The sequence below is a fragment of the Pseudomonas sp. PVC-5-1 genome, assembly GCF_057444345.1.
Window position 1 is genome coordinate 1233183 of record NZ_CM172024.1, and the last position, 112076, is coordinate 1345258.

108 protein-coding genes, 4 tRNA genes and 1 riboswitch (2 of these 113 cut by a window edge) are annotated in these 112076 nt (G+C 62.9%); of the genes, 79 read left to right on the forward strand and 33 right to left on the reverse strand.

Annotation, left to right across the window (positions count from 1 at the left end; all coding sequences use genetic code 11):
* A protein-coding gene (locus AC2T3R_RS05660) for a [protein-PII] uridylyltransferase (protein ID WP_023662319.1) crosses the window boundary here: on the reverse strand, window positions 1–1023 show its 5' end (the start). 1680 nt of this gene lie to the left of the window's left edge; the window shows 1023 of its 2703 coding nt (coding positions 1–1023); its start codon is at window positions 1021–1023; the stop codon falls past the left edge of the window.
* 42 nt (window positions 1024–1065) lie between these two features.
* Window positions 1066–1848, reverse strand: a complete 783-nt coding sequence (gene map / locus AC2T3R_RS05665; RefSeq protein WP_004375406.1) for a type I methionyl aminopeptidase — start codon at window positions 1846–1848, stop codon at window positions 1066–1068.
* Between the two features lie 346 nt (window positions 1849–2194).
* On the opposite strand from map, the gene rpsB reads away from it, so the two are divergent.
* The 23 genes from rpsB (at window position 2195) to ispD (ending at window position 28314) form a co-directional block, all read left to right on the forward strand.
* Complete coding sequence (gene rpsB / locus AC2T3R_RS05670) at window positions 2195–2932, forward strand: 30S ribosomal protein S2 (RefSeq protein ID WP_003252287.1); 738 nt, start codon at window positions 2195–2197, stop codon at window positions 2930–2932.
* Between the two features lie 186 nt (window positions 2933–3118).
* Entirely contained in the window at window positions 3119–3982 is an 864-nt protein-coding gene (gene tsf / locus AC2T3R_RS05675; RefSeq protein WP_013971250.1) for a translation elongation factor Ts, read from the forward strand.
* Window positions 3983–4162: 180 nt separating this feature from the next.
* Complete coding sequence (gene pyrH, locus AC2T3R_RS05680; RefSeq protein ID WP_003252294.1) at window positions 4163–4906, forward strand: UMP kinase; 744 nt, start codon at window positions 4163–4165, stop codon at window positions 4904–4906.
* A complete protein-coding gene (frr, locus tag AC2T3R_RS05685; RefSeq protein WP_013971251.1) occupies window positions 4903–5460 on the forward strand; it encodes a ribosome recycling factor in 558 nt (185 codons plus the stop codon). The genes pyrH and frr overlap by 4 nt, the downstream gene beginning before the upstream one ends.
* Before the next feature lie 15 nt (window positions 5461–5475).
* Entirely contained in the window at window positions 5476–6231 is a 756-nt protein-coding gene (uppS, locus tag AC2T3R_RS05690; protein WP_013971252.1) for a polyprenyl diphosphate synthase, read from the forward strand.
* Complete coding sequence (locus AC2T3R_RS05695) at window positions 6231–7046, forward strand: phosphatidate cytidylyltransferase (RefSeq protein WP_013971253.1); 816 nt, start codon at window positions 6231–6233, stop codon at window positions 7044–7046. The genes uppS and AC2T3R_RS05695 overlap by 1 nt, the downstream gene beginning before the upstream one ends.
* Window positions 7043–8233, forward strand: a complete 1191-nt coding sequence (gene ispC / locus AC2T3R_RS05700; RefSeq protein ID WP_486744767.1) for a 1-deoxy-D-xylulose-5-phosphate reductoisomerase — start codon at window positions 7043–7045, stop codon at window positions 8231–8233. The genes AC2T3R_RS05695 and ispC overlap by 4 nt, the downstream gene beginning before the upstream one ends.
* A gap of 72 nt (window positions 8234–8305) precedes the next feature.
* Window positions 8306–9658 (forward strand): RIP metalloprotease RseP, encoded by a 1353-nt coding sequence (rseP, locus tag AC2T3R_RS05705; RefSeq protein WP_410951287.1) that lies wholly within the window; start codon window positions 8306–8308, stop codon window positions 9656–9658.
* Window positions 9659–9732: 74 nt separating this feature from the next.
* Complete coding sequence (gene bamA / locus AC2T3R_RS05710) at window positions 9733–12093, forward strand: outer membrane protein assembly factor BamA (RefSeq protein ID WP_013971256.1); 2361 nt, start codon at window positions 9733–9735, stop codon at window positions 12091–12093.
* Between the two features lie 44 nt (window positions 12094–12137).
* Window positions 12138–12641: an OmpH/Skp family outer membrane protein gene (locus AC2T3R_RS05715; RefSeq protein ID WP_015269197.1), complete on the forward strand. Its 504-nt coding sequence runs from the start codon at window positions 12138–12140 to the stop codon at window positions 12639–12641.
* A gap of 1 nt (window position 12642) precedes the next feature.
* A complete protein-coding gene (gene lpxD / locus AC2T3R_RS05720) occupies window positions 12643–13698 on the forward strand; it encodes a UDP-3-O-(3-hydroxymyristoyl)glucosamine N-acyltransferase (protein ID WP_013971258.1) in 1056 nt (351 codons plus the stop codon).
* A 114-nt stretch (window positions 13699–13812) separates the two neighbouring features.
* Window positions 13813–14253, forward strand: coding sequence for a 3-hydroxyacyl-ACP dehydratase FabZ (gene fabZ / locus AC2T3R_RS05725; RefSeq protein WP_004375427.1), 441 nt, complete (start codon window positions 13813–13815; stop codon window positions 14251–14253).
* Complete coding sequence (gene lpxA / locus AC2T3R_RS05730) at window positions 14250–15026, forward strand: acyl-ACP--UDP-N-acetylglucosamine O-acyltransferase (RefSeq protein WP_023661474.1); 777 nt, start codon at window positions 14250–14252, stop codon at window positions 15024–15026. Before fabZ ends, lpxA begins: the two co-directional genes overlap by 4 nt.
* A gap of 1 nt (window position 15027) precedes the next feature.
* On the forward strand, window positions 15028–16155 hold the full coding sequence (gene lpxB, locus AC2T3R_RS05735; RefSeq protein ID WP_486744768.1) for a lipid-A-disaccharide synthase: 1128 nt from the start codon (window positions 15028–15030) through the stop codon (window positions 16153–16155).
* Between the two features lies 1 nt (window position 16156).
* Entirely contained in the window at window positions 16157–16780 is a 624-nt protein-coding gene (gene rnhB, locus AC2T3R_RS05740; protein ID WP_061551306.1) for a ribonuclease HII, read from the forward strand.
* A 188-nt stretch (window positions 16781–16968) separates the two neighbouring features.
* On the forward strand, window positions 16969–20493 hold the full coding sequence (dnaE, locus tag AC2T3R_RS05745) for a DNA polymerase III subunit alpha (protein ID WP_013971262.1): 3525 nt from the start codon (window positions 16969–16971) through the stop codon (window positions 20491–20493).
* Window positions 20494–20599: 106 nt separating this feature from the next.
* Window positions 20600–21547 (forward strand): acetyl-CoA carboxylase carboxyl transferase subunit alpha, encoded by a 948-nt coding sequence (gene accA, locus AC2T3R_RS05750; RefSeq protein ID WP_015269200.1) that lies wholly within the window; start codon window positions 20600–20602, stop codon window positions 21545–21547.
* A gap of 140 nt (window positions 21548–21687) precedes the next feature.
* A complete protein-coding gene (gene tilS, locus AC2T3R_RS05755) occupies window positions 21688–22971 on the forward strand; it encodes a tRNA lysidine(34) synthetase TilS (RefSeq protein ID WP_410951285.1) in 1284 nt (427 codons plus the stop codon).
* 269 nt (window positions 22972–23240) lie between these two features.
* Window positions 23241–24869, forward strand: a complete 1629-nt coding sequence (pyrG, locus tag AC2T3R_RS05760) for a CTP synthase (protein WP_004375437.1) — start codon at window positions 23241–23243, stop codon at window positions 24867–24869.
* A gap of 3 nt (window positions 24870–24872) precedes the next feature.
* Window positions 24873–25718: a 3-deoxy-8-phosphooctulonate synthase gene (gene kdsA, locus AC2T3R_RS05765; protein ID WP_013971265.1), complete on the forward strand. Its 846-nt coding sequence runs from the start codon at window positions 24873–24875 to the stop codon at window positions 25716–25718.
* A gap of 153 nt (window positions 25719–25871) precedes the next feature.
* Complete coding sequence (gene eno, locus AC2T3R_RS05770; protein WP_013971266.1) at window positions 25872–27161, forward strand: phosphopyruvate hydratase; 1290 nt, start codon at window positions 25872–25874, stop codon at window positions 27159–27161.
* 167 nt (window positions 27162–27328) lie between these two features.
* Window positions 27329–27610, forward strand: a complete 282-nt coding sequence (gene ftsB, locus AC2T3R_RS05775; protein WP_004375443.1) for a cell division protein FtsB — start codon at window positions 27329–27331, stop codon at window positions 27608–27610.
* Window positions 27607–28314: a 2-C-methyl-D-erythritol 4-phosphate cytidylyltransferase gene (gene ispD / locus AC2T3R_RS05780; protein ID WP_024086399.1), complete on the forward strand. Its 708-nt coding sequence runs from the start codon at window positions 27607–27609 to the stop codon at window positions 28312–28314. Before ftsB ends, ispD begins: the two co-directional genes overlap by 4 nt.
* Window positions 28315–28444: 130 nt before the next feature.
* Here ispD and AC2T3R_RS05785 read toward each other — a convergent pair whose 3' ends face one another.
* Window positions 28445–29341 (reverse strand): LysR substrate-binding domain-containing protein, encoded by an 897-nt coding sequence (locus tag AC2T3R_RS05785; RefSeq protein ID WP_013971269.1) that lies wholly within the window; start codon window positions 29339–29341, stop codon window positions 28445–28447.
* 107 nt (window positions 29342–29448) lie between these two features.
* Here AC2T3R_RS05785 and AC2T3R_RS05790 point away from each other — a divergent pair, with 107 nt between their 5' ends.
* The 8 genes from AC2T3R_RS05790 (at window position 29449) to rpoS (ending at window position 36765) form a co-directional block, all read left to right on the forward strand.
* The gene (locus AC2T3R_RS05790) at window positions 29449–30561 is read left to right on the forward strand and encodes an S-(hydroxymethyl)glutathione dehydrogenase/class III alcohol dehydrogenase (protein WP_013971270.1); all 1113 of its coding nucleotides are present in this window, start codon (window positions 29449–29451) and stop codon (window positions 30559–30561) included.
* Between the two features lie 8 nt (window positions 30562–30569).
* A complete protein-coding gene (gene fghA / locus AC2T3R_RS05795) occupies window positions 30570–31424 on the forward strand; it encodes an S-formylglutathione hydrolase (protein WP_013971271.1) in 855 nt (284 codons plus the stop codon).
* A gap of 210 nt (window positions 31425–31634) precedes the next feature.
* Window positions 31635–32108, forward strand: coding sequence for a 2-C-methyl-D-erythritol 2,4-cyclodiphosphate synthase (gene ispF / locus AC2T3R_RS05800; protein WP_013971272.1), 474 nt, complete (start codon window positions 31635–31637; stop codon window positions 32106–32108).
* Window positions 32105–33163 (forward strand): tRNA pseudouridine(13) synthase TruD, encoded by a 1059-nt coding sequence (gene truD, locus AC2T3R_RS05805; protein ID WP_486744770.1) that lies wholly within the window; start codon window positions 32105–32107, stop codon window positions 33161–33163. Before ispF ends, truD begins: the two co-directional genes overlap by 4 nt.
* Complete coding sequence (gene surE, locus AC2T3R_RS05810; protein ID WP_013971274.1) at window positions 33151–33900, forward strand: 5'/3'-nucleotidase SurE; 750 nt, start codon at window positions 33151–33153, stop codon at window positions 33898–33900. Before truD ends, surE begins: the two co-directional genes overlap by 13 nt.
* 35 nt (window positions 33901–33935) lie before the next feature.
* Window positions 33936–34574, forward strand: a complete 639-nt coding sequence (locus AC2T3R_RS05815) for a protein-L-isoaspartate(D-aspartate) O-methyltransferase (RefSeq protein ID WP_015269209.1) — start codon at window positions 33936–33938, stop codon at window positions 34572–34574.
* 217 nt (window positions 34575–34791) lie between these two features.
* The gene (locus tag AC2T3R_RS05820; RefSeq protein WP_410951282.1) at window positions 34792–35649 is read left to right on the forward strand and encodes a peptidoglycan DD-metalloendopeptidase family protein; all 858 of its coding nucleotides are present in this window, start codon (window positions 34792–34794) and stop codon (window positions 35647–35649) included.
* Window positions 35650–35757: 108 nt separating this feature from the next.
* Window positions 35758–36765 carry an RNA polymerase sigma factor RpoS gene (gene rpoS, locus AC2T3R_RS05825; protein ID WP_013971277.1) on the forward strand — a complete coding sequence of 336 codons (1008 nt, stop codon included), beginning with the start codon at window positions 35758–35760 and terminating at the stop codon, window positions 36763–36765.
* 513 nt (window positions 36766–37278) lie between these two features.
* Here the strand turns inward: rpoS and fdxA are convergent.
* Window positions 37279–37602: a ferredoxin FdxA gene (gene fdxA, locus AC2T3R_RS05830; protein ID WP_004375459.1), complete on the reverse strand. Its 324-nt coding sequence runs from the start codon at window positions 37600–37602 to the stop codon at window positions 37279–37281.
* A gap of 140 nt (window positions 37603–37742) precedes the next feature.
* The gene (mutS, locus tag AC2T3R_RS05835; RefSeq protein ID WP_024086401.1) at window positions 37743–40316 is read right to left on the reverse strand and encodes a DNA mismatch repair protein MutS; all 2574 of its coding nucleotides are present in this window, start codon (window positions 40314–40316) and stop codon (window positions 37743–37745) included.
* 271 nt (window positions 40317–40587) lie between these two features.
* On the opposite strand from mutS, the gene AC2T3R_RS05840 reads away from it, so the two are divergent.
* From AC2T3R_RS05840 to recX, 3 genes are all read left to right on the forward strand, one after another.
* Entirely contained in the window at window positions 40588–41070 is a 483-nt protein-coding gene (locus tag AC2T3R_RS05840; protein WP_013971338.1) for a CinA family protein, read from the forward strand.
* A 103-nt stretch (window positions 41071–41173) separates the two neighbouring features.
* Window positions 41174–42241 (forward strand): recombinase RecA, encoded by a 1068-nt coding sequence (recA, locus tag AC2T3R_RS05845; RefSeq protein ID WP_013971339.1) that lies wholly within the window; start codon window positions 41174–41176, stop codon window positions 42239–42241.
* Between the two features lie 21 nt (window positions 42242–42262).
* The gene (gene recX / locus AC2T3R_RS05850) at window positions 42263–42733 is read left to right on the forward strand and encodes a recombination regulator RecX (protein ID WP_015269215.1); all 471 of its coding nucleotides are present in this window, start codon (window positions 42263–42265) and stop codon (window positions 42731–42733) included.
* Window positions 42734–42782: 49 nt separating this feature from the next.
* Here the strand turns inward: recX and AC2T3R_RS05855 are convergent, their stop codons facing one another.
* Window positions 42783–43901 carry an LOG family protein gene (locus AC2T3R_RS05855; protein ID WP_015269216.1) on the reverse strand — a complete coding sequence of 373 codons (1119 nt, stop codon included), beginning with the start codon at window positions 43899–43901 and terminating at the stop codon, window positions 42783–42785.
* A gap of 162 nt (window positions 43902–44063) precedes the next feature.
* Between AC2T3R_RS05855 and AC2T3R_RS05860 the strand changes: the two genes are divergently transcribed.
* On the forward strand, window positions 44064–44273 hold the full coding sequence (locus AC2T3R_RS05860; RefSeq protein WP_004375471.1) for a hypothetical protein: 210 nt from the start codon (window positions 44064–44066) through the stop codon (window positions 44271–44273).
* A gap of 14 nt (window positions 44274–44287) precedes the next feature.
* On the opposite strand, the gene AC2T3R_RS05865 is transcribed toward AC2T3R_RS05860, so the two are convergent.
* Window positions 44288–44707: a quorum-sensing-regulated virulence factor family protein gene (locus AC2T3R_RS05865; protein ID WP_013971343.1), complete on the reverse strand. Its 420-nt coding sequence runs from the start codon at window positions 44705–44707 to the stop codon at window positions 44288–44290.
* Between the two features lie 220 nt (window positions 44708–44927).
* Here AC2T3R_RS05865 and AC2T3R_RS05870 point away from each other — a divergent pair, with 220 nt between their 5' ends.
* The 3 genes from AC2T3R_RS05870 to AC2T3R_RS05880 all read left to right on the forward strand — a co-directional run bounded on the left by AC2T3R_RS05870 (window position 44928) and on the right by AC2T3R_RS05880 (window position 46806).
* Window positions 44928–45638: a tRNA-uridine aminocarboxypropyltransferase gene (locus AC2T3R_RS05870; RefSeq protein ID WP_013971344.1), complete on the forward strand. Its 711-nt coding sequence runs from the start codon at window positions 44928–44930 to the stop codon at window positions 45636–45638.
* Window positions 45639–45716: 78 nt separating this feature from the next.
* Window positions 45717–46367, forward strand: a complete 651-nt coding sequence (gene erdR / locus AC2T3R_RS05875) for a response regulator transcription factor ErdR (RefSeq protein ID WP_015269217.1) — start codon at window positions 45717–45719, stop codon at window positions 46365–46367.
* A 73-nt stretch (window positions 46368–46440) separates the two neighbouring features.
* Complete coding sequence (locus tag AC2T3R_RS05880; protein WP_004375479.1) at window positions 46441–46806, forward strand: diacylglycerol kinase; 366 nt, start codon at window positions 46441–46443, stop codon at window positions 46804–46806.
* Here the strand turns inward: AC2T3R_RS05880 and finR are convergent.
* Complete coding sequence (gene finR, locus AC2T3R_RS05885; RefSeq protein WP_004375481.1) at window positions 46803–47729, reverse strand: LysR family transcriptional regulator FinR; 927 nt, start codon at window positions 47727–47729, stop codon at window positions 46803–46805. The two genes, AC2T3R_RS05880 and finR, sit on opposite strands and share 4 nt — an antisense overlap.
* Window positions 47730–47850: 121 nt before the next feature.
* Between finR and fpr the strand changes: the two genes are divergently transcribed.
* Window positions 47851–48630, forward strand: coding sequence for a ferredoxin-NADP reductase (gene fpr, locus AC2T3R_RS05890; protein WP_004375483.1), 780 nt, complete (start codon window positions 47851–47853; stop codon window positions 48628–48630).
* Window positions 48631–48818: 188 nt separating this feature from the next.
* Here fpr and AC2T3R_RS05895 read toward each other — a convergent pair whose 3' ends face one another.
* Both AC2T3R_RS05895 and AC2T3R_RS05900 read right to left on the reverse strand, forming a co-directional pair.
* Window positions 48819–49313 carry a SprT family zinc-dependent metalloprotease gene (locus tag AC2T3R_RS05895; protein WP_013971347.1) on the reverse strand — a complete coding sequence of 165 codons (495 nt, stop codon included), beginning with the start codon at window positions 49311–49313 and terminating at the stop codon, window positions 48819–48821.
* A 132-nt stretch (window positions 49314–49445) separates the two neighbouring features.
* Entirely contained in the window at window positions 49446–50045 is a 600-nt protein-coding gene (locus AC2T3R_RS05900) for a Yip1 family protein (protein ID WP_003252385.1), read from the reverse strand.
* Between the two features lie 262 nt (window positions 50046–50307).
* Here AC2T3R_RS05900 and ttcA point away from each other — a divergent pair, with 262 nt between their 5' ends.
* Both ttcA and AC2T3R_RS05910 read left to right on the forward strand, forming a co-directional pair.
* Window positions 50308–51132, forward strand: a complete 825-nt coding sequence (ttcA, locus tag AC2T3R_RS05905; RefSeq protein WP_012270926.1) for a tRNA 2-thiocytidine(32) synthetase TtcA — start codon at window positions 50308–50310, stop codon at window positions 51130–51132.
* 4 nt (window positions 51133–51136) lie between these two features.
* Window positions 51137–51808 carry a DNA-3-methyladenine glycosylase I gene (locus AC2T3R_RS05910; RefSeq protein WP_367245318.1) on the forward strand — a complete coding sequence of 224 codons (672 nt, stop codon included), beginning with the start codon at window positions 51137–51139 and terminating at the stop codon, window positions 51806–51808.
* 102 nt (window positions 51809–51910) lie between these two features.
* On the opposite strand, the gene AC2T3R_RS05915 is transcribed toward AC2T3R_RS05910, so the two are convergent.
* Genes AC2T3R_RS05915 through arsC form a run of 3 tightly spaced genes read right to left on the reverse strand, consistent with a single transcriptional unit; the run spans window position 51911 to window position 53272 of the window.
* Entirely contained in the window at window positions 51911–52324 is a 414-nt protein-coding gene (locus AC2T3R_RS05915) for a DUF2069 domain-containing protein (RefSeq protein ID WP_015269221.1), read from the reverse strand.
* Entirely contained in the window at window positions 52317–52922 is a 606-nt protein-coding gene (gene wrbA / locus AC2T3R_RS05920) for an NAD(P)H:quinone oxidoreductase (protein ID WP_015269222.1), read from the reverse strand. Before wrbA ends, AC2T3R_RS05915 begins: the two co-directional genes overlap by 8 nt.
* Window positions 52919–53272, reverse strand: coding sequence for an arsenate reductase (glutaredoxin) (gene arsC / locus AC2T3R_RS05925; protein ID WP_137137980.1), 354 nt, complete (start codon window positions 53270–53272; stop codon window positions 52919–52921). The genes wrbA and arsC overlap by 4 nt, the downstream gene beginning before the upstream one ends.
* 85 nt (window positions 53273–53357) lie before the next feature.
* Here arsC and AC2T3R_RS05930 point away from each other — a divergent pair, with 85 nt between their 5' ends.
* Both AC2T3R_RS05930 and AC2T3R_RS05935 read left to right on the forward strand, forming a co-directional pair.
* On the forward strand, window positions 53358–53822 hold the full coding sequence (locus AC2T3R_RS05930; RefSeq protein WP_015269224.1) for a TlpA disulfide reductase family protein: 465 nt from the start codon (window positions 53358–53360) through the stop codon (window positions 53820–53822).
* A 194-nt stretch (window positions 53823–54016) separates the two neighbouring features.
* Window positions 54017–55075, forward strand: coding sequence for an IS110 family RNA-guided transposase (locus AC2T3R_RS05935; RefSeq protein ID WP_085665802.1), 1059 nt, complete (start codon window positions 54017–54019; stop codon window positions 55073–55075).
* A 302-nt stretch (window positions 55076–55377) separates the two neighbouring features.
* Here AC2T3R_RS05935 and AC2T3R_RS05940 read toward each other — a convergent pair whose 3' ends face one another.
* The 4 genes from AC2T3R_RS05940 to AC2T3R_RS05955 all read right to left on the reverse strand — a co-directional run bounded on the left by AC2T3R_RS05940 (window position 55378) and on the right by AC2T3R_RS05955 (window position 60147).
* A complete protein-coding gene (locus AC2T3R_RS05940) occupies window positions 55378–55782 on the reverse strand; it encodes an META domain-containing protein (RefSeq protein ID WP_004375489.1) in 405 nt (134 codons plus the stop codon).
* Window positions 55779–56216, reverse strand: a complete 438-nt coding sequence (locus AC2T3R_RS05945) for a hypothetical protein (protein WP_004375491.1) — start codon at window positions 56214–56216, stop codon at window positions 55779–55781. Before AC2T3R_RS05945 ends, AC2T3R_RS05940 begins: the two co-directional genes overlap by 4 nt.
* Window positions 56217–56247: 31 nt before the next feature.
* Window positions 56248–57237: a 2-hydroxyacid dehydrogenase gene (locus tag AC2T3R_RS05950; protein WP_410951279.1), complete on the reverse strand. Its 990-nt coding sequence runs from the start codon at window positions 57235–57237 to the stop codon at window positions 56248–56250.
* A gap of 153 nt (window positions 57238–57390) precedes the next feature.
* On the reverse strand, window positions 57391–60147 hold the full coding sequence (locus tag AC2T3R_RS05955) for a response regulator (RefSeq protein WP_061551297.1): 2757 nt from the start codon (window positions 60145–60147) through the stop codon (window positions 57391–57393).
* A 193-nt stretch (window positions 60148–60340) separates the two neighbouring features.
* Between AC2T3R_RS05955 and AC2T3R_RS05960 the strand changes: the two genes are divergently transcribed.
* From AC2T3R_RS05960 to AC2T3R_RS05990, 7 genes are all read left to right on the forward strand, one after another.
* On the forward strand, window positions 60341–61060 hold the full coding sequence (locus AC2T3R_RS05960) for a response regulator transcription factor (RefSeq protein ID WP_367245320.1): 720 nt from the start codon (window positions 60341–60343) through the stop codon (window positions 61058–61060).
* A 3-nt stretch (window positions 61061–61063) separates the two neighbouring features.
* Window positions 61064–62455 carry a histidine kinase sensor domain-containing protein gene (locus AC2T3R_RS05965; RefSeq protein ID WP_486744772.1) on the forward strand — a complete coding sequence of 464 codons (1392 nt, stop codon included), beginning with the start codon at window positions 61064–61066 and terminating at the stop codon, window positions 62453–62455.
* 159 nt (window positions 62456–62614) lie between these two features.
* Window positions 62615–63514: a cysteine synthase CysM gene (cysM, locus tag AC2T3R_RS05970; protein WP_023662461.1), complete on the forward strand. Its 900-nt coding sequence runs from the start codon at window positions 62615–62617 to the stop codon at window positions 63512–63514.
* Window positions 63515–64873, forward strand: coding sequence for a 23S rRNA (uracil(1939)-C(5))-methyltransferase RlmD (gene rlmD / locus AC2T3R_RS05975; RefSeq protein WP_061551293.1), 1359 nt, complete (start codon window positions 63515–63517; stop codon window positions 64871–64873).
* A gap of 96 nt (window positions 64874–64969) precedes the next feature.
* A complete protein-coding gene (relA, locus tag AC2T3R_RS05980; RefSeq protein ID WP_015269231.1) occupies window positions 64970–67210 on the forward strand; it encodes a GTP diphosphokinase in 2241 nt (746 codons plus the stop codon).
* A 124-nt stretch (window positions 67211–67334) separates the two neighbouring features.
* Complete coding sequence (gene mazG, locus AC2T3R_RS05985) at window positions 67335–68168, forward strand: nucleoside triphosphate pyrophosphohydrolase (protein WP_013971361.1); 834 nt, start codon at window positions 67335–67337, stop codon at window positions 68166–68168.
* Window positions 68169–68194: 26 nt separating this feature from the next.
* A complete protein-coding gene (locus tag AC2T3R_RS05990; protein ID WP_013971362.1) occupies window positions 68195–68734 on the forward strand; it encodes a DUF2058 domain-containing protein in 540 nt (179 codons plus the stop codon).
* Window positions 68735–68779: 45 nt separating this feature from the next.
* Here the strand turns inward: AC2T3R_RS05990 and AC2T3R_RS05995 are convergent, their stop codons facing one another.
* From AC2T3R_RS05995 to purM, 4 genes are all read right to left on the reverse strand, one after another.
* Window positions 68780–68962: a hypothetical protein gene (locus AC2T3R_RS05995; protein WP_003257734.1), complete on the reverse strand. Its 183-nt coding sequence runs from the start codon at window positions 68960–68962 to the stop codon at window positions 68780–68782.
* A gap of 322 nt (window positions 68963–69284) precedes the next feature.
* Complete coding sequence (locus AC2T3R_RS06000; protein WP_023662920.1) at window positions 69285–69995, reverse strand: DUF3108 domain-containing protein; 711 nt, start codon at window positions 69993–69995, stop codon at window positions 69285–69287.
* An 8-nt stretch (window positions 69996–70003) separates the two neighbouring features.
* Window positions 70004–70657 carry a phosphoribosylglycinamide formyltransferase gene (gene purN, locus AC2T3R_RS06005; RefSeq protein ID WP_410953553.1) on the reverse strand — a complete coding sequence of 218 codons (654 nt, stop codon included), beginning with the start codon at window positions 70655–70657 and terminating at the stop codon, window positions 70004–70006.
* On the reverse strand, window positions 70657–71715 hold the full coding sequence (gene purM, locus AC2T3R_RS06010) for a phosphoribosylformylglycinamidine cyclo-ligase (protein WP_013971366.1): 1059 nt from the start codon (window positions 71713–71715) through the stop codon (window positions 70657–70659). Before purM ends, purN begins: the two co-directional genes overlap by 1 nt.
* A 363-nt stretch (window positions 71716–72078) precedes the next feature.
* On the opposite strand from purM, the gene AC2T3R_RS06015 reads away from it, so the two are divergent.
* The 5 genes from AC2T3R_RS06015 to AC2T3R_RS06035 all read left to right on the forward strand — a co-directional run bounded on the left by AC2T3R_RS06015 (window position 72079) and on the right by AC2T3R_RS06035 (window position 76686).
* Complete coding sequence (locus AC2T3R_RS06015) at window positions 72079–73146, forward strand: DUF2066 domain-containing protein (protein ID WP_486744773.1); 1068 nt, start codon at window positions 72079–72081, stop codon at window positions 73144–73146.
* 12 nt (window positions 73147–73158) lie between these two features.
* Entirely contained in the window at window positions 73159–74232 is a 1074-nt protein-coding gene (locus AC2T3R_RS06020; RefSeq protein WP_410953554.1) for an AI-2E family transporter, read from the forward strand.
* Between the two features lie 294 nt (window positions 74233–74526).
* On the forward strand, window positions 74527–75234 hold the full coding sequence (hda, locus tag AC2T3R_RS06025; protein ID WP_013971369.1) for a DnaA regulatory inactivator Hda: 708 nt from the start codon (window positions 74527–74529) through the stop codon (window positions 75232–75234).
* Window positions 75235–75359: 125 nt separating this feature from the next.
* The gene (locus AC2T3R_RS06030; protein ID WP_015269239.1) at window positions 75360–76013 is read left to right on the forward strand and encodes a C40 family peptidase; all 654 of its coding nucleotides are present in this window, start codon (window positions 75360–75362) and stop codon (window positions 76011–76013) included.
* A 139-nt stretch (window positions 76014–76152) separates the two neighbouring features.
* A complete protein-coding gene (locus AC2T3R_RS06035; RefSeq protein WP_013971371.1) occupies window positions 76153–76686 on the forward strand; it encodes a C40 family peptidase in 534 nt (177 codons plus the stop codon).
* Here the strand turns inward: AC2T3R_RS06035 and AC2T3R_RS06040 are convergent.
* On the reverse strand, window positions 76652–77998 hold the full coding sequence (locus AC2T3R_RS06040; RefSeq protein WP_486744774.1) for a PQQ-dependent sugar dehydrogenase: 1347 nt from the start codon (window positions 77996–77998) through the stop codon (window positions 76652–76654). The two genes, AC2T3R_RS06035 and AC2T3R_RS06040, sit on opposite strands and share 35 nt — an antisense overlap.
* A gap of 728 nt (window positions 77999–78726) precedes the next feature.
* Between AC2T3R_RS06040 and AC2T3R_RS06045 the strand changes: the two genes are divergently transcribed.
* Window positions 78727–79185: a hypothetical protein gene (locus AC2T3R_RS06045; RefSeq protein ID WP_486744775.1), complete on the forward strand. Its 459-nt coding sequence runs from the start codon at window positions 78727–78729 to the stop codon at window positions 79183–79185.
* Here the strand turns inward: AC2T3R_RS06045 and AC2T3R_RS06050 are convergent.
* Complete coding sequence (locus tag AC2T3R_RS06050; RefSeq protein WP_015269242.1) at window positions 79172–79750, reverse strand: hypothetical protein; 579 nt, start codon at window positions 79748–79750, stop codon at window positions 79172–79174. The two genes, AC2T3R_RS06045 and AC2T3R_RS06050, sit on opposite strands and share 14 nt — an antisense overlap.
* A gap of 167 nt (window positions 79751–79917) precedes the next feature.
* Window positions 79918–80137: riboswitch (cobalamin riboswitch) on the forward strand.
* 121 nt (window positions 80138–80258) lie between these two features.
* Between AC2T3R_RS06050 and cobO the strand changes: the two genes are divergently transcribed.
* From cobO to AC2T3R_RS06105, 11 genes are all read left to right on the forward strand, one after another.
* Window positions 80259–80870: a cob(I)yrinic acid a,c-diamide adenosyltransferase gene (gene cobO / locus AC2T3R_RS06055; RefSeq protein ID WP_486744776.1), complete on the forward strand. Its 612-nt coding sequence runs from the start codon at window positions 80259–80261 to the stop codon at window positions 80868–80870.
* A complete protein-coding gene (locus tag AC2T3R_RS06060) occupies window positions 80867–82162 on the forward strand; it encodes a cobyrinic acid a,c-diamide synthase CobB (RefSeq protein ID WP_015269243.1) in 1296 nt (431 codons plus the stop codon). Before cobO ends, AC2T3R_RS06060 begins: the two co-directional genes overlap by 4 nt.
* A complete protein-coding gene (bluB, locus tag AC2T3R_RS06065; RefSeq protein WP_039615363.1) occupies window positions 82159–82809 on the forward strand; it encodes a 5,6-dimethylbenzimidazole synthase in 651 nt (216 codons plus the stop codon). The genes AC2T3R_RS06060 and bluB overlap by 4 nt, the downstream gene beginning before the upstream one ends.
* Window positions 82806–83714: an adenosylcobinamide-phosphate synthase CbiB gene (cbiB, locus tag AC2T3R_RS06070; protein WP_015269245.1), complete on the forward strand. Its 909-nt coding sequence runs from the start codon at window positions 82806–82808 to the stop codon at window positions 83712–83714. Before bluB ends, cbiB begins: the two co-directional genes overlap by 4 nt.
* Window positions 83707–84699 carry a threonine-phosphate decarboxylase CobD gene (gene cobD / locus AC2T3R_RS06075; RefSeq protein ID WP_486744777.1) on the forward strand — a complete coding sequence of 331 codons (993 nt, stop codon included), beginning with the start codon at window positions 83707–83709 and terminating at the stop codon, window positions 84697–84699. Before cbiB ends, cobD begins: the two co-directional genes overlap by 8 nt.
* On the forward strand, window positions 84696–86150 hold the full coding sequence (locus AC2T3R_RS06080; protein WP_123085853.1) for a cobyric acid synthase: 1455 nt from the start codon (window positions 84696–84698) through the stop codon (window positions 86148–86150). Before cobD ends, AC2T3R_RS06080 begins: the two co-directional genes overlap by 4 nt.
* Before the next feature lies 1 nt (window position 86151).
* A complete protein-coding gene (gene cobU, locus AC2T3R_RS06085; protein ID WP_013971381.1) occupies window positions 86152–86673 on the forward strand; it encodes a bifunctional adenosylcobinamide kinase/adenosylcobinamide-phosphate guanylyltransferase in 522 nt (173 codons plus the stop codon).
* The gene (gene cobT, locus AC2T3R_RS06090) at window positions 86670–87725 is read left to right on the forward strand and encodes a nicotinate-nucleotide--dimethylbenzimidazole phosphoribosyltransferase (RefSeq protein ID WP_015269249.1); all 1056 of its coding nucleotides are present in this window, start codon (window positions 86670–86672) and stop codon (window positions 87723–87725) included. The genes cobU and cobT overlap by 4 nt, the downstream gene beginning before the upstream one ends.
* Window positions 87722–88288 carry a histidine phosphatase family protein gene (locus AC2T3R_RS06095; protein ID WP_289805460.1) on the forward strand — a complete coding sequence of 189 codons (567 nt, stop codon included), beginning with the start codon at window positions 87722–87724 and terminating at the stop codon, window positions 88286–88288. Before cobT ends, AC2T3R_RS06095 begins: the two co-directional genes overlap by 4 nt.
* 1 nt (window position 88289) lies before the next feature.
* Window positions 88290–89012 carry an adenosylcobinamide-GDP ribazoletransferase gene (locus AC2T3R_RS06100; RefSeq protein WP_410953559.1) on the forward strand — a complete coding sequence of 241 codons (723 nt, stop codon included), beginning with the start codon at window positions 88290–88292 and terminating at the stop codon, window positions 89010–89012.
* A gap of 342 nt (window positions 89013–89354) precedes the next feature.
* Window positions 89355–90473, forward strand: a complete 1119-nt coding sequence (locus AC2T3R_RS06105; RefSeq protein ID WP_486745266.1) for a glycoside hydrolase family 5 protein — start codon at window positions 89355–89357, stop codon at window positions 90471–90473.
* A gap of 203 nt (window positions 90474–90676) precedes the next feature.
* On the opposite strand, the gene AC2T3R_RS06110 is transcribed toward AC2T3R_RS06105, so the two are convergent.
* Window positions 90677–91627: an IS110 family transposase gene (locus tag AC2T3R_RS06110; protein WP_486743821.1), complete on the reverse strand. Its 951-nt coding sequence runs from the start codon at window positions 91625–91627 to the stop codon at window positions 90677–90679.
* A 340-nt stretch (window positions 91628–91967) separates the two neighbouring features.
* Here AC2T3R_RS06110 and AC2T3R_RS06115 point away from each other — a divergent pair, with 340 nt between their 5' ends.
* From AC2T3R_RS06115 to AC2T3R_RS06130, 4 genes are all read left to right on the forward strand, one after another.
* On the forward strand, window positions 91968–92372 hold the full coding sequence (locus AC2T3R_RS06115; RefSeq protein ID WP_013971386.1) for a MarR family winged helix-turn-helix transcriptional regulator: 405 nt from the start codon (window positions 91968–91970) through the stop codon (window positions 92370–92372).
* A gap of 64 nt (window positions 92373–92436) precedes the next feature.
* Window positions 92437–93639, forward strand: coding sequence for an MFS transporter (locus tag AC2T3R_RS06120; protein ID WP_023662693.1), 1203 nt, complete (start codon window positions 92437–92439; stop codon window positions 93637–93639).
* Complete coding sequence (locus tag AC2T3R_RS06125) at window positions 93636–93758, forward strand: hypothetical protein (RefSeq protein ID WP_013971388.1); 123 nt, start codon at window positions 93636–93638, stop codon at window positions 93756–93758. Before AC2T3R_RS06120 ends, AC2T3R_RS06125 begins: the two co-directional genes overlap by 4 nt.
* Before the next feature lie 46 nt (window positions 93759–93804).
* Window positions 93805–94356, forward strand: a complete 552-nt coding sequence (locus tag AC2T3R_RS06130; protein ID WP_410953561.1) for a glutathione peroxidase — start codon at window positions 93805–93807, stop codon at window positions 94354–94356.
* A 776-nt stretch (window positions 94357–95132) separates the two neighbouring features.
* On the opposite strand, the gene AC2T3R_RS06135 is transcribed toward AC2T3R_RS06130, so the two are convergent.
* On the reverse strand, window positions 95133–95393 hold the full coding sequence (locus tag AC2T3R_RS06135; protein ID WP_486744778.1) for a DUF2798 domain-containing protein: 261 nt from the start codon (window positions 95391–95393) through the stop codon (window positions 95133–95135).
* Between the two features lie 114 nt (window positions 95394–95507).
* On the opposite strand from AC2T3R_RS06135, the gene AC2T3R_RS06140 reads away from it, so the two are divergent.
* On the forward strand, window positions 95508–96437 hold the full coding sequence (locus tag AC2T3R_RS06140; protein WP_486744779.1) for a LysR family transcriptional regulator: 930 nt from the start codon (window positions 95508–95510) through the stop codon (window positions 96435–96437).
* Between the two features lie 41 nt (window positions 96438–96478).
* Here AC2T3R_RS06140 and AC2T3R_RS06145 read toward each other — a convergent pair whose 3' ends face one another.
* The 3 genes from AC2T3R_RS06145 to AC2T3R_RS06155 form a co-directional block, all read right to left on the reverse strand.
* Entirely contained in the window at window positions 96479–97759 is a 1281-nt protein-coding gene (locus tag AC2T3R_RS06145; RefSeq protein ID WP_013971392.1) for an OmpP1/FadL family transporter, read from the reverse strand.
* Between the two features lie 147 nt (window positions 97760–97906).
* Window positions 97907–98389 carry a hypothetical protein gene (locus AC2T3R_RS06150; RefSeq protein WP_367245485.1) on the reverse strand — a complete coding sequence of 161 codons (483 nt, stop codon included), beginning with the start codon at window positions 98387–98389 and terminating at the stop codon, window positions 97907–97909.
* 249 nt (window positions 98390–98638) lie between these two features.
* Complete coding sequence (locus AC2T3R_RS06155) at window positions 98639–98863, reverse strand: hypothetical protein (RefSeq protein ID WP_003257337.1); 225 nt, start codon at window positions 98861–98863, stop codon at window positions 98639–98641.
* 953 nt (window positions 98864–99816) lie between these two features.
* Here AC2T3R_RS06155 and AC2T3R_RS06160 point away from each other — a divergent pair.
* Both AC2T3R_RS06160 and AC2T3R_RS06165 read left to right on the forward strand, forming a co-directional pair.
* Window positions 99817–100236 (forward strand): tetratricopeptide repeat protein, encoded by a 420-nt coding sequence (locus AC2T3R_RS06160; RefSeq protein ID WP_024086418.1) that lies wholly within the window; start codon window positions 99817–99819, stop codon window positions 100234–100236.
* A gap of 292 nt (window positions 100237–100528) precedes the next feature.
* Window positions 100529–101902: a DNA recombination protein RmuC gene (locus AC2T3R_RS06165; protein WP_161551463.1), complete on the forward strand. Its 1374-nt coding sequence runs from the start codon at window positions 100529–100531 to the stop codon at window positions 101900–101902.
* Here the strand turns inward: AC2T3R_RS06165 and AC2T3R_RS06170 are convergent.
* Window positions 101874–105350 (reverse strand): hybrid sensor histidine kinase/response regulator, encoded by a 3477-nt coding sequence (locus tag AC2T3R_RS06170; RefSeq protein ID WP_039614586.1) that lies wholly within the window; start codon window positions 105348–105350, stop codon window positions 101874–101876. The two genes, AC2T3R_RS06165 and AC2T3R_RS06170, sit on opposite strands and share 29 nt — an antisense overlap.
* A 126-nt stretch (window positions 105351–105476) precedes the next feature.
* On the reverse strand, window positions 105477–106655 hold the full coding sequence (locus AC2T3R_RS06175; RefSeq protein ID WP_486744780.1) for an MFS transporter: 1179 nt from the start codon (window positions 106653–106655) through the stop codon (window positions 105477–105479).
* A gap of 260 nt (window positions 106656–106915) precedes the next feature.
* Here AC2T3R_RS06175 and AC2T3R_RS06180 point away from each other — a divergent pair, with 260 nt between their 5' ends.
* Complete coding sequence (locus AC2T3R_RS06180) at window positions 106916–108793, forward strand: MFS transporter (RefSeq protein ID WP_015269262.1); 1878 nt, start codon at window positions 106916–106918, stop codon at window positions 108791–108793.
* Window positions 108794–108802: 9 nt separating this feature from the next.
* Here the strand turns inward: AC2T3R_RS06180 and sugE are convergent, their stop codons facing one another.
* The 3 genes from sugE to rdgC all read right to left on the reverse strand — a co-directional run bounded on the left by sugE (window position 108803) and on the right by rdgC (window position 111424).
* Window positions 108803–109120 (reverse strand): quaternary ammonium compound efflux SMR transporter SugE, encoded by a 318-nt coding sequence (gene sugE, locus AC2T3R_RS06185; RefSeq protein WP_009686221.1) that lies wholly within the window; start codon window positions 109118–109120, stop codon window positions 108803–108805.
* Window positions 109121–109350: 230 nt separating this feature from the next.
* Window positions 109351–110316 (reverse strand): bile acid:sodium symporter family protein, encoded by a 966-nt coding sequence (locus tag AC2T3R_RS06190; protein ID WP_486744781.1) that lies wholly within the window; start codon window positions 110314–110316, stop codon window positions 109351–109353.
* Between the two features lie 187 nt (window positions 110317–110503).
* Window positions 110504–111424, reverse strand: coding sequence for a recombination-associated protein RdgC (rdgC, locus tag AC2T3R_RS06195; protein WP_013971401.1), 921 nt, complete (start codon window positions 111422–111424; stop codon window positions 110504–110506).
* Between the two features lie 217 nt (window positions 111425–111641).
* On the opposite strand from rdgC, the gene AC2T3R_RS06200 reads away from it, so the two are divergent.
* The 4 genes from AC2T3R_RS06200 to AC2T3R_RS06215 all read left to right on the forward strand — a co-directional run.
* A tRNA-Val gene (locus AC2T3R_RS06200) sits at window positions 111642–111717 on the forward strand.
* 13 nt (window positions 111718–111730) lie between these two features.
* A tRNA-Asp gene (locus AC2T3R_RS06205) sits at window positions 111731–111807 on the forward strand.
* A 168-nt stretch (window positions 111808–111975) separates the two neighbouring features.
* Window positions 111976–112051: transfer RNA gene (locus AC2T3R_RS06210), tRNA-Val, on the forward strand.
* Window positions 112052–112064: 13 nt separating this feature from the next.
* Window positions 112065–112076: transfer RNA gene (locus AC2T3R_RS06215), tRNA-Asp, on the forward strand; it runs 65 nt beyond the window's last position.

Consider the following 112076-nt stretch of genomic DNA (forward strand, 5'->3'; position numbering starts at 1 on the left):
CTGGGTGGTGCCGCTGTCGTCATCGGCGAGGATGACCTCCTCGAAGTGCTGGATGATCAGGTCGCACAGCTGGCTGATGCTCATCACCACCCGATAGTACTGCTGCATGAACTGCTCGATCGCCCGCTTGGGGTTGTCGTCGCTGTAGCCCAGCAGCGCGGCGATGCTGCGCTGGTGGTCGAACAGCAGGCGGTCCTCGGCGCGCCCGGCCAGCATATGCAAGGCGTAGCGCACCTTCCACAGGAAGTCCTGGGACGAGGCCAGCAGCTCGTTCTCGCTTTCCAGCAGGAAACCTTCACCGGCCAAGGCGTGCAGGTTGAGTGTGCCGTACTGGCGGCGGGCCACCCACAGCACTGTCTGGATGTCGCGCAGGCCACCGGGTGAACCTTTCACGTTGGGTTCGAGGTTGTACTCGGTATCGTTGTACTTGTGGTGGCGGGCCTTGAGTTCGGCGCGCTTGGCCAGGAAAAAGTCCTTGCTCGGCCACATGTGCGCAGTGCTGGTGACCTCCAGCATGCGCTGGCGCAGCGCCTCGGGGCCGGCAATGGTGCGGCTTTCCATCAGGTTGGTGATGACCGTCAGGTCGGCGCGGGCCTGCTCGGCGCACTCGTCGACGGTGCGCACGCTCTGGCCCACTTCCAGGCCGATGTCCCAAAGCAGGGTGAGAAACCTCTCTATGGCGTCGCGGTACTGCTCGTGTTCGGCAGCACCCAGCAGGATCAGCAGGTCGATGTCCGAATGCGGGTGCAGCTCGCCGCGTCCGTAGCCACCCACCGCGACCAGGGCGATGCCGCTCTGGTCACCCCAGTCGAACTGGTTCCAGGCCTGTTGCAGGATGTTGTCGACGAGCCAGGCGCGGGCCTCGATCAGTGGGCGGATTTCGCTGCCACTGCGGAAACGCTTGTCGAGCACCTCGCCGGCCTGGCGGATGGCTTTCTTGAAGGCGGCGATGGGGCTCGCCTTGAGGGCCAGTTCCGCCTGGAACTGGCCGCGGTCGAACAGCTCGGGGTCCACCTGGGGCATCGCGTCACGTTCCTGTCGTGGGGGTGGCCTGTGGGAGTGCGGTCAGGCCGAGGTGCGCGGGATGGTGTCGTCCTTGCGCAGGGTGAAGATCTCGTAGCCGGTCGCGGTCACCACCAGGGTGTGCTCCCACTGGGCCGAGAGCTTGCGGTCCTTGGTGATGGCGGTCCAGCCGTCGCCCAGCACCTTGGTGTCGGCCTTGCCCTGGTTGATCATCGGCTCGATGGTGAAGGTCATGCCTTCCTTCAGCTCCATTCCGGTGCCGGCGCGGCCGTAGTGCAGGATCTGCGGCTCTTCGTGGAACACCTTGCCGATGCCGTGGCCACAGAACTCGCGTACCACCGAGAAGCCGTTCTTTTCAGCGTGCTTCTGGATCACTTCGCCGATGTCGCCCAGTCGGCAGCCCGGCTTGACCAGTTCGATGGCCTTGTACATGCACTCCTGGGTGACCTTGGACAGGCGCTCGGCCCATACCGGCACGGTGCCGACGTGGAACATGCGGCTGGTATCGCCGTGGTAGCCGTCCTTGATCACGGTGACGTCGATGTTCAGCGTGTCACCGTCCTTGAGGGGCTTGTCGTTGGGGATGCCGTGGCAGACCACATGGTTGATCGAGGTGCAGATCGACTTCGGGTAGCCCTTGTAGTTGAGCGGTGCCGGGATGGCCTGCTGGACGTTGACGATGTAGTCGTGACACAGGCGGTCCAGCTCTTCGGTGGTGACACCGGGCTTGACGTGTTCCTCGATCATTTCCAGCACCTCGGCGGCCAGGCGGCCGGCGATGCGCATCTTCTCGATGTCTTCTGCGGTCTTGATGGTGACGGTCATTACAGGCTCTCTACAGCGCCGTGCACGGCGCGAACAAACGGGAAAGGCCGGATTCTAGCAGAGCAGGGCGCCGATCGGTCGGGATAAAGGCGGCAATGCTGCTGTCTACAGCTGGCATTCTGGCGCGAAAGCCGGGGTGCTGCAAAAACCGCTGACGGACGCAACAGTATCCGGGTTCCGTTCGGTCGCGGTCTGTGGTATAAAATGCGCCGCTTTCGGGGACGACCCCGTCAGCACTTAACCCACACACGTGTCGACACGATGACCTGGGTGCCCCGAGTTGCAGAATTCGCGGGTTGGTCATTGGGATACGTGGAGGCCCAACCCGACTTACCAAGGAACTATCATGTCCCAAGTCAACATGCGCGATATGCTGAAGGCCGGTGTGCACTTCGGCCACCAGACCCGTTACTGGAACCCGAAAATGGGCAAGTACATTTTCGGCGCGCGTAACAAGATCCACATCGTCAACCTGGAAAAAACCCTGCCAATGTTCAACGACGCTCTGTCGTTCGTAGAGCGCCTGGCCCAGGGCAAGAACAAGATCCTGTTCGTCGGCACCAAGCGTTCCGCCGGCAAGATCGTCGCCGAGCAAGCTGCTCGTTGCGGTTCGCCGTACGTTGACCACCGTTGGTTGGGCGGCATGCTGACCAACTACAAGACCATCCGCGCTTCGATCAAGCGTCTGCGCGACCTGGAAACCCAGGCCGAAGACGGCACTTTCGCCAAGCTGACCAAGAAAGAAGCCCTGATGCGCTCCCGCGACCTGGAAAAACTGGATCGCAGCCTGGGCGGCATCAAGGACATGGGTGGTCTGCCAGACGCTCTGTTCGTTATCGACGTTGATCACGAGCGCATCGCGATCACCGAAGCCAACAAGCTGGGCATCCCGGTAATCGGCGTTGTCGATACCAACAGCAGCCCGGAAGGTGTTGACTACATCATCCCAGGTAACGATGACGCCATCCGCGCTATCGAGCTGTACATGACTTCGATGGCTGACGCAGTCATCCGCGGCCGCAACAACGTTGCCGGCGGCACCGAAGTTTACGCTGAAGAAGCGGCTGCACCTGCTGCCGAGTAATTAGACGCTAGCGTCGACTTGGCACGCAAAAAGGGGGCTCTGCCCCCTTTTTGCCACCTTGAAATCCTGCTGTCAGCATCGGCCCCGCATCATGGGCCCGCTGAGATAAACACAGTGGATTTGCAGAATTGAACGCCCGTGACGAACGGGTGGAATGGTTGAAAAACTTTCCAAGAGGATTTTGAAATGGCAGCAATTACTGCAGCGCTGGTCAAAGAACTGCGCGAGCGTACCGGCGAAGGCATGATGGATTGCAAGAAGGCCCTGGAAAAGGCCGGCGGCGACATCGAAAAAGCCATTGACGACATGCGTGCCTCGGGCGCCATCAAGGCCGCCAAAAAGGCTGGCAACGTCGCTGCTGAAGGCGCTATCGCCGTCAAGACCGACGGTAAATCCGCCGTCCTGCTGGAAGTGAACTCGCAGACCGACTTCCTGGCCCTGCAAGACGACTTCAAGAACTTCGTTGCCGACAGCATCGAAGAAGCCTTCGCCCAGAAGCTGACCGACGCTGCTCCGCTGATCGCCTCGCGTGAAGCTGCTCGTGAAGCCCTGGTTGCCAAGTGCGGCGAGAACGTCAACATCCGTCGCCTGGTGCGCGTTGAAGGTGACGTTGTCGGTGCCTACCTGCACGGCAACAAGATCGGCGCTGCCGTTGTCCTGAAAGGCGGTGACGTCGATCTGGCCAAGAACATCGCCATGCACGTTGCAGCTTCGAACCCTGAGTTCCTGCTGCCGTCGGAAGTATCGGCCGAAGCCATCGAGCGCGAGAAGGGCGTCTTCCTGCAGCTGAACGCTGACAAGATCGCCGGCAAGCCGGAAAACATCGTCGAGAACATGATCAAAGGTCGTATCTCGAAGTTCCTGGCCGAAGCCTCGCTGGTCGAGCAAGCCTTCGTCATGAACCCGGAAGTCAAGGTTGGCGAGCTGGCCAAGAAAGCCGGTGCTGAAATCGTTTCCTTCACCTACTTCAAGGTAGGCGAAGGCATCGAGAAGCCAGTCGACGACTTCGCTGCTGAAGTTGCCGCTCAGGTAGCTGCTGCCAAGCAGTAAGACAGCCCCGTCTGTCGCCCCGAAGAGGCTGCCCGCTCACGCGCGCAGCCTCTTTGTCAAAACGGCGAAGGGTTTATAAGGCCCGTCGCCGCTGGCACCGAAGCGGTGCCACGCTACAGTTAGCAGGCTGCAAACAGCCCGCACGAATTTTCTAAAAGTACGCCGCAGGAGAGACTCGCAATGGCTCAGCAGGTGAGTGGTCGCCAACCTCGCTATAAACGCATTTTGCTCAAACTTAGCGGCGAGGCCCTGATGGGCTCGGAAGACTTCGGGATCGACCCGAAAGTGCTGGATCGCATGGCCCTCGAAGTTGGCCAGCTGGTAGGGATCGGTGTCCAGGTCGGCCTGGTGATCGGTGGTGGCAACCTGTTCCGCGGTGCCGCGCTCAGCGCAGCCGGCATGGACCGCGTCACCGGTGACCACATGGGCATGCTGGCCACCGTGATGAACGGCCTGGCCATGCGCGACGCGCTGGAGCGCTCGAACATCCCGGCACTGGTCATGTCGGCCATTTCCATGGTCGGTGTCACCGATCATTACGATCGTCGCAAAGCTATTCGCCACCTCAACTCCGGGGATGTGGTAATTTTCTCCGCCGGTACCGGCAACCCGTTCTTCACCACCGACTCCGCCGCCTGCCTGCGCGCCATCGAAATCGATGCCGACGTGGTGTTGAAGGCGACCAAGGTCGATGGTGTGTACACTGCCGATCCATTCAAGGACCCGCATGCCGAGAAGTTCGATCACCTGACCTACGACGAGGTCCTGGATCGCAAGCTGGGTGTAATGGACCTGACCGCAATCTGCCTGTGCCGTGACCACAAGATGCCATTGCGGGTATTCAACATGAACAAGCCTGGCGCCCTGCTGAACATCGTGGTGGGTGGCGCTGAAGGTACTCTGATCGAGGAAGGCCAAGCATGATCAACGACATCAAGAAAGACGCGCAGGAGCGCATGACCAAGTCCCTCGAGGCCCTGGCTCGCAACCTCGCGGCAATCCGCACCGGTCGCGCCCACCCAAGCATCCTGGACAGCGTCAAGGTCACTGCCTGGGGTAGCGAGATGCCGCTGAACCAGGTGGCCGCGATCACCGTCGAAGATGCCCGCACCCTGAAGATCGTCGCGCACGACAAGAACCTTAGTGCTGCCATCGAAAAGGCCATCCTCACCTCCGACCTGGGCCTGAACCCGTCCAGCGCCGGCACCACCATCCGTGTGCCGATGCCGGCCCTGACCGAGGAAACCCGCAAGGGCTACACCAAGCAGGCCAGCGGCGTTGCCGAGGATGCCAAGGTGGCTGTGCGCAACGTGCGCCGTGACGCTCTGGCCGACCTGAAGAAGCTGACCAAGGACAAGGAAATCAGCGAAGACGAAGAACGTCGCGCCGCTGACGAGATCCAGAAGCTGACCGACAAGTACGTTGCCGAAGTCGATGCCGCCTTCAAAGCCAAGGAAAAGGACCTGATGGCCGTCTAAGGCCGGGGTTTTTTAATGGAAAAGACCAAGCCAGCGGCACCGTCCTCGGTGCCGCGTCATGTCGCGATCATCATGGACGGCAACAACCGCTGGGCGAAAAAACGCCTGTTGCCCGGTGTTGCCGGGCACAAGGCGGGTGTCGACGCCGTTCGCGCGGTCATCGAAGTCTGTGCCGAATCCGGGGTCGAGGTGCTGACCCTGTTCGCCTTCTCCAGCGAGAACTGGCAGCGTCCCGCCGAAGAGGTCGGTGCGCTGATGGAACTGTTCTTCTCGGCCCTGCGCCGCGAGGCCAAACGCCTCAACGAGAACAACATCAGCCTGCGTATCATCGGTGACCGTTCGCGCTTCCATCCCGAGCTGCAGGCCGCCATGCGTGAGGCCGAGGCACTGACTGCCGGCAACAATCGCTTTATCTTGCAGATCGCGGCCAACTACGGTGGCCAGTGGGATATCGCCCAGGCCGCCCAGCGGCTGGCGCGGGAAGTGCAAGCCGGGCACCTGCGCCCGGAAGACATCACCCCGGGCCTGCTGCAGACCTGCCTGGCAACCGGCGAGCTGCCGCTGCCGGACCTGTGCATCCGCACCGGTGGCGAGCACCGCATCAGCAACTTCCTGTTGTGGCAGCTGGCCTACGCCGAGCTGTACTTCTCCGACCTGTACTGGCCGGACTTCAAACACGAGGCCATGCGCACCGCCCTGGCCGATTTCGCTTCGCGCCAGCGCCGCTTCGGTAAGACCAGCGAGCAGGTCGAGGCTGGAGCTCGTGCTTAATGCTTAAACAACGCATCATTACCGCGCTGATCCTGCTGCCGATCGCGCTGGGTGGCTTCTTCCTGCTCAACGGTGGGGACTTCGCCCTGTTCATCGGCTTCGTGGTGACCCTCGGCGCCTGGGAGTGGGCGCGTCTGGCCGGGCTCATGGCCCAGCCGCTGCGCATCGCCTATGCCGTGGTCGTCGCCGGAGCGCTGATGCTGCTGTACATCCTTCCGGAGCTGGCGCCCTGGGTGCTGGGCGCTGCGGTGATCTGGTGGGGGTTGGCCACCTGGCTGGTGCTTACCTACCCGCGCAGCAGCGAGCTGTGGGCCAGTGCAGCCTGCCGGTTGCTGATCGGCCTGCTGGTTTTGTTGCCGGCCTGGCAGGGTCTGGTGCTGCTCAAGCACTGGCCGCTGGGTAACTGGCTGATCCTGTCGGTCATGGTGCTGGTGTGGGCTGCCGATATTGGCGCGTATTTCTCTGGCCGTGCTTTCGGCAAGCGCAAGCTGGCGCCTCAGGTCAGCCCAGGCAAGAGCTGGGAAGGCGTGTATGGCGGCCTGGCGGTCAGCCTGGTGATTACCCTGGTGGTCGGAATCAGTCGCGACTGGGGCTTCGGCCAGATTCTGCTGGGCCTGCTGAGTGCAGCCCTGGTGGTCATGTCTTCGGTGGTCGGTGACCTGACCGAAAGCATGTTCAAGCGCCGTTCCGGCATCAAGGACAGCAGCAACCTGTTGCCTGGCCATGGTGGGGTACTCGATCGCATCGACAGCCTGACTGCGGCGATCCCGATTTTCGCCGTGCTGCTATGGGCCGCCGAATGGGGTGTGATGTGAGCCGTCCGCAGCGTATTACCGTGCTCGGGGCCACCGGCTCCATCGGCCTGAGCACGCTGGATGTCATCGCGCGCCATCCCGACCGTTATCAGGTGTTCGCCCTGAGTGGCTATTCGCGTATCGACGAATTGCTTGCGCTGTGCGTGCACCATCGGCCGACATTCGCCGTGGTGCCGAATGCCGAGGCGGCCGCGCGACTGCGCGAAAGCCTGGTTGCGGCAGGTTGCGCCACCGAGGTGCTGGAAGGCGAGGCCGGGTTGTGCCAGGTGGCTTCTGCGTCGGAAGTGGACGCGGTGATGGCGGCCATCGTCGGCGCCGCCGGCCTGCGCCCCACCCTGGCGGCGGTCGAGGCGGGCAAGAAGGTGTTGCTGGCCAACAAGGAGGCGCTGGTGATGTCCGGCGCGCTGTTCATGGAGGCGGTGCGGCGCAGTGGTGCCGTGCTGCTGCCGATCGACAGCGAGCACAATGCGATCTTCCAGTGCATGCCCGGCGACTACGCGCGAGGCCTGAGTGCCGTCGGCGTGCGCCGGATCCTGCTCACCGCATCCGGTGGCCCGTTCCGCGAGACCCCCGTCGAGGCGCTGCTGGACGTCACCCCGGAACAGGCGTGCGCGCACCCCAACTGGTCCATGGGGCGCAAGATTTCCGTGGATTCGGCCAGCATGATGAACAAGGGTCTGGAGCTGATCGAGGCCTGCTGGTTGTTCGATGCCGCACCGGCCAAGGTCGAGGTGGTAGTGCACCCGCAGAGCGTGATCCACTCCCTGGTGGATTATGTGGACGGTTCGGTGCTGGCGCAGTTGGGTAACCCGGACATGCGCACACCCATCGCCAACGCCCTGGCCTGGCCCGAGCGGATCGATTCCGGTGTGGCACCGCTGGACCTGTTCGCCATCGCCCGTCTGGACTTCCAGGCGCCCGACGAACAGCGCTTCCCTTGCCTGCGCCTGGCGCGGCAGGCTGCCGAGGCCGGCAACAGCGCACCGGCTGTGCTCAATGCGGCAAACGAGGTCGCAGTCGAGGCATTTCTCCAGCGGCGTATCCGCTTCCCGGAGATCGCGGGTATGATCGAACAGGTGCTCGATCAGGAGCCCGTCGTACCGCTGCCGTCGCTGGACGCGGTGTTCGCCGCCGACCAGCGTGCCCGGGAGCTTTCCCGTGAGTGGCTGAGGCGTCACGGTCGCTGATGCAGGCCCGCCACGGTTCACGAGGGGGGCTGGGCATGATGCCAGCCCGCTGAACATCATTCGGAGATGGATATGACAGCGCTCTACATGATTATCGGCACCCTCGTAGCCTTGGGTGTACTGGTCACTTTCCATGAATTCGGCCACTTCTGGGTGGCACGCCGCTGCGGTGTCAAGGTGCTGCGCTTCTCGGTGGGCTTCGGCACGCCGCTGCTGCGCTGGCATGACCGCCATGGCACCGAGTTCGTGGTCGCGGCGATCCCGCTGGGTGGCTACGTCAAGATGCTCGACGAGCGCGAGGGGGACGTGCCGCCGGCGCTGATCGAGCAGTCGTTCAACCGCAAGACCGTACGCCAGCGCATCGCGATCGTCGCGGCGGGCCCGGTTGCCAACTTCCTGCTGGCCATCCTGTTCTTCTGGGTGCTGGCGATGCTGGGTACCCAGCAGATCCGCCCGGTGATCGGCGCGGTCGATGCTGGCAGCCTGGCAGCATCGGCAGGCCTGACCGCAGGTCAGGAAATCGTCTCCATCGACGGCAAGCCGACCAATGGTTGGTCTGCTGTCAACCTGCAACTGGTTCGCCGCCTGGGCGAGAGCGGCACCTTGCAGGTTGGCGTGCGTGAAGAGGGCGCCAGCGCCGAGCGCCAGCTGCAGGTGACGCTGGACAGCTGGCTCAAGGGCGCCGACGAGCCGGACCCGATCCAGTCCCTTGGGCTGCACCCTTGGCGCCCGGCGATCTTGCCGGTGTTGGCCGAGATCGATCCGAAGGGGCCGGCTGCCGCTGCGGGCCTGAAAACCGGTGACAAGCTGCTGGCCCTCGATGGCGTGGCAGTGAGCGAATGGCAGCAGGTGGTCGATGCCGTGCGGGCCCGCCCGCAAGCCAAGGTTCTGGTGCGTGTCGAGCGCGATGGTGCTGCGCTGGACGTCCCGGTCACCCTGGCGCGCAAGGGCGAGGGCAAGGCGGCCGGCGGCTATCTAGGCGCCGGGGTAAAAGGTGGCGAATGGCCTGCCAACATGCTTCGCGAAGTCAGCTATGGCCCGCTGGATGCGGTGGGTGAGGGCTTGTCACGCACCTGGAACATGAGCGTCCTGACCCTTGAATCGCTGAAGAAAATGCTGTTCGGGGAGCTCTCGGTAAAAAACTTGAGCGGACCGATAACCATTGCTAAAGTGGCGGGCGCTTCAGCCCAGTCCGGCGTGGGGGATTTCCTGAATTTCCTGGCCTACCTGAGCATAAGCCTGGGGGTTCTTAACCTGCTGCCCATCCCGGTTCTGGATGGGGGGCATTTGCTGTTTTACCTGGTCGAGTGGGTGCGCGGTCGTCCGCTGTCGGATCGGGTGCAAGGTTGGGGGGTCCAGATCGGTATCAGTTTGGTCATAGGGGTGATGTTGCTCGCCCTGATCAACGATCTGGGTCGACTATAAAGCTTCGCTCAATTGCGAAACCTGCCGTCTTGTCGCGGCGGGCTGTTTATTGCCAGTTGGAATAAAAGGACTTCATGAAACGTCTGCTGCTAACTGCGGTCATGTCCGCACTGATGATCGCTGAAGTTCACGCCGAGTCCTTCACCATCTCCGATATCCGCGTCAACGGCCTGCAGCGGGTTTCCGCCGGCAGTGTCTTCGGTGCCTTGCCGCTGAACGTCGGCGACCAGGCCGATGACCGCCGACTGGTGGAGTCGACCCGTTCCCTGTTCAAGACCGGCTTCTTCCAGGACATTCAGCTGAACCGCGATGGCAATGTCCTGATCATCAACGTGGTCGAGCGCCCGTCGGTGTCGAGCATCGAGATCGAAGGCAACAAGGCGATCAGCACCGAAGACCTGATGAAGGGCCTGAAGCAATCCGGCCTGGCCGAAGGCGAGATCTTCCAGCGTGCCACCCTCGAAGGTGTGCGTAACGAGCTGCAGCGCCAGTACGTGGCCCAGGGCCGCTACTCGGCCGAGGTCGACGCCGAGGTGGTGCCGCAGCCGCGCAACCGCGTGGCGCTGAAGATCAAGATCAACGAAGGCACCGTCGCCGCCATTCAGCACATCAACATCGTTGGCAACAACGTGTTCGACGACGAGACCCTGGCGCAGCTGTTCGAGCTGAAGACCACCAACTGGCTGTCGTTCTTCAAGAACGACGACAAGTACGCCCGCGAAAAGCTCTCCGGTGACCTGGAGCGCCTGCGTTCCTACTACCTGGACCGCGGCTACATCAACATGGACATCGCCTCCACCCAGGTGTCCATCACGCCGGACAAGAAACACGTCTACATCACCGTCAACATCAACGAAGGCGAGAAGTACACCGTCCGTGACGTGAAGCTGTCCGGTGACCTGAAGGTGCCGGAAGACCAGGTCAAGTCGCTGCTGCTGGTGCAGCCTGGCCAGGTGTTCTCGCGCAAGGTGATGACCAGCACCTCCGAGCTGATCACCCGTCGCCTGGGTAACGAAGGCTACACCTTCGCCAACGTCAACGGCGTGCCGCAGCCGAACGATGAAGACCACACCGTCGACATCATGTTCGTGGTCGACCCGGGCAAGCGTGCCTACGTCAACCGCATCAACTACCGCGGCAACACCAAGACCGAAGACGAAGTGCTGCGTCGCGAAATGCGCCAGATGGAAGGCGGCTGGGCCTCGACCTACCTGATCGACCAGTCCAAGACCCGCCTGGAACGCCTGGGCTTCTTCAAGGAAGTGAACGTCGAGACCCCGCCGGTGCCGGGCACCGACGACCAGGTCGACGTCAACTACAGCGTCGAGGAACAGGCCTCCGGCTCGATCACCGCCAGCGTCGGTTTCGCCCAGAGCGCCGGCTTGATCCTCGGTGGTTCGATCAGCCAGAGCAACTTCCTCGGTACTGGTAACAAGGTATCCATCGGCCTGACCCGTTCGGAATACCAGACCCGCTACAACTTCGGCTTCGTTGACCCCTACTTCACTGCCGATGGCGTGAGCCTGGGTTACAACGCCTTCTACCGCAGCACCGACTACGACGACCTCGACGTCGACGTGGCCAGCTACGCGGTGGACAGCTACGGTGCAGGCGTCAGCCTCGGCTACCCGATCAGCGAGACCTCGCGCCTGACCTATGGCCTGAGCGTGCAGCAGGACAAGATCAAGACCGGCAAGTACACCGTTGACGAGATCTTCGATTTCCTCGAAGAGGAAGGCGACAGCTTCCTGAACTTCAAGGCCTCGATCGGCTGGTCGGAGTCGACCCTGAACAAAGGCGTGCTGGCGACCCGTGGTCACTCGCAAAGCCTGACCCTGGAATCCACCATTCCGGGCAGCGACCTGTCGTTCTTCAAGCTCGACTACCGCGGCCAGCTGTTCAAGCCGATTACCAACGACTACACCCTGCGCCTGCACACCGAACTGGGCTATGGTGATGGTTACGGCAGCACCTCCGGCCTGCCGTTCTACGAGAACTACTTCGCGGGTGGCTTCAACTCCGTCCGTGGCTTCAAGGACAGCAGCCTGGGCCCACGCAGTACCCCAAGCCGCGGTGAGGCCAACGGTGGCAAGCCAGGCACCATCGCCGACCCGGACCAGGATCCGTTGCCGTTTGGTGGCAACGTGCTGGTACAAGGTGGTGTCGAGCTGCTGTTCCCGCTGCCATTCGTCAAGGATCAGCGTTCGCTGCGCACGTCCGTGTTCTGGGATGTGGGTAACGTGTTCGACACCAATTGCGGCAACCAGCCTGATTGCGAGAAGGTCGGTTTCTCGGGTATGGCCAGCTCGGTCGGCCTGGGCGTGACCTGGATCACCGCACTGGGCCCGCTGAGCTTCAGCCTGGCAATGCCGGTCAAGAAGCCGGACGATGCCGACACCCAGGTGTTCCAATTCTCTCTGGGCCAGACCTTCTGAGGTCGGCCCTCGCTTAATGACAACGGTTTATCCAGGAGTGCATCGTGCGTAAGTTGACCCAACTGGCCGTAGTGGCCGCGGCGCTTGTCGCCACCCCGGCTTTCGCCGAAATGAAGGTTGCCGTCCTGAACTATCAGATGGCCCTGCTGGAGTCGGACGCCGCCAAGAAATACGCGGTGGATGCCGAGAAGAAGTTCGGCCCGCAACTGACCAAGCTGAAAAGCCTGGAAAGCAGCGCCAAGGGCATCCAGGACCGTCTGATCAAGGGCGGCGACAAGATGCAGCAGCAGGAGCGCGAGCGCCTGGAGCTCGAGTTCAAGCAGAAGGCCCGTGACTTCCAGTTCCAGTCCAAGGAACTGAACGAAGCCAAGGCCGTTGCTGACCGCGATATGCTCAAGCAGCTGAAGCCGAAGCTGGATGGCGCTGTCGAGGAAGTGATCAAGAAAGGTGGTTACGACCTGGTCCTCGAGCGTGGCGCGGTCATCGATGTCAAGCCTCAGTACGACATCACCCGCCAGGTCATCGAGCGCATGAACCAAGCCCGTTGATATGACCGTGACCATGACGCTAGGCCAGTTGGCCGAGGCCCTCGGCGCCACTCTCAAGGGGCCCGAGGCGCTGCAGATTACCGGGCTGGCCACCTTGCAGGAGGCTGGCCCAGGTCAGTTGAGCTTCCTCGCCAACCCGCAGTACCGCAAGTTCCTGGATAGCAGCCAGGCGGCTGCGGTGCTGCTGAAGGCGGCGGATGCCGAAGGCTTTGCCGGCAATGCGCTGATCGTCGCCGACCCGTATCTGGCCTATGCGCGCATCTCCCACCTGTTCGACCCCAAACCCAAGGCTGTGGCGGGTATTCATCCCAGCGCCGTGGTGGCCGAGGACGCGCAGGTGGACGCCAGTGCCAGCATCGGGCCGTTCGCGGTCATCGAAAGCGGTGCGCGCATCGCGGCTAATGTCAGTGTGGGTGCACACTGTGTGGTCGGTGCCCGTTGCGTGATCGGTGAGGGCGGCTGGCTGGCCCCGAGGGTCACCCTGTACCATGATGTGACCATCGGCAAGCGTGTGGTCATCCAGTCAGGTGCCGTGATTGGCGGTGAAGGCTTCGGTTTTGCCAACGAGAAGGGCGTGTGGCGCAAAATTGCCCAGATCGGTGGCGTTACCATCGGCGACGACGTGGAAATCGGTGTCAACACTGCGGTCGATCGCGGTGCACTGTCGGATACGCGCATCGCTGATGGGGTCAAGCTCGACAACCAGATCCAGATCGCCCACAACGTGCAGATCGGTGAGCACACGGCCATGGCCGCCTGCGTCGGAATTTCCGGCAGCACGCGCATCGGCAAGCATTGCACTATTGCCGGAGGTGTCGGCATGGTGGGTCATATCGATGTCTGTGATAACGTTTTCGTGTCCGGGATGACCATGGTGACCCGTTCGATCACCGAACCGGGTGCCTATTCTTCCGGCACTGCCATGCAGCCACTGGCTGAATGGCGCAAGAGCGCCGCGCGTATCCGCCACCTGGACGACATGGCCAAGCGTCTCCAGCAGCTGGAAAAACGCGTCGATACCGTGACCTCAGGTGGCCAGCCGACATCAGAAGGCTGATACCATTCCCTGAGCAAGAGTGAACAGTCGCTAGCTGGCTCCTCTTTGGACTGCAAAAGGAGCGTGTGGTCAGCACCTGCGCTCCCTATTCTTATTACAGGCTTCCCCCCCGAAATGATGGACATCAACGAGATTCGCGAATACCTGCCTCACCGTTACCCGTTCCTGTTGGTGGACCGCGTGACGGAGCTGGACTACGAGGCCCAGAGCATTCGTGCCTACAAGAATGTCAGCATCAACGAGCCGTTCTTCAACGGCCATTTCCCGGCGCACCCGATCATGCCGGGCGTCCTGATCATCGAAGCCATGGCACAGGCCGCGGGTATCCTCGGTTTCAAGATGCTCGACGCCAAACCGGCCGATGGCACCCTGTACTACTTCGTCGGCTCCGACAAGCTGCGTTTCCGTCAGCCGGTACTGCCGGGTGACCAGCTTGTGCTGGAGGCGAAGTTCCTCAGCCGCAAGAGCATGATCTGGAAATTCGAGTGCCGCGCCCTGGTCGACGGCAAGCCGGTTTGCTCGGCAGAAATCACCTGTGCGGAACGCTCCCTATGAATTCGATTGATCCTCGGGCCATTATCGACCCCTCGGCCAGGCTGGCCGATGGTGTCGAGGTCGGCCCCTGGTCGATCGTTGGCCCTGATGTGGAGATCGGGGAGGGCACCGTTATCGGCCCGCATGTTGTGCTCAAAGGGCCGACCCGCATCGGCAAGCACAACCGTATCTTTCAGTTTTCCTCGATCGGCGAAGACACCCCGGACCTCAAGTACAAGGGTGAGCCGACGCGCCTGGTGATCGGTGACCACAATGTGATCCGCGAAGGGGTGACCATCCACCGCGGTACCGTCCAGGACCGTTCGGAAACCACCGTCGGTGACCATAACCTGATCATGGCCTATGCCCACATCGGCCACGACAGCGTTATCGGCAACCACTGCATCCTGGTCAACAACACGGCCTTGGCCGGCCATGTGCACGTGGGGGATTGGGCGATCCTGTCCGGTTACACCCTGGTGCACCAGTACTGCCATATCGGTGCCCACGCGTTTTCCGGCATGGGCACGGCGATCGGCAAGGATGTCCCTGCCTTCGTCACCGTGTTCGGCAGCCCGGCCGAAGCCCGCAGCATGAACTTCGAAGGCATGCGCCGCCGGGGTTTCAGCGACGAGGTGATCCATGTGCTGCGCCGTTGCTACAAGATTGTCTATCGCCAGGGCCTGACCGTCGAAGACGCGCTCAAGGAGCTGGACGAACTGGCTGCGAAGCACCCTGAGGTCGATCTGTTCCGCCAGTCGATCGTGAACTCCGCCCGCGGCATCACCCGCTGACATGGCCCAGCTTTGCGTAGCCTTGGTCGCAGGTGAGGCCAGCGGCGATATTCTCGGTTCAGGCTTGATGCGTGCCATCAAGGCACGCCACCCCGATGTACGGTTCATCGGCGTTGGTGGTCCCTTGATGGAAGCCGAAGGCCTGCAATCCTATTTCCCCATGGAGCGCTTGGCCGTCATGGGCCTGGTCGAAGTGCTGGGGCGCCTGCGCGAGCTGCTCAAGCGGCGCAAGCTGCTGATCGAGACCCTGATCGGTGAAAAGCCCGATGTGTTCATCGGCATCGATGCCCCCGACTTCACCCTCAACATCGAACTGAAACTGCGTCAGGCCGGGATCAAGACCGTGCACTACGTCAGCCCGTCGGTATGGGCCTGGCGGCAGAAGCGTGTGCTGAAGATTCGCGAAGGCTGCGACCTGATGCTGACGCTGTTGCCATTCGAGGCGCGGTTCTATGAAGAGCAGGGCGTGCCTGTGCGCTTCGTTGGCCACCCGTTGGCCGATACCATCCCGCTAGAAGCCGACCGTCCTGCGGCGCGTGCCGCGCTGGGCTTGGGCGAAGGGCCGGTAGTGGCGTTGATGCCGGGCAGCCGGGGCGGCGAAGTAGGGCGCCTGGGGGCACTGTTCCTGGATGCTGCCGAAAGGCTGCGCCAGCAGGTACCGGGCGTGCGTTTCGTACTGCCCTGTGCCAATGCCACGCGGCGCGCCCAGGTCGAGCAGATGCTCGAAGGGCGTAAGCTGCCGCTGACCCTGCTCGATGGCCAGTCGCACCAAGCCCTGGCGGCCTGTGACGCGGTGCTGATCGCCTCGGGTACTGCCACCCTCGAAGCGCTGCTGTACAAGCGGCCGATGGTTGTGGCCTATCGCCTGGCGCCCCTGACCTACTGGATCCTCAAACGCCTGGTAAAGAGCCCCTACGTTTCGTTGCCGAACCTGCTGGCCCAGCGTGCGCTGGTACCCGAGCTGCTGCAGGATGACGCCACCAGCGAAGCACTGGCCAATACCCTGGCGCCGCTGGTAGCCGATGGCAGCCGGCAGACCGAAAGTTTCGACGAAATTCATCGCACCCTTCGCCGTGACGCCTCCAACCAGGCGGCCGAGGCGGTACTGGCCTTGCTCAAGGACCGCTGACATGCAAATTGGACTGGACTTCAACCTGGTCGAGGACCTGGTCGCGGGCGTCGACGAAGTGGGCCGTGGCCCGCTGTGCGGTGCAGTCGTGACCGCGGCGGTGATCCTCGACCCGGCGCGCCCGATCCTCGGCCTGAACGATTCGAAGAAACTCACCGAAGCCAAGCGCGAAGCGCTGTTCGACGAGATCTGCGAAAAGGCCTTGAGCTTCTGCATCGCGCGTGCCGAGGTCGAGGAAATCGACCGCCTGAACATCCTGCATGCGACCATGCTGGCCATGCAGCGCGCGGTGGAAGGCCTGCACATTACACCGAAGCTGGCCCTGATCGACGGTAACCGCTGCCCGAAACTGGCCGTACCGGCGTCGCCGGTAGTCAAGGGCGATAGTCAGGTGCCGGCCATCGCGGCGGCGTCGATCCTGGCCAAGGTGACCCGTGACCGGGAGATGAGCGCATTCGAGCTGATCTACCCGGGTTATGGCATTGGTGGGCACAAGGGGTACCCGACCCCGGTGCACCTCGAGGCGCTGGCACGCTTGGGGCCTACACCTATTCATCGGCGCTCCTTTGCCCCGGTGCGGGCCGCGTGGGACGCGCGTGCCGGTGTTCTCGATTCCCTGATCTGAACCCCCGGGGCCGCTTTGCGGCCCATCGCCGGCAAGCCAGCTCCCACACGGATCGTACAATCCCTGACAGCTACGCGGTCCCTGTGGGAGCTGGCTTGCCGGCGATGGGCTGCGAAGCAGCCCCAAAAAACATCCCCATTTAAGCTACAATCCCGCCCTTGTCGTTCAGCACTGCTACAGGATCTTCCATGTCGGTTCCCTTCGTTCACCTGCGCGTCCACTCCGAATTCTCGCTGGTCGACGGCCTGGTGCGGATCAAGCCGCTGGCCAAGGCGCTGGCCGGGATGAACATGCCGGCGGTGGCGATCACCGACCAGAGCAACATGTGCTCGCTGGTAAAGTTCTACAAGACTGCCATGGGCGCGGGCATCAAGCCGATCTGCGGCGCCGACCTGTGGCTGGCCGCTGCCGACCCGGAAGCACCGCTGTCGCGTATCTGCTTCCTGGCCATGAACCCCAAGGGGTACCGCAACCTCACCGAGCTGATCTCGCGCGGCTGGACCGAGGGCCAGCGCAACGGCCTGGTGATCCTTCAGCGTGAATGGATCGCCCCGGCCAGCGAGGGCTTGATCGCCCTGTCCGCAGGCAAGGAAGGTGACATCGGCATGGCCTTGCTGGCGGGGCGGCAAGATGAAGCCGAGGCCCTGCTGCAGGACTGGATGGCGATGTTCCCCGAGCGCTTCTATGTCGAGGTGCAGCGCACCAACCGCGCCCGCGACGAGGAATATGTGCACGCCGCCGTGGCATTGGCCGACAGGTTCGGCGCTCCGCTGGTGGCAACCAACGATGTGCGTTTCATCAAGCAATCGGACTTCGATGCTCACGAAACCCGCGTATGCATCGGTGAGGGCTGGACCCTCGACGATCCGCGCCGGCCAAGGATGTACAGCGACCAGCAGTACCTGAAGTCGGCCGAAGAAATGACCGAACTGTTCAGCGACCTGCCCGACGCCATTGCCAACACCGTCGAGATTGCCAAGCGTTGCAACATCCAGGTGCAGCTGGGCAAGTACTTCCTGCCCGACTTCCCCACGCCCAATGGCATGGGCATCGATGACTACCTGCGGCATGTGTCCCACGAAGGCCTGGAAGAGCGCCTGGCAGTGCTGTGGCCGAAAGAGACCACGCCCAACTACGAAGAGAAGCGTCAGGTTTACCTGGACCGCCTGAAGTTCGAACTGGATATCATCATCCAGATGGGCTTCCCCGGTTACTTCCTGATCGTGATGGACTTCATCAAGTGGGCCAAGAACAACGGTGTGCCGGTCGGCCCGGGCCGGGGGTCGGGTGCTGGCTCGCTGGTGGCCTATGTACTGAAGATCACCGACCTCGACCCGCTGGCCTACGACCTGCTGTTCGAGCGCTTCCTCAACCCTGAACGTATTTCCATGCCCGACTTCGACGTCGACTTCTGCATGGATGGCCGTGACCGGGTGATCGACTATGTGGCCGAAGCCTATGGCCGCAACGCGGTCAGCCAGATCATCACCTTCGGTACCATGGCGGCAAAGGCGGTGGTGCGAGACGTGGCGCGGGTACAGGGCAAGTCCTACGGCCTGGCCGACCGCCTGTCGAAGATGATCCCGTTCGAAGTGGGCATGACCCTGGAAAAGGCCTACGAGCAGGAAGAGATCCTGCGCGACTTCCTCAAGGGTGACGAAGACGCCCGCGAAATCTGGGACATGGCCCTGAAGCTCGAGGGCGTGACACGCGGTACCGGCAAACACGCCGGTGGTGTGGTCATCGCCCCGACCAAGCTCACCGACTTCTCGCCGATCGCCTGTGATGAAGAGGGCGGCGGCCTGGTAACCCAGTTCGACAAGGATGACGTCGAGGCCGCCGGCCTGGTGAAGTTCGACTTCCTCGGCCTGCGGACCCTGACCATCATCAAGTGGGCGATGGAGATCATCAACCGCGAGCAGGCCAAGAAGAACCTGCCCGATGTAAACATCGACTTCATCCCACTGGACGACCGCAAGACCTACGAGCTGTTGCAGAAGGCCGAAACCACGGCGGTGTTCCAGCTTGAATCGCGGGGCATGAAAGAGCTGATCAAGAAGCTCAAGCCCGACTGCCTGGAAGACCTTATCGCACTGGTGGCGCTGTTCCGCCCAGGCCCGCTGCAGTCGGGCATGGTGGACGACTTCATCAACCGCAAGCACGGCCGCGCCGAGCTCGCCTACCCCCATCCGGACTACCAGTACGAAGGCCTGAAGCCGGTGCTGGCACCGACCTATGGCATCATCCTGTATCAGGAACAGGTGATGCAGATCGCCCAGGTGATGGCTGGCTATACTCTCGGCGGCGCCGACATGCTGCGCCGTGCGATGGGTAAGAAGAAGCCCGAGGAGATGGCCAAGCAGCGCGGTGGTTTCATTGAAGGTTGTGCCAACAACAATATTGATGCAGACCTGGCTGGTAACATCTTCGACCTGGTGGAAAAGTTCGCCGGTTACGGCTTCAACAAGTCCCACTCCGCCGCCTATGGCCTGGTTTCGTACCAGACCGCATGGCTGAAAACCCACCACCCGGCGCCGTTCATGGCTGCGGTGTTGTCGGCGGATATGCACAACACCGACAAGGTGGTGGTGCTGGTCGAGGAAGTGCGCAGCATGAAGCTGCGCCTCGACGCGCCCGATGTGAACTTCTCCGACTTCAAGTTCACCGTCAACAATGACGGGCGCATCGTCTACGGCCTGGGCGCCATCAAGGGCGTCGGCGAGGGCCCGGTGGAGGCGATCGTCGAGGCCCGCGCCCAGGGTGGCCCATTCAAGGACCTGTTCGACTTTTGTGAGCGCATCGACCTCAAACGGGTCAACAAGCGCACCCTCGACGCGCTGATCCGCAGTGGTGCGCTGGACCGCCTGGGCCCGCACTTCCATGACGAGATCAAGGCCTACCACGCCAATATCGACATCAACCGTGCAACCCTGCTCTCGGCGCTGGGCGAGGCCATCAAGGCTGCCGAGCAGGCCGCCCACACAGCTGACAGTGGCCACGTCGACCTGTTCGGCGGCATGTTCGAAGAGGCGGATGCCGACGTCTACGCCAACCACCGCAAGGTGCGCGAACTGACCCTCAAGGAACGCCTGAAGGGCGAAAAGGACACCCTTGGCCTGTACCTCACCGGCCACCCGATCGACGAGTACGAGACCGAGATCCGCCGCTTCGCCCGCCAGCGCATCATCGACCTCAAGCCGTCACGCGATACCCAGACTATCGCCGGCATGATCATTGCCCTGCGGGTGATGAAGAACAAGAAGGGCGACAAGATGGGCTTCGTCACCCTGGATGACCGCTCCGGCCGCATCGAAGCATCGCTGTTTGCCGATGCCTTCATGGCGGCACAGTCCTTGCTGCAGACCGATGCCATGGTGGTGGTCGAAGGCGAGGTCAGTAACGACGACTTCTCCGGTGGCCTGCGCCTGCGGGTGAAGCAGGTGATGACCATGGAGGATGCGCGCACCAAGCTGGCCGAGAGCCTGCGCCTGAAGGTGGCACACGAAGCGCTCAAGGGCGACCGGCTGAAGTGGCTGGGCGAGCTGATTACCCGCCATCGCGGCGCTTGCCCGATCACCCTCGAATACACCGGCAGCGACGCCAAGGCCATGTTGCAGTTCGGCGAGCAGTGGGCTATCGACCCGGCCGATGGGCTGATTCAGGCGCTGCGTGACCAGTTCGGGCGTGAGAACGTCTTCCTGCAATATCGTTGAACCGAAAAAAATTTAATCTCGACCTGAATGCGCCTGATCCCTTAAGGTAGGGCGCCAAACGGATCAACCGGCCGGCCGCCTGGCCGTAGACCCAAGACGGATGACTATGAACCCGAATTTTCTCGATTTCGAACAGCCGATTGCCGACCTGCAAGCCAAGATCGAAGGCCTGCGCCTGGTAGGCAACGACAACTCGCTGAACATCAGCGATGAAATTGCCCGTCTGCAAGACAAGAGCAACACCCTGACCGAAAGCATCTTCGGCAACCTGACCAGCTGGCAGATCGCCCGCCTGGCTCGTCATCCGCGTCGTCCTTACACCCTGGACTACCTGGAGCACATCTTCACCGAGTTCGAAGAACTGCACGGCGACCGTCATTTCTCGGACGACGCTGCCATCGTCGGCGGTACTGCGCGCCTGGACGGCAAGCCGGTCATGGTCATCGGTCACCAGAAGGGCCGCGAAGTGCGCGAGAAGGTACGCCGCAACTTCGGCATGCCGCGCCCTGAAGGCTACCGCAAGGCCTGCCGCCTGATGGAAATGGCCGAGCGCTTCAAGATGCCGATCCTGACCTTCATCGACACCCCGGGCGCCTACCCGGGCATCGACGCCGAAGAGCGCAACCAGAGCGAGGCCATCGCCTGGAACCTGCGCGTGATGGCGCGCCTGAAAACCCCGATCATCGCCACCGTGATCGGTGAGGGTGGTTCCGGCGGTGCGCTGGCCATCGGTGTGTGCGACCAGTTGAACATGCTGCAGTACTCCACCTACTCGGTGATCTCGCCGGAAGGCTGCGCCTCGATCCTGTGGAAGACTGCCGACAAGGCAGCCGACGCAGCCGAAGCCATGGGCATCACCGCCGAGCGCCTGAAGAGCCTGAACATCGTCGACAAGGTCATCCAGGAGCCGCTGGGCGGCGCCCACCGTGACCCGGCGAAGATGTCGGAAAGCATCCGTGCCGACCTGGTACAGCAGCTGGACATGCTCGGCAAGCTCGACCATGACGCGCTGCTGGCCCGCCGTTACGATCGCCTGATGAGCTACGGCCTCTGATAGCGAGATGAATGGCACCGGCTTCGCCGGTGTTCGCGGGCACGCCCGCTCCCACAGGTAATGCTTTGCCCTCGGGGCTAGCGCCATACTTGTGGGAGCGGGCGTGCCCGCGAATGCGTTCTTGAACCGAGCGAGGCTAGATGATCAACCTCACCCCCTGGCTCAACGCCCCCACCTGGTACATCGCCTTCTCCGGCGGCCTCGATTCCACCGTCCTCCTGCATCTGCTGGGCGACTACGCCCGCAATCACGCATCCCCTCCATTGCGCGCCATCCACGTCCACCACGGGCTGCAACCCGCCGCCGATGCCTGGCCCGCCCACTGCCAAGCCGTCTGCGACAATCTCGGCATCGAACTCCAGGTCATCCATGTCCAGGTCACCCCCGGCGCCAGCCTCGAACAGGCCGCCCGCGACGCCCGCTATGCTGCCTTCAGGCAAGCGCTCGGCCCAGGCGACATCCTGTTCACCGGCCAGCACCGCGACGACCAGGCCGAAACCCTGCTGTTCCGCCTGCTGCGCGGCGCAGGCCTGCGTGGCATGGCTGCAATGCCGGGGCAGCGGGCGCTAGGGCAGGGCAGCCTGGTCAGGCCATTGCTGGGCTGTTCCCGCCAGCAACTGCAGGACCACGCCCAGGCCAATGGGCTGGCCTGGATCGAAGATCCGTCAAATGTTGACACACAATTTGCCCGCAACTACCTGCGCAGCGAAGTGTTTCCGCTGCTTCAGCAACGTTGGCCGCAGGCCAGCCAGAACCTGGCCCGCGCCGCCGAGCACCTGAGCGAAGCGCAAGGCCTGCTGGACGAGCTGGCCCAGGACGACCTGGCGCTCGCCGGGGAGGGCGCGCCGGTGGCTTGGCCGGGGCTGGACTCCCTCGACCTGGCTTCCCTGGTGGCGCTGTCGCCTGCCCGTCAGCGCAATGCCCTGCAATACTGGCTGAGCCACCGTACCCGGCTGCCCGACACCCGACACTGGGCCGGCTGGGCGGACCTGCGCGATGCCGCCGCCGATGCCCGGCCCGCCTGGCAGCTTGCCGATGGGCAGTTGCTGCGCAGTCATGGCCGCATCTGGTGGTTGAGTGGTGACTGGCTGCAGCTGCCCGTCGGCGAACTGCCTTGGGCCGATCCCGCCAAGCCTTTGCTGTTGCCGGGTAACGGCAGGGTGCGTCTTGTTGGCGCAGCGCCGCTGGACGGCTTGCGCATTGCCTACCGCCAGGGCGGTGAAGTGCTGGATGTCCCCGGCCGCGGCCGACGCGACCTCAAGCGCCTGTTAAACGAACTGCAGGTGCCGCTTTTCCTGCGCCCGCGCCTGCCACTGCTGTACCGGGGCGAACGCTTGCTGGCGGTGGCCAACCTGCCCGGGCTGGTGCAGGCTGATTGCCAGCTGTCCTGGCAGTTGCCGACGAACGCGCAAGGTTTGAGCTGAAGGGTACATTCGGGTAGACTACCCTCCCTTCTTGATACAGCTTCTGTGGGTTCCGCGAAAACACAGGAGTTGCCGATTACCAAGCAGTTTTTTGCTGGGCTGATTCTGGAAATGACGAGCGAGCTCCATGCCGGGGATACCCCTGGTCTGTACAGACGCGGCAGTTTTTCGAGATGCACTGTGATTGACGCAGGTGATCGGGGGCTTCGGCCTTCCTTCGCTTTCTCCGGCGGCGCTGGCCGCCTTAACGCAGACTTCTAGGGTTTTTCATGACGCGCTACATATTCGTCACGGGCGGTGTTGTTTCTTCATTGGGGAAAGGCATTGCCTCGGCTTCCCTGGCGGCCATCCTGGAAGCGCGGGGCCTGAAGGTCACCATGCTCAAGCTGGATCCGTACATCAACGTCGATCCGGGCACCATGAGCCCGTTCCAGCACGGTGAAGTGTTCGTCACCCACGATGGCGCCGAGACCGACCTCGACCTGGGCCACTACGAGCGGTTCATCCGCACCACCATGACCCAGAACAACAACTTCACCACCGGCCGCATCTACGAGCACGTACTGCGCAAGGAACGTCGTGGTGACTATCTGGGCGCGACCATCCAGGTCATCCCGCACATCACCGATGAAATCAAGCGTCGCATCATCAAGGGCGCCGGCGATGCCGACGTGGCCCTGGTGGAAATCGGCGGTACCGTGGGTGACATCGAGTCGCAGCCGTTCCTCGAAGCCATCCGCCAGCTGCGCGTCGAAGTGGGCTCCAAGCGCGCCATGCTGATGCACCTGACCCTGGTCCCGTATATCGCCACCGCTGGCGAGACCAAGACCAAGCCGACCCAGCACTCGGTCAAGGAGCTGCGCTCCATCGGCCTGCAGCCTGACGTGCTGATCTGCCGCTCCGACCACCCGGTCGATGCCTCGTCGCGTCGCAAGATCGCGCTGTTCACCAACGTTGAAGAGCGTGCGGTGATTTCGCTGGAAGACGTCGACACCATCTACAAGATCCCGGGCGTGCTGCACGCACAGGGCCTGGACGATTTCGTCGTCGAGCGTTTCGGCCTGCAGTGCAATGGCGCCGACCTGTCCGAGTGGGACAAGGTGGTCGATGCCAAGCTCAACCCTGAGCACGAAGTGACCATCGCCATGGTCGGCAAGTACATGGAGCTGCTGGATGCGTACAAGTCGCTGATCGAAGCGATGAGCCACGCCGGCATCACCAACCGCACCAAGGTCAACCTGCGCTACATCGACTCGGAAGACATCGAGAACCAGGGCACCAGCCTGCTCGAAGGCGCCGATGCCATCCTGGTGCCGGGCGGTTTCGGCCTGCGCGGCGTGGAAGGCAAGATCACCGCGGTGCAATACGCCCGTGAGAACAAGGTGCCGTACCTGGGTATCTGCCTGGGCATGCAGGTGGCCGTGATCGAATTTGCCCGTAACGTGATGGGATGGAAGGATGCCAACTCCACCGAGTTCGACCGCAACAGCGGTCACCCGGTAGTCGGCCTGATCACCGAGTGGGCCGATGCCACCGGTGCCGTCGAAACCCGCAGCGAAGCCTCCGACCTGGGTGGCACCATGCGCCTGGGCGCACAGGACTGCCAGCTGGCGGCCGGTTCCAAGGTGCACGATTGCTACGGCAAGGACGTGATCACCGAGCGTCACCGCCATCGCTACGAAGTGAACAACAACCTGTTGCCGCAACTGATCGATGCCGGCCTGGTGGTTTCCGGCCGCTCTGAAGACGGCGCGCTGGTGGAAGTGGTCGAGTCCAAGGACCACCCATGGTTCGTCGCCTGCCAGTTCCACCCGGAATTCACCTCGACCCCGCGTGACGGCCACCCGCTGTTCAGCGGTTTCGTCAAGGCAGCCCTGGCTCAGAAGAACAAGGCCTGATCAATGACCCAGAAGATCATTCGCGTCGGTAACATCGAGATCGCCAACGACAAGCCGTTCGTCCTGTTCGGCGGCATGAACGTCCTGGAGTCCCGTGACCTGGCAATGAAGGTCTGCGAAGAGTACGTGCGGGTGACCGAGAAGCTTGGTATCCCGTACGTGTTCAAGGCCAGCTTCGACAAGGCCAACCGTTCGTCGGTAACTTCCTACCGTGGCCCGGGCATGGAAGAGGGGCTGAAGATCTTCGAAGAGATCAAGCGCACCTTCAACGTGCCGGTCATCACCGACGTACACGAGCCTTATCAGGCCGAGCCTGTAGCCAAGGTGTGCGACATCATCCAGCTGCCGGCATTCCTGTCGCGCCAGACCGATCTGGTGGTGGCCATGGCCAAGACCGGCGTAGTGATCAACATCAAGAAGGCCCAGTTTCTCGCGCCTCAGGAAATGAAACACATCCTGACCAAGTGCGAAGAAGCCGGTAACGACCAGTTGATTCTCTGCGAGCGTGGTTCGAGCTTCGGCTACAACAACCTGGTGGTGGACATGCTCGGCTTCGGCATCATGAAGCAGTTCGAGTACCCGGTGTTCTTCGACGTGACCCACGCCCTGCAGATGCCGGGTGGTCGCGCCGATTCCGCCGGTGGTCGCCGCGCCCAGGTCACCGACCTGGCCAAGGCCGGCATGAGCCAAGGCCTGGCCGGTCTGTTCCTCGAAGCCCACCCCGATCCGGACAACGCCAAGTGCGATGGCCCATGTGCCCTGCGCCTGGACAAACTGGAGCCATTCCTGGCCCAGCTCAAGCAACTGGACGACCTGGTGAAAAGTTTTCCGACGGTAGAAACCGCGTAAAGCTCGATTCTCGGGTAAAGTACCGCCCGATCCACCCCTGACCAGTCGGTCAGGGGTTCCCTTCACCCGGCCTGCCCACTGCAAGTCCGCCCGGTGAACGGCTGGAATTTCCTAAGCTAAGTTGTTTTCGTCAATTCTGGAGTGCTTACAACAATGGCAAAAATCGTCGACATCAAAGGTCGTGAAGTTCTCGATTCGCGTGGCAACCCCACCGTGGAAGCCGATGTACTGCTCGACAACGGCATCATCGGCAGCGCCTGCGCGCCGTCCGGTGCTTCCACTGGCTCGCGCGAAGCGCTGGAGCTGCGTGATGGCGACAAGAGCCGTTACCTGGGCAAGGGCGTGCTGAAGGCTGTTGCCAACATCAACGGCCCGATCCGTGACCTGCTGCTGGGCAAGGACCCTGCCGACCAGAAGGCCCTGGACCGCGCCATGATCGAGCTGGACGGTACCGAGAACAAGGCCAAGCTGGGCGCCAACGCCATCCTGGCCGTTTCCCTGGCTGCCGCCAAGGCCGCTGCCCAGGACCAGGACCTGCCGCTGTACGCGCACATCGCCAACCTGAACGGCACCCCTGGCCAGTACTCGATGCCGGTACCGATGATGAACATCATCAACGGTGGCGAGCACGCCGACAACAACGTCGACATCCAGGAGTTCATGGTACAGCCGGTTGGCGCCAAGACCTTCTCCGACGGCCTGCGCATGGGTACCGAAATCTTCCACCACCTCAAAGCCGTGCTCAAGGCCCGTGGTCTGAACACCGCCGTTGGTGACGAAGGTGGTTTCGCCCCTAACCTGGCTTCCAACGAAGACGCCTTGGGCGCCATCGCCGAAGCTGTCGAGAAAGCCGGCTACAAGCTGGGCACCGACGTGACCCTGGCCTTGGACTGCGCGGCTTCCGAGTTCTACGAAGACGGCAAGTACAACCTGTCCGGCGAAGGCAAGTCGTTCGACGCTGAAGGCTTTGCCGAGTACCTGAAAGGCCTGACCGAGCGCTTCCCGATCATTTCGATCGAAGACGGCCTGGACGAGTCCGACTGGGCTGGCTGGAAGATCCTCACCGACAAGATCGGTGCCAAGGTGCAGCTGGTTGGCGACGACCTGTTCGTGACCAACACCAAGATCCTCAAGGAAGGCATCGAGAAGGGCATCGGTAACTCGATCCTGATCAAGTTCAACCAGATCGGTTCGCTGACCGAAACCCTGGAAGCCATCCAGATGGCCAAGGCTGCTGGCTACACCGCAGTGATTTCGCACCGCTCCGGTGAAACCGAAGACTCGACCATTGCCGACCTGGCCGTGGGTACTGCTGCCGGCCAGATCAAGACTGGCTCGCTGTGCCGTTCCGACCGCGTTTCCAAGTACAACCAACTGCTGCGCATCGAAGAGCAACTGGGTGCCAAAGCGGTTTACCGCGGTCGTGCCGAGTTTCGCGGTTAAGCAAGAGATGGTAAAAAGACAGCAGCCGGAGTTGTGGGAACGTTCGTACTGAACTTTCCTACATTTCAACGGGTTTCTGTCGACGAAGCCTGGCCTCGGCCAGGCTTCGTGCTATTCGAGGCCCGGAAGTAAAAATACCCGGCAGCCTTTTTAACCTGGATAACGTGATGCGCAGTCCCTATTGGTTGTTCCTCGTCCTGCTCCTGCTGCTGGGTGGCCTGCAGTACCGCCTGTGGGTGGGTAATGGCAGCCTGGCGCAAGTGACCGAGCTGAAGCAGCAGATTGCTGAGCAGCATGCCGAAAACGAGCGCTTGCTCGAGCGCAATCGCGTGCTCGATGCCGAAGTGCTGGAGCTGAAAAAAGGCATGGAGACCGTTGAAGAGCGGGCTCGCCACGAATTGGGAATGGTCAAAGAGGGCGAAACCCTCTTCCAGTTGCCACAGAAATGATCGAAACGTTACCGGCCTTCTGGGCCGTGATTCCTGCTGCGGGCGTAGGTGCCCGCATGGCTGCCGACCGCCCCAAGCAGTACCTGGAGCTGGCCGGGCAAACCATTATCGAGCACAGCCTCGACTGTTTTCTTGGCCACCCGATGCTCAAGGGCGTGGTGGTCAGCATTGCCGAAGATGACCCGTACTGGCCTCGCCTGCGCTGCGCCAGCGACCCGCGCATCCAGCGTGCCGCGGGTGGTCGAGAGCGTGCCGACTCAGTGCTCAATGCCTTGCTGGTGCTGCATGCTCACGGGGCTGCGGACAGTGATTGGGTGCTGGTACACGATGCTGCACGACCGAACCTGGCGCGCAGCGATCTGGACAAGCTGTTGTCGGAGCTGGCGGACGACCCGGTGGGTGGCCTGCTGGCGGTGCCGGCGCGCGATACCCTCAAGCGGGCCGATGCTGATGGCCGGGTGGGCGCTACCGTAGACCGCAGTACCATCTGGCAGGCCTATACACCGCAGATGTTCCGCCTTGGGGCGTTGCATCAGGCGCTGGCCGAGTGCCTTGTGTCGGATGTGCTGGTGACCGACGAGTCCTCTGCCATCGAGTGGTCCGGCCAGGCGCCGCGGCTGGTCGAAGGGCGCAGCGACAACATCAAGGTGACCCGGCCGGAAGATCTGGAGTGGTTGCGCCAGCGTTGGGCAGGGCGCCGCTGAGGCTTTGACCAGTGCTGGTTTCTTCGCGGGCATGCCCACTCCCACAGGTACAGCGCCAGCCTGAAGGTATGCGCAGGACCTGTGGGAGCGGGCGAGCCCGCGAAGAGGCCAGACCAGCCAGCACAAGGTTTCAGTTCAAGCGATACTCCGGCAACCCCGCCAACCCTTCCTTCAGGTAATCCACCAGCCGACGCACCTTCGGCGACAGGTGCCGCTGCTGCGGATACAGCGCCCACACCGCGGTATTCGGTGGCTGGTGCGCCTCAAGCAACGACACCAGTGCACCACTGTTCAAGTGCTCCAGCACGTAGTAATCCGGCAACTGGCACAACCCCATCCCCTGCAGCGCCGCGTCCAGCACCGCCTGCCCGCTGTTGCAACGCCAGTTTCCTTGCACACGCTGGCTGATCTCGCGACCATCCTGCTGCAGCGCCCACAGGTCCGAACTGCCTACCAGGCAGTTGTGCCGGGCCAGTTCCGAAAGGCTGTGCGGCCGACCATAACGTTCCAGGTAGTCCGGCGAAGCACACAGGTACATGCGCCTGGGCGCCAGGCGGGTTGCCACCAATCGCGAGTCGGCCAGCCGGCCCAGGCGGATGGCCAGGTCCATGCCTTCATGCACCAGGTCGAGGGTATGGTTGCTCAGTTCCACTTCCACCCGCAGCTGCGGGTACAGCGCCATGAACCGTGTCACCAGCGGCACGATGAAGCGCTCGCCATAGGCCACCGCGCAGGTCATGCGCAGCAACCCCTTGGGCTCGCTGGCCAGATCGCCCATGGCGCGCAGGGCTTCCTCGCGGCCATCCTGCAGGCGCTGGCAGTGCTGCAGGAACGTCTGCCCGGCCTCGCTCAGGGTCACCCGCCGGGTGCTGCGGTACAGCAGGCGCGTCTGCAGCCGTTCCTCCAGCCGGGCGATCTGCCGGCTGATGTGCGACGAGGAAACCCCCAGGCGCTCTGCGGCCGCGGTGAACTGGCCCGACTCGGCCACGGCGACGAACTCGTCGATGCCTTCCCAGCGGCTGCTCATTGATTATCCCTGTATGGCAATAATGTTTTGTCTTTGGCCTGATTATTCATCAAAAGGCGGTGAATTACACTGCCAGACTGAATCGACACTCTGTCTGGAGACCTTTGATGATCAAGTCCCGTGCTGCCGTAGCTTTCGAAGCCAAGAAACCCCTGGAAATCGTCGAAGTCGACGTGGCCATGCCCAAGGCCGGTGAAGTGCTGCTGCGGGTGGTCGCCAGCGGTGTCTGCCACACCGACGCCTACACCCTGTCGGGCGCCGACCCGGAGGGCATCTTCCCGTCGATCCTCGGTCACGAAGGTGGCGCGATCGTCGAGGCGGTAGGCGAGGGCGTCACCTCGGTCGCCGTCGGTGACCACGTCATTCCGCTGTACACCCCGGAATGCGGCAAGTGCAAGTTCTGCCTCTCGGGCAAGACCAACCTTTGCCAGGCCATCCGCGCCACCCAGGGCAAGGGCCTGATGCCGGACGGCACCACGCGCTTCTCCTACAAAGGCCAGCAACTGTTCCACTACATGGGTACCTCGACCTTCTCCGAGTACACCGTGCTGCCGGAAATTTCCGTGGCCAAGATCCAGAAAGAAGCGCCGCTGGAAAAGGTCTGCCTGCTGGGTTGCGGCGTCACCACCGGTATCGGCGCGGTGCTCAACACCGCCAAGGTCAAGGCGGGTGACACCGTGGCCATCTTCGGTCTGGGCGGCATCGGCCTGTCGGCAGTGATCGGTGCGGTCAAGGCCAAGGCGTCGCGCATCATTGCCATCGATATCAACCCGGCCAAGTTCGAGATCGCCCGTCAGCTGGGTGCTACCGACTGCATCAACCCGAAAGACTACGACCGCCCGATCCAGGAAGTGATCGTCGACCTCACCGACGGCGGCGTGGACTTCTCGTTCGAGTGCATCGGCAACGTGCAGCTGATGCGTGCTGCGCTGGAATGCTGCCACAAGGGCTGGGGTGAGTCGGTGATCATCGGCGTGGCCGGTGCCGGCCAGGAAATCGCCACCCGTCCGTTCCAGCTGGTCACCGGTCGCGTATGGCGTGGTTCGGCGTTCGGTGGCGTGCGTGGTCGCAGCGAGCTGCCGAGCTACGTGGAAATGTCCGAGAAGGGCGAGATCCCGCTGGATACCTTCATTACCCACACCATGGGCCTGGAAGACATCAACAAGGCCTTCGACCTGATGCATGAAGGCAAGAGTATCCGCAGTGTCATCCACTTCTGAGGTTTGCCATGAGCCTGGATAACATCTCCTGCCAGAAGAGCTTCGGCGGCTGGCACAAGCGTTACCGGCATCACTCCAAGGTGCTGGGTTGCGACATGGTGTTCGCCGTCTACCTGCCGCCGCAGGCCGAACAGGGCGAGAAGCTGCCGGTGCTGTACTGGCTCAGCGGCCTCACCTGCACCGACGAGAACTTCATGCAGAAAGCCGGCGCCCAGCGCTTGGCCGCGGAGCTTGGGTTGATCATCGTAGCCCCCGACACCAGCCCGCGTGGTGAGCAGGTGCCGAGCGACCCGGACGGTGCCTGGGACTTCGGCCTGGGTGCCGGGTTCTACCTCAATGCCACTCAGCAGCCCTGGGCCCAGCACTACCGCATGCACGACTATGTGGTGGAGGAATTGCCCGCGTTGATCGAGGCGCACTTCCCGGCTTCGGGCGAGCGCAGCATCAGTGGCCACTCCATGGGTGGGCATGGCGCGCTGGTGTGCGCCTTGCGCAACCCGGGGCGCTACCGCTCGGTGTCGGCGTTTTCGCCGATCAGCAACCCGATGGATTGCCCGTGGGGCGAGAAAGCCTTCAGCCGCTACCTGGGTGAAGACCGGGCGCGCTGGCGCGAGTGGGATGCCAGCGTGCTGCTGGCCGAGGCTCCGGCCGGCGAATGCCCGCCGTTGCTGGTGGACCAGGGCGACCGCGACGACTTCCTCGAGAAGCAGCTCAAGCCTGAAGCCCTGGAGCAGGCGGCACGCAAAGGTGGGCATGAACTGACCCTGCGCCTGCAGCCTGGCTATGACCACAGCTACTACTTCATCGCCAGCTTCATCGAGGAGCACCTGCGTCATCATGCGGTGGCCTTGGGGCGGGTGTAAGGCGTAGCTGTGGTGCTCGCTTCATCGCCTGTAGGAGCAGCCTTGTGCTGCGAATGGGCTGCGAAGCAGACCCTGGGTCTAACGCTATCGCCGATATTGCCGGGGCCGCTTTGCGGCCCATTCGCAGCACAAGGCTGCTCCTACAACGACGGCCCCAATACTGGCTAAAGCAGGTAGAATCACGCCCTGACTCATTCAGGGCGTTTTTCTATGCGTATTGGCCACGGCTACGATGTGCACCGTTTCTGCGACGGTGATTTCATTACCCTGGGCGGGGTGCGTATCCCCCACAAATACGGCCTCCTGGCCCACTCCGATGGCGACGTGCTGCTGCACGCCCTGAGCGATGCCTTGCTTGGCGCGGCGGCGCTGGGTGACATCGGCAAACATTTCCCCGACACCGATCCGCAGTTCAAGGGCGCCAACAGCCGTGTTCTGCTGCGCCATGTGGTCGGCATCGTCCAGGCCAAGGGCTGGAAGGTCGGCAACATCGACGCCACCATCGTCGCCCAGGCGCCGAAGATGGCACCGCACATCGAAACCATGCGCAAACTGATCGCCGAAGACCTGCAGGTCGAACTCGACCAGGTCAATGTCAAGGCTACCACCACCGAGAAGCTCGGCTTCACCGGCCGCGAGGAGGGCATCGCCGTGCATTCGGTAGCCCTGCTGCTGCCAGCATGACCGAACTGGAACTGCTGGGCCCGCGCGCATCGGGCGAACCACTGGGTACCGCCGTCCTCAAGGCGGTGGCCGAGGATTTCCAGGTCGACGAAGTACTGGACATCCCCCTCTCGGGCCAGGGCGAACACCTGTGGCTGTGGGTCGAGAAGCGTGACCTGAACACCGAGGAGGCGGCCCGCCGCCTGGCCCGTGCCGCTGGGGTGCCGGTGCGCACGATCAGCTACGCCGGCCTCAAGGACCGCCAGGCCCTGACCCGCCAGTGGTTCAGCCTGCACCTGCCCGGCAAGGCCGACCCGGACCTGTCGCGTGCCGAGGATGCCAGCCTGCGTGTGCTCAAGCAGGTGCGCCACCAGCGCAAGCTGCAGCGCGGTGCGCATTCGGCCAACGGCTTCACGCTGCGCCTGACTGCCCTGGCTGCCGATCACCAGGCGGTGGATGCACGCCTGGAACAGCTCAAGCAGCACGGTGTGCCGAATTATTTCGGCACCCAGCGCTTCGGCCACGGTGGCGGCAACGTTCACGACGCTCTTGATTGGGCCGCACGCAAGGCCCTGCCCGAACAGCGCAACATGCGTTCGCGGTTGCTCTCGGCCGGGCGCAGCTACCTGTTCAACCAGGTGCTGGCAGCCCGTGTTGCCGACGGCAGCTGGGCGCGTGCGCAGGTGGGCGACCTGTTGGCGTTCACCACGAGTCGTAGCTTCTTTCCTGCTGGGGAGTCGGAATGTTCCGATCCTCGGCTGGCGATTCTTGACCTGCATCCGACCGGCCCGCTGTGGGGGGCAGGCGATTCGCCGGCTACGGGGAGTACTGCGCAACAAGAGGATGCGATCGCCGCACGGCAGCCGGCACTTTGCCAGTGGCTGGCCTTGGCGGGCATGGATCACGAACGACGCATTCTGCGGCTCCCTATTGGCGGTCTTACGTGGCATTATCCCGAGCCTGATATCCTGCAACTGGAATTCGTCCTTCCGGCCGGATGTTTCGCCACCGTGGTGGTGCGCGAAATCGTGGATCTGGTGTCGGCGGGGCAGACGGACAGCTCATGCGTATTCTGATTTCGAACGACGACGGTGTTACCGCACCCGGCATCGCCGCGCTGCATGCTGCGCTGGTGGATTACGCCGAGTGCGTGGTTATTGCCCCGGATCAAGACAAGAGCGGCGCCAGCAGTTCGCTGACGCTGGACCGGCCACTGCACCCGCAGACTTTGGCCAATGGCTTCATCAGCCTCAACGGCACGCCGACCGACTGCGTGCATCTGGGGCTCAATGGGCTGTTGCCACAGGCGCCGGACATGGTTGTGTCGGGGATCAACCTCGGTGCCAACCTGGGTGACGACGTGCTCTATTCGGGCACGGTCGCGGCCGCGTTGGAAGGCCGTTTCCTCGGCGGTACCTCGCTGGCGTTTTCGCTGTTGTCGCGCCAGCCGGACAACCTGCCCACCGCGGCCCACATCGCCCGCCGCCTGGTCGAGGCTCAGTCGCGCCTGGCCTTGCCACCGCGCACCGTGCTCAACGTCAATATCCCCAACCTGCCGCTGGAGCACATTCGTGGCATCCAGCTCACCCGCCTCGGTCACCGGGCGCGGGCGGCGGCGCCGACCAAGGTGGTCAACCCACGCGGCAAGGAAGGCTACTGGATCGCTGTCGCCGGGGATGCCGAGGACGGTGGCCCGGGGACCGACTTCCACGCGGTGATGCAAGGCTATGTATCGATCACTCCGCTGCAGCTCGACCGCACCTTCAGTGATGCCTTCGAGCAGCTCGACGGTTGGCTGGAGGGCCTGCTCTGATGCGCGAGGACGATATGCTGCGGCGTGGCATCGGCATGACCTCCCAGCGCACGCGGGAGCGGCTGATCCAGCGCCTGTGCGAGGAGGGCGTTTCGAACACCAAGGTGCTCGACGTCATCCGTCGTACCCCGCGCCACCTGTTCGTCGACGAGGCGCTGGCGCATCGCGCCTACGAAGACACCGCGCTGCCGATCGGCCACAACCAGACGATCTCGCAACCGTTCATGGTTGCCCACATGAGTGAACTGCTGCTCGAGGCCGGGCCGTTGGACAAGGTGCTGGAGATCGGCACCGGCTCGGGCTACCAGACGGCAATTCTGGCTCAGTTGGTCGAGCGGGTGTTCTCGGTGGAACGCATCAAGGTGTTGCAGGACCGGGCCAAGGAGCGCCTGGTGGAACTGAACCTGCGCAACGTGGTGTTCCGCTGGGGGGATGGTTGCGAAGGCTGGCCGGCGCTGGCGCCGTACAACGGCATCATCGTCACCGCCGTAGCGCCGGAAGTGCCGCAGGCACTGCTCGACCAGCTTGCGCCGGGTGGTCGTATGGTGATTCCGGTGGGCCCAGCCGGCGAAACCCAGCAGCTGATGCTGATCGTGCGCGAGGAGCATGGATTCTCCCGCCGCGTGCTGGGGGCCGTGCGCTTCGTACCGCTGCTCAACGGCCCGCTGGCCTGAACACTGCTGGTTCGAACCGCGCGATATTTTTGCGCCAGCACCGAATTCTTGCAGCAACGCCCTGTCTATCTGGCGGGGTGAAGCGCTATCGCACAGCGTGTTGCAAGGCTTTGCAGCAGTCTTTCACCAACCCTGCCAATGCGGGCGGGCTTGGTTATAATTGCAATAATATTGCATTTGTTGTCATTTCGTTTTCGGCACCATGAGGGGAGCGCGGGTGGGTCACACAGTCATTCGGCAGCGCAAGGACGGGTCGGGTTTCACGCTTCTGGTGATTGCACTGGCCATGGGCACGCTACTGGTAGGTTGCTCGAGCACCAGCAGCAACAGCGCGCGGGTGGTCGATCGCAACAACACCGTGCCCAAGCGCCCGGCAGTAACCACCGGGCAGTACATCGTCAAACCTGGCGATACGCTGTTCTCCATCGCCTTCCGTTATGGCTGGGACTACAAGGAGCTGGCTGCGCGCAACGGTATCGCGGCGCCTTACACCATTCGCCCGGGGCAAGCGATTCGTTTCAGCAGCGGCTCTACCGGCAGCACCATGGTGGTGTCCAGCCCGTCGTCGTCGAGCAAGACCACGGTCATCCGGCGGCCTGTGGGAAGCACCAGCACACCTCCTGGCAACACCAGCAAACCGGCCACGCCGGCAGCCTCCAGCAGCGCCCCGGTGGTCGCCACGGTGCCTGCCGCGGAGCGTGCGGTAGGTGGCTGGACCTGGCCTGCCAACGGCGTGCTGATTGGAAAATTCGCTTCAAACGGTAGTTTGAATAAAGGCATTGATATCGCCGGTGATTTGGGACAGCCTGTTTTTGCTGCGTCTGATGGTGCAGTGGTGTACGCCGGGAGTGGCTTGAGGGGCTACGGCGAACTGATCATCATCAAGCACAGCGATACCTACGTCAGTGCCTACGGCCATAACCGCAGGCTGTTGGTTCGGGAGGGGCAGCAGGTCAAGGCAGGGCAGTCGATTGCTGAAATGGGGTCCACGGGCACAGATCGGGTGAAGCTGCATTTCGAGATTCGCCGCCAGGGCAAACCCGTCGATCCGCTCCAGTTCCTGCCACGTCGTTGACCGTTGTACCCGGCCTGTTCCTGTGATGTAGAGGGGACAGGCTCCAGCGCTGCCAGGGAGATAGGTGCCGCTCGAGTCTGAGTTCGAACTCAGCAAAGGACTATAACAATGGCTCTCAGTAAAGAAGTGCCGGAGTTTGACATCGACGATGACCTGCTTCTGATGGAGACGGGAATCGTTTTGGAAACGGATGTGGTGTCAGACGAACCTGCTGTATCTTCGGTTCGGACGAGGGCCAAGTCGGGCTCTTCGCTCAAGCAACACAAGTACATCGATTACAGCCGGGCGCTCGATGCCACCCAGTTGTATCTCAACGAGATAGGATTCTCGCCTCTGCTTTCGCCGGAAGAGGAAGTGCACTTTGCGCGACTGTCGCAAAAGGGCGACCCTGCCGGCCGCAAGCGCATGATCGAAAGCAACCTGCGCCTGGTTGTAAAAATTGCCCGTCGTTACGTGAACCGCGGCCTGTCGCTGCTCGACCTGATCGAGGAGGGCAACCTTGGGCTGATCCGTGCGGTCGAGAAGTTCGACCCGGAGCGTGGTTTCCGGTTCTCGACCTATGCGACCTGGTGGATTCGCCAGACCATCGAGCGGGCGATCATGAACCAGACCCGCACCATTCGCCTGCCGATCCACGTGGTCAAGGAACTGAACGTCTACCTGCGCGCTGCGCGCGAGCTGACCCAGAAACTGGACCACGAACCCTCGCCAGAAGAAATAGCCACGCTGCTGGAGAAGCCGGTCGCAGAGGTCAAGCGCATGCTCGGCCTGAACGAGCGGGTGTCTTCGGTGGATGTGTCGCTCGGCCCAGACTCGGACAAGACCCTGCTCGATACCTTGACCGACGACCGCCCGACCGACCCATGCGAACTGCTGCAGGATGATGACCTGTCGCAGAGCATCGACCAGTGGCTGGGCGAGTTGACCGACAAGCAGCGTGAAGTGGTGGTGCGCCGCTTTGGCTTGCGCGGGCATGAAAGCAGCACCCTGGAAGATGTTGGACTGGAGATTGGCCTGACCCGCGAACGGGTGCGACAGATCCAGGTCGAGGGGCTCAAGCGTTTGCGTGAGATTCTCGAGAAGAACGGCCTGTCCAGTGAGTCGTTGTTCCAGTAGCGGAAGCCTGTAGCACAAAACGCCCCGATGATTTCGGGGCGTTTTTGTATGCCTGTCTGAAATTGCCGGGGCGCGCGCAGTGCAGCCCCAAAAGACAGATATCGTTTATGTACCGCGCTACCCCAATAACATTGCGTGTAAGCCTTTGCTTACTTGTTCTGTAAGCCTTCTATGTACGCTTCAGTAAATCATTGTCGTATCCAGATCCTGCGTTTTCCCAACTCATTGAAAATCCGGACTTATTCAGCTGTGAGGAGATGTGTCACCTGCAACACCCTGTGAGGTTTCGCGGTTGCCGGCCAGGCTCAAGTCGCTAGTATTCGAACTGTGCACAGGGACATGCACAGGCTTTCAGGAGGAAAGCCAGGGACATCGCAAGACGCGATTTCATCAGGATGATGTTTGGGACAAGCAGGGACTACGGAAAAAATGTGGGCGGGTCAAACCGCCCCTTTTTTTTGCCCGCAGAAAACAAAAAAGGCCCCAAAGGGCCTTTTTAGTGTCCGGACGCTATCAGCGCTCCAGATCGGCAATCTTGCCAGTCTTGCCATCCCATTCCTCAGCGTCCGGCAAGGCGTCCTTACGCTCGGTGATGTTCGGCCAGATTTCCGCCAGTTCGGCGTTCAGCTCGATGAAGTTTTCCATGCCCGCAGGCACTTCGTCTTCCGAGAAGATGGCTTGCGCTGGGCATTCCGGCTCGCACAGGGCACAGTCGATGCACTCGTCCGGGTGGATGACCAGGAAGTTCGGGCCTTCGTAGAAGCAGTCCACCGGACAGACTTCCACGCAGTCGGTGTATTTGCATTTGATGCAGTTGTCGGTGACGACGAAGGTCATTTCTAATTCTCTCCTCAGGCGACGGCGGCGGCCCTTCCTCTCAGGGCCGCGCGGTTTACGGGTATGTGGCTGCAGGCCAGGCTAATAACCTGCAGCACCAGCAAACCGCGGCGGATTCTACCAGCTTGTAGTGGGCGCCGTTATAACAGGTTCTTTAGTTGATATAGCATTTCGATAGCTTGACGCGGGGTCATTTCGTCCAGCTGCAGCTTGCCCAGCTTCTCTATGGCCGGGTGTGGCAGGCTGGCGAACAGGTCACTCTGGTGCGGGACCTGTGGCACGTCCTTGGCCTTTTGGGCCGTGGGTTGTTCATGCGGCAGGCTGGTGGTTTCCAGCCTCGCCAAGTGTTCACGGGCACGCTGGATGACGGCCGTCGGCACGCCGGCCAGCTGCGCCACGGCCAGGCCGTAGCTCTGGCTGGCAGGACCAGGCAGCACGTGGTGCAGGAATACGATGCGTTCGTTGTGTTCGGTGGCGTTCAGGTGCACGTTGGCCACCAGTGGCTCGCTTTCCGGCAGCACGGTGAGTTCGAAGTAGTGCGTGGCGAACAGCGTGTAGGCGCGCAGCTGGGCCAGGCGCTCTGCGGCGGCCCAGGCCAGCGACAGGCCGTCGAAGGTACTGGTGCCGCGGCCCACTTCGTCCATCAGCACCAGACTGCGGTCGGTGGCGTTGTGCAGGATGTTGGCGGTTTCGCTCATCTCGACCATGAAGGTCGAGCGGCCGCCGGCCAGGTCGTCGCTGGAGCCGATGCGGGTGAAGATGCGGTCGACCAGCGACAGCTCGCAGCTGGCAGCCGGCACGAAGCTGCCGATATGCGCCAGCAGCACGATCAGGGCGGTCTGGCGCATGTAGGTGGACTTACCGCCCATGTTCGGGCCGGTGATGATCAGCATGCGCGTGCTGTTGTCCAAGCCCAGGTCGTTGGCCACGAACGGTGTGGTCAGTACCTGTTCCACCACTGGGTGACGGCCCTGCTCGATGCGCAGGCACGGCTCGTCTACGAAGCGTGGGCAGTTCAGGTCGAGGTTCAGTGCTCGTTCGGCCAGGTTGCTGAGCACGTCCAGTTCGGCCAGGGCGGCGGCGCTGTCCTGCAGCGGTGCCAGGTGGCTGATCAGGGTTTCCAGCAGGGCATCGTAGAGCATCTTCTCGCGGGCCAGGGCGCGGCTCTTGGCCGACAGTGCCTTGTCCTCGAACGCCTTCAGCTCCGGGGTGATGAAGCGCTCGGCGCCCTTTAGGGTCTGGCGGCGGATGTAGTCACCCGGGGCCTGCTCGGCCTGCTTGGTCGGTAGTTCGATGAAGTAGCCGTGCACCCGGTTGTAGCCGACCTTGAGGTTGGCAAGGCCAGTACGGGCCTTTTCCCGCGCTTCCAGATCGATCAGGAATTGGCCGGCGTTTTCGCTGATCGCCAGCAACTCGTCCAGTTCGTTGTCATAGCCGGCTTTGAGCACGCCGCCATCGCGGATCACCGCCGGCGGGTTGTCTATGATCGCCCGCTCCAGCAGGCTGGCCAGTTCGGGATAGGTGCCGGTAATGGCGGCCAGACGCGCCAGGTGCGGTGCCTCCAGCTCGGCCATGGCATTCTGCAACTCGGGCAGCGCCCCAAGTGCATCGCGCAGGCGTGCCAGATCGCGTGGGCGGGCGTTGCGCAGGCCGATACGGGCGAGAATCCGCTCGATATCGCCAATTTCCTTGAGCTGCGGCTGCAGCTTCTCGAAGCGGTAGCCGTCGAGCAGGCAGCGGATCGAGTCCTGGCGCGCCTGCAGCACCTTGAGATCGCGCAACGGGCGGTTCAACCAGCGGCTCAGCAAACGGCTGGCCATGGCGGTCTGGCAGCGGTCGATCACCGACTGCAGGGTGTTGTCTCGGCCGCCGGCCAGGTTGATGTCCAGCTCCAGGTTGCGGCGGCTGGCACCGTCGAGAATGACCGTGTCGTCCAGGCGTTCGTGGCGCAGGCTGCGCAGGTGTGGCAGGGCGGTGCGCTGGGTTTCCTTGGCATAGATCAGCAGGCAACCGGCGGCACCGATGGCCAGGGTCAGCTTGTCGCAGCCAAAGCCCTTGAGGTCCTTGGTCGCGAACTGCTGGCACAGGGCCTTGCGCGCCGAGTCGCGGTCGAAGTCCCATGGCGCACGGCGACGGGCGCCCGGTCGTTTCTCGGCAGGCAGGTCGCGCGGCCAGTCGTCGGGGATCAACAGTTCGACCGGGTTGAGGCGCTCGAGCTCGGCCAGCAGGTTTTCCCAGCCCTTGATCTCCTGCACGCTGAAGTTGCCACTGGTGATGTCCAGTACGGCCAGGCCGAACAGGCGCTCGTCCCCGAGCAGCGCGGCAATCAGGTTGTCGCGACGCTCGTCGAGCAGGGCCTCGTCGCTGACCGTACCCGGGGTGATGATGCGCACCACCTGGCGTTCCACCGGGCCCTTGCTGGTGGCGGGGTCGCCAATCTGCTCGCAGATCACCACCGATTCGCCGAGCTTGACCAGCTTGGCCAGGTAGCCTTCCAGCGAATGGAACGGAATCCCGCACATGGGGATGGACTGGCCGGCCGACTGACCGCGCGCGGTCAGGGTGATGTCCAGCAGCTTTGCGGCTTTTTTCGCATCTTCGTAGAAGATCTCGTAGAAGTCGCCCATGCGGTAGAACATCAGCTGGTCCGGGTGCTGGTTCTTCAGCTTCCAGTACTGCTGCATCATCGGGGTGTGTGCGGAGAAATCGGAAATTGCTTTATTCATCAATGGCTTAAAAAGTAGGTCTCAATATTGTGGGGCAAATTGGGGCGTTCTGTGTTGCATGCGCGACGCCGAGACCCACCGGATTTTCAAGCCGCATAGGTTAACACGGCTACCCGGCGGGCTGTACCTGCGATATTCCGCCCGGCGCCCCTGCCGTGGCCGGTAGTGGCCTGGAACAAGTGATGTGCGAGACCGAAGCGGGCGCCCATCCCACCTCACCAAGATGCTAGGGTAGAAGCCTGCCTCCAAGGAGCCCGACATGGACCCGATCACTACGCTTGCCACCCGCCTGGGTGAACACCTGCGCCGCTTCAACGCGCAGGTGACCACCGCCGAATCCTGCACCGGTGGCGGCATCGCCGAGGCCATCACCCGCGTGCCCGGCAGCTCGGCCTGGTTCGAGGCTGGGTACGTGACCTATTCCAACATCCAGAAAACCCGTCAGCTGGGAGTGCCCGCGGCGTTGTTCGGCCAGGTTGGCGCGGTCAGCCAGGAAGTGGTCGAAGCCATGGTCCGCGGCGCCCAGGCCGCCAGCGGCGCGCGCTTTGCCGTGGCGGTGAGCGGCGTGGCCGGGCCGGACGGTGGTTCGCCGGCCAAACCGGTGGGGACCGTGTGGCTGGCCTGGGCCGATGGCAACCATGTATTCAGCGAGCGGCGCCAGTTCGACGGCGACCGCGAGGCGGTGCGTCGACAGACGGTGATCGCCGCGTTAGACGGCTTGTTACAGCTTGGTGCCGAGTAAATCGACGACAGGGGTTTGCGCGGGCGCCTGCCTGTGGAATAATACTGGCTACTTATACAGGTATTCCGGCCGTCAGGGCCAAGTCGAACACGTGAGGATTTCAATGGACGACAACAAGAAGCGCGCCTTGGCTGCGGCCCTGGGTCAGATCGAACGCCAATTCGGCAAGGGCGCCGTCATGCGCATGGGCGACCACGAGCGCCAGGCTATCCCTGCCATCTCCACCGGCTCGCTGGGCCTGGACATCGCCCTGGGCATCGGCGGCCTGCCAAAAGGCCGTATCGTCGAGATCTACGGCCCGGAGTCGTCGGGTAAGACTACGCTGACCCTGTCGGTCATCGCCGAAGCCCAGAAAAACGGCGCCACCTGCGCCTTCGTCGACGCCGAACACGCCCTCGACCCCGAGTACGCCGGCAAGCTGGGCGTCAACGTCGACGACCTGCTGGTTTCGCAGCCGGACACCGGCGAACAGGCCCTGGAAATCACCGACATGCTGGTGCGTTCCAACGCCGTTGACGTGATCATCGTCGACTCCGTGGCCGCCTTGGTACCGAAGGCCGAGATCGAAGGCGAGATGGGTGACATGCACGTGGGTCTGCAGGCGCGCCTGATGTCCCAGGCGCTGCGCAAGATCACCGGTAACATCAAGAACGCCAACTGCCTGGTCATCTTCATCAACCAGATCCGTATGAAGATCGGTGTGATGTTCGGCAGCCCGGAAACCACCACCGGTGGTAACGCCCTGAAGTTCTACGCCTCGGTGCGTCTGGATATTCGCCGTACCGGTGCGGTCAAGGAAGGCGACGAGGTGGTCGGTAGCGAAACCCGCGTCAAGATCGTCAAGAACAAGGTTTCGCCGCCATTCCGTCAGGCTGAGTTCCAGATCCTCTACGGCAAGGGTATCTACCGTAACGGCGAGATCATTGACCTGGGTGTTTCCCAAGGCCTGGTCGAGAAATCCGGTGCCTGGTACGCCTACCAAGGCAACAAGATCGGTCAAGGCAAAGCAAACGCCGCGAAGTACCTTGCTGAGAACCCGGCTATTGGCGCCGAGATTGAGAAGCAGATTCGCGAGAAGCTGCTGACCGCTGGTGCTGTTGCGGCTGCTGGCAAGGCTGCTGCTGCCGAAGCCGATGCCGATGACATGGCCGACGCTGACGCCGGCTATTGATTGCGCGGTAGATAGCCGAACATGTCCGCCGTACTCGACACCCCCGTCGCCATCCGGCGGACAGCCATGGACCTGCTTGCGCGACGTGAGCACGGTCGCGTCGAGCTGACGCGCAAGTTGCGTCAGCGCGGCGCTTCGGACGAGTTGATTGGGCCTGAACTCGATCGGCTCGCCGAAGAAGGGTTGCTTAGCGAAGCCCGCTACCTCGAAAGTTTCATCCGGTACCGTTCAAGCTCCGGCTATGGCCCTGCGCGTATTCGCGAAGAGCTAGGCCAGCGCGGTTTGGCGCGTGCTGATATCGAGCAGGCGCTACGCGAGAGCGAGGTGGACTGGGGCGAGCGCATGCGTGACGTATGGCAGCGCAAGTTTGCCGGGCAGCGCCCGCAAGATCCCCGCGGCCGTGCCCAGCAGACCCGGTTTCTGGCTTACCGGGGTTTCCCCATGGACATGATCGGCCGGCTGCTCAGTGGGCGTGATCGCGACGATTACTGAGGGCTGGGGCCGTTTTGCAGTCCTTTGCGGGAGCGGACCTGTGTCACGATCAACTGACCTTCAACGCCTCCCTGGCCCGCTGCGTCGTATGCATGGGCTGCGGCTTGGCCCAGTTCTCCGGCAGGTTGATGAAATCCACCAGCTCGCGCAGCCTGCCCTGATCCCGGCCATTGAAGGCAAATGACAAGCGGGTCAGGTGGTTGAAGTTGCCCACTTCGTGCTCGGCGCTGCTGTCAGGTTGCTGGTGGTACTTGCCACTCAAACGCAAATCGGCAAAGCCTTCCTGGATGTCATACAGCGCCGCTTCGCTGAGCGGGTGATGCATGCGGATCACGAACTGGCTCTTCAGCCAGCGGCTGGAGTGGTAGTTGCTGTAGAACTGGTTGATTTCCTCCACTGCCTCGTCAGCGCTGTGCACCAGGCGCAGCAGTTTCAGGTCGCTGGGCAAGATGTAGCGGTTTTCCTCCAGTTGGCGGCTGATGAAGTCCAGGCAGTCGCGCCAGAAGCTGCCACCTGGTGAGTCCAGCAGCACCACCGGTACCAGCGGGCTCTTGCCGGTCTGGATCAGGGTCAGCACCTCCAATGCTTCATCCAAAGTGCCGAAACCACCCGGGCACAGCACCAGGCCATCGGCCTCCTTGACGAAGAACAGCTTGCGGATGAAGAAGAAATGGAACGGCAGCAGCTTGTCGGTGCCATCTACCGTGGGGTTGGCGTGTTGTTCGAAGGGTAGGGTGATGTTGAATCCCAGGCTGTGGTCGCTGCCGGCGCCTTCGTGGGCGGCTGCCATGATGCCGCCGCCGGCACCGGTTATTACCATCAGGTCGGAGCGCGCCAGGGTTGCGCCCAGTTCGCGGGCCAGGGCGTACATCGGGTGTTCCAGCGGGGTGCGCGCCGAGCCGAACACGGTCACCTTGCGGCGGTCCTTGTAGCGTTCCAGGGTGCGGAACGAATGGTCCAGTTCGCGCAGGGCCTGCAGGGTGATCTTGGCGCTCCAGCGGTCGGTGTCGTCATGGGCCATGCGCAGGATGGTCAGCATCATGTCGCGGTACAGCGCCAGGTTGGGGCTGTTCGGTGCCACCAGTTGCAGTTGTGCGTCGATGTTGCTCAGGTCGATGTTGTTGTCGCGGAAATGGCTGAACAGCAGTTCACTCGATTGGTAAGGCATGCAACGTCTCCTTCTGCACCTATACCTCTGACCTCAATCTAGACCCTTGCGCTCAATCCTGCCGGGGGTGTTCGACACAGCCGCCCGTCGGCATGCAGCCACGGGGGATGCGGGTTTGGTTAACTGGGTAAAGCGAAACGTGTCGATGCAGGAGGTGGCGGTATGCATCGCTTGATCATCGAAGTTGACCGGCAGCTTTACCAGCAGCTGGAGAATGCGGCCCAGATGCATCACCTGAGCCTGGAGAACGAGTGCCGGCGCAGGCTGTCGGGGCTGGAATGCCAGTCGCGCTACCTGCAGGCGCTGCTGGCAGAGATGCGCGCTGATGCCGCTGAGGGGCGCTGGTGCGCCCGTGAAGACGAGAAGGCGTAGCGATCCGAGCTGGTTTACTTCTTCTTGTTGCCGGCCACGCAGCTGGCGTTGTCGAACGCCTGGTCCATGATCGGTTGATTGGTCTTGTATACCGTGAAGCGGTAGACCATCACCGCGCCTTTGGACATCAGGTTACGGAAACCGCTGTTGCGGCAGACGCTATCACCCAGCTGGCTGCGGACCTGTTCGGGGTTGGCCTGCATGCGCGCGGCATGGTCTTGGCGCACGCTCAGGTGGTTGACCAGTGCCTTGCCTTCCACCGTGTAACCTTGGTCGAGGATGTCCTCGTTGATGGCTCGCGGGGTGCCGACACTGCTCTCTTTGGCAACCTTCTGCAACATGTTGTTCAGGTCGTATTCCTGCTTGGAAGCCGCCTGGGCTGCCAGGGGCAGGGCGAGCAACAGGCTCAGGGCGGGGACGATACGGCGCAGCATGAATCTCTCCTGGTTCGATGACTGGCGCTTTGACATGCGCGGGTCGACGGCGTTCCCTGAAAATCGCGCAGGCGCGAGGCTGGGGTACGGTAAAGCAGCGATTATAAGGACCGCGTCGCCACCTGCACAGCAATTGCCCCCTGTTCTGGTAGACTGGCGCCCTTAGTTTTCTCCGAGTCATCCTTGTGTCCATTCCCAACCTGTCCAGAGGCCTGCCGGCATGAGCCATGCGGTAGCGCGCCTGCGCGCCGAACGCCTGGCTCGCAGCAACAAGCCCTTCATCGCCCGTGGTTCACGTGCCGAACGCTGCCCCGATTGCCGGGTCATTGCCACTCATTGCCTGTGCGCCTGGAAGCCCCGGGTGCAGGCCGAGTCCGGCGTGTGCCTGCTGATGCATGACACCGAGCCGCTCAAGCCCACCAATACCGGTTGGCTGATTGCCGACCTGATCGAGGACACCTCGGCTTTCGGCTGGCTGCGCACTTCGGTAGACGAACGCTTGCTGGCGTTGCTGGACGACCCGCGTTGGCAGCCCTACATCGTCTTCCCCGGCGAATTCGTTGCCCAGGAGCGAGTGGTCAGCGAGGTAGTGCGTGAGCCCGGCAAGCGTCCGCTGTTCATCCTGCTGGATGCCACCTGGACCGAAGCGCGCAAGATGTTCCGCAAAAGCCCGTACCTTGATCGCTTCCCGGTGTTGAGCCTGCAGGCCGAGCAGATGTCCCGCTACCGCCTGCGCCGCTCCAAGCGCGATGATCACTTCTGTACCGCGGAAGTCGCGGCCATGTGCCTGGACCTTGCCGGCGATACCCAGGCCTCGCAGGCGCTGGACGCCTACCTGGATGTGTTCAGCCTGCATTACCTGAGCGGCAAGCGTCGCCTGCCGCTGGACGAGCAGGACGACACCCACCAGCGTTTGCATACCTTCCTATAGTCCAAGGGGCACAACCCCTGCTTTGGTTCATAATGACCCTTAACCGAGTGCCCGACACAGAACAGGATCCCCAGATCGATGGCCACTTACGAAATCCTGATTGCCGATGACCACCCGCTGTTCCGTGGCGCCTTGCGCCAGGCCGTTACCCTCGGCCTGGGCCCGGATGTACGCCTGGTAGAAGTTGCCAGCATTGCCGAACTGGAAACCCGTCTGAGCGAAAAAGACAACTGGGACCTGGTGTTGCTGGACTTGAACATGCCGGGTGCCTACGGTTTTTCCGGGCTGGTGCTGCTGCGCGGGCAATACCCGCAGATCCCCGTGGTGATGGTATCGGCGCAGGAAGAGGCTGCAGTGGTGGTCAAGTCCCGCGAATTTGGCGCCAGTGGCTTCATTCCCAAGTCCAGCACCCTGGAAGTGATCCAGGATGCGGTGCGCAAGGTGCTCGATGGTGAGGTCTGGTGGCCGCCGCAGGCGTTCGAAAAGGTCGATGTCTCGGCCGAAGCCAAGGCCGCCAGCGAAGGCCTTGCCAGCCTCACGCCGCAGCAGTTCCGGGTGCTGACCATGGTCTGCGAAGGGTTGCTGAACAAGCAGATCGCCTATGAGCTGAACGTGTCGGAAGCAACCATCAAGGCTCACGTGACGGCGATCTTCCGCAAGCTGGGTGTGCGTACCCGCACCCAGGCGGCGTTGTTGCTGCAACAACTTGAATCGGTTGCCAGCAGCTGAGTGGGCGTGGCTTCACGCTTTTTTTACCCGTGCCGGTCTAGTCTGCTGGCCTTTCCGCTGTGAAGTGACTCACATGACATCGCCATTCAAGGGCCAGACTGGCCTCAAACGTATCTTCAACGCCGCCGGATATTCGCTGGATGGGCTGCGCGCTGCTTTCAAGGGTGAGGCCGCGTTCCGCCAACTGGTGCTGCTCAACGTGCTGCTGGTCCCGATTGCCTTCTGGCTGCCGGTCAGCCGTGCAGAGCGTGCAATCATGATCGCCGTTTGCCTGTTGGGCTTGATCGTCGAATTGTTCAACTCGGCGGTGGAGGCAGCCATCGATCGTATTTCGCTGGAGCGCCACCCACTGTCGAAAAACGCCAAGGACATGGGCAGCGCCGCGCAGCTGGTGGCACTGACCATGGTGGCGCTGGTGTGGGGTGTGATCCTGCTTTAAGCGATCGGTGGCAACACGATCTCGTCACTGCGTGTGAAACCCGCGGTGAAGTTGCGGCACAGTTCGAGAAATTCGCGCATGGCCGAGGTCTGGTACTTCTGTTTGTGCCAGATGAAGTAGAACTGGCGCATCAGGTCCAGCTCCGGGGTTTCCACCGCTACCAGGCTGCCGCGGCGGAAGGCGTCACGCAGGGCAAGGCGCGAGATGCAGCCGATGCCCAGGCCCGACTCCACCGCGCGCTTGATGGCTTCGGTGTGTTCCAGCTCCAGGCGGATGTTGAGGTTGGTGCGGTGGTGGCGCATGGCCTGGTCGAAAGTCAGGCGCGTGCCTGAGCCCTGTTCGCGCAGGATCCACGCCTCCTGGGACAAGGTCTGTACATCGGCGCGTCCCAGTTTGGCCAGCGGATGCTGTGGCGCGCAGAACACCACAAGTTCGTCCTCGACCCAGGGCTGCACTTCCAGGTCCGGGTGGTTGCAATCGCCTTCGATCAGACCCAGATCAATTTCGTAATGCGCCACCTGTTGCACGATATGCGCGGTGTTCTGCACATGCAGCTTCACCTGGCTTTCCGGGTGCACCTGCATGAAGCTGCCGATCAGCAGGGTGGCCAGGTAGTTGCCGATGGTCAGCGTGGCGCCGACTGCCAGCGAGCCGAAACCGGACTTGCCGTTGAGCAGGTCTTCGATTTCCTTGGCCTGGTCGAGCAGGGCCACTGCCTGCGGCAACAGTTGCTGGCCCAGGGCGTTGAGGCTCAGGCGCTTGCCGGCCCGGTCGAACAGCTGGCAGCTGGACTGTCGCTCAAGCTCGGTGATCGAGGTGCTGGCGGCCGACTGTGACAAGGCCAACACACTGGCGGCGCGGGAAACGCTCTGGTGCTGGGCCACGGCAACGAAGACTTGCAGTTGACGAAGTGTAAATCGCATATCGATATAACCGATAACACATATCTTGATAATCCAGTTAACAGATATTGTCGCTGCCCCTAAACTATCGCGCAACTGCGCGTCTTGCGCGCGCCGCGTCTTTCTTCAGGAGCCCCATTAAATGAGCAACATGAACCACGAACGTGTCCTCAGTGTGCACCACTGGAACGACACCCTGTTCAGCTTCAAGTGCACCCGCGACCCGGGCCTGCGCTTCGAGAACGGTCAGTTCGTGATGATCGGCCTGCAACAAGAAAGCGGCCGTCCGCTCATGCGCGCCTATTCCATCGCCTCGCCGAACTGGGAAGAGCACCTGGAGTTCTTCAGCATCAAGGTGCCGGACGGTCCGCTGACCTCGCAGCTGCAGCACCTGAAGGAAGGCGACGAGATCATCATCAGCAAGAAGCCTACCGGTACCCTGGTACTCGACGACCTGAACCCGGGCAAGCATTTGTACCTGCTGAGCACCGGCACTGGCCTGGCACCGTTCATGAGTGTCATCCAGGACCCGGAAACCTACGAGCGCTTCGAGAAAGTGATCCTGGTGCACGGCGTGCGCTACGTGAACGAAGTGGCCTACCGCGAGTTCATCACCGAGCACCTGCCGCAGAACGAGTTCTTCGGTGAGTCGGTTCGCGACAAGCTGATCTACTACCCGACCGTGACCCGTGAACCGTTCGAGAACCAGGGCCGCCTGACCGACCTGATGCGCAGCGGCAAGCTGTTCAGCGACATCGGCCTGCCACCGATCAACCCGCAGGACGACCGCGCGATGATCTGCGGCAGCCCGAGCATGCTCGACGAAACCAGCGAAGTGCTGGACAGCTTCGGTCTGAAGATTTCCCCGCGCATGCGCGAGCCGGGTGACTACCTGATCGAGCGAGCCTTCGTCGAGAAGTAAGGCGCAGGCTGATGCAAAAGAAGGCGACCCCCGGGTCGCCTTTCTTGTGCCTGTGATTCATATATCGCCTGTACCGGCCCTTTCGCGGGCTTGCCCGCTCCCACAGGGATATCACAAGGCCTGAGGTCAGTGGTACCCCTGTGGGAGCGGGCAAGCCCGCGAAGAGGCCGGAACAGGCAATACACAATCTATTCGACGCGCGTCTCGCCGCTATACACCAATATCTCCCGACACCGCTTGCACAGGTAGCGCCGCCCTTGGCGCACCAGCTTGTGCCGCTGCGCGGTAAACGGGAAGTCGCTCTGCGGGCAGGGGCAGCGGTAGATGTAGCGGGTCACCACGCGCCTTTGCACTTCGTAGTTGTGGCAACGGTTGGGCGGCAGTTCATACACCCCGCGCATGATCAGCTGCCACTCTTCGCCATGGGCCTGGATGCGGTCGCCGAACAGATGGTGTGCCACCAGGTGCGCCACCTCATGGGCCACGGTCTGGCGCAGGAAGTCTTCCTGGTTTTCGCGGTAAAGCTGCAGGTTGAAGCGCAGCAGGTTCTCGTGCAGGTGGGCGACGCCGGCTTTTTGCCCGCGCAGCTTGAAGCTGATTTCCGGGCGTGGGAAGGGGCGTTTGAAGAAGGTTTCAGCTTGCTGGTAACAGGTTTCGACGCGTTGTCTGAGCAGCTCGGGCATGGCGGGGTGGTTCTCCTGACCGGACATTATGCCGCAACCCCGGGCAACCTGCCGAGCCACCGGTCAGCGCACAGCCAGAGGCCGCCTTGCGGCGGCCCCAGGTTTGATGCCCCAGTGTTGGTCGAGTCTGTTCTAGTTGGTGTAGACGGGCCCCACGCCCAGTCCCCAGATGATCACCGTGGCGGCCATGATCGCCACCAGTACCACAAGGCCTACCGCCAGCACCGAGCTGGAGAACAGGAAGCCTTCGTCGGAGGGTATGTTCATGAACGTCGGCAAACCGACGTACAACAGGTACACCGTGTAGCAGATGGCGGCCGTGCCGATCAGCATGCCCAGCCACAGGTGCGGGTACAGCGCAGCCAGGCCGCCGATGAACAACGGTGTGGCGGTGTAGGTGGCAAAGGCGATGCACTGTGCCATGGACGGGTTGGCATCGTAGGTGCGGGCCATCCAGTGGATGAACGCCCCCATTACCGCCACCCCGGCAAGCATCGCCAGGTACGACATGATGCTCATCCAGATGGCGCTTTCCATGGTCAGCATCACCGCTGGCCGGTCGCCGATCACCCAGCCGACCTGGGTGGTACCGATGAACGCCGAAACGGCGGGGATCGCAGCCAGGATCAGGGTGTGCGTCAGGTACATGTGGCTGATGGTTTCTTCTTCGCCACGAATTTCCCGCCATTCCTGGTCGGGATGGGTAAACAGCCCCACAACGTGATGAATCATGCCGATCACTCCTCTCAATGTTGCCAAACGCCCCCCAGATGGAGCGCAAGCGGCCCTAGGCCCGAACACCGAAGCAAGCGGTAATGTGGCCTTATGTCGCAGTATAGGAAGCCGTTACCCGCATAAACCGTGCTTTTTAGAGCAAATTGCGCTGTAAGGCGCGCTGTTGATTACAATGAAGTCTTTATCGGAATGCCTACAGCGCCGCCGCGTTTGTGCGTAAAATAGCCGGCTTTTGTCACACCTCGCGGATCCAAGCGCTATGGGCACCCTCTCGGTCAACCAGAACAAACTGCAAAAACGCCTGCGTCGTCTCGCCGGCGAAGCCATCACCGACTACAACATGATCGAGGATGGCGACAAGGTCATGGTCTGCCTGTCCGGCGGCAAGGACAGCTACACCATGCTCGACGTTCTGTTGCACCTGCAGAAGGTTGCACCGATCAAGTTCGAGATCGTCGCGGTGAACATGGACCAGAAGCAGCCGGGGTTCCCCGAGCATGTGCTGCCGGCCTACCTGAAGGAACTGGGCGTCGAGTACCACATTGTCGAGAAGGACACCTATTCGGTGGTCAAGGAGCTTGTCCCCGAGGGCAAGACCACCTGCTCGCTGTGTTCGCGCCTGCGCCGTGGCACCCTGTACACCTTTGCCGACGAAATCGGCGCGACCAAGATGGCGCTGGGGCACCACCGCGACGATATCGTCGAAACCTTCTTCCTCAACATGTTCTTCAACGGTGCGCTCAAGGGCATGCCGCCGAAGCTGCGCGCCGACGATGGCCGCAACGTGGTGATCCGCCCGCTGGCCTACTGCAGCGAAAAGGATATCCAGGCCTACTCGGACATGAAGGAATTCCCGATCATCCCGTGCAACCTGTGCGGTTCGCAGGAAAACCTGCAGCGCCAGGTGGTCAAGGACATGCTGGTGGAGTGGGAGCGCAAGCACCCGGGGCGTACCGAGAGCATCTTCCGTGCCCTGCAGAACGTGGCACCGTCGCAGTTGGCCGACCGCAACCTGTTCGACTTCACCAGCCTGAAGATCGACGAGAATGCCACTCCGCGTTTCCTTGACGTGCTGAACATCTGAGCCCATGCGCGATTACCAGTGGTTGTACGAGTACTGCCTGAACCGCTTCGGCTCGGCCCAGGCCCTGGAGGCCTTCCTGCCGCAGCCGCGCACACCGGCGCAACTGCGTGATATCAGCGACGACCGCTACCTTTCGACCTTGGCCCTGCGCGTGTTCCGCGCCGGGCTCAAGCACAGCCTGGTGGATGCCAAGTGGCCGGCGTTCGAGCAGGTGTTCTTCGGCTTCGCCCCGGAGAAGGTGGTATTGATGGGCGCCGAGCACCTCGAGCGGCTGATGCACGACGAGCGCATCATTCGCCACCTGGGCAAGCTCAAGAGCGTGCCGCGCAATGCGCAGATGGTTCTTGACGTGGCCAAGGAGAAGGGCAGTTTCGGCGCCTTCATCGCCGACTGGCCGGTGACCGACATCGTCGGTTTGTGGAAATACCTGGCCAAGCAAGGCAACCAGCTGGGCGGGTTGTCGGCACCGCGCTTCCTGCGAATGGTTGGCAAGGACACGTTCATCCCTACCGATGACATGGCTGCGGCGTTGATTGCGCAGAAGGTGGTCGACAAGCCGCCGACCAGCCAGCGGGACCTGGCCTTGGTGCAGCAGGCGTTCAACCAGTGGCATGCGGAGAGTGGGCGGCCGCTGTGCCAGTTGTCGGTGATGCTGGCGCATACCGTCAACCATTGAGAGTTGTGTTGGCCCCTTCGCGAGCATGCCCGCTCCCACAGGTACAGCGCCGACCTCAAGTGTGGCGCGAACCCTGTGGGAGCGGGCAAGCCCGCGAAGAATCTAACTGCCTTCGCCCGCCATGCGCCGCTCATGCTGGAATTTCCAGCGCACATACAGCAGCCCGGCAATGAACAGCCCCAGGCTCACCAGTACTTCAACCCAGCCAAATACCGCCCGCGCCGGGTCGAACGCCGCCAGCACGCCCTTGATGAAATAGATATTCACCACGAAGCAGGTCCAGGCATGTGCCCGGGCGCTGCCTGTCAGCATGCCCGGCAGCAACAGCAGCAACGGCACCAGTTCGATCGCCAGGATCACCTCGACCCGCGCCCCGTGCAGGTTGGCGAACCACAGGTTGTTCGCCACCAGCAGGGCGATCAGGCCGAAGAAGAATGCCAGGCTCAGCGCCCGCGTCAGGCGCAGGCGAGGCGCCAGCCACTCAAGCGGCGGCAATACCTTGGGCTTCTTAGCCACGTGCAGCCTCCAGGGCCTTTGCAGTGGTCGCCAGGCGTTGGCCAAGGGCGCGGCACAGGGCTATCTCGTGCTGGTCGAGCTCGCGCTTGCCATCGGCGCCAGCATGATGGCTGGCGCCATACGGGGTGCCGCCGCCACGGGTTTCGAGCAATGCCGATTCGCTGTACGGCAGGCCCATCACCAGCATGCCGTGGTGCATCAGCGGCAGCATCATCGACAGCAGAGTGGTTTCCTGCCCGCCGTGCAGGCTGGCGGTAGAGGTGAACACGCCTGCCGGCTTGCCGACCAGTTCACCGCCCAGCCACAGGCTGCTGGTGCCATCCAGGAAGTACTTGAGCGGCGCCGCCATGTTGCCGAAGCGGGTCGGGCTGCCCAGTACCAGGCCGGCGCAGTGGCGCAGGTCGTCCAGGGTGGCGTACAGCGCACCGTTGGCCGGGATGTCCGGGGCCACTGCTTCGCACTCGGTGGAAATCGCCGGTACCGTGCGCAGGCGGGCTTCCATGCCGGCCAGCTCGATGCCGCGGGCGATGTGCCGGGCCATCTCGCTGGTCGACCCATGGCGGCTGTAATACAGCACCAGGATGTAGGGCTCGCTCACGGCAGGATCTCCAGTACTTTCTCGGGTGGCCGGCCGACCACGGCCTTGTCGCCAGCGATGAAGATCGGCCGCTCGATCAGCTTGGGGTGCCGGGCCATGGCGTCGATCAGTTGCGCGTCGGTAAGCGACGGGTCGGCCAGGTTCAGCTCCTTGTACTCGTCCTCGCCGGTACGCAGCAGCTGGCGCGGGGCGATGCCCAGCTTGCCGAGCAGAGCCGTCAGGGTGGCCGCGTCGGGCGGGGTCTCGAGGTAGCGCACGATTGTCGGCGCCAGGCCGCGAGCTTCGAGCAGTTCCAGGGCGCCGCGGGATTTCGAGCAGCGCGGGTTATGATAGAGCGTGAGGTCGGTCATGTCGGGTCGCATCCAGCAGGGTGTGGCGGCTATTCTAACCGCAGCGACTGACCAATTTGCTTTAAAACTCGAGAAGGATTGACCCATGGCAAGGCGTCTGGCAGCAGTACTGGCCATCACCGCGAGCCTGTTGCTCGGTGGTTGCGGTGCCGATTATGGCGTGGACCAACACGGTAATACGGTTAAGGCCGAACAGATCGACGGGCACTGGCTGGTGCTCAACTACTGGGCCGAATGGTGCGGGCCGTGCCGTACCGAAATCCCTGAACTGAACGCGGCAGCCAAGCAGTGGGCGGCCGATGGTATCAAGGTGGTGGGGGTGAACTTCGATGGCTTGCAAGGGCAGGAGCTGAAGCAGGCTGCCGAAACCCTGGGCATCGCTTTCACCGTATTGGCGCAGGACCCGGCCGAGCGCTATGACCTGCCACGTAGCGAGGCATTGCCGGTGACCTACATCATCGATGACAAGGGCAAGGTGCGGGAGCAACTTATGGGCGAGCAGACCCTGGAAGGGCTGCAGGCCAAGATCAAGGCGCTGAAGGGCGCCTGATGCATTTTGGGGCTGCTTTGCAGCCCATCGCGACACAAGGCCGCTCCTACAGGAGATCGCATCCCATGTAATCGATGGACTCGCCCCCGCCGAGGCATCACAGTGCCACGGTGGCGTTCTAAGAAGCCAACGGCAGCGAGGGCGAGACCATGAAAAAGCATAGTTCCAAGCAAGGTTCCCTGTCGTCCACTGATGTGGAGCTTTGCACAACCATCTGTGTAGACCTGGCCAAGCAGGTCTTTCAGTTAGCAGGCGAGGATGCTACCGGTCGGGTGATCTACGAAGATCGCATCAAATCCCGTCAGGCCTTTCATGATTTCCTGCTCAGGTTGCCAGCGACAGTGACCGTCTTGATGGAGTGCGGCCCAGGTGCACAAGCCTGGGCAAGGCTGCTGCAGGCCAAAGGTAATGCGGTTCGCATCCTGCCTGCGCAACGAGTCGCCGAACACCGCAGCGGCGCGAAGAACGACCGTAACGACACCCATGCCATTTTGCGCGCCGGTCGCGATACCAGTATTGCCTCGATATCGATCAAGAGCACCACAGCACTGGCTATTCAAGCACTGCACCGTATCCGCCGCGGCAACATCAAGCGGCATACCGCGCTGGGTAACCAGATACGTGGTTTGCTGCTTGAGCATGGCGTATCCATGCCACAGGGCGACGCTGCGATTGGTAAGCATGTGCCGCGGTCTCTTGAGGATGCCTCTTTACCTTTGCCCGACCTATTGCGTGAGTTGCTCGATGAGCTGTTGACGGACTGGCTGTCTCTGGGTGAACGCATTGCGGGGCTCAGTAGACGGCTCGAAGCGACAGCCCGGGAGGATAAAGTCGCACAGCGACTGGTCACCATTCGTGGCGTAGGCCCTATCATCGCCACGGCGATCGTGGCGAAACAGACCGAGCCCAGCCGCTTCGCCAGTGGCCGAATGTATTCCGCCTTCTTCGGTATCGTGCCCGATCAGCACAGCAGTGGAAACAAAGTCAGATTGGGCAGGATGAGCAAGCGAGGTGACGGCTACATACGTAGCCTGATGATCCAGGGCGCACATGCTGTCTTGAGTCAGCTAAGGCCTGATTCCGATCAGCCAGACGATCGCCGCCTCTTGCGCTGGCTATCCCGCCTTGGGCGCAAGGAAGCGGCGATCAGACTGGCTAATCGAAATCTGCGCATTATCTGGGCCCTGTTACAGAACGACCAGGTTTATCAACACAAACCGAACAGCAACCCGGAGGCTGCCATGAGCCTCTGACCAACCGAGTAATGCCACCGGGGCGCTAAGCGCTCCAACCCCTGCTAGTGAACATTGACCCCTGGTAAGACCGTCGCAGACTGATGCCTCCGCTCCTACAGGCCCGATGCAGTGGCCTCAATGTAAACGGCACGCTGCGAGCTCACCACGATGTCGGCCAGAAGCAAAAAGCTTCCTCGAACAGGCCTGATACATAGATGCAACCGGGTTCCTATGTTCAAAAGCAGCTAGACAGTGTGGGCGAGTCCATACATAGGAGCGGCCTTGTGCCGCGATGGGCCGCAAAGCGGCCCCGGCAATATTCAGCCTTCCTCAGGCCAGAAGCGCAGTGGCTTGCCTTCGGCCGGCCAGAAACGCATCTGCTCGATAGGCGACACATCCCAGCGCTGCACTGTTTCCAGCGCCTGCAGGAAGCGCTTTTCCTGCTCCATCAACGCCGGCGCGCAGAGCTTGCGGGTCTTGCCGACCTTGCCGAAGCTGAGGTGCTCGCCGTCCAGTGTGTATGGCGCGAACCAGTGGTTGCAGCCGCCATTGCCATAGGCACGGCCATCGCTGGCCAAGGTCAGGGTCAGGTGGCTGTAGTCGATCAGCGGCCGTTCGCCAATCCACTCCAGCACATAGCTGCGCTCCTGCTGCAGCTTGGAAGGTTCTGCGGCGCAGCCGAGCAGGCCGGTGGCAATCAGCACGCCGGTCAGCAGATTTTTCACTCGGCGCTCTCCTGGCAACGCGGGCACAGGTGTTTTTCGCCACGGCTGGCCCAGCCCAGCTCGGCAACGCGCGCGCTGGCGGCAGGCTGGCGGGCTTTCTTGCCCAGCTTGGCGTCCACCGCGAACTCGAAGTCCAGCACGGCGTCGCAGCTGTCGCACGCGACCTGCCAGGTGAGGATTTCCAGCTCGTTGAACACCGGGCCGCTGGCCACGGCAACCCACTGGCCGCGCGGGTTGATCAGGTGGCGCACGCTCTCCACTGTCAGGCGCATGGACAAGTCCTTGCTGCCCTTGAGGGTGACCAGCAGGGTGTCGCCTTTGTGCATCGAGCCGCCGTTGCCGGTGACCTGGTAGCGGCCCGGCACCAGGGCGCGGCACTCGATCAGGGTATGTTGCGGGTTGAAAAGGGTGTAGCGGAAATCGTGCTCGACCATGGGTCCTCCAGAAATGCCGCGTATCCTAGCACTAACCCATCACCAGATTCTGTGGATTGCCTGCCGCCCAGCGGTTGATGTTGTCCAGCGTGGTCGCGGCGATGGCATCCAGTGCCTCGCGGGTAAGGAACGCCTGGTGGGCAGTGATGATCACGTTGGGGAAGGTCAGCAGACGGGCCAGCACGTCGTCCTGCAGCGGCAGGTCGGAGCGGTCCTCGAAGAACAGCTGGGCTTCTTCTTCGTATACGTCCAGGCCGAGGTAGCCGAGCTGACCGCTCTTCAGTGCGTCGATCAGCGCCGGGGTGTCGACCAGCGCGCCGCGGCCGGTGTTGATCAGCATGGCGCCGGGCTGCAGCTGGGCCAGGCTTTGTGCATTGATCAGGTGCCGGGTGTGCTCGGTCAGCGGGCAGTGCAGGCTGATGACGCGGGCTTCGCGCAGCAACTCGGGCAATGGCAGGTAGCGCGCGCCCAAGGCCAGCAACTCGGGGTTGGGGTAGGGGTCATAAGCCAGTAACTGGCAGCCGAAACCAGCCATGATGCGAGCAAAGGCTGTGCCGATCTGGCCGGTACCGACCACGCCGACGGTCTTGCCGTGCAGGTCGAAGCCGGTCAGCCCATGCAGGGTGAAGTCACCCTCGCGGGTGCGGTTGTAGGCCCGGTGCAGGCGCCGGTTCAGGGCCAGGATCAGCGCCACGGCGTGTTCGGCCACGGCGTGCGGCGAGTAGGCCGGCACTCGCACTACGGTCAGGCCCAGGCGCTGGGCGGCGGCCAGGTCGACATGGTTGTAGCCGGCCGAGCGCAGGGCGACCAGGCGCGTGCCGCCTGCGGCCAGGCGCTGCAGCACCTGGGCGTCGAGCTCGTCATTGATGAAGGCGCAGACCACCTCGTAGCCATTGGCCAGGGTAGCGGTGTCGAGGGTCAGGCGGGCGGGCTGGAAGTGCAGGTCCAGTGTGGTGCCGCTGGCGGCACGGGTGAAGCTTTCCTGGTCGTAGTGCTGGCTGCTGAACAACAGGGCGCGCATGGTGGGTTCCTTTTCCAGTGCAGGAGGTACAGCATACCTTGAATATGGCGCGGGCCACTGTGGGAGCGGGCGTGCCCGCGAAGAAGACTTCGCGGTGGATGGCACGGGCTTCGCCCATGTTCGCGGGCACGCCCGCTCCCACAGGGAACTGTGTCAGGCGCTCAATCTGGCCTGCGCCGCCAGGCGGTTGATCGCCGCATCCAGTTCGTCCAGTGCCAGTTGTGCCAGCGGGTTTTCCTGCTTGAGCAAGGTTTCGCTGCGCTGGCACGCGGCCCGCAACTGCGGGACGCCGCAATAACGTGAGGCGCCGTTCAGGCGGTGCACCTGTTCGATCAGGCGGTTGCGGTCGTCGGCCTCGCGGGCGGCGCGTATGGCTTCGCGGTCGGCTTCCAGCGAGCCCAGCAGCATGCTCAGCATATCGGCCGCCAGGTCCGCTTTGCCGGCGGCCAGGCGCAGGCCTTCCTCAGGGTCCAGCACCTTCAGGTCATCACCGTTGGCCAGTTGCTCGGCCAGGCGTTCCTGCTCTGGCGCACCCAGGCTCAGGCCGGTCCATTTCATTACCACCTGGGCCAGCTGCCGTTCGCTGATTGGCTTGGTCAGGTAGTCGTCCATGCCTCCATGCAGCAACGCGCGTTTCTCGTTGGCCATGGCGTGGGCGGTGAGGGCGACGATCGGCAACGGGTCGCCGCTTTGGGTGTTTTCCCACAGGCGGATCTGCTCGGTGCAGGCGCGGCCGTCCATGCCGGGCATCTGCACGTCCATCAGCACCAGGTCGAACGGTTCGTTCTGTACCGCCTGTACTGCCGCATAGCCGTTGTCGACGGCCAGCACCTCGGCGCCCAGGTCTTCGAGCAGGGTCTGCACCAGCAGTAGGTTGGCGGGGTTGTCGTCGACGCAGAGGATCTTCGGCTGGCGCTGGCCGTTGATGCTGTTCACCTCGCCCTGCGGGCGGCGCGGTTGCACCAGTTCCAGCAACAGGCGGCGCAGTTTGCGCGTGCAGGTCGGCTTGGACAGCAACTGGCCATGGCCGTTGGGAAGGTACGGGTGGTACAGCGCCTGCTCGGTGGTCGGGCACAGCACCACGCACTGGCAATGGTAGCGCTCGAGCTGCTGATGGTAATGGCCCAGCTGCTCGGGCGACAGGTTGCCAAGGTTGGCCCCGAGCACGGCGAACTCGAACGGCAGGCCGGCCTGGCTGGCGGCTTGCACGCCCTGCAGCAGTTGGTCGAAGGAGGCGAACAGGCTGACGCTGAGGCCGCAGTCTTCCAGCTGGTGCTCCAACGCCTGGCGCGCCAGTTCGTGGCCATCGACGATGGCTGCGCGGCGGCCCAGCAGCGGTTGCAGCGGCAGCTCCTCGACACCATCGTGGGCCTTGGGCAGGTTGAGGCTGATCCAGAACTGCGAACCCTCGCCCGGTGTGCTGTCGACGCCGATTTCGCCGCCCATCTGCTCGATCAGGCGCTTGGAAATCACCAGCCCCAGGCCGGTGCCGCCAGGCTGGCGGGCCAGCGAGTTGTCGGCCTGGCTGAAGGCCTGGAACAGCGTACGCACATCCTGCGGCGACAAGCCGATGCCGGTGTCCTGCACGCTGATGCGCAGCTGCGCACTGTCCTCGTGCTCATCTTCGAGCATGGCGCGTACGACGATGGTGCCCTCGCGGGTGAACTTGATTGCGTTGCTGACCAGGTTGGTAAGGATCTGCTTGAGCCGCAACGGGTCGCCGATCAGCGACGACGGGGTATCGCGGTAGATCAGGCTGAGCAGTTCCAGCTGCTTGGCGTGGGCGGCCGGGGCGAGGATGGTCAGGGTGTCCTGGATCAGGTCGCGCAGGTTGAAGGGGATGCTGTCGAGCACCAGCTTGCCGGCCTCGATCTTGGAGAAGTCGAGGATCTCGTTGATGATCCCGAGCAGGTTGTCGGCAGACTTCTCGATGGTGCTCAGGTAGTCGAGCTGGCGCGGTGTCAGCTCGCTTTTTTGCAGCAGGTGGGTGAAACCGAGGATGCCGTTGAGCGGGGTGCGGATTTCGTGGCTCATGTTGGCCAGGAATTCCGACTTGATGCGGCTGGCCTCCAAGGCTTCCTTGCGCGCCATGTCCAGCTCGATGTTCTGGATCTCGATGGTTTCCAGGTTCTGGCGTACGTCCTCGGTGGCCTGGTCGATGCTGTGCTGCAGCTCTTCGTGGGCGTTGTGCAAGGTTTCGGCCATACGGTTGATGCCGCGCGCCAGCTCGTCAAGCTCGTGGCTGCCCATGGCCGGCAGGCGCTCCTCGAGGTGGCCGTCCTTGAGCTGGTTGACCGCATGCTTGATGCGCTTGATCGGGTCGTTGATGGTGCGGCTCATGCGCAGTGCCAGCAGGCCGCTGAGCACCAGGCAGGCGAGAATCAGCAACAGGCTGGTGAACAGGTTGCGGTAGCCGCGCAGCAGGGTGCCGTCGTGGGACAGCTCGATCTCGACCCAGCCCAGCAGGCGTTCGGCTTCGGTCGGCACGGCATCGGTGGCCAGGTCGCGGTGGTGGCCGAACACTGGCATCAGATAGCGGGTGGCGTCATTGCCGCTGCGTTGCAGCAGCTGGGTGCCGGTGCCGCCGCTGGGCGGCTGGTTTAGCATGCTCGGGCCGGCATGTGCCAGGCGCGTGCGGTCCGGGGCCAGGAAGGCGACTGCGCGCACATCGGCCTGCTCCAGTGTTTGTGCGGCAATGCGCTCAAGTTGTGCCGGTGCCAGCTTAGCCATGGCAGGCGCGGCCAACGGCGCCAGTTGCTCGGCGATCATCTTGCCGCGTTGCAGCAGCTGGGTGCGCAGGTCGTTCTGTTGCAGCCAGGTGAAGTAGCTACCCAGCACCAATGCCATCAGGCCGGCCGGCAGCAGGGCCAGCAGCAGGACCCGGCTGCGAATTCCCAAGCGATCGAGCACACTCGCCTCCTGTCATGTGCCTGGACACCGTCAAGCGATGACGGCCAAGCCGGGAAGTTACTCCGCCTGCCGTGCTATTGCACCTCTTTAGTACGTGTTTTGTGCCCTTGCAGCGGCATTGGTCGCAGGGCGGTTGCCTGGCAGGCGCTGGATACTCAATAATCACGCAATTGAGAATGCATGGCAGTTGCCAATGAATCCTGTAGCTATTCACAACTCCAATATCCTCGCCATCGAGGATGATCCGGTCCTCGGTGCCTATCTGCACGAAGAGCTGCAGCGCGGCGGCTTCCAGGTGACCTGGTGCCGCAATGGCCTGGAGGGCCTTGAAACGGCGGGACGCCATGCTTTCGACGTGGTCCTCATGGACATCCTGCTGCCCGGGCTAAACGGCCTGGATGCCCTGGCGCAGTTGCGCAAGCGCAGCGCCACGCCGGTGATCCTGATGTCGGCGCTAGGGGCCGAAGCCGACCGCATCAGCGGCTTCCAGCGTGGTGCCGACGACTACCTGCCCAAGCCGTTCAGCATGGCAGAGCTGCGGGTGCGCATCGAGGCTATCCTGCGCCGTGTGGCCCTCGAGCGGCGCCATCAAGCCCCGCAGGTGCAGGAAGGCGGTGGCGAGTTGCAATATGACGAGGCGCTGTGCGACGTGCGCCTGGATGGCCGCCTGGCCGGCCTGACACCCAGCGAATACCGCCTGCTCGACATTCTCAACCGCAACCTCGACGAAGTCCTGAGCAAGCCGTTCCTTTACCAGCAAGTGCTACAGCGAGGCTATTCGCGGCATGACCGCAGCCTGGACATGCACGTCAGCCAGATACGCCGCAAGCTCAAGGGCATCGGCTATCACGAACGGCAGATCCGTACCGTGTGGGGCAAGGGCTACGTGCTCAGCGCCAGCGAGGCGGAGTAACCCATGCTCGACCGCCATTCGCTGTTCTGGAAGCTGGCGATCCTGCTGGTGGGCTTCTGCCTGCTGATGATCGGCCTCAGTTACACCTGGGGCCGGCACATGGAGACCCAGAACGCCTTCCTTTCGGAGCCGGCGCGGCAGGCTTTGCGTGGCTATGCCGCCGAGGCCGAGCAGGCATGGCGCAGTGGTGGGCGGGCAGGGCTGGACCGCTGGGTGGCGACGATGCACCAGCGCGAACGCGGCTGGGTCGGCGTGCTCGACCTGAACCTGCGGCCGCTCGACAGCGCCAGCCTCGACCCGCAGATCATGCAGCGGTTGACCCGCCTGCGCGGTGTCGACTGGCCGATGAGCCGGCGCAGCGTCGACCAGCCGTGGTTGCGCATACCGTTCCCGGGGGCACCGGAGCAGGGCATGTTGGTGATCGAACTGCCGCAGCGCTTCAACCCCGGCCAGTACCGGATGCTGTGGCGTATCATCACCAACGGCATCATCCCGGGTCTGTTCACCCTGCTGTTGTGCGTTGGCCTTTATCGCATGCTGATCGTGCCGTTGAACCAATTGCGCGAGCAGGCCAATGCCTGGCGCGCCGACCAGTTGTCGGCTCGCCTCGACTCACGCACCATCGCCCGGCATGACGAGCTGGGTGAACTGGCCCGTGCCTTCGACCAGATGGCCGAGCGGCTGCAGGGCACGGTAGCCATGCAGCAGCAGTTGCTGCGTGATCTGTCTCACGAAATGCGTACGCCACTCAGCCGGCTGCGGGTGGCCTGCGATGGTGAAACCGACCTGCAGCGCCTGCGTGAACGCCTGACACGGGAGGTGGACTGCATGCAGCAGCTGGTCGAGGATACCCTGCAACTGGCCTGGCAGGACGCCGAACGTGCGCCGATGAACCTTGAGCCGATCGAGGTGCAGGCGCTGTGGGAGCTGCTGGCCGAGAATGCCAGTTACGAAAGCGGCTGGGCACCGGCGCGGCTGCGCTGCGAAGTGCCGGCGGACTGCTGGGTGCAGGGCAACCTGAACTACCTGGCCCAGGCGCTGGAGAACATGTTGCGCAATGCCATTCGTCACTCGCCGGCCGAGGGTGTGGTGCGCCTCGGTGGGCAGCGTGAAGGCGGGTATTGGCGGTTGTGGCTGGAAGACGAAGGCGGTGGCGTGGCTGAAGAAGACCTGGAGCGGATCTTTGCACCGTTCTCACGGCTGGACGGTTCGCGGCCCGGGGATGGTGGTTTCGGCCTGGGGCTGAGCATCGCCCGCAGTGCCATCCAGCGTCAGGGTGGCACCTTGTGGGCGCAGAATGGCAAGCATGGGCTGCGGCTGTGGATGAGATTGCCGTTACATGTGCCGGCCCCTTCGCGGGCACGCCCGGTCCCACAGGTACAGCATTTATCTTGAGTGCAGCGCAATCCCTGTGGGAGCGGGCGTGCCCGCGAAGAGGCCGGTACAGGCTATCGATATAGCTTGTAGCTATATTCATCACAGATTGCGTGATATGGCCGGGAAGGGTTTGCCGGTATGATAGGCACCCCTGCCGTCCGGATTGTGAAATACGCCATGACCTTGCAGTACCCAACCATCGCCGATTGCGTCGGCAATACGCCCCTGGTTCGCCTGCAGCGTATCGCTGGCGAAACCAGCAACACCCTCCTGCTCAAGCTCGAAGGTAACAATCCCGCCGGCTCGGTGAAGGACCGCCCGGCACTGTCGATGATCACCCGCGCCGAACTGCGCGGCCAGATCAAGCCCGGCGATACCCTGATCGAAGCCACCTCCGGCAACACCGGCATCGCCTTGGCGATGGCTGCGGCGATCAAGGGCTACAAGATGATCCTGATCATGCCCGACAACTCCACCGCCGAACGCAAGGCCGCCATGACCGCCTACGGCGCCGAGCTGATCCTGGTGACCAAGGAAGAGGGCATGGAGGGCGCCCGTGACCTGGCCGAGAAGCTGCAGGCCGAAGGCCGCGGCCTGGTGCTGGACCAGTTCGCCAACGGCGACAACCCCATCGCCCACTACAACAGCACCGGCCCCGAGATCTGGCAGCAGACCCAGGGCACCATCACCCATTTCGTCAGCTCCATGGGTACCACCGGTACCATCATGGGCTGCTCGCAGTACCTCAAGGAACAAAACCCGGCGGTGCAGATCATTGGCCTGCAACCAATGGAGGGCTCGGCAATTCCGGGCATCCGCCGCTGGCCCGAGGAATACCTGCCGAAAATCTTCGACGCCAGCCGTGTCGACCGCGTGGTCGACATGTCGCAGCAGGAAGCCGAGGAAACCACCCGCCGCCTTGCCCGTGAAGAGGGCATTTTCTGCGGCGTGTCTTCCGGTGGTGCAGTCGCGGCCATGCTGCGCCTGTCCCGCGAGGTGGAAAATGCCACGATGGTCGCGATCATCTGCGACCGCGGCGACCGTTACCTGTCCACCGGCCTGTTCGACCCGAGCTAAATGTCCAAGAAGAAAAGCAACAGCGGCCTGCGCTTCCAGCCGGCTGGCGGCAACCGCAGCCCCCAGGTCCCGGTGGGCAAGAAGCAGCGCCTGGAAATCGAGCGCCTGGCCGGTGATGGCCGGGGCATTGCCTTCCACGAAGGGCGCACCTGGTTCGTCAGCGGCGCCCTGGCCGGTGAGGCCGTCGAGGCGCGGGTGCTCAATGCCCGTGGCAAAGTGGTCGAGGCCCGCCTGGAGCGCCTGCTGCAGGCCAGCCCCGAACGCCGTCAGGCACCGTGCCGGTATTACGAACGTTGCGGAGGCTGCAACCTGCAGCACCTGCCGCACGAAGCGCAGCTGGCGCTCAAGCAGCGCACCCTGGCAGAGCAGCTTCAGCGGGTGGCCGGCGTGCAGCCCGAGGAATGGGCCGCACCGCTGAGTGGGCCGGAGTTCGGCTACCGGCGCCGCGCCCGCGTGGCCGTGCGCTGGGACGCCAAGGCGCGTCAGCTGGAGGTCGGCTTCCGTGCCGAAGCCAGCCAGGACATCATTGCCATCGACGATTGCGCGGTGCTGGTACAGCCCTTGCAGTCGATTCTGCGCCATTTACCGACCGTGCTGCGCTCGCTGAGCAAGCCGCAGGCGCTGGGCCATGTGGAACTGTTCAGCGGTACTGCCGAGGCGCTGCTGGTGCGCCATGTCGCGCCGTTGCCCGCCGAAGACCTGGCCAGGCTGCAGGCGTTCTGCGAACAGGCCAATGCCCAGTTGTGGCTGCAGGGCGAAGGGGAGCCGGCGCCAGTGGACCCGGCCGCGCAGCTGGGCTTTGCCTTGGCGCCCTGGCAGTTGGAACTGGCCTGGCGCCCAGGTGACTTCGTACAGGTGAATGCCCAGGTCAACACGGCAATGATAGAGCAGGCGCTGGCCTGGCTCGCACCGCAGGCCGACGAGCGCGTGCTGGACCTGTTCTGCGGCCTGGGCAACTTCGCCCTGCCACTGGCCCGGCAGGCGCGCGAGGTAGTGGCAGTGGAAGGAGTGCAGGCCATGGTCGATCGGGCCGCGGCCAATGCCCGGAACAACAATGTGCATAACGCACGGTTTTTTCAGGCCGATTTATCGCAGCCTTTGGCGGGTGCCGGATGGGCCGCCGAGGGCTTTTCTGCGGTACTCTTGGATCCACCGCGCGACGGTGCTTTCGAGGTGGTGCAAGGCATCGCCCGCCTCAAGGCCAGAAGGCTGGTCTATGTATCGTGCAACCCGGCCACGCTGGCGCGAGACGCGCAGGTGCTGGTCGGCCAGGGGTACCGGTTAAAAAGGGCCGGGATTCTCGACATGTTTCCTCAGACGGCGCATGTCGAGGCCATGGCGTTATTCGAAGCGGGCTAGCTGACTGGCCCCTTGGTGCGGCTTTCATGGAATGGTGGCCGCACGGTGATCGCCAGCGCACCCGTGTGGTGTGCTGTATGGAAAGGTAAAACAAAGATGGTACAGGTGAGAGTGCACCAGCCGGTCAACACCGACGGCAGTATCAATCTCGAAGCATGGTTGGACCATGTGGTAAGCGTCGATTCGGCACTGGATCGCGCAGCGCTGAAAGAGGCCTGCGAGTTTGCCCATGAAGTCGAGAAAAAGGGCAACCCGGCCAAGCATTCCTGGGCGGACGGTACGTCCAGCTTCCAGGCGGGCCTTGAGATCGCGGAAATCCTAGCCGACCTCAAGCTCGACCAGGATTCCCTGGTGGCGGCGGTCATCTACCGCTCGGTGCGCGAGGGCAAGGTGACGCTGGCCGAGGTCAGCCAGCGCTTTGGCCCGGTAGTGTCCAAGCTGATCGACGGTGTGCTGCGCATGGCCGCCATCAGCGCCAGCCTCAGCCCGCGCCAATCGCTGGTGCTGGGCTCGCAGGCGCAGGTCGAGAACCTGCGCAAGATGCTCGTGGCCATGGTCGACGACGTGCGCGTGGCGCTGATCAAGCTGGCCGAGCGCACCTGCGCGATCCGTGCGGTCAAGGCCGCCGACGACGAGAAACGCCTGCGTGTCGCGCGCGAGGTGTTCGATATCTATGCGCCGCTGGCGCACCGCCTGGGTATCGGCCACATCAAGTGGGAGCTGGAAGACCTTTCCTTCCGCTACCTCGAACCCGACCAGTACAAACAGATCGCCAAGCTGCTGCACGAGCGCCGGCTGGACCGCGAGCGGTTCATCAGCGAGGTTATGAACCAGCTGCAGAACGAGCTGCTGGCCACTGGCGTCAAGGCCGACATCAGCGGCCGGGCGAAACATATCTATTCGATCTGGCGCAAGATGCAGCGCAAAGGCCTGGAATTCAGCCAGATCTACGACGTGCGCGCGGTACGCGTACTGGTGCCGGAAATTCGCGACTGCTACACCGCGTTGGGCATCGTGCATACCCTGTGGCGGCATATCCCCAAGGAGTTTGACGATTACATCGCCAACCCCAAGGAGAACGGCTATCGCTCGCTGCACACCGCGGTGATCGGCCCCGAGGGCAAGGTGCTGGAAGTGCAGATCCGTACCCACGGCATGCACGAGGAAGCCGAGCTTGGGGTATGTGCCCACTGGCGCTACAAGGGCACCGACGTCAAGTCCAGTTCCAACCATTACGAAGAGAAGATCTCCTGGCTGCGCCAGGTGCTGGAGTGGCACGAAGAGCTGGGCGACATCGGTGGCCTGGCCGAGCAGTTGCGGGTCGACATCGAGCCGGACCGGGTCTATGTGTTCACCCCGGACGGCCACGCCATCGACTTGCCAAAGGGTGCCACGCCGCTGGACTTCGCCTACCGCGTGCACACCGAAATCGGCCACAACTGCCGCGGCGCCAAGATCAACGGGCGCATCGTGCCGCTCAACTACAGCCTGCAGACCGGCGAGCAGGTCGAGATCATTACCAGCAAGCACGGCAATCCCAGCCGTGACTGGTTGAACTCCAACCTGGGCTACGTCACTACCTCGCGGGCACGGGCCAAGATCGTGCACTGGTTCAAGCTGCAGGCACGCGATCAGAACGTCGCTGCCGGCAAGACCTTGCTCGAACGCGAGCTCAGCCGCCTGGGCCTGCCGCAGGTGGATTTCGAGCGCCTGGCCGAGAAGACCAACGTCAAGACCGCCGAGGACATGTTCGCCTCGCTCGGTGCCGGCGACCTGCGCCTGGCGCACCTGGTCAACGCCGCCCAGCAGCTGCTTGAGCCCGAGCGCATCGAGCAGATCGAACTGGTACCGCGCAAGCCCACCGGGCCGCGTACCGGCAAGCGTGGCGACATCCAGATCCAGGGTGTCGGCAACCTGCTGACGCAGATGGCCGGCTGCTGCCAGCCGCTGCCGGGCGACGCCATCGTCGGCTACATCACTCAGGGCCGCGGTGTGAGCATCCACCGCCAGGACTGCGCTTCGGTGCTGCAGTTGGCGGGCAAGGAACCGGAGCGCATGATCCAGGTAAGCTGGGGGCCGATCCCGGTGCAGACCTACCCGGTCGACATCGTCATCCGTGCCTACGACCGCCCGGGCTTGCTGCGCGATGTGTCGCAAGTGCTGCTGAACGAAAAGATCAACGTGCTGGCGGTGAACACCCGCTCGAACAAGGAAGACAACACCGCGCTGATGTCGCTGACCATCGAGATTCCAGGCCTGGATGCGCTGGGGCGCCTGCTGGGGCGGATCTCGCAGTTGCCCAACATCATCGAGACGCGGCGTAATCGTACACCTTGAGACCGCGGTGCCTGCTTCGCGGGCTTGCCCGCTCCCACAGGCAAGATGCAGATTTCGAAACCTGCATGCATCCTGTGGGAGCGGGCAAGCCCGCGAAGAAGCCACCACCGAAGGACCTGCCTGAATGACCTACACCCTCGAAGACCTGCTGCACCTCATGGCCCGCCTGCGCGACCCGCAGTACGGCTGCCCGTGGGACCTGAAGCAGAACTACGCGAGCATCGTCCCGCACACCATCGAAGAGGCCTACGAGGTTGCCGATACCATCGAGCGTGGCGACTTCGAGCACCTGCAAGGTGAGCTGGGCGACCTGCTGTTCCAGGTGGTCTACTACAGCCAGCTGGCCCGCGAGGAGGGGCGTTTCGAGTTCGACGGCGTGGTCGACAGCATCACCCGCAAGCTCATTCGCCGTCACCCGCATGTATTCCCCACCGGCGAGCTGTATGCGCCGGTGGACACCCCCAGCCTGAACGAGGCCCAGGTCAAGTCACGCTGGGAAGAAATCAAGGCTGAAGAGCGCGCGGAAAAGAGCCAGCCCGAACAGCTGTCGTTGCTCGACGACGTACCAGCGGCATTGCCGGCGTTGTCGCGGGCAGCCAAACTGCAAAAGCGCGCGGCCACGGTCGGTTTCGACTGGCCTGCGGCATTGCCGGTGCTGGACAAGGTGCGCGAAGAGCTGGACGAAGTGCTGCAGGCCATGGCCGACGGCGATGCCGATGCGCTCGAGGATGAAATCGGCGACCTGCTGTTTGCCGCCGTCAACCTGGCCCGCCACCTCAAACATGACCCGGAACACGCCCTGCGCCGTGCCAATCGCAAGTTCGAGCGGCGTTTCCGCTTCATCGAACAGGCATTGCGCGACAGTGGCCGCCCCATCGAAGATTGTAACCTTGATGAACTGGATGCCCTTTGGGGTGAAGCCAAACGTCAGGAAAAGAACCTGCCCAGCTGCGGCTGAGCTGTTGCATAAGTGAGTGAACATTCATGAGCCTTTCCCTTCGCGACCAACTGCTCAAAGCCGGTCTGGTCAACCAGAAACAGGTTTCCCAGGCCAACAAGGCCGAGAAGAAACAGAAACGCCTGGAGCACAAAGGCCAGGTCGAGGTGGACGACAGCCAGCAGCGCATGGCCAAGGAAGCCATGGCCGAGAAGGCCAAGCGTGACCAGGAACTGAACCGCCAGCAGCAGGAAAAAGCCGAGCAGAAGGCCCGCGCCGCGCAGATCAAGCAGTTGATCGAAGCGACTCGCCTGCCGAAGCTGAGCACCGAGGACTACTACAACTTCGTCGACGACAAGAAGGTCAAGCGCATTGCCGTCAATGCCCTGATGCGGACCAAGCTGAGTAATGGTGCGTTGGCCGTGGTGTCGTTTGCCGGCGGCTATGAGGTGATCCCTCGGGAGGCGGCATTGAAGATCCAGGAGCGCGACCCTGGCCGTGTCCTGCTGCTGAACACCCATGTCGAGGAAGCGGACGAGGACGACCCGTACGCAGCCTACAAGATCCCTGATGATCTGATGTGGTAACCACGAAAAACCCCGCCTTGGCGGGGTTTTTCATTTGAAGATGGGTCATTGCGTGGCGCGCTGGTTTTCCAGGTTTTCCAGCTCTGTACGGTACTGATGCGCTTCATGTTCGTTGTGGAACATCCCCACCAGTTGGCCCTGTTGGTGCACATCCCAGATCCGCACACCAGCGGCCAGGCCTTCGTGGGACATTTTCGATTCGTCGCGTTCGGTTACTTGGACTGTCATCGTTAAACTCCACTGCTTCAGTTGGCTGCGACACTATGTCGCACAACCTCTTTATAGAGTTTGTTAGCAGGCTAAGTAAATAAAACAGGCATGAAACAAGTTTCATGATCAGCCTTTGGGCCGGCAGGTGCACTTTTGTAGGAGCGGCCTTGTGTCGCGATGGGGCGCGCAGCGGCCCCGGCAATCTTGCGTTGAGGCAAAGATCCTGGGGCCGCTGCGCGCCCCATCGCGACACAAGGCCGCTCCTACAGGCGTCGGTGCAAGGCCGGCAGAAAAAAGCCCCGCACAAGGCGGGGCTTCGGGTACTGCTGGCAGCGCTGGCTCAGTTGCCCTTCACCGGCTTGCCATCGACCGTGCCATCCTGCAGGACGATCACGTATTCCTTGCCATCGGTCTCGACCTGGCGCAGTTGCACCAGCAGGTAGTCCCAGTTCTTGGCGAACCACAGCTCGGTGATGCGCTTGCTCTGGCTTGGGTCGCGCACGCGCTCGACCTTCACCGCATCGACCTGGCCAGTCTTGGTAGTGACCTTTTCGGTGCCCAGCACGCGGAAGTCGTAGGTGTCGATCTCGTCACCATCGACCACCTGGTAGGTCATGCTCTTCTTGCCGGCGGCCAAGTCATGTTGCAGGGCCAACTGGTAGGACGACTTGTCCAGCACACCACGGTTCAGCGGCAGGTTGATGGCATCGCCACGGTCGCTGCCGGTGACCTTTTTGCTGTTCCAGTCGAAAGTCAGGTCGACCTTCTTGGCCTTGCCCAGGCCACCACGCTCGAAGTGGTACTTCTGTGGCAGCAGGGTGTCGTTGTCCATGCGCAGGGTGCTTTGCTCGGTCAGGCTGGCGATCATCATGGAGGCCTTGAAATTAAGGTCCCAGGTACCGTTGGCATTCTTGACCAGGCTGCGCTCGGCGGTGCCGCTCATGGGCAGTTGCTTCCAGTCTGCGGTATAGCTGGCCGAGAAAGGCTTCAGATCAGCTGCCTGGAGGGGCAGGGCGAGCACGGCGAGAGCCAAGAGCAGGGCGCGACGCATAAATTCTCCTAGGATCGAATCAAGTGACCGCTGGCCGCCAGTGGCTGGCCATCCAGTAATGCACCCTGTTCGCCAAGACGCAAGCGCCCTTCGGCGAACCAGCGCACTGCCAGCGGGTAAATCAGGTGTTCCTGGCGGTGTACCCGCTGGGCCAGGCTTTCGACGGTGTCGTCAGGCACCACCGGCACCACAGCCTGTACGACCAGAGGGCCGCCATCGAGTTCCTCAGTCACGAAGTGTACGCTGCAGCCGTGCTCGCCGTCGCCTGCCTCCAGCGCCCGACGGTGGGTATGCAAGCCCTTGTACTTGGGCAGCAGCGACGGGTGGATGTTGAGCAGGCGGCCCTGGTAGTGGCGCACGAAGTCGCCACTGAGGATGCGCATGAAACCGGCCAGCACCACCAGGTCGGGGGCGAAACCGTCGATGCGCGCCATCAGCGCGGCATCGAAGGCTTCACGGCCGTCGAACTGGGTGTGCTCGAGCACGACGCTGTCGATGCCGGCCGCCGCGGCGCGTTGCAGGCCGTATGCGTCGGCGCGGTTGGAAACCACTGCACAGATGCGCACCGGGCTGTCCTGGCCTTGGCAGCTGTCGATCAGGGCTTGCAGGTTGCTGCCGGAGCCCGACAGCAATACCACTACATTGCAGGTCTTGCTTGGCATCAGTGTGCCTTGAGGTTTTGCAGCTCGACCTGGGCAGCGCCTTCGGCGGCTTCGGCGATGTGGCCGATCACCCATGGCTGCTCGCCAGCGGCGCGCAGTTCGTTCAGGGCTGCTTCTACCTGGTCCTGGGCCACGCAGATGACCATGCCGACGCCGCAGTTCAGCACGCGGTGCATTTCATGCTCGTCGACGTTGCCTTTTTCCTGCAGGAAGTCGAACACCGCCGGGCGCTGCCAGCTGGCCACGTCGATGACCGCCTGGGCGTTGGCCGGCAGTACGCGCGGGATGTTGTCCAGCAGGCCGCCACCGGTGATGTGGGCCATGGCCTTGACCGCGCCGGTGTTCTTGATCAGTTGCAGCAGCGGCTTGACGTAGATGCGGGTCGGAGCCATCAGCAGGTCGGTCAGCGGCTTGCCGTCCAGCTGGGTGTTCTCGATGTCGGTGGCGGACACTTCGAGGATCTTGCGGATCAGCGAGTAGCCGTTGGAGTGCGGTCCCGAGGACGGCAGGGCGATCAGTGCGTCGCCGGTGGCAACCTTGGAGCCGTCGATGATCTCGGCCTTTTCCACCACGCCGACGCAGAAGCCGGCCAGGTCGTAGTCTTCGCCTTCGTACATGCCAGGCATTTCGGCGGTTTCACCACCGACCAGCGAGCAGCCGGCCAGTTCGCAGCCGGCACCGATGCCGGTGACCACGGTGGCGGCCACGTCGACGTTCAGTTTGCCGGTGGCATAGTAGTCGAGGAAGAACAGTGGCTCGGCGCCGCACACTACCAGGTCGTTGACGCACATGGCGACCAGGTCCTGGCCGATGCTGTCGTGCTTGTTCAGGTTCAGTGCCAGACGCAGCTTGGTGCCGACGCCGTCGGTACCGGAGACCAGCACCGGCTGCTTGTAGCCGGCCGGGATCTCGCAGAGGGCGCCGAAGCCGCCCAGGCCACCCATGACTTCAGGGCGTGCGGTGCGTTTTGCCACGCCCTTGATGCGTTCGACCAGTGCTTCGCCGGCGTCGATGTCTACACCGGCGTCCTTGTAGCTCAGGGAGGGTTGCTTGCTCATTGATCCAGGCCTTTAGGAGGGAGGGATTCTTAAAAACGACCATGACGGCCAAGGCCGGCTGGTAAGCGGCGGCTGCCTGAAACGTCAGTGGTCTGTGAAGGCGCGCGATTTTATCAGGGTTGCCGGGCAGCGGCCATCCTCAGGCCGACGGGCAGGGCATGAAAATAGGTAAAAAGTTGGGGGTGTACGCCACAAGGGCCGCGCCATGCACGCGCAGGCGCTGAACCTGTTGCGGCGAGCACCTGTCAGACCCATCACATTTCCCAGGCAATCTCCGCAACCAATCTTTCATCCTCGCGACTGGTTACCTTTCGCCCCCGTGTATAAGGTATAGGCATTGCGGTAAATGGACAGGAATCCTCCATGCGTCTCTTCAATATTCTGGCAGCCGGTTGTCTGGCCCTGATCTCGGCCAGTGCCCAGGCTGAAAATGTCACCGGCCTTTACCAGGTGCGCGAGCCGGTCACAGGGCAGGGCGCCGAAGCCCGTGCCGCGGCTACCATCCAGGCTCTCGATACCCTGGTAACGCGCCTGACCGGCGACCCCAAGGCGGCGCAAAGCCCGGCATTGGCCGCTTTGCGCAAGGACCCGCAGCAAATCATCAACCAGGTCGCCAGCGAAGCCGGGCCACCCGAGTCGGTGTTGGTCGAGTTCGACCCTGGCAGTACCGAACGGGCCTTGCGCAAGGCCGGCCTGGCCTTGTGGGGCAGCAACCGCCCCTCGATTCTCGGCTGGTGGCTGAACGACAGTGTCGAAGGCAGCAACCTGGTAGGTGACGGCCAGGCCAGCGCCCAACCCCTGCGTCGTGCCGCCCAGCACCGTGGCCTGCCGTTGCGCCTGCCGCTGGCCGACCTGCAGGAGCAACTGGTGGCCAATGCCGAGCAGATCGAAGGCGGTGACCCTGCGGCGCTGCGCGAAGCCTCAGGGCGCTACGGCGCCGATGCCTTGCTGGCGGTGCATGCCCGGGAAGCCGATGGCAAATGGCAGGGCAAATGGCAGCTTTGGCTGGGCGACCAGCGTGAACAAGGCACTGCCGAAGGTGCCGACCCGGCAGCGCTGGCCGACGCCGTGATGCTGGCGCTCAGCAGCCGCCTGGCGCCGCGCTACGTCACCCGCCCGGGGGCCAGCAGCCAGTTGCAGGTGCAAGTGCAGGGGATGAACCTGCAGCGCTACGCCGAACTGGCCCGCGTGCTCGAACCCTACGGCCCGCGGCTGCAAATGGCCGAAGGCAGCACCCTGACCTACGGCGTGACTGCCAACCGCGAACAGTTGCGTGCCCAGCTTGGCCTGGCCAAGCTGCAGGAAGTACCGGTAGAGCAGGCGCCCGCTGTGCAGCCCCCTCCAGCTCCGGCAGACGCTGCCGGGGCCGGGCAACCAGTGCCGGCCCAGCCAGCACCCAAGCCGTTCGACGGTTTGCGTTTTCGCTGGTAAGGGGAGCACACCGTGACCGACGTACGTCGTTGGATCTGGCTGGGCGTTGCCCTGCTGGTCGCCGTGCTGCTTTACAGCCTGCACAACATTCTTACCCCGTTCCTGGTCGGCGTGCTGCTGGCCTATCTGGCCGACCCGCTGGTCGACCGCCTGGAGCGCCTGGGGCTGTCGCGCACCTGGGGCGTAGTGGTGGTGTTCGGCCTGTTCACCTTGCTGTTGCTGGCCTTGCTGCTGGTTTTGGTGCCGCTGCTGGCCAAGCAGCTGGTGCGCCTGTACGAACTGGCGCCGCAGATGCTCGACTGGCTCGAGCACGTGGCGCTGCCCTGGGTGCAGAGCCGCCTGGGCCTGGCTGACGGCTTCTGGAAGTTCGACAAGATCAAGGCCGCCATCGGCACGCACATGGGCCAGACCACCGATATCGTCGGTGTGCTGCTGTCCCATGCCACTGCCTCGAGCCTGGCGCTGATGGCCTGGCTGGCCAACATGGTGCTGATCCCGGTGGTGGGTTTCTATCTGCTGCGCGACTGGGACCTGATGATGGCCAAGCTGCGTGGCCTGCTGCCGCGCCAGCGTGAGCCGCAAGTGATGGGCCTTGCAGGCGAATGCCATGAGGTGCTGGGGGCGTTCGTGCGCGGGCAATTGATGGTGATGGTGGCCCTGGGCATCATCTATTCGGCCGGGCTGATGCTGGTGGGGCTGGAACTGGGGTTATTGATCGGCATGCTCGCCGGGTTGGCTGCCATCGTGCCGTACATGGGTTTCATCATCGGCATCGGCGCGGCCCTGGTGGCTGGCCTGTTCCAGTTTGGCGGCGACCTGTACCCGATGCTGGCTATCGTCGCAGTGTTCATGGTCGGCCAGGCGCTGGAAGGCATGGTGCTGACCCCGCTGCTGGTCGGTGACCGCATTGGCCTGCACCCGGTTGCGGTGATTTTCGCGATCCTGGCCGGCGGTGAGCTGTTCGGCTTTACCGGGGTGTTGCTGGCGCTGCCGGTGGCGGCGGTAATCATGGTGCTGCTGCGGCATGTGCATGACTTGTACAAGGAATCGGACATGTATGCCGGGGATATCGACCCGGAGTTGTGATCCCAGGGCCGCCTTAATGCCGGCCAGTTAAGAAAATTGGGGCCGCGTTGCGGCCCTTCGCGGGCTTGCCCGCTCCCACAGATGTGTCGCTGAGCCCATGATTTACGCGCCCCCTGTGGGAGCGGACAAGCCCGTGAAGGGTTGCAAAGCAGCCCCAAAATAGCCAAAAAAAGCGCAACTCATTGATTTTACTTGTGCTATCCGCTGCCGTGATTGTGCGCCCCGCGCTGCGGGTATAGACTTTGCACATTGTTCACCAAAGGCCCCCTGCGGTCCTGTCGACCGCCCGCGAGCATGAAACCACCGATCCAGTTGCCCCTGGGTGTGCGCCTGCGCGATGACGCCACCTTCATCAACTACTATCCGGGCGCCAATGCTGCGGCATTGGGCTACGTCGAGCGGCTATGCGAAGCCGACGCCGGCTGGACCGAGAGCCTTATCTACCTGTGGGGCAAGCAAGGTGTTGGCCGTACCCACCTGCTACAGGCCGCTACCCACCGCTTCCAGCAACGCGGCGAGCCAGCCGTCTACCTGCCGCTGGCGCAATTGCTCGATCGTGGCGTAGGGCTGCTCGACTACCTGGCCCAGTATGAACTGGTGTGCATCGACGACCTGCACGTGATCGCAGGCAAGGCTGACTGGGAAGAGGCCATGTTCCACCTGTTCAACCGCCTGCGTGACAGCGGCCGGCGCCTGCTGCTGGCCGCCTCGGCATCGCCGCGCGAACTGCCGATCAAGCTGCCGGACCTGAAGTCGCGGCTGACCCTGGCCCTGGTGTTCCAGATGCGTGGCCTGTCCGATGAAGACAAGCTGCGTGCCCTGCAACTGCGTGCTTCGCGCCGTGGCCTGCACCTTACCGACGAAGTCGGCCACTTCATCCTCACCCGCGGCGCACGCAGCATGAGCGCGTTGTTCGACCTGCTGGAACGCCTCGATCAGGCCTCGTTGCAGGCACAGCGCAAGCTCACCATCCCTTTCCTCAAAGAAACCCTGGGCTGGTAACCCCGAAAACGCTGGGCCAGAGCGGCAAAACGAAAAAGTCACATCTTTTTCGATAAAATTTGCAAATGGCCATGATAGAGGGCATAGTTTCACCCTTCTAAAGGATTACAGACACGGTCGTGCCCATGCTGAAGCGCTTCGCACCCCTCGTGCCACTCGCACTCGTGACCCTGCTTTTTGGCTGCGCGGCCCAAGGCCCAGCTTCTCATTCAGAGCTGCAGTCCCAGGATCACTCCCCGATCGCCGCACAATCGGCCTTCAAGGCCAAAGCCTCCTCCTCGTCGGTATTCGGCGAGCCGGAAGAGCTGGCTACCGAAGATGACCTGGAGACCTTCTCCAGCAGCAAGCCTTACCAGTTGCCAGCTCTGGCTGACAGCATTCTCGAGCGCGGCATGTCGCTGATCGGCACTCGCTATCGCTTCGGCGGTACCTCGGAGAAGTCCGGCTTCGACTGCAGTGGTTTCATCGGCTATCTGTTCCGCGAAGAGGCGGGTGTGACCCTGCCGCGTTCCACGCGTGAAATGATCAACGTCGATGCCCCGAAAGTGGCCCGCAACAAACTCAAGCCAGGTGACCTGCTGTTTTTCAGCACCAATGGTCGCGGCCGCGTCAGCCATGCTGGCATCTACCTGGGTGACAACCAGTTCATTCACTCCAGCAGCCGCCGCAGCGGTGGTGTGCGCATCGACAGCCTCGGTGACCGCTACTGGAGCAAGACCTTCATCGAAGCCAAGCGTGCCTTGGCCATGGCGCCGACCACCAATATCGCGCGCAACTGATGGCAAAATGATGTACCCTGCCGCGGCGGCGATGCTTTGAAAAAAGCTCGCCGCCGTGCGCATTTATAGAAAGCGTCTAATCTAATTTCTCAACTCTTTTCGGCTGCGGCCCAGCGGACTCAGACAGGATGTTCTGGCCATGGTAAAGATGGCGCGCTTCGCATTTCTCTCCTTGGCAGCCTTGCTGGCTGCCTGCTCCAGCCGTGCGCCTGCGCCGGCCCCTGTGGTACAGCCGCAGGTTACCTATAGCCAGCCCAGCCCTTCGCCGATTGCCGATGACGTGCTGATGCGTGCCATCGGCTTGGTGGGCACGCCTTATCGCTGGGGTGGCAATACGCCGGACTCCGGTTTCGATTGCAGTGGCCTGATCAAGTACGTCTATCGTGATGCTGCCGGCATAAGCCTGCCGCGTTCGACGCGTGAGATGATCGTAATGCGCGCGCCAACCGTGGATGCCAAGTCGCTGCAGTCCGGCGACCTGGTGTTCTTCGCCACCAGTGGCGGCTCGCAGGTCAGCCATGCGGGCATCTATGTCGGGGAAGGGCGCTTCGTGCATGCACCTTCCAGCGGTGGCACGGTGCGTCTGGACTACCTGTCCAACAGCTACTGGGCCAAGGCTTACCTGCAGGCCAAGCGCGTCATTCCGCAAGGGCATCTGGCGCAGAACCCCTGAGGACAGGCGGGGCTTTGCTCACCCGCCAGACCACGTTGCCGACATCATCGGCTACCAGCACGCCGCCACGCCCGTCGGTGATTACGCCGACCGGGCGCCCTTGGGCCTTGCCATGCTCATCCAGAAAACCGGTAAGCAGGTCTACGGGCTTGCCCGAGGGCTTTCCTGATGGGTCGAACGGCACGAAAATCACCTTGTAGCCACTGTGTGGCTTGCGGTTCCACGACCCGTGCTGGCCCACGAATGCCCCTTGTTCGAAGGGCGGTGGTAGCCCGTTCGGTTCGGCGAATGCCAGCCCTAGCGATGCCGTGTGTGGGCCTACGGCGTAGTCGGGCACCAGCGCCTGGGCAACTTTTTCAGGCGCTGGCGGTTGCACGCGCTCGTCCACGTGGCGGCCGTAGTAGCTATAGGGCCAGCCATAGAAACCGCCGTCCTTCACGGAAGTGATGTAGTCCGGTACCAGATCGCTACCGATCTCGTCACGCTCGTTGACTGCCGTCCACAACGTACCGCTGTGCGGCTCCCAGGCCAGGCCGTTAGGGTTGCGCAGGCCGGTGGCGAACAGGCGGTGCTGGCCGCTGGTGGGGTCCACTTCCCAGATCGCGGCGCGCCCCTGTTCCTTGTCCATACCGTTTTCGCCTACGTTGCTGTTGGAGCCGACCGTCACGAAAAGCTTCTTGCTATCAGGGCTGGCGATCACGTTCTTGGTCCAATGGTGGTTGAGCGGCCCGCCTGGCAACTCGACCACTGGCTGGCCTTCATTGCGAATTTGCATGGCACCGGGCTCATAGTGAAAGCGCAGCAACCTGTCGGTGTTGGCGATATACAGGTCCTTGCCGACCAGCGCCATGCCGAACGGTGAGTTGAGCTCTTCGATGAAGGTTGTACGGATTTCAGCCACGCCGTCGTGGTCGGCATCACGTAGCAGGGTAATGCGGTTTGCGCTAGGTACGCCTGCGCCTGCCCGCTTCATCACCTTCTTCATGACCCAGCCGCGCAGGCCCTTGCCATCTTCGGGCTTGGGCGGGGCATTGGTTTCGGCCACCAGGACGTCGCCGTTGGGCAGCAGGTATAGCCAGCGAGGGTGGTCGAGCCCGCTGGCGAACGCTTTCACCTGAGTGCCTGGTGCTGTCTCGGGCTTGGCGTCCTTGGGCCAGCCCACTGCCGGGGCGATATTCACGGTGGGGAGGGTGGTCTTGACCGGAGCAGGCAGCTGGGGGGTTGGGCCACTACCGTCGAGTACATTCAGCAGGGCGGTTTCGCCGCAGGCAGTCAGGCTGGCGGCCAATAACCAAGGCGTCAGGTGTTTCATGGGGCGGCGTCCTCCTAACAGGGCCTATGAATTGAGAGGTCGGTGACATTCGCCAGGTTCCCGGAACCATCCAACTGCCGTTGCCGTTGCCGTTGCCGTTGCCGTTGCCGTTGCCGTTGCCGTTGCTTTTGCTTTTGCTTTTTAAGCGCGCGGTAGTTCAGGCACCGCCGATTGCGACTTCAGGAGGCCGAGCGAAGGGACTGCGGAGGGAGGTGACGGGCATGGATGCCCGTCAAGCGCTGAGGCCCCATGGATGGGGCCTGCAGCGCGTACTCCCGGGAGCAGGCCCGTAGCGAGGGGACCCCGGAGCGCAGCGTAGGGGCCGGATGATAGGAGCCAGCGTTTTTTGGTTACTTTTTGTCGCGTTTGACAAAAAGTGACCCGCCGTAAGGGCGGAAAGGTGAATAAGCGCCACCTTCGAGAATGAATGTTGACCTTGTTGTTGATGCCCACGCTTGAAAGCGAAGAGCGAAGAGCGAAGAGCGAAGAGCGGAAGAGTACTGGTTTTGATCTCGCGCATAGTCCATTTATGATGGCGACGCTGACTCACCTTTTCGCCCTTACGGCGAGTCACTTTTTGTCAAACGCGACAAAAAGTAACCAAAAAACGCTGCGCTCCCATCATCCGGCCCCTCCGCTACGCTACGGGGTTCCCTCGCGCCGGTCTTGCTCCCGGGAGGACGCGCTGCAGGCCCCATCCATGGGGCCTCAGCGCTTGACGGGCATCCATGCCCGTCACCTCCCTCCGCAAGACCTCTGCTCGGCCTCCTGAAGTCGCGAAGATCAAGATCAAGATCAAGATCAAGATCAAGATCAAGATCAAGATCAAGATCAAGAGCAAGAGCAAGAGCAAGAGCAAGAGCAAGAGCAAGAGCAAGAGCAAGAGCAAGAGCAAGAGCAAGAGCAAGAGCAAAAATCGTCAGAAACCGCAGTCGTGTAATACCAGTAATCGGAACTGGCTCCTCATGAAGGCTGGGCGTGGGGCACCTGCGGTGGCTCGCTTCACTACGACAGGAGACTTAAATAGGGCTCTGTGGGAGCGGGCGCGCCCGCGAACACCGGCGCAGCCGGTGCCAGCCACCGCGCTGGATTCTTCGCGGGCACGCCCGCTCTCACAACGGCCAAGTCGCGCTTGCGAAACGAGTTCCGGTCCCGGCCCGAGCCGAAGTTGCTTCAAGCCTGCTTGAGCAACAACGCCACCCCCGGGAAATACTGCCCCAGTTCGTTGTGCAACTTGCGATAGGCATACGGGAAGTACCAGGCGATGGCACAGGCGGTATGTTTCTGCAGATCGTCGACCAGGTCCTGCAGTTCCTCGGGGCTGGCATGCTGGCCAGCCTTCCACGGGCTGATGAACAGTGCACCAGCTTTCAACTGGCTGGGGTAGGCCACCTGGCGCGCCAGGGCAGTGGTCTGCTGCAGGGCGTCGGCCATGTCCAGCCGAGCGATTCTTGGCCAGCGCTGACTGACACTGAGGTACAGCGCTTCATCGGCACTGCTGATCGACAGGTCGCAGCGCCCTTCGTGTTCACCTTCGTCGCGCTGCTTCTTGCCGGCAAACTGCTGCAGCGCCGCCAGTTCGGCTTGCCAGGCCGCTGCGGCAAGCAGCCCCGTATTGGCGGCAGCGCCATGCCAGTAAGGTGCTTCGGCATCGCCAGCAAACTGGTTGAAGCGGTCAATACAGTCGCCCCAGCGCTCCAGCACCGGAGCAAGAAACTCCAGGCGCGGGTTGTTGATGATCTGGCCTCGCATGCTGCGCTCTCCTGTTGTAGTTGTGATCGCGTTCAGCTGAAAATGATGGCTATGTGATATCACTGTATTCAGTGTGGCACAACAAGGTGAATTGGCCATTACCCAGGCGGAGCCTGTTCGGCTGCAAAGCGGCCCGCTTCGATTGACGCTCCCGGTCCAACCCTCTAACCTTCGCGCGTGTTTCAGGTGCCCTGCCAGCCCCGACTGGGCAGGGTGAAACTGGGAAGCCGGTGGGTGCCAGCATGGCGCGATTCCGGCGCTGCCCCCGCAACGGTAGGTGAGTCGCGGCCGCGCAGGGCCACTGGGTGCCAGCACCCGGGAAGGCGCGCAGGCCTGGGCCAAGGCCCGCTCACAAGCCCGGAGACCGGCCTGATACTGCCAACGGCATCACGGAGGGTGATGCGCGGTGCACCGTTGCCTACGGCCACGGCCCCTGCGCGTTCTCCGTCTGCCCGCCTTTTATCTGTCGCCGCGCGTTGCCGCGGGCGCCAGCCAGCGGAGAACCCTGATGAGCGAAGCCACCGAACGCGACGAACGCCACCTGGCGCGCATGCAGCGCAAGAAGGCGATCATCGACGAACGCATCGCCAATTCCCCCAACGAATGCGGCCTGCTGCTGGTACTGACCGGCAATGGCAAGGGCAAGAGCAGCTCGGCCTTCGGTATGCTCGCGCGCGCACTGGGCCATGGCATGCAATGCGGTGTGGTGCAGTTCATCAAAGGCCGCAACAGCACCGGCGAAGAGCTGTTCTTCCGCCGTTTCCCCGAGCAGGTGCGCTACCACGTGATGGGCGAGGGCTTTACCTGGGAAACCCAGGATCGCCAGCGCGACATCGCCGCCGCCGAAGCCGCCTGGGCCGTTTCGCGCCAGTTGCTGCAAGACCCTGCCGTGCAGTTCGTGGTGCTCGATGAACTGAACATCGCCCTCAAGCACGGCTACCTCGACCTTGACCAGGTGCTGTCCGACATCCAGGCCCGCCCACCGATGCAGCATGTGATCGTCACTGGCCGTGCCGCGAAACCCGAGATGATCGAGCTGGCCGACACCGTGACCGAAATGGGCATGCTCAAGCACGCGTTCCAGGCCGGTATCCGTGCACAGAAGGGCGTGGAACTGTGAGCCAGTCGCGCCATTGCCCTGCGGTACTGATCGCGGCACCGGCCTCTGGTCAGGGCAAGACCACCGTCACCGCCGCCCTGGCCCGCCTGCACCGCAACCTTGGGCGCAAGGTGCGGGTGTTCAAGTGCGGCCCCGACTTTCTCGACCCGATGATCCTTGAGCGGGCCAGCGGCGCGCCGGTGTACCAGCTCGACCTGTGGATGATCGGCGCCGAGGAAAGCCGCCGCCTACTGTGGGAGGCAGCCGGCGAGGCCGACCTGATCCTGATCGAAGGGGTGATGGGGCTGTTCGACGGCACGCCGTCCAGCGCCGACCTGGCGCGTCACTTCGGCGTGCCGGTACTGGCGGTGATAGATGGCACGGCCATGGCCCAGACCTTTGGCGCCCTGGCCCTGGGCCTGGCACGCTACCAGGCGGACCTGCCGTTTGCCGGTGTGTTGGCCAACCGGGTGGGCAGCCTGCGCCACGCGCAACTGCTGGAAGGTAGCCTGACCGAAGGCCTGCGCTGGTATGGCGGCTTGTCCCGCGAGCGCGGTATAGAGCTACCCAGCCGCCACCTGGGGCTGGTCCAGGCCAGCGAGCTGAACGACCTGGACGCTCGTCTGGATGCCGCTGCCGAAGCGCTTGGCGCCAGTTGCGATGCCGCCTTGCCGCCGCCAGTGACCTTTGCCGAACCCGAGCCGCAAGCCAGTGTCGCCTCGTTGACCGGTGTGCGCATTGGCGTGGCGCGGGACGAGGCCTTTGCCTTCACCTATGGCGCCAACCTCGACCTGCTGCGCAACCTGGGCGCGCAGCTGGAGTTTTTCTCGCCGCTGCATGACCGCGAACTACCAGCAGTGGACAGCCTGTATCTGCCGGGCGGTTATCCCGAACTGCACCACCACGCCCTGGCTGCCAACGCGCCGATGAGCGAGGCGATCCGTGCCCATCACGCCCAGGGCAAACCGTTGCTGGCAGAGTGCGGCGGCATGCTGTACCTGCTCGATGCCCTGACCGACGTGGCCGGCGAGCGTGCCGAGCTGCTCGGCCTGCTGCCGGGCGAAGCGACCATGCAGAAGCGCCTGGCTGCCTTGGCCCTGCAGGCGGTGGAACTGCCGGAAGGCACCCTGCGCGGTCACACCTATCACCATTCGTTGACCAGTACCGTACTGGAGCCGATCGCACGTGGTCTGAGCCCCAACGGCGGGCGCGGCAACGAAGCGGTGTACCGCCTGGGTCGGCTGACGGCTTCCTACGTGCACTTCTATTTTCCCTCCAACCCTGATGCGGCGGCGGCGCTGTTGCGACCATGAGCGAACACGCCTACAGCGACGCCGAGCGCGCCGCGATCTATCGGGCCATCGGCGAACGCCGTGACATGCGCCATTTCGCCGGTGGCGAGGTAGCCCCCGAACTGCTGGGCCGCCTGTTGGCTGCCGCGCACCAAGCGCCGAGTGTCGGGCTGATGCAGCCCTGGCGTTTCATCCGCATCACCCGGCGCGATTTGCGTGCGCGCATCCAGGCGTTGGTGGAAGCAGAGCGGGTGCGTACCGCCGAAGCCTTGGGCGAACGCTCCGACGCCTTCATGAAACTGAAGGTGGAAGGCATCAATGACTGCGCCGAGCTGCTGGTGGCCGCCCTGATGGACAACCGCGAGCCGCATATCTTCGGCCGCCGCACCCTGCCGGAAATGGACCTGGCCTCGCTGGCCTGCGCCATCCAGAACCTTTGGCTGGCAGCCCGTGGCGAAGGCCTTGGCATGGGTTGGGTGTCGCTGTTCGACCCGCAGGCGCTGGCGGCGCTGCTGGGTATGCCGACCGGGGCCAAGCCGGTCGCGGTGCTGTGCCTGGGGCCGGTGACCGAGTTCTACCCGGCACCAATGCTGGTGCTGGAAAACTGGGCCGAGGAACGGCCCTTGAGTGAAATGCTCTTTGAGAACCAATGGGGAGAGCGCCAATGAGCGTGGCTTTGCTGACCGTGGCCGGGGTGGCCCTGGATGCCTTGCTGGGCGAACCGCAGCGGCGCCATCCGCTGGTAGCCTTCGGCAACATGGCCAGTAACCTGGAGCGCCGCCTGAATGCCGGTGGGCGCGGCTGGCGCAGTCACGGGGTGAGCGCATGGTTCCTGGCTGTGGTGCCGCTTACCCTGGTGGCACTGATCCTGTCCTGGCTGCCGTACATCGGCTGGCTGGTCGACGTGCTGGCGCTGTACTGCGCCGTCGGGCTGCGCAGCCTGGGTGAACACGTGTTACCAGTGGCCAGTGCCTTGCGCCAGGGTGACCTGCAAGAAGCGCGGCGCCGTGTGGGCTACCTGGTCAGCCGCGAAACCCGCGAACTTGACGAGCCTGCGGTGGCCCGGGCGGCCACCGAATCGGTGCTGGAAAATGGCAGCGATGCGGTATTCGCCGCGCTGTTCTGGTTCGTGGTCGCCGGCGCGCCTGGCGTGGTGCTGTACCGCCTGAGCAACACCTTGGACGCCATGTGGGGCTACCGCAATGAGCGCTTCGAACGCTTCGGCTGGTGTGCGGCGCGTGTCGATGATGTGCTCAACTATATTCCCGCCAGGCTGGTGGCGTTGACCTACGCGCTGCTGGGCAAGACCCGCCTGGCCCTGGCCTGCTGGCGCAAGCAGGGCCCGCTGTGGGACAGCCCCAATGCCGGGCCGGTGATGGCCGCCGGTGCTGGTGCGTTAGGGGTGGAACTCGGTGGCCCGGCGGTGTACCACGGCGAGCTGCATGAGCGGCCACGCCTGGGTGATGGGCCAATGGCCGACGCCGACGCCATCGAGCGCGGCTGGGGCCTGGTGCAGCGCGGCGTATGGCTGTGGCTGCTGGTGATCTGCCTGGGGGCCTATATCAATGCTTGAACACGGAGGCCGCCTGCTGCGGGCGGTACGGCAATACGGCATCGCCCGCGAGCAGTGGCTCGACCTGTCCAGCGGCATTGCGCCATGGCCTTTCCCGATTCCACCGATCCCCATGGAGGCCTGGGCCCGCCTGCCGGAGACCGAGGACGGCCTGGAGGACGCCGCGCGTGAGTATTACGGCGCCCGCCAATTGCTGGCGGTGGCCGGTTCCCAGGCCGCGATCCAGGCCTTGCCGCTGTTGCGCGCAGCCGGCCGGGTAGGGGTGTTGACGCCATGCTATGCCGAGCATCCATACGCCTGGCAACGGGCGGGGCACCAGTTGCTGGAGCTGGACGAAGCGCAGGTCGAGGCGACGCTCGACAGCCTCGACGTACTGGTGCTGGTGAACCCCAACAACCCTACCGGCCGCCGGGTGCCGCGTGAACGCCTGCTGGATTGGCACGCACGCCTGGCCGCCCGCGGTGGCTGGCTGCTGGTCGACGAAGCGTTCATGGACAACACCCCGGCAGAAAGCGTGGTCGATTGTGCCGAGCGCCCGGGGCTGATCGTGCTGCGCTCGTTCGGCAAGTTCTTCGGCCTGGCCGGCGTGCGCCTGGGGTTCGTTGCCGCCGAACGCAGCCTGCTGCTGCGCCTGGCCGAGTTGCTCGGCCCGTGGACTGTCAATGGCCCGACCCGGGTGCTGGCCCAGGCCAGCCTGGCCGACCACGCCGCCCAGCGTGTGCAGGTCGAACGCTGCGCTGCTGCCAGCCAGCGGCTGGCTATGCTGTTGCGCAGCGTCGGTCTGGCGCCCAACGGTGGTTGCGATCTGTTCCAGTACGTGCGCAGCGAGCACGCTGCGCAACTGCATGACTTTCTCGCCCGCCGCGGCATCCTGGTGCGGCTGTTCGAGCAGCCGCAGGCGATACGCCTGGGGCTGCCAGCCTGTGCGGCGGACGAACAGCGCCTGGCGCAAGCCCTGGCGGCCTATCAGAAGGAAACGGCATGACCACCCTCATGGTGCAAGGCACCACCTCCGACGCCGGCAAGAGCACGCTGGTGACCGCACTGTGCCGCTGGCTGTTGCGCCAGGGCGTCGGCGTGGTGCCGTTCAAGCCGCAGAACATGGCGCTGAACAGCGCGGTGACCGCCGATGGCGGTGAAATCGGCCGGGCCCAGGCGGTGCAGGCCCAGGCCTGCCGGCTGCAACCGCATACCGACATGAACCCGGTGCTGCTCAAGCCCAACAGCGACACCGGCGCCCAGGTGATCATCCATGGCCGTGCCGTCACCAGCATGAACGCGGTGGCCTACCACGACTACAAGGCTATCGCCATGCAGGCGGTGCTGGCTTCGCACCAGCGTCTGAGTGCTGCCTGGCCGGTGGTCATGGTCGAAGGCGCGGGCTCGCCGGCGGAGATCAACCTGCGTGCCGGTGACATTGCCAACATGGGTTTTGCCGAAGCGGTGGACTGCCCGGTGATCCTGGTTGCCGACATCAATCGTGGTGGTGTTTTCGCCCATCTGGTCGGCACCCTGGAACTGCTGTCGCCCAGTGAGCAGGCGCGGGTAAAGGGCTTTGTCATAAACCGCTTCCGCGGCGACATCGCCCTGCTGCAGCCGGGGCTGGACTGGCTGGAACAGCGCACCGGCAAACCGGTACTGGGCGTGCTGCCGTATGTTAACGACCTGCATCTGGAAGCCGAAGACGGCATCGACGCACGCCAGGGGGCAAAGGCCGAGCGCGTGCTCAAGGTGATCGTCCCGGTGCTGCCGCGTATCAGCAACCACACCGACTTCGACCCACTGCGCCTGCACCCCCAGGTGGACCTGCAGTTCATCGGCGCGGGCCAGCCGATCCCGGCCGCCGACCTGATCATTCTGCCGGGCTCCAAGAGTGTGCGCGGCGACCTGGCGCAACTGCGTGAGCGCGGTTGGGACAAGGCCATCGACCGGCACCTGCGCTATGGCGGCAAGCTGATCGGGATCTGCGGTGGCCTGCAGATGCTGGGCCGCGAAGTGCATGACCCGCTTGGTCTCGAAGGGGCCGCTGGCTCCAGCCCGGGGCTTGGCCTGCTCGATTATGCGACGGTGCTCGAAGCCGAGAAGCAACTGCGCAACGTTGCCGGCACGCTGAACCTGGAAGCAGTCCCGGTTGCCGGTTATGAAATTCATGCCGGCGTCACCACGGGGCCTGCCCTGGAGCAGCCAGCCGTGCAACTTGCCGATGGCCGTTGCGATGGTGCTGTCAGCGCTGATGGCCAGATACTTGCCACCTACCTGCACGGCCTGTTTGAAGGCAGCCAGTCGTGCGCGGCGCTGCTGCGCTGGGCTGGGCTGGATGATGTGCAGGCCGTCGATTACCAGGCTCTGCGCGAACGTGATATAGAGCGCCTGGCCGACCTGGTGGAAAAGCACCTGGACACCGCGCGCCTGCGCCAGCTCTGTGGGGTGGCCTGACATGCTCAACCTGATCCTCGGCGGCGCCCGCTCGGGCAAGAGCCGCCTGGCCGAACAGCTGGCCAGCGCCAGTGGCCTGCCGGTGACCTACATCGCCACCAGCCAGCCGCTGGATGGTGAAATGAACGAACGCGTGCTGCTGCATCGCCAGCGTCGCCCTGATGACTGGGGGTTGATCGAGGAACCCCTGGCCCTGGCCGCGGTACTGCGCGCCGAAGCGGCCGAAGGGCGCTGCCTGCTGGTGGATTGCCTGACCCTGTGGCTGACCAACCTGCTGATGCTCGAAGACGACCAGCGCCTGGCCGAGGAGCGTGATGCGCTACTGGCCTGCCTGGAACAGTTGCCGGGCACGGTCATCCTGGTCAGTAACGAAACCGGCCTGGGCGTCGTGCCCATGGGCGAGCTGACTCGTCGCTATGTCGACCTGGCCGGCTGGCTGCACCAGGCCGTGGCCGAACGCTGTCAGCGCGTGGTGCTGACTGTGGCCGGCCTGCCCCTAATGCTCAAAGGACCTGCACTATGACCCAAGCCTGGTGGCGTGACGCCTGCCAACCTCTCGACAACGCCGCCATGGACCAGGCCCGCGCCCGTCAGCAACAGCTGACCAAACCTGCCGGTTCGCTAGGCCAACTGGAAGGATTGGCCATTCAGCTGGCCGGCCTGCAGGGGTGTGAACGGCCGACCTTGGATAACGCCGCAATCAGCATTTTTGCCGGTGACCACGGCGTGGTCGAGGAAGGCATCTCGGCCTACCCGCAAGCGGTGACCGGGCAGATGCTGCGCAACTTCGTCGGTGGTGGCGCGGCAATCAGCGTGCTGGCGCGCCAGCTGCAGGCGAGTCTGGAAGTGGTCGACCTGGGCACCATCGACCCCCACCTGGAACTGCCTGGCGTGCGCCACCTGCGCCTTGGCGCCGGTACCGCCAACTTCGCCCGCCAGCCGGCGATGACCGAGGGCCAGCTGCAGGCCGCCCTGCAGGCCGGTCGCGATAGTGCCCTGCGCGCCGCCGAACAGGGCGCGCAGCTGTTCATCGGGGGCGAGATGGGTATTGGCAACACCACGGCTGCCGCTGCCCTGGCCAGCGTGTTGCTCGGCTGCCCGCCGGCTGAATTGAGTGGCCCGGGTACCGGCCTGGACCACGCCGGGGTGCGGCACAAGGCCGAGGTCATCGAGCGTGCGTTGAGCCTGCATGGCCTTAGCGCCAACGATCCATTGCAGGCACTGGGCTGTGTCGGTGGTTTCGAGATCGCGGCCTTGGCCGGTGCCTACATTGGCTGCGCGCAGGCGGGTATCGCGGTACTGGTGGACGGCTTCATCTGCAGTGTCGCCGCGCTGCTGGCGGTGCGTCTCAACCCGCAGTGTCGGGCCTGGCTGGTGTTTGCCCACCAAGGCGCAGAGCCTGGGCACAAAGCCTTGCTCGACGCCTTGCAGGCCGAGCCGTTGCTGGCCCTGGGCCTGCGCCTGGGCGAGGGCAGTGGTGCTGCCCTGGCTGTGCCGCTGTTGCGCCTGGCCTGTGCGTTGCACGGGCAGATGGCGACCTTTGCCGAGGCTGCGGTGGCGGACCGCCCGGCATGATCCTCGACCTGCTGCGCCATGGCGAAACCGAACAGGGCGGCCTGCGTGGCAGCCTTGATGATGCCTTGACCGACAAGGGCTGGGCGCAGATGCGTGAAGCCGTGGCCGAAGCCGGCCCGTGGGAGGTGCTGGTCAGTTCGCCGCTGCAGCGCTGTGCGCGTTTTGCCGAGGAACTGGGCGAGCGGCTGAACCTGCCTGTGCAGCGCGAAGCGGCATTGCAGGAGCTGCATTTTGGCGACTGGGAGGGCCGTAGTGCGGCGCAGATCATGGAAGACCAGGCGGACGCGCTGGGGCGCTTCTGGGCGGACCCTTACGCGTTTACGCCACCTAATGGCGAGCCAGTCGAGGCGTTCGCCGAGCGAGTGCTGGCCGCTGTCGAGCGCCTGGGTCGCCAGCATGCTGGCAAGCGCGTGCTGCTGGTCACCCATGGCGGTGTGATGCGGCTGCTGCTGGCACGTGCCCGTGGTCTGCCAAGGGCGCAGTTGCTGCAGGTCGAAGTCGGCCACGCTGCGCTCATGCGATTGGTGCCGGGTGACGACGGCCAGTTGGTCGAGGGGCGCTGAGATGTTGCCATTGTGGATTGCCTTGCAGTTTCTCAGCAGCCTGCCGGTGAGTCTGCCGGGCATGCCGGCGCCGCGCGAGGTTGGGCGCTCGCTGCTCTGCTACCCGCTGGTCGGGTTGCTGTTCGGCCTGTTGCTGTGGCTGGCCAGCTACCTGCTGCAGGGCACGCCTGCGCCGCTGCACGCGGCCATGCTGCTCACGTTGTGGGTGTTGCTCAGTGGCGCCTTGCACCTGGATGGCCTGGCGGACAGCGCCGACGCTTGGCTTGGCGGTTTCGGTGACCGCGAACGCACCTTGCTGATCATGAAGGACCCACGTAGCGGGCCGATTGCCGTGGTCACCCTGGTGCTGGTGCTGTTGCTGAAGTTCTGCGCTTTGTGGGTGCTGGTCGAGCAGGGCATTGGCGCACAGTTGCTACTGGCACCGTTGATCGGGCGGGCGGCGATGCTCGGGCTGTTCCTGAGTACGCCATATGTACGGCAGGGCGGTTTGGGGCAGGCGCTGGCCGAGCACCTGCCCCGGCATGCGGCCGGCTGGGTGCTGCTGGGCTGTGTGCTTTTCTGTCTGGTCCTGGGCGGGTGGATCGTGGTGCTGGCGTTGGCGGTGTTTGCCTGGTTGCGGCACCTGATGTGCCGGCGCCTGGGCGGGACTACCGGCGATACCGCTGGTGCAATGCTGGAGTTGCTCGAACTGGCCGTGGTGCTGGGGTTGGCGTTGGGCCTCTGAGCCTTGCTCTGGGCCCTGTAGGAGCGGCCTTGTGTCGCGAAAGGGCTGCAAAGCAGCCCCACAATTTCAGCGTTAGTGCATAAATTGCCGGGGCTGCTTTGCAGCCCTTTCGCGACACAAGGCCGCTCCTACAAATGACCGCGCAATCAGATGTGTCTGTAGGGCGTTTCTGAGCCTAACGTGTCGGTAAATTCCTGAAAAAACTCAGCAAGAACCGGCATCTTTTCACTGGCGTATGCTTGCCCCTCCCGCAAACTGTCGAGGAGTGTCGGCACCATGCGTCATGTCATTCTTGCTGCGTTTTTGTTGGCCATGGGGCCTGCCGCCGTGGCAGCCGATCTCATGGATTTCTGGAACTACCCCCGCCACGGTGGCAACAGCTTCAACCGGCTGCCACCTGACCAAGCCTACTTCGACGCCTTGAGCGGTTATGGCGCGACCTGGGTGCGGCTGTCTTACGACAAATGGCAGCCGGCGGAACGCGATTTCCTCATCGGCGATGCCGATGCCTACCAAGGCCTGCCTGCCGCCGACCTGGCCACGCTGCGAGCTACCCTCGACCGCGCCCACCAGGCCGGCCTCAAGGTGGTCATCGCACCGCTCTCGTTACCCGGCATGCGCTGGTCGCAAAACAACCAGGGCCAGTTCGACGACCGCCTCTGGCAGGACAAACGCTACTGGTTGCAGGCTGCGGCCTTCTGGCGGGATCTGGCCCGTGAGCTGAAAGGTCACCCGGCCATCGCCGCCTACAACCTGGTCAACGAGCCCGCCCCGGAGAAGCACGGTGGCCTGGCCGAGCATGCCGACCCTGGGCAAATGCAGCAGTGGTATGCAGGGCAGCAGGGCAGTGCGCGTGATCTGCCGGCTCTGTATCGGCAGTTGATAGCGGCCATTCGCGAGGAGGACGCGGACACGCCGGTCATGCTCGATGCCGGCTGGTTCGCCGCCGCTGATGCCTTCGGTTACTGGCCGGCTCCCCTGGAAGACCAGCGGGTGCTGTACAGCGTGCACATGTACGAGCCCTATCTGGTGACCAGTGCACCGAACATGACGCGCAAGCAACCCATCGCCTATCCCGGCCCGGCACCGTTTGCGGGGCAGACGCAGCAGTGGGATGGCCAGCGTGTGGCGCAATACCTGCGCCAGCCGCTGGACTGGGCCGCGGCCATGAACGTGCCCCGCTCTCGGTTGGTGGTGGGCGAGTTCGGCTGCATGCGCAGGCTGCCGGGCTGCCGGCAATACCTGGAAGACGTGCTCAGCGTGCTGGATCGCCACCGGTTGCACTGGGCCTTCTACAGCTTCCGTGAAGACAACTGGGATGGCATGGACTACGAGCTGGGCTCGACCAAGGTGCCGTGGCGCTATTGGCAGGCAATCGAGCAGGGCACTCCAGACCCGCTGGCGCGCAAGGCTACAGTAGAGTTCGAGCCGATTCGCCGGCGCTTGAACCTGGTTAAGTAATTGGGGCCGCTTTGCGGCCCATCGCCGGCAAGCCAGCTCCCACAGGTACAGCGACAACCTCGAGAGCAACGCTGTACCTGTGGGAGCAACTGTCTTTAGAAATTTATTTTCAAGCGTGCCATTCGGGCAGGGCTTCGCTCGATACCGCGTAGCGGTGTCGTTGGCGAAGCCCGCATTTGTAGAAAATCGATCCTCGTTCGTGATCAGGTTGCGGGTACCTGAGGCTTGAGCTCTTTCCACTCCGTTCCGTCACGCAGCATTGCGTTCAGGCGCACCAGCAACACGCGCATGCACGCCACTGCGGCAACTTTTGCGCACTTGCCTCGGGCTATCAGGTCTTCATAGCGGGTTCTAACTTCTGGGACATGCTGGATCATTGACCAGATCGACATGTAGGCCGCCTTGCGGACTCTGTAACGCCCGCCTTCGATCTTCCTCGGGCCACTCTTCTTGCCGCTGTCTTTGTTGTACGGCGCTAACCCAGCCAAGGCTGCAATTTCGCGCCCCGTCACGCTTCCCAGCTCAGGTAGGTAGGCCATGAAGGTGCCACAACTGATGACGCCAATCCCTTTCACAGACCTTAGCCGCATGGCTGTCGTGCGATCCAGCACGTTCGAGGCGCGCTCAATCGCCTTGTCCAAAGCCTTAATCTGATCATTCAGGTAAGCGACATGCTCGGTATAAACGGTAATGGCCGTAACTGAAGTGGTTTGTTTCATCCGACGCTTGTCATCATCCCGATGCTGGACAAGATTGCCACGGAGTTTGATGAGCTCTCCCAGTTCATCCCGATCTTGATTAGGCTCTATCTGCGGCAAGTCCTCGAAATCCCTGGCAAACCGCGCCAGCATCTGGGCGTCGATCTTGTCAGTCTTGGCAATTTTGCCCATGGCACTCGCATAGTCCCGACAGCGCTTGGGGTTGACCCTGATGACGTTCAAACCCTCCAGTCGCAAGGCTTTGAATACGGCTCGTTCATAGCCACCAGTGGCTTCCAGCAAGACCCGTTCGACCTCAAGCTCGTTCAGGCATGCGATCAGTTGCGCAAAGCCCTCTGGGTCATTCCTGACCTGGAACTGGGGAATACTTTCAGGAAGAAAGCCCACATCCAGAGTCGCTTTCGAAACGTCGAGACCAACGAAGTAGGAAATCATCGCCAAGCCCTCTTACACTCAAGAAGTGAGAGCACTCTGACTTAGCCCTAGCTTGTGACTACGAGTTCGCCACTCATTCAACTGTTCGGGCTTAGGTCAGAGTGAGAGGTGGATGGCGACTAGGCTCCCACTCGTGCTTTAGAGCACATCTGGCTTTCAGTCTGCCATCCACTGCTCTCACCCTTTCGAGTTTAAGAGACCTTGAAGACACAAGCTGGCTTGCCGGCGATGGGCTGCGTAGCAGCCCCATTAACGCTATCTGACAGGCATTAGGGCTGAGGGGCGTCGGTAATCGTGAAATTTCTTGCAACACACATGACGCGGGTATATACACGTATCCATGTTGACCAGTGAATGCATCTGCACCCATCTGCGTCGCGCCGCCCGTGGGGTGAGCCGGCATTACGACGAGGCCCTTGCCAGCTTTGGGGTCAATGTCGCCCAGTTTTCCCTGTTGCGTCATCTGCAGCGGCTCGATCGTCCCAGTATCACCACCCTGGCGGAGGCCATGGGCCTGGAGCGCAGTACCCTGGGCCGCAACCTACGGGTGCTGGAGGCTGAAGGGCTGGTGGCCTTGGCCGATGGTGACGACCAACGCAACCGCGTGGTGCTGCTGACCGAGGCCGGTACCCAATTGCTGCACGCGGCCCATCCGGCCTGGGAACAGGCACAGGCAGAGTTGGTGGAGCGGCTGGGGGCAGGGCAGCGGGATGAACTGGTCCGTTTGCTGAATCAGTTGGCTTGAAATTGATACGACTATAAGCGGGTATATACCCGTAAAACCTTGCGATGTGCTGGAGATAACGGCAATGACTTCGGTGTGGCGAACCAGCGGGTGGGTATTGGTGGGGGCAGCGCTGATCCTGGCGCTATCCCTGGGTGTGCGGCACGGCTTCGGCCTGTTCCTGGCGCCTATGAGCGCGGACTTCGGCTGGGGGCGTGAGGTGTTTGCCTTCGCCATTGCCTTGCAGAACCTGATCTGGGGGCTGGCACAACCATTCGCCGGCGCCCTGGCCGACCGCATGGGCGCGGCGCGGGTGGTGATCATTGGCGGTATTCTCTACGCTGCCGGGTTGGTGTTGATGGGCATGGCCGACTCGGCCTGGTCGTTGTCGCTGAGTGCCGGCTTGTTGATCGGTATCGGTCTGTCCGGCACCTCGTTCTCGGTCATCCTCGGCGTGGTCGGGCGTGCCGTGCCGGCGGAAAAGCGCAGCATGGCCATGGGCATTGCCAGCGCTGCCGGTTCTTTCGGCCAGTTCGCAATGTTGCCGGGCACTCTCGGCCTTATCCAGTGGCTGGGCTGGTCCGCAGCGTTGCTGGTACTGGGCCTGATGGTGGCGCTGATCGTGCCCTTCGTCGGCCTGCTGCGCGACCGGCCTCTGCCCACTCATGGAGCCGAACAGACCCTGAGCCAGGCTTTGCGCGAGGCTTGCTCGCACTCAGGCTTCTGGTTGCTGGCGCTGGGCTTTTTCGTTTGTGGTTTCCAGGTGGTGTTCATTGGCGTGCATCTGCCGGCCTACCTGGTCGACCAGCATCTTGCCGCGACTACTGGCACCACGGTGCTGGCGCTGGTAGGCCTTTTCAATATCGTCGGTACCTTCACTGCCGGCTGGCTGGGTGGGCGCATGTCCAAGCCGCGCCTGCTGACCGGGTTGTACCTGCTGCGTGCGGTAGTGATCGTGCTGTTCCTCTGGGCGCCAGTGACCGAATTCAGTGCTTATCTGTTCGGCATCGCCATGGGCCTGCTGTGGTTGTCCACGGTGCCGTTGACCAATGGTACCGTTGCCACCGTATTCGGCGTGCGCAACTTGTCCATGCTTGGCGGTATCGTCTTCCTGTTCCACCAGCTGGGTGCCTTCCTGGGCGGTTGGTTGGGCGGGGTGGTGTATGACCGCACCGGCAGCTACGACATGGTCTGGCAGATTTCCATCCTGCTCAGCCTGCTGGCTGCCGCCCTCAACTGGCCCGTGCGCGAACGCCCGGTTGCCCGCCTGCAGGCCCAGGCCGCATGAACCGCTACCTGGCTCGAGGGCTACTGGCCCTCGCCGCCCTGTCGTTGCTGGCGCTGGTGTGGTGGGGCTGGCACAAGGGCGGGATGGCGTTGATGCAACTGGGCATGAGTGTTTGTTAGGCGCTACCCTGCAAGTTCGAGGATTGTCTTGCGGGAGAAAAGAGTCATGCGTGCACATTGGTTGACGGTGCCGGTGCTGGCCCTGCTTGCCAGCGCATCGAGCTGGGCTGCTGATTGCCCGGCGTTGTTGCAGGGCAGCCTGCCAGAGTTGCGGGGCAAGGGGCAGGTGGACCTGTGCGAGCGCTTTGCCGGCAAGCCGCTGGTGGTGGTGAATACGGCCAGTTACTGCGGTTTCGCGCCGCAGTTCGAGGGGCTTGAGGCGACGTACAAGGAATATCACGAGCAAGGCCTGGAAATGCTTGGTGTGCCATCCAATGACTTCAAGCAGGAGGACGCCGACAGCGAGAAGACTGCCAAGGTTTGTTATGCCAACTATGGCGTCACCTTTACCATGACCAAGACACAGGCGGTTCGGGGCGCGGATGCGATACCGCTGTTCGCGGAGCTGGCAAGCCAGAGCAGTGCGCCGAAGTGGAATTTCTACAAGTACGTGGTGGACCGCAAGGGCAAGGTGATTGATAACTTTTCCAGCCTGACCAAGCCGGATGATCCAGCATTCCGGGCAGCCATCGAAAAGGCCATTGCCTCCCAGCCATAACCTAGCAGCTCTTGCTCTTGCTCTTGCTTCGGCTTTTGCTTCTAAGTGCGCGATAGTTCAGGCGCCGCAGATTGCGACTTCAGGAGGCCGAGCGAAGGGACTGCGGAGGGAGGTGACGGGCATGGATGCCCGTCAAGCGCTGAGGCCCCATGGATGGGGCCTGCAGCGCGTCCTCCCGGGAGCAAGACCGGCGCGAGGGAACCCCGTAGCGTAGCGGAGGGGCCGGATGATGGGAGCGCAGCGTTTTTTGGTTACTTTTTGTCGCGTTTGACAAAAAGTGACTCGCCGTAAGGGCGAAAAGGTGAGTAAGCGTCGCCATCGTAAATGGACTATGCGCGAGATCAATACCAGTACTTTTCCGCTCTTCGCTCTTCGCTCTTCGCTCTTCGCTCTTCGCTCTTCGCTCTTCGCTTTCAAGCGTGGGCATCAACAACAAGGTCAACATTCATTTTCGAAGGTGGCGCTTAATCACCTTTCCGCCCTTACGGCGGGTCACTTTTTGTCAAACGCGACAAAAAGTAACCAAAAAACGCTGGCTCCCATCATCCGGCCCCTACGCTGCGCTCCGGGGTCCCCTCGCTACGGGCCTGCTCCCGGGAGTACGCGCTGCAGGCCCCATCCATGGGGCCTCAGCGCTTGACGGGCATCCATGCCCGTCACCTCCCTCCGCAAGCCCTCTGCTCGGCCTCCTGAAGTCGCGAAGATCAAGATCAAGATCAAGATCAAGATCAAGATCAAGATCAAGAGCCGGGGACTTGTCTGGGTTTCAGGTTACTTCACTTTACATGCACAGTAATCGCCACCAACCGCACAACCACCGGCCTGACCATCAATACACAGACGAACGCCACAGGCATCGCCAACTGGTAAGCCTTCAGCACGTTGCCAAGGTACTCAGGGTTGACCCCCGCATTCGCTGCCGTGATCACGAAACACATCAATAGCGCCATGATCGACGACATGTAGAAGGCAAAAACGTAGGGCGTGGCGCCCGGGTGCAATTTGCGTCGGCCGCGTGCCTGGGACAGGTTGCTCATGCGAACTCCTGAAAAGTAAGTAGAGACGCAGGTTAGCAACGCACCTGGCAACAGTTGTAGACCAGTCGTATTGAGTTCTTTATAAAGAGATTCTTACGAATCAAAGGGCTCAGCATGGACCTGCTCAACGCCATTCGCAGCTTCATCAAGGTTGTCGAGGCCGGCAGTATCGCCGCCGGTGCCCGCAACCTGGGCCTGAGCCCGGCTGCGGTCAGCCAGAACCTGGCACGCCTGGAAGGTCACTTGCAGGTTCGCCTTCTCAGCCGTACCACCCGCAGCATGGCGCTGACACCCGCCGGTACTCAGTATTACGAACGCGTCAGGCACATCGAGCGCGATCTGGCCATGGCCGAACAGGCTGTCATCACCCCCGACAGTGAACCCCAAGGACGGCTCTGCATTGCTTCGACATCCGCCTTCGGTCGCCATGTCCTGGCGCCATTGATACCTGCGTTCAGTGCCCGCTACCCACTGCTTTCGATAGAGTTGGTAACGACTGATCGCCGGGTCAACCACGCGCGGGAGGATGTGGATGTAAGCCTGCGCATTACCCCGCAGCTAGAAGACCAGTTGCTGGCCAGGCATATCGCCCGCATCCCGTTCGTTTGCTGTGCCTCACCCGGTTATCTGCAAAGCGCCGGAGTGCCGGCCACGCCCGAGGCGTTGCGTGAGCACCGCTGCCTGGTGTTCCGCTACCCGGTGGATGGACGCTTCCTGCGTTGGGGGTTCATGCGCGACGGGCTGCGGTTCGAGGCAGAGTTCGGTAGTGTCCTGATCAGCGACGACATCGATGCCCTGACCCAGATGGCGCTGCACGATGGCGGCATCACCCGCCTTGCCGAGTTCATCGTAAGGCCGCATCTGGATAACGGGGCGCTGGTGCCGTTGTTCGAATACAGCGATAGCGGCCAGGCCTATGCCCAGACCGAACCGATGGATATCTATCTGTGCCTGGCCGACCGCTTTGCCATGACCGCAAAAGTACAGGTGTTCATGGACTACCTGCGCGAATGCCTGGGCGATGACTGGCAGGTGAAGGTGTAAAAAAACCGCCACGAGGGCGGTTTTCATGTCACGCGTATGAATCAGAAGCGGTAGGTAAGGGATGCACCAATACCGTGAGCACTGTTCTCATACTTGGCCTGATAGGTGCCTTTCAGCGCCTGTTGTGTCGGCGAGCCGGACACATTGTTCACCTTGGTATCCTCTTCCCACAGATACGAGTAGGCAACATCGATGGTCATGTCGTCGTTCGGGCTCCAACCGGCACCAAAGCTGACAGCCTTGCGGTCGCCGGTAGGAATGCGCGGCGAGCGATCATGGTTGTTGGTGGGCGACTGGTCGACGGAGAAGCCTGCACGCAGGGTCCACTCCTTGTTCACCTTGTAGGCAGCACCAATGGCGTGTGCCCAGGTGTCATGCCAGTTCTGCTCTTCGGTGATGGTCTGCAGTGGGTAGCCCGCCGGTGCTTCGTTCTTGACAACGATGCTCTCCAGGCGGCTCCAGCGAGTCCAGGTGCTACCCGCATAGAGTGTCCACTGGTCATCCAGTTCATGGGTGATCGAGAAATCCACCGATTCTGGCGTCTTTATTTTCAGGCTGGCGTCGAATTTGCCGTTCAGACCGAGGGCTGCAATCGGGTACGACACTCGCGTGTCGCCTTCAAGCTTGTAGTCGACCATCGAGTGATAGGTCAGGCCCAGGCGGGTACGGTCTGTAGCTTGTACGAGGACGCCAATGTTGTAACCGATCGCGGTGTCGTCGCCCTTGATCTTGATTTCGCCATCCGGCCCGTTCGGGCCCAGCAGCGCCTTGCTGGACAGATTCGAGCCCAGTTCACCCTTGATACGGTTGATGGTCGGACCGAAACCGATCGACACCTTGTCGTTGAAGGCATAGCTGATGGTTGGCTGGAAGGTGACGACCTCGACCTTGCTCTTTTTGCCCCAGTAGCGTGCCGCGTCGTCGCTGCCGTAGTCCGTGATCAGGCCGTATGGCACGTAAACGCCGAAACCGACGCTCCAGTGATCATCGATCGGTTTGACGTAATAGCCCATGGGTACACCCACGACCGGGACCATGTCGCCATCGGTTTCCCCCCCGAAATTGCTACCACGACCCGAAATATCAGTTTTGGCAATGACAGCCGCGCCACCCACGGTGACCTGTTCGCGCTTGAGGCGAGACATGCCCGCAGGGTTGCCATACACCGTGCTGGCATCTTCGGCAGAAGACGAACGTCCCGCAAACCCGGTTCCCATGCCGCTGATGCTTTGTTCGTTCAGCGCGAAACCTGCGGCGAGCAGTTGGCTGGAAGCAAGTGCAACGGCTACGCCGAGGGAGGCTTTGAGCATTACTTTTTTCATTATTAGAAAACTCCTTGGGATCTCCGGGGCGAAAAGCTACCAACAAATCACGCGCCGCGCTATAGCCTCAATCGCAGGAGATAGAGCGGTTTTGTAGGACAATCCGACCAAAATTCCCTTTTTTCCGGGCACGTTGTAGGACGCGTCTTAAGATGCCTGCGGCAATCTCTGATCTATGCAGGTATGCCAGGCCTGTGTGAAGTCGCGCAGGCGACCTTGGGGGTTGAAAATCTGTCGCCAGATTCGCGCAAGCGCGAGAAGGTCATCGGCGGCCGGCAGTGGCGTGGCCTGCTCTTCGATGAGCATCCAGGCAATCGCGGTTGAATAACGCAGGTTGACGGTGAGTTCCAGGTGCGGGCCGCCGAGGAAGGCGTGCTGGCTGGCCAGGCCGCGGACCAGGCTGGCCAGGTCGGGGTCACGGGCAAGATAGTCGTCCCAGATAGCCTGGTGACGGTGTTCGCCGATACGGTACAGACCGTGCCCACGACGGTCGTGCAAGGCCGACCCCAGGGCCGACTGGCTGGCGGCGATGCCAAGCAACAAGGCTTCGGCGCTGGCGCAGTGACGGTTCAGGTAGACCAGGGTGGGTCGGATCACATACTGACACAATTCATTCGCCGCGATACCCATGATGCCCTCGAGCAGTTAAGGGCCGGACGGGCGCTGGAGCTTGGCAGCTGGTGAGTGATCAGGCCCGCCGGAAGCGGCAAGCACCGCTCGAGTTGAAGTGTAGTGTGATAATCGTGGTGTAAAGGGCTGTTTTTAAATCGATTGCTGCCTGACGTACTTGGCTATATGCCTTAAGGCAATTACGCCACGAACGTTCAGGCAGGCTTGCGATGGGATGATTCAGCGCTTGAATACCGCAGCATTCGCCGCTCACGCGGTGAGCGACTGGCGGGTTCGGGCGATGACCGCCTGCAGCGGTTCACTGCGGCTGTACTGTTCGGGGTACAGGCGCTCGGTGTGGCAGGCGACACCGTGTTCGTCTACCAGGGTGAAGCTGAAGCTGCCTTTGCGAGGGGCAACGATAAGGCACTTCAACGGCGAGAAGGCCTGGGAGAGGGTGCCAATGGCAGCCTGAATCTGATGATGAGTTTGCATATTGTTGGAGGTTCCTGCTTTAAACACGGGGGTTATGATCCGTGCATGATAGAAACGTTCCAGTGACGCCTTTATTAAGGGACGAACGAACCTGACTGGAACAGGGCAGCCAGAGGGAGCGCAATCAAAGGTGGGCGCGTGGGCTGACTGGTAGGTACTTCAGAGGACAGGCAGCACGCCGGGGCCAAGGTTCTAGGCCGTCGGGGTGGGATCCTGATCAATCTGTCACGTGATTCGTGCTTGAACAGCGCTGGGCTGGCGAGTGAATCATCGGAATGGGCCGGTCCTGGTTTCAGCAGCGCCACCCTTGGGAGGAGTGTGTCTGCAAGGACGCTTGAGGCCAGAATTGACTTTCAGCTTGGTACTAACGATGCGCACCTTAGCGAAAATACAGGTGCTTGGCAAGGACTTCGTGTAAGTACAGGTTAGCCGCGCAGTATGGCGCGTATTTTTCCTGATGGGAAGGGGCTGCAAAAGCCCCGTATCCGGCCTGATGTACCGATTTCGTGCATTCAATTGAAGGTTTTTGGTGCACTTGTTCACATTCGGAGCAGCGCTTGCAACTACCTTGCAGCATGCCATGACAGCCTCGCCAATGCCTTGACTGGCCGGTTAAGTCAATGAAAAAAAACACTATTTTTAGCTGGTGAAAAAATCGTCAGTTTGAGCGAAAGCCCCAATTCATAGGGGTTTGCGGGGGATGCCAGGGGGTTGTCCACCGAGTTATCCACAGGAACTGTGGATTGTCCCTGGCGCTTGCTCTAGGACGGGCGTGCCAGCAATACAGTGAACTGTCCGACAATCGACATACTTCAGAAGGCCAGTTGGTCATCCACTTGAAAACGTCAAGAAAAGATCATTGAAAATTTTTTCAATCCTGCAGAAATCGGAAGGCCATGTCGCAAAAAAAAGGGTAGAGTTGCGCGCCTTTCGAGTTGCCAATCCTGTTGCTCATGAAGTTTCGCGGTAAACACCTCGCCAGCCCTGCTGCATCGACGCCTGCGCCTCCCCCCAAACGTTTCTCCCTCAAAGTGGCCTTGTGGCTGCTCGATAACCCGCGCCTGGGTGACAAGCCGCAGGTCAAGCACTTGGCCGGGCGCCTGTTGAAACAGCCGGCGCGTCAGGGTGTGGTAGTGGCGCAAAGCCGCCTGGGACAGATGTTGTGCCGTGATTGCGGCAACGCCCGTGACCGGCGTATTGGCCATGAACTGCTGCGCCAGGCGGCCCGCGCCGGTGATCGGCGCGCGCAACTGGAGTATGCGCGGCTGTGCCAGCACAACGAGCCGGAGCAGGCGCGGTACTGGCTGGAGCTGGCGGCGGGGCAGGGGTCGCAGGAAGCGCGGCGGCTGTTGCGGCAGTGGTTCCATGCCTGAGGTGTGTTGCCAGCACTGGCCTTTTCGCGGGTAAACCCGCTCCCACAGGAATAGCTATACCTCGGATACTGTGCAATCCCTGTAGGAGCGGGTTTACCCGCGAAGAGGCCTGAACAGGCAACACACCGCTCAGGCTGATAAGCTGCGATGCATTCATCCAGGATCATTCGGGGTAAGCATGACAGTGGATCTGGCCAGCATTCTGCTGGGCTTGGTGGCAGGTGCATTACCTTGCCTGGGTTGGGCCATGCAGTTGCAGCGTCGCCAGGGCACGCGGCAGGGCGAGCAGGCTTTGCTCGAAGAGCGCCTCAATGCTGCCCAGCTGGCCCTGGCCGGCCTGCAGGCGCAACTGGACGCCAGCCGCGATGAAATCAGCGATCTCAGCGAAGCCAACACCGTCAAGCAGACCCAGCTGGCCGCCCAGGGCCGTGAGCTGGAACTGCTGCAGATCGACCGTGACAATGCCCGTGATGCCGCTCACGCCTGGAACCTCGAACGTGCCAACCGCGAAGCCGAACTGCGTCGCCTGGAGGCCCAGACCGCACGCCTGGACGCCGAACTGCGCGAGCAGCAGGAAAGCCACCAGCAGCGCCTGGAAGACCTGCAGGAAGCCCGCGACACCCTGCGCGCCCAGTTCGCCGACATGGCTACAAAGATCTTCGACGAGCGCGAGCAGCGCTTCGCCCAGACCAGCCAGCAGCATCTCGGCCAGTTGCTCGACCCGCTCAAGGAGCGCATCCAGGCTTTCGAAAAACGCGTGGAAGAGAGCTACCAGCAGGAAGCCCGCGAGCGCTTCTCGCTGGGCAAGGAGCTGGAGCGCCTGCAGCAACTCAACCTGCGCCTGTCCGACGAAGCCACCAACCTGACCCAGGCGCTGAAGGGCCAGAAAACCCAAGGCAACTGGGGTGAATTGATTCTCGAACGGGTATTGGAGCATGCCGGCCTGGAAAAGGGCCGCGAATACCAGACCCAGGTCAGCTTGAAGAGCGCCGATGGCGAGCGCTTCCAGCCTGACGTTCTGATCATGCTGCCCGGCGACAAGCAGGTAGTGGTGGATGCCAAGGTCAGCCTCACCGCCTACCAGCAGTTCGTCGCCGGCAACGACGAGGCTGCGCTCAAGCAGCATGTGCAGTCGCTGCGCAGCCACGTCAAAGGCCTGTCGAGCAAGGACTACAACCGCCTCGAAGGCCTGCACAGCCTGGATTTCGTGCTGCTGTTCGTGCCGATCGAGGCCGCCTTCTCGGCAGCCCTGCAGGCCGAGCCGAATCTGTTCCAGGAAGCCTTCGACCGGCAGATCGTGATCGTCAGCCCGACCACATTGCTGGCCACCTTGCGGGTGATCGACAGCCTGTGGAAGCAGGAACGCCAGGGCCAGAACGCCCGCGAGATTGCCGAACGCGCCGGCTGGCTGTACGACAAGTTCGTGCTGTTCATCCAGGACCTGGACGAGTTGGGCAGCCGCCTGCAGCAGGTGGACAAGGCCTATGCTGCCGCGCGTAACAAGCTATGCGAAGGGCGCGGCAACCTGGTCAGCCGCAGCGAACAGCTGAAGCTGCTGGGCGCCCGCGCCAGCAAGAGCCTGCCGGCCGACCTGCTGGAGCGGGCGCTGTCCGATGAGGCGTTGCCGGACGAAGCGCTTACTGAACCAGGCTCAGATGGCGATTGAGCATGGCACGCAGGGCCGCCGGCTTGACCGGCTTGGCCAGGTAGTCCAGGCCAGAGGCATGCACCATGGCGATGGTTTCCTTGCTGCCGTCAGCGCTGATCACCACGCCCGGCACCGGCTCGCCAAGACGCGCGCGTAGCCAGCCCATCAGCCCGGTACCAGTTTCGCCGTCGTCCAGGTGGTAGTCCACCAGCGCCAGGTGCGGGCGCATGCCCTTGGCCAGCAGAGCTTCGCATTCGGCGCGGTTGCGCGCGGTCCACACTTGGCAACCCCAGCGGCTGAGCAGGCTGTTCATGCCGATCAGGATGCTGTCTTCGTTATCCACGCACAGTACCTGCAGCCCGGCCAGTGGCTGGCCGCCCTGTTCCACCGGGGCGGCGGGCGCCGGTGCGGCTTGGTGGGCAATTGGTACGCTGACGCGGAACACCGTGCCCTTGCCCGGCCACGAGCGCACTTCCAGCTTGTGCCCCAGCACCCGGCACAGGCCGTCGGCGATCGCCAGGCCCAGGCCCAGGCCCTTCTCGGCGCGGGTCTGGTGGCTGTCCAGGCGCTTGAACTCCTGAAAGATCACCTGCAGCTTGTCGTCGGCGATGCCGGGGCCGCGGTCCCACACTTCAAGCCACAACTGTTCACCCTGGCGCCGTGCGCCCAGCAGGATCGGGCTCTTGCCGTAGCGCAGGGCGTTGGTCAGGAAGTTCTGCAGCACCCGGCGCAGCAGCTTCATGTCACTGTCCACCCGCAGGCGGCTGCCGCGCAGGCGAAATTCCAGGCCCTTCTCGGCGGCCAGCACCTTGAATTCGGCACCCAGGGTGTCGAACAGCTCGTTGAGGGCAAAGGGTTTGGCATCCGGGGTAATCTTGCCGTTTTCAAGGCGTGAGATGTCCAGCAGGTCGCTGATCAGCTCTTCGGCCGAGCGCAGCGAACTGTCCATGTGCTGCACCAACTGCCGGGCCTCTTCATTCATGCCCTCGGCCTGTTGCGACAAGGCGGCGGAGAACAGCCGGGCCGCGTTCAGCGGCTGCATTAGGTCATGGCTGACCGCAGCCAGGAAACGGGTCTTGGACTGGCTCACCGCTTCGGCACGGCTCTTGGCTTCGGACAACGCCTGGTTCAGTTGTGACAGCTCCTGGGTGCGTTCCGCCACCCGTTGCTCCAGGCGTTCGTTGGCATCGCGCAGGGCCTGCTCGGCCTCACGGAACGGGGTGATGTCGGTGAAGCTCATGACGAAACCGCCGCCCGGCATCGGGTTGCCGATCAGCTCGATCACCCGGCCATTGGGGAACAAGCGCTCGGAGGAGTGCGCACGGCCCTGACGCATCCAGTGCAGGCGCCGCGCCACGTGCACCTGCGCCTCGCCCGGTCCGCACAGGCCACGCTCGGCGTTGTAGCGGATGATGTCGGCGATCGGCCGGCCCACGCTGATCAGCCCGTCGGGGTAGTTGAACAGTTCCAGGTAACGGCGGTTCCAGGCCACCAGGTGCAGGTTCTGGTCGACCACGCTGATGCCCTGGTTGATGTTCTCGATGGCCCCTTGCAGCAGGGCGCGGTTGAACTGCAGCACCTCGCTGGCTTCGTCGGCGATACGCACCACGTCTTCCAGCTGCATGTCGCGGCCTTCGATGGCGGCCTTGACCACGGCGCGGGTCGACGACGTGCCGAGTACGCCGGCCAGCAGGCGTTCGGTATGTTCGATCCAGTCGCCGTCGGCGTTCTGGTTGGGGTTGAAGCCCTTGCCCTGGCGGTAGGCGAAGCGGATGAAGCTCTGCCGGGCGCGTTCTTCACCAACGAAGCGCGAGGCCAGGGTCAGCAGGTCGTCGATCTGCACCGCCAGCAGCGGCTTGCTGCTGGGCCTGGCGCTAGTCTGCTGGCCGATGAAGCGGCCGGCCTGCCAATGCTCGGAAACCCGCGTGCGCGAAAGCACGGAAACCCAGGCGAACAGCGTGAAGTTACCCGCCAGCGACAGCACTACGCCTTGGGTCAGCGGGCTGATCGGCAGGTTTAGCGGATTGCCGTGCAGCCACGCCAACCCCGGAAACAGCTGCAGCGACCATCCCAGGCTGTGCGCCGCGATCGGCAGGACGAGGGTGTAGAACCAAAGGAAGATACCTGCAGCCAGGCCGGCGAACACGCCGCGGCGGTTGGCCTGCTTCCAGTACAGTGCACCGAGCATGGCCGGGGTCAGCTGGGTCACGGCGGCAAAGGCGATCTGGCCGATGGTCGCCAGGCTGGCGGTGGAACCCAGCAAGCGGTAGCTGACATACGCCAGCAGCAGGATCACCACGATGGTCACCCGGCGTACCGAGAGCATCCAGTGGCGGAATGCCTCGAACGGCCGCTCGGCGTTGGTACGGCGCAGCAGCCAGGGCAGCAGCATGTCGTTGGAGACCATGGTCGACAGCGCCACGGCCTCGACGATGACCATGCCCGTGGCCGCCGATGCACCACCGATGAATGCCAGCAGGGCCAGGCTTGGGTGTGCCTCGGCCAGAGGAAGGCTGATGACGAACGAATCGGAGATCACCGTGCCCGGCAGCAGCATCTGCCCGGCCAGGGCGATCGGCACCACGAACAATGCGGCGAGCGCCAGGTACATCGGGAATACCCAGCGCGCCAGGCGCATGTCCTGGGGTTCGATGTTCTCCACCACGGTAACGTGGAATTGCCGTGGCAGGCAGATGATCGCCATCATCGCCACGGCGGTCTGCACCACCATCGACGGCCAATTGATGGTCTCCTGCCAATAGTCCTGGAGGTGGATCGACTGGCGGGCCTGGCTGAACAGGTCGTCGAAGCCGTCATACAGGTTGAAGACGACGAAGATGCCCACGGCGAGGAAGGCCAGCAGCTTGATCAGTGATTCGAAGGCAATCGCCAGGACCATGCCACGGTGGTGTTCGGTCACGTCCAGGCTGCGGGTACCGAAGACGATGGCGAACAGTGCCAGCACCAGGGATACAACCAGTGCGGTGTCCTGTACGCGGGTGCCGGTGGCGTCGGCGTTGGCGCCGATCAGCAGGTTCACGCCCAGCACGATGCCCTTGAGTTGCAAGGCGATGTATGGCAGCACGCCTACCAGGCAGATGAGCGCCACGACCACCGCCAGGGACTGCGACTTGCCATAGCGCGCGGCGATGAAGTCGGCAATCGAGGTGATGTTCTGTTGCTTGCTGATCAGCACCATCTTCTGCAGCACCCAGGGCGCGAAGATCAGCAGCAGCACCGGGCCCAGGTAAATCGGCAGGAATGCCCAGAGCTGTTCGGCGGCCTGGCCGACCGCGCCGAAGAAGGTCCAGCTGGTGCAGTAAACGGCCAGCGACAGGCTGTACACCCAGGCACGCAGCTTCGGCGGCAACGGCGTGCTGCGGCGGTCGCCGTAGAAGGCGATGGCGAACATGATGGCCATATAGGCCAGGGCGACCACGGCGATCAGCCCGCTGGACAACGACATGAAGACTCCGAAACAAAAAGATAACGCGGTCCCGATCAATCAGTCTGGCACGCAGGTGCCGCTTCGTCAGCGCAGACGATGGTTGTAGGAGCGAGCTTGCTCGCGAAGAGGCCGATACAGCCAACATCAGTTACTGCGGGTACCCAGCCAATAAAACACCCCCGCCAGTATCACCGACAACACCAGCAGGTAGAAGATCGCCCCCGGCCACAGATGTACCAGGGCAAACCCCACCATCACCGGCCCTAGCGCCGCACCGAGGTTGGACAGGTTCTGCGCGCCGTAATACACCCCACGCAAGTGCTCCGGCGCGATCAGGTCGATGAACATGTACTCGGCCGGGATCACGATGATCTCGCCCAGGGTGAACACCAGCATCGCCAGGCACCACGCCAGCGCCGAACCGGCCACGGCAAAGCCCAGCAGCCCGGCGATGAACAGGCCCATGCCGGCCAGCAGCCAGTGCATCAGGCGCTGGCGGCTGATGCGGCGGCCGATCAGGTACTGCAGGGCAATCACCGTCACCGCGTTGGTGGTCACCAGGTAACCGATCAGGCGCGCCGCCTCGGCCGGGCTGCTGGTTATCACCAGGTACTGCGACAGGTAGGCAGTGAACTGGCCGAATACTACCGCGCTCAGTACCCCGCCCAGGGTGAAGCATACCAGCCGTCGGTCACGGGCCAGACCCAGCGCCACCTGGCCAAAGCCGACCCCGGGTTTGTCCGGCACACTGGCCTGCAGGCCGCGGTCCCCCAAGCGCCAGTAGGTCAGGCACATACCCAGGCCGAGCAGGGCGGAGGCAATGAACGGCATATGGTCGTTCAGCTCCAGCATGGCCACGCCCAGCAGCGGGCCGGCGGCGTAGCCGACGTTGCTGAGGGTGTACTTGATGGCGAACACTTCGGCCCGTGCCTCCACCGGCAGCAATGCGCAGAAGCCCGCCTTGGCAGCGATGTCGACCACTGCCAGGGCCAGGTTGATCAGTACCAGGCAGATAAAGAACAGCAGCGCCGAGTTGCTGGCGACCGCGCCGACGAAAGCCAGGGCAAACAGCAGGGTGCTGGCGCTGACCAGGGTGTGGTTGCGCAAGGTATCCACAAGGTGGCCGCCATACAGGCTCAGCAGCGAGGCGATGATCAGCGCACCACCGATCAGCAGGCCGATCTGGCTGATCGGCAGCCGGAAGTTGTCAGCCAGGTACACCACCAGGTAAGGCAGGGTAAGGGCACGGGCGACGGTGAGGGTGAAGGTGGTGCCGAGCAGCAGGCGCACACTGTGCGGGTAGCGTTTTATGGCGGCGAGCATTACACATCCTTGTTGTTCTGTTTTGCCGGGGGCCAGCATATGCCAACAGAGGCCTGCTGCGCAGGCCTTTCGCGGGCACGCCCGCTCTCACATGCCCTCAAGGCATGTGATATCCCTGTGGGAGCGGGCGTGCCCGCGAAAGGGCCGGTACAGCCCTCCAAAATCCTTGAGCGCTTGCCAGTCAGTGCATTTCCCATGCAGATTTGTGGCTTGTCGCGCCCTGCGCGCCTCCAATTGAAAAGCCCTCAGGACCAAGGACGATGAGTCACTCCTCGCAATTCACCTTGCTCGGCAAGCGGCGTTTCCTGCCGTTTTTCATCACCCAGTCGCTGGGTGCCTTCAACGACAACCTGTTCAAGCAGTCGCTGATCCTGGCGATCCTGTTCAAGCTCAGCCTGGGCGACGGCGACCGTTCGATCTGGGTCAACCTGTGCGCCCTGCTGTTCATCCTGCCGTTCTTCCTGTTCTCTGCGCTGGGTGGGCAGTTTGGCGAGAAGTTCGCCAAGGATGCACTGATCCGGGCCATCAAGCTGGCCGAGATCGCGATCATGGCGGTAGGCGCGCTCGGTTTCATCACCAACCACCTGGCACTGATGCTGGTGGCGCTGTTCGGCATGGGAACCCACTCGGCTCTGTTCGGCCCGGTGAAGTACTCGATCCTGCCGCAGGCCCTGCGCGAGGAAGAACTGGTCGGCGGCAACGGGCTGGTGGAAACCGGTACTTTCCTGGCCATCCTCGCCGGCACCATCGGCGCCGGGGTGATGATGTCGGCTGACAGCTATGCCACCGTGGTGGCTGGTGGCGTGGTCGGCACCGCCGTGCTCGGTTACCTGGCCAGCCGCTGGATCCCGCGGGCCGCTGCCGCTTCGCCGCAAATGCCGCTGGACTGGAACATCTTCAGGCAGTCGTGGGCGATCCTGCGCATGGGCCTGGGGCAGCCGCCGGCGGTGTCGCGCTCGATCGTCGGCAACTCGTGGTTCTGGTTCGTCGGTGCCATCTACCTCACGCAGATCCCGGCCTACGCCAAGGACTGGCTGCACGGTGACGGCACGGTGGTGACACTGGTGCTGACCCTGTTCTCGGTGGGGATTGCCTTGGGTTCGCTGCTGTGCGAGCGGCTCAGCGGGCGCAAGGTGGAAATCGGCCTGGTGCCGTTCGGCTCGTTCGGGCTGAGCCTGTTCGGCCTGCTTTGGTGGTGGCACTCCGGCGATGTGCCGGCTGCGGCGGCACCGCACGACTGGCTGGCGCTGTTGGGCATGGGCCAGGCCTGGTGGATCCTGCTGTCTATCGTCGGCCTTGGGGTGTTCGGCGGCTTCTATATCGTACCGCTGTATGCACTGATCCAGGCCCGCACCGCCGAAGACCAGCGCGCCCGGGTGATCGCGGCCAACAACATCCTCAATGCCCTGTTCATGGTGGTGTCGGCAGTGCTCACCATCATCCTGCTGGGCCTGGCCGAGCTGACCATCCCGCAACTGTTCCTGGTGGTGTCGCTGCTCAATATCGCGGTCAACGCCTATATCTTCAGGATCGTGCCCGAGTTCACCATGCGCTTCCTGATCTGGCTGCTCAGCCATTCGATGTACCGCGTGCAGCACCGCGACCTCGAACGCATCCCCGACGAAGGCGCGGCGCTGCTGGTTTGCAACCACGTGTCGTTCGTCGATGCGCTGCTGCTGGGAGGGGCGATTCGCCGGCCGATCCGCTTCGTCATGTACTACAAGATCTACAACCTGCCGGTACTCAACTTCGTGTTCCGCACCGCAGGCGCCATCCCGATTGCCGGGCGCAACGAAGACCTGGCCATCTACGAACGTGCTTTCGCGCGCATTGCCGAGTACCTGGCCGATGGCGAGCTGGTATGCATCTTCCCTGAAGGCAAGCTGACCGGGGATGGCGAAATCGACGTGTTCAAGGGCGGCGTCAACCGCATCCTCGAAGAAACCCCGGTGCCGGTCATTCCGTTGGCCTTGCAGGGGCTGTGGGGCAGCTTCTTCAGCCGTGACCCGGCAAAGGGCTTTTTCAAGCGCCTGTGGTCGCGGGTGACCATCGTGGCAGGCGCCGCCATCCCGGTGGAGGCGGCGCAGCCAGAAGCCTTGCGTGAGCAGGTCAGCCGCCTGCGCGGCAACCTGCGCTAGGGAAGGGCGTCAGCTGGCGCTGACTTTCAGGCCGACCAGGCCGGTAATGATCAGCGCCACGCTGACCAGGCGTACCAGGGCCATGGACTCGCCGAACAGGATGATGCCGGCGATCACCGTGCCGACGGCGCCGACGCCGGTCCAGATGGCATAGGCGGTGCCCAGCGGCAGCTCTTTCATGGCCAGGCCCAGCAGGCCCAGGCTGATGGCCATGGCGGCGACGGTGAGGACGGTGGGCAGTGGCTTGCTGAAGCCGTCGGTGTATTTCAGGCCGACGGCCCAGCCGACCTCGAACAGGCCGGCGAAGAAAAGGATGATCCAGGACATGGTGCGTCTCCATCGTTGTGAATGATGGGGCCGTCCCCGGAATGGTCACGCGGTGCGTCGTGAGGTCGTCCTCACAGTGGGTGCCATGGTGCACATATGCAGCGCTCTGGGCAAGCCTGCGCGGGCCTCTTCGCGGGTAAACCCGCTCCTACAGGGATCTCCACAATTTTCAGACCTGTGCAGTATCTGTGGGAGCGGGTTGACCCGCGAAGGGGCCAGTTCAGGCAACATCAATGCCCGGCCGGCTCCCCACCTTCGGCTTCTGCCACAGGTTCCCCCATGCGCCGGAACCAGGTAGACAGCAGCGCCCCGGAAATATTGTGCCAAACGCTGAACAACGCACTCGGCACCGCAGCCAGCGGCGAAAAATGCGCCGCCGCCAGTGCCGCGCCCAGCCCGGAGTTCTGCATGCCCACCTCCAGCGCCAGCGACTTGCGCTGTGCCAGCGGCAGCTTGCACAGCCTGCCGGTCAGGTACCCCAGCAAGTAGCCGAAGCTGTTGTGCAATATCACCACCGCCATGATCAGCAGCCCTGACTCGGCGATCTTCGCCTGGCTGGCCGCCACCACCGCGCACACGATCATCACGATACTCACCACCGACACCAGCGGCAGTACCTGCACCGCCGCCTGCACCCGCGCGCCAAGCAGCCGCTGGGCCAGTACGCCGAGCACGATCGGCAGCATCACCAGCTGCAGGATCGACCAGAACATGTCCATGAAGGACACCGGCAGCCAGGCCGAGGCCAGGAACCAGATCAGCGCCGGGGTCAGCAGCGGGGCGAGCAGGGTGGTCACCGCAGCGATGGCCACCGCCAGCGCCAGGTCGCCACGGGACAGCCAGACCATCACGTTCGATGCCGTGCCGCTCGGGCAGCAGCCAACCAGGATCACGCCCACGGCGATTTCCGGCGGCAGGTGGAACAGCTGGCACAGCAGCCAGGCCATGCCCGGCATGATCACGAAGTGCGCGACCACCCCCAGCATCACCCGCCAGGGCTGGCGGGCGAGGGCGGCGAAGTCATCGAGCTTGAGGGTGAGGCCCATGCCGAACATCACCAGCCCCAGCAGCGGCACGATGGCCACCTTCAGGGCGATGAACCATTGCGGTTGCAGGAAGGCCAGTACGGCGAACACCAGCACCCACAGGGCGAAGGTATTGCCGACGAAGCGGCTGAGGGTGGCGAGGGCACGCATGGGGGGCAATTCCTTTTTGTTTTATCGCTTCAATAATTTCACTGGCCTCTTCGCGGGCTTGCCCGCTCCCACAGGTACACCACAGTACTCAGAAGCTGTGGTGTACCTGTGGGAGCGGGCAAGCCCGCGAAAGGGCCAGTACGGTCTGAGGATATCTCCCAGGCCAGCACCGGCATTTCAAAACCAGTCAGACCCCTTGCGGAATCTCTTCTCCACCCAGCGCCTCGAACAGCACCGGCAGGAATTCGGCAAAGGTCATCATCATCAGTTGGAAGCTGGCATCGAACTGTTGCGCAGCCTCATCGCCACCATCCTGTTCGGCCTGCTCCTGCAGCAGCTCTTCGAACTTCAGGCGCTTGATCACCATCTTGTCATCCAGAATGAACGACAGCTTGTCCTGCCAGGCCAGGGCCAGCTGGGTGACCACCTTGCCAGTGCTCAGGTGCAGCTGAATTTCCTCGCCGGTCAGGTCCTGGCGCTTGCAGCGCACGATGCCGCCGTCTTCGGCAGTGTCGCGCAGTTCGCACTCGTCCAGCACATAGAAGCCTTCGGCAGCTTCCTGCGACTTGACCCACTCGGTCATGGTGGCAACCGGTGCGATTTTCACGGTGGCCGGGCGCACCGGCAGCGAGCCCATCACTTCACGCAAGGTCGACAGCAGGTCTTCGGCACGCTTGGCGCTGGCCGAGTTGACCAGGATCACGCCCAGGCGCGGGGCGATGGCGGCGAAGATCATCGAGCGGCGGATGAACGCGCGCGGCAGGAAGGCCTGGATGATCTCGTCCTTGATCTGGTCGCGTTCCTTTTTATAGACCTTGCGCATCTGCTCGGTCTCGATCTCTTCGACCTTTTCCTTCACCGCGTCGTTGACCACGCTGCTGGGCAGGATGCGTTCTTCCTTGCGCGCGGCAATCAGCAGGTACTCGCCGCTGACATGCACCAGGGGAGCGTCTTCGCCCTTGCCGAATGGCGCGACGAAACCATAGGTGGTCAGCTCCTGGCTGGCGCAGGGGCGGGCCGGCTTGCTGGCCAGGGCCGCTTCCAGCGCTTCAGGCTCGAACGGGACTTCCTGGGTCAGACGGTAGGTCAGCAGGTTCTTGAACCACATGAGGGGCAATCTCTCCTTAATGCATAAGGCGGGCATTATTCTCCGAGCGGTGCTCTCAGGCCAACCCTGTCGGAGTGCCAGTAGCTGTAGCTGAATGTAAAGATGCACGTGGCAACGCTAGGTCTTTGAAAGGCCTGAGGTTTTTTTTGAAAAAAGTTAAAAAAGTGCTTGCCAGGGTACGGGGTCGTCCGTAGAATGCGCGCCACACCGAGACGAAGGGTGATTAGCTCAGCCGGGAGAGCATCTGCCTTACAAGCAGAGGGTCGGCGGTTCGATCCCGTCATCACCCACCACTCGATGTTTAGCGCAGCGGTAGTTCAGTCGGTTAGAATACCGGCCTGTCACGCCGGGGGTCGCGGGTTCGAGTCCCGTCCGCTGCGCCATATTTCACTTCCAGGGCCTACTGAACACCCGGAAGTAACAGAGAAAGCGACCTCAGGGTCGCTTTTTTTGTGCCTGCGATTTGGTGTTTCGCGAATTTTGCAAAAAGTTTGATAAGTGCTTGCCAGAGCGCCAAGTCGCCCGTAGAATGCGCGCCACACCGAGACGAAGGGTGATTAGCTCAGCCGGGAGAGCATCTGCCTTACAAGCAGAGGGTCGGCGGTTCGATCCCGTCATCACCCACCACTCGATGTTTAGCGCAGCGGTAGTT

Excerpts from the sequence above, each read along its gene's own strand:
- map (WP_004375406.1), bottom strand. The coding sequence starts at position 1,848 with ATGACCGTCACCATCAAGACCGCAGAAGACATCGAGAAGATGCGCATC.
- rpsB (WP_003252287.1), top strand. The coding sequence starts at position 2,195 with ATGTCCCAAGTCAACATGCGCGATATGCTGAAGGCCGGTGTGCACTTC.
- tsf (WP_013971250.1), top strand. The coding sequence starts at position 3,119 with ATGGCAGCAATTACTGCAGCGCTGGTCAAAGAACTGCGCGAGCGTACC.
- pyrH (WP_003252294.1), top strand. The coding sequence starts at position 4,163 with ATGGCTCAGCAGGTGAGTGGTCGCCAACCTCGCTATAAACGCATTTTG.
- frr (WP_013971251.1), top strand. The coding sequence starts at position 4,903 with ATGATCAACGACATCAAGAAAGACGCGCAGGAGCGCATGACCAAGTCC.
- uppS (WP_013971252.1), top strand. The coding sequence starts at position 5,476 with ATGGAAAAGACCAAGCCAGCGGCACCGTCCTCGGTGCCGCGTCATGTC.
- AC2T3R_RS05695 (WP_013971253.1), top strand. The coding sequence starts at position 6,231 with ATGCTTAAACAACGCATCATTACCGCGCTGATCCTGCTGCCGATCGCG.
- rseP (WP_410951287.1), top strand. The coding sequence starts at position 8,306 with ATGACAGCGCTCTACATGATTATCGGCACCCTCGTAGCCTTGGGTGTA.
- bamA (WP_013971256.1), top strand. The coding sequence starts at position 9,733 with ATGAAACGTCTGCTGCTAACTGCGGTCATGTCCGCACTGATGATCGCT.
- lpxD (WP_013971258.1), top strand. The coding sequence starts at position 12,643 with ATGACCGTGACCATGACGCTAGGCCAGTTGGCCGAGGCCCTCGGCGCC.
- fabZ (WP_004375427.1), top strand. The coding sequence starts at position 13,813 with ATGATGGACATCAACGAGATTCGCGAATACCTGCCTCACCGTTACCCG.
- lpxA (WP_023661474.1), top strand. The coding sequence starts at position 14,250 with ATGAATTCGATTGATCCTCGGGCCATTATCGACCCCTCGGCCAGGCTG.
- lpxB (WP_486744768.1), top strand. The coding sequence starts at position 15,028 with ATGGCCCAGCTTTGCGTAGCCTTGGTCGCAGGTGAGGCCAGCGGCGAT.
- rnhB (WP_061551306.1), top strand. The coding sequence starts at position 16,157 with ATGCAAATTGGACTGGACTTCAACCTGGTCGAGGACCTGGTCGCGGGC.
- dnaE (WP_013971262.1), top strand. The coding sequence starts at position 16,969 with ATGTCGGTTCCCTTCGTTCACCTGCGCGTCCACTCCGAATTCTCGCTG.
- accA (WP_015269200.1), top strand. The coding sequence starts at position 20,600 with ATGAACCCGAATTTTCTCGATTTCGAACAGCCGATTGCCGACCTGCAA.
- tilS (WP_410951285.1), top strand. The coding sequence starts at position 21,688 with ATGATCAACCTCACCCCCTGGCTCAACGCCCCCACCTGGTACATCGCC.
- pyrG (WP_004375437.1), top strand. The coding sequence starts at position 23,241 with ATGACGCGCTACATATTCGTCACGGGCGGTGTTGTTTCTTCATTGGGG.
- kdsA (WP_013971265.1), top strand. The coding sequence starts at position 24,873 with ATGACCCAGAAGATCATTCGCGTCGGTAACATCGAGATCGCCAACGAC.
- eno (WP_013971266.1), top strand. The coding sequence starts at position 25,872 with ATGGCAAAAATCGTCGACATCAAAGGTCGTGAAGTTCTCGATTCGCGT.
- ftsB (WP_004375443.1), top strand. The coding sequence starts at position 27,329 with ATGCGCAGTCCCTATTGGTTGTTCCTCGTCCTGCTCCTGCTGCTGGGT.
- ispD (WP_024086399.1), top strand. The coding sequence starts at position 27,607 with ATGATCGAAACGTTACCGGCCTTCTGGGCCGTGATTCCTGCTGCGGGC.
- AC2T3R_RS05785 (WP_013971269.1), bottom strand. The coding sequence starts at position 29,341 with ATGAGCAGCCGCTGGGAAGGCATCGACGAGTTCGTCGCCGTGGCCGAG.
- AC2T3R_RS05790 (WP_013971270.1), top strand. The coding sequence starts at position 29,449 with ATGATCAAGTCCCGTGCTGCCGTAGCTTTCGAAGCCAAGAAACCCCTG.
- fghA (WP_013971271.1), top strand. The coding sequence starts at position 30,570 with ATGAGCCTGGATAACATCTCCTGCCAGAAGAGCTTCGGCGGCTGGCAC.
- ispF (WP_013971272.1), top strand. The coding sequence starts at position 31,635 with ATGCGTATTGGCCACGGCTACGATGTGCACCGTTTCTGCGACGGTGAT.
- truD (WP_486744770.1), top strand. The coding sequence starts at position 32,105 with ATGACCGAACTGGAACTGCTGGGCCCGCGCGCATCGGGCGAACCACTG.
- surE (WP_013971274.1), top strand. The coding sequence starts at position 33,151 with ATGCGTATTCTGATTTCGAACGACGACGGTGTTACCGCACCCGGCATC.
- AC2T3R_RS05815 (WP_015269209.1), top strand. The coding sequence starts at position 33,936 with ATGACCTCCCAGCGCACGCGGGAGCGGCTGATCCAGCGCCTGTGCGAG.
- rpoS (WP_013971277.1), top strand. The coding sequence starts at position 35,758 with ATGGCTCTCAGTAAAGAAGTGCCGGAGTTTGACATCGACGATGACCTG.
- fdxA (WP_004375459.1), bottom strand. The coding sequence starts at position 37,602 with ATGACCTTCGTCGTCACCGACAACTGCATCAAATGCAAATACACCGAC.
- AC2T3R_RS05840 (WP_013971338.1), top strand. The coding sequence starts at position 40,588 with ATGGACCCGATCACTACGCTTGCCACCCGCCTGGGTGAACACCTGCGC.
- recA (WP_013971339.1), top strand. The coding sequence starts at position 41,174 with ATGGACGACAACAAGAAGCGCGCCTTGGCTGCGGCCCTGGGTCAGATC.
- recX (WP_015269215.1), top strand. The coding sequence starts at position 42,263 with ATGTCCGCCGTACTCGACACCCCCGTCGCCATCCGGCGGACAGCCATG.
- AC2T3R_RS05855 (WP_015269216.1), bottom strand. The coding sequence starts at position 43,901 with ATGCCTTACCAATCGAGTGAACTGCTGTTCAGCCATTTCCGCGACAAC.
- AC2T3R_RS05860 (WP_004375471.1), top strand. The coding sequence starts at position 44,064 with ATGCATCGCTTGATCATCGAAGTTGACCGGCAGCTTTACCAGCAGCTG.
- AC2T3R_RS05865 (WP_013971343.1), bottom strand. The coding sequence starts at position 44,707 with ATGCTGCGCCGTATCGTCCCCGCCCTGAGCCTGTTGCTCGCCCTGCCC.
- AC2T3R_RS05870 (WP_013971344.1), top strand. The coding sequence starts at position 44,928 with ATGAGCCATGCGGTAGCGCGCCTGCGCGCCGAACGCCTGGCTCGCAGC.
- erdR (WP_015269217.1), top strand. The coding sequence starts at position 45,717 with ATGGCCACTTACGAAATCCTGATTGCCGATGACCACCCGCTGTTCCGT.
- AC2T3R_RS05880 (WP_004375479.1), top strand. The coding sequence starts at position 46,441 with ATGACATCGCCATTCAAGGGCCAGACTGGCCTCAAACGTATCTTCAAC.
- finR (WP_004375481.1), bottom strand. The coding sequence starts at position 47,729 with ATGCGATTTACACTTCGTCAACTGCAAGTCTTCGTTGCCGTGGCCCAG.
- fpr (WP_004375483.1), top strand. The coding sequence starts at position 47,851 with ATGAGCAACATGAACCACGAACGTGTCCTCAGTGTGCACCACTGGAAC.
- AC2T3R_RS05895 (WP_013971347.1), bottom strand. The coding sequence starts at position 49,313 with ATGCCCGAGCTGCTCAGACAACGCGTCGAAACCTGTTACCAGCAAGCT.
- AC2T3R_RS05900 (WP_003252385.1), bottom strand. The coding sequence starts at position 50,045 with ATGATTCATCACGTTGTGGGGCTGTTTACCCATCCCGACCAGGAATGG.
- ttcA (WP_012270926.1), top strand. The coding sequence starts at position 50,308 with ATGGGCACCCTCTCGGTCAACCAGAACAAACTGCAAAAACGCCTGCGT.
- AC2T3R_RS05910 (WP_367245318.1), top strand. The coding sequence starts at position 51,137 with ATGCGCGATTACCAGTGGTTGTACGAGTACTGCCTGAACCGCTTCGGC.
- arsC (WP_137137980.1), bottom strand. The coding sequence starts at position 53,272 with ATGACCGACCTCACGCTCTATCATAACCCGCGCTGCTCGAAATCCCGC.
- AC2T3R_RS05930 (WP_015269224.1), top strand. The coding sequence starts at position 53,358 with ATGGCAAGGCGTCTGGCAGCAGTACTGGCCATCACCGCGAGCCTGTTG.
- AC2T3R_RS05945 (WP_004375491.1), bottom strand. The coding sequence starts at position 56,216 with ATGGTCGAGCACGATTTCCGCTACACCCTTTTCAACCCGCAACATACC.
- AC2T3R_RS05950 (WP_410951279.1), bottom strand. The coding sequence starts at position 57,237 with ATGCGCGCCCTGTTGTTCAGCAGCCAGCACTACGACCAGGAAAGCTTC.
- AC2T3R_RS05960 (WP_367245320.1), top strand. The coding sequence starts at position 60,341 with ATGAATCCTGTAGCTATTCACAACTCCAATATCCTCGCCATCGAGGAT.
- AC2T3R_RS05965 (WP_486744772.1), top strand. The coding sequence starts at position 61,064 with ATGCTCGACCGCCATTCGCTGTTCTGGAAGCTGGCGATCCTGCTGGTG.
- cysM (WP_023662461.1), top strand. The coding sequence starts at position 62,615 with ATGACCTTGCAGTACCCAACCATCGCCGATTGCGTCGGCAATACGCCC.
- rlmD (WP_061551293.1), top strand. The coding sequence starts at position 63,515 with ATGTCCAAGAAGAAAAGCAACAGCGGCCTGCGCTTCCAGCCGGCTGGC.
- relA (WP_015269231.1), top strand. The coding sequence starts at position 64,970 with ATGGTACAGGTGAGAGTGCACCAGCCGGTCAACACCGACGGCAGTATC.
- mazG (WP_013971361.1), top strand. The coding sequence starts at position 67,335 with ATGACCTACACCCTCGAAGACCTGCTGCACCTCATGGCCCGCCTGCGC.
- AC2T3R_RS05990 (WP_013971362.1), top strand. The coding sequence starts at position 68,195 with ATGAGCCTTTCCCTTCGCGACCAACTGCTCAAAGCCGGTCTGGTCAAC.
- AC2T3R_RS05995 (WP_003257734.1), bottom strand. The coding sequence starts at position 68,962 with ATGACAGTCCAAGTAACCGAACGCGACGAATCGAAAATGTCCCACGAA.
- AC2T3R_RS06000 (WP_023662920.1), bottom strand. The coding sequence starts at position 69,995 with ATGCGTCGCGCCCTGCTCTTGGCTCTCGCCGTGCTCGCCCTGCCCCTC.
- purN (WP_410953553.1), bottom strand. The coding sequence starts at position 70,657 with ATGCCAAGCAAGACCTGCAATGTAGTGGTATTGCTGTCGGGCTCCGGC.
- purM (WP_013971366.1), bottom strand. The coding sequence starts at position 71,715 with ATGAGCAAGCAACCCTCCCTGAGCTACAAGGACGCCGGTGTAGACATC.
- AC2T3R_RS06015 (WP_486744773.1), top strand. The coding sequence starts at position 72,079 with ATGCGTCTCTTCAATATTCTGGCAGCCGGTTGTCTGGCCCTGATCTCG.
- hda (WP_013971369.1), top strand. The coding sequence starts at position 74,527 with ATGAAACCACCGATCCAGTTGCCCCTGGGTGTGCGCCTGCGCGATGAC.
- AC2T3R_RS06030 (WP_015269239.1), top strand. The coding sequence starts at position 75,360 with ATGCTGAAGCGCTTCGCACCCCTCGTGCCACTCGCACTCGTGACCCTG.
- AC2T3R_RS06035 (WP_013971371.1), top strand. The coding sequence starts at position 76,153 with ATGGTAAAGATGGCGCGCTTCGCATTTCTCTCCTTGGCAGCCTTGCTG.
- AC2T3R_RS06040 (WP_486744774.1), bottom strand. The coding sequence starts at position 77,998 with ATGAAACACCTGACGCCTTGGTTATTGGCCGCCAGCCTGACTGCCTGC.
- AC2T3R_RS06045 (WP_486744775.1), top strand. The coding sequence starts at position 78,727 with ATGCCCGTCACCTCCCTCCGCAAGACCTCTGCTCGGCCTCCTGAAGTC.
- AC2T3R_RS06050 (WP_015269242.1), bottom strand. The coding sequence starts at position 79,750 with ATGCGAGGCCAGATCATCAACAACCCGCGCCTGGAGTTTCTTGCTCCG.
- cobO (WP_486744776.1), top strand. The coding sequence starts at position 80,259 with ATGAGCGAAGCCACCGAACGCGACGAACGCCACCTGGCGCGCATGCAG.
- bluB (WP_039615363.1), top strand. The coding sequence starts at position 82,159 with ATGAGCGAACACGCCTACAGCGACGCCGAGCGCGCCGCGATCTATCGG.
- cbiB (WP_015269245.1), top strand. The coding sequence starts at position 82,806 with ATGAGCGTGGCTTTGCTGACCGTGGCCGGGGTGGCCCTGGATGCCTTG.
- cobD (WP_486744777.1), top strand. The coding sequence starts at position 83,707 with ATGCTTGAACACGGAGGCCGCCTGCTGCGGGCGGTACGGCAATACGGC.
- AC2T3R_RS06080 (WP_123085853.1), top strand. The coding sequence starts at position 84,696 with ATGACCACCCTCATGGTGCAAGGCACCACCTCCGACGCCGGCAAGAGC.
- cobU (WP_013971381.1), top strand. The coding sequence starts at position 86,152 with ATGCTCAACCTGATCCTCGGCGGCGCCCGCTCGGGCAAGAGCCGCCTG.
- cobT (WP_015269249.1), top strand. The coding sequence starts at position 86,670 with ATGACCCAAGCCTGGTGGCGTGACGCCTGCCAACCTCTCGACAACGCC.
- AC2T3R_RS06095 (WP_289805460.1), top strand. The coding sequence starts at position 87,722 with ATGATCCTCGACCTGCTGCGCCATGGCGAAACCGAACAGGGCGGCCTG.
- AC2T3R_RS06100 (WP_410953559.1), top strand. The coding sequence starts at position 88,290 with ATGTTGCCATTGTGGATTGCCTTGCAGTTTCTCAGCAGCCTGCCGGTG.
- AC2T3R_RS06105 (WP_486745266.1), top strand. The coding sequence starts at position 89,355 with ATGGATTTCTGGAACTACCCCCGCCACGGTGGCAACAGCTTCAACCGG.
- AC2T3R_RS06110 (WP_486743821.1), bottom strand. The coding sequence starts at position 91,627 with ATGATTTCCTACTTCGTTGGTCTCGACGTTTCGAAAGCGACTCTGGAT.
- AC2T3R_RS06115 (WP_013971386.1), top strand. The coding sequence starts at position 91,968 with ATGTTGACCAGTGAATGCATCTGCACCCATCTGCGTCGCGCCGCCCGT.
- AC2T3R_RS06120 (WP_023662693.1), top strand. The coding sequence starts at position 92,437 with ATGACTTCGGTGTGGCGAACCAGCGGGTGGGTATTGGTGGGGGCAGCG.
- AC2T3R_RS06125 (WP_013971388.1), top strand. The coding sequence starts at position 93,636 with ATGAACCGCTACCTGGCTCGAGGGCTACTGGCCCTCGCCGCCCTGTCG.
- AC2T3R_RS06130 (WP_410953561.1), top strand. The coding sequence starts at position 93,805 with ATGCGTGCACATTGGTTGACGGTGCCGGTGCTGGCCCTGCTTGCCAGC.
- AC2T3R_RS06135 (WP_486744778.1), bottom strand. The coding sequence starts at position 95,393 with ATGAGCAACCTGTCCCAGGCACGCGGCCGACGCAAATTGCACCCGGGC.
- AC2T3R_RS06140 (WP_486744779.1), top strand. The coding sequence starts at position 95,508 with ATGGACCTGCTCAACGCCATTCGCAGCTTCATCAAGGTTGTCGAGGCC.
- AC2T3R_RS06145 (WP_013971392.1), bottom strand. The coding sequence starts at position 97,759 with ATGAAAAAAGTAATGCTCAAAGCCTCCCTCGGCGTAGCCGTTGCACTT.
- AC2T3R_RS06150 (WP_367245485.1), bottom strand. The coding sequence starts at position 98,389 with ATGGGTATCGCGGCGAATGAATTGTGTCAGTATGTGATCCGACCCACC.
- AC2T3R_RS06155 (WP_003257337.1), bottom strand. The coding sequence starts at position 98,863 with ATGCAAACTCATCATCAGATTCAGGCTGCCATTGGCACCCTCTCCCAG.
- AC2T3R_RS06160 (WP_024086418.1), top strand. The coding sequence starts at position 99,817 with ATGAAGTTTCGCGGTAAACACCTCGCCAGCCCTGCTGCATCGACGCCT.
- AC2T3R_RS06170 (WP_039614586.1), bottom strand. The coding sequence starts at position 105,350 with ATGTCGTTGTCCAGCGGGCTGATCGCCGTGGTCGCCCTGGCCTATATG.
- AC2T3R_RS06175 (WP_486744780.1), bottom strand. The coding sequence starts at position 106,655 with ATGCTCGCCGCCATAAAACGCTACCCGCACAGTGTGCGCCTGCTGCTC.
- AC2T3R_RS06180 (WP_015269262.1), top strand. The coding sequence starts at position 106,916 with ATGAGTCACTCCTCGCAATTCACCTTGCTCGGCAAGCGGCGTTTCCTG.
- sugE (WP_009686221.1), bottom strand. The coding sequence starts at position 109,120 with ATGTCCTGGATCATCCTTTTCTTCGCCGGCCTGTTCGAGGTCGGCTGG.
- AC2T3R_RS06190 (WP_486744781.1), bottom strand. The coding sequence starts at position 110,316 with ATGCGTGCCCTCGCCACCCTCAGCCGCTTCGTCGGCAATACCTTCGCC.
- rdgC (WP_013971401.1), bottom strand. The coding sequence starts at position 111,424 with ATGTGGTTCAAGAACCTGCTGACCTACCGTCTGACCCAGGAAGTCCCG.